Source organism: Gordonia polyisoprenivorans NBRC 16320 = JCM 10675, from assembly GCF_000241325.1.
Lineage (GTDB): Bacteria > Actinomycetota > Actinomycetes > Mycobacteriales > Mycobacteriaceae > Gordonia > Gordonia polyisoprenivorans.
Genome location: NZ_BAEI01000009.1, coordinates 1 through 93191 on the forward strand (window position 1 = coordinate 1; position 93191 = coordinate 93191).

86 protein-coding genes and 1 riboswitch are annotated in these 93191 nt (G+C 67.5%); of the genes, 39 read left to right on the forward strand and 47 right to left on the reverse strand.

The window, feature by feature from the left end; genetic code table 11:
- Window positions 1-1352, forward strand: a 1352-nt coding sequence (locus GOPIP_RS02815; protein ID WP_006368021.1) for a peroxidase family protein, incomplete at its 5' end; no start/stop codon positions are given.
- 79 nt (window positions 1353-1431) lie between these two features.
- On the opposite strand, the gene GOPIP_RS02820 is transcribed toward GOPIP_RS02815, so the two are convergent.
- Window positions 1432-1965 (reverse strand): FBP domain-containing protein, encoded by a 534-nt coding sequence (locus GOPIP_RS02820; RefSeq protein WP_006368022.1) that lies wholly within the window; start codon window positions 1963-1965, stop codon window positions 1432-1434.
- A gap of 335 nt (window positions 1966-2300) precedes the next feature.
- Between GOPIP_RS02820 and GOPIP_RS02825 the strand changes: the two genes are divergently transcribed.
- From GOPIP_RS02825 to GOPIP_RS02845, 5 genes are all read left to right on the forward strand, one after another.
- Window positions 2301-2894, forward strand: coding sequence for a class I SAM-dependent methyltransferase (locus GOPIP_RS02825; RefSeq protein ID WP_006368023.1), 594 nt, complete (start codon window positions 2301-2303; stop codon window positions 2892-2894).
- Window positions 2895-3024: 130 nt separating this feature from the next.
- Entirely contained in the window at window positions 3025-4317 is a 1293-nt protein-coding gene (locus GOPIP_RS02830) for a GTP cyclohydrolase II (protein WP_006368024.1), read from the forward strand.
- Window positions 4314-5558, forward strand: a complete 1245-nt coding sequence (locus tag GOPIP_RS02835; RefSeq protein WP_050955230.1) for a URC4/urg3 family protein — start codon at window positions 4314-4316, stop codon at window positions 5556-5558. Before GOPIP_RS02830 ends, GOPIP_RS02835 begins: the two co-directional genes overlap by 4 nt.
- A 45-nt stretch (window positions 5559-5603) precedes the next feature.
- Window positions 5604-6233: a uracil phosphoribosyltransferase gene (gene upp / locus GOPIP_RS02840; protein WP_006368026.1), complete on the forward strand. Its 630-nt coding sequence runs from the start codon at window positions 5604-5606 to the stop codon at window positions 6231-6233.
- A 27-nt stretch (window positions 6234-6260) separates the two neighbouring features.
- The gene (locus GOPIP_RS02845; RefSeq protein WP_006368027.1) at window positions 6261-6959 is read left to right on the forward strand and encodes a YoaK family protein; all 699 of its coding nucleotides are present in this window, start codon (window positions 6261-6263) and stop codon (window positions 6957-6959) included.
- A gap of 3 nt (window positions 6960-6962) precedes the next feature.
- Here the strand turns inward: GOPIP_RS02845 and GOPIP_RS02850 are convergent, their stop codons facing one another.
- The 5 genes from GOPIP_RS02850 to GOPIP_RS02870 all read right to left on the reverse strand — a co-directional run bounded on the left by GOPIP_RS02850 (window position 6963) and on the right by GOPIP_RS02870 (window position 11155).
- Window positions 6963-7556 (reverse strand): TetR/AcrR family transcriptional regulator, encoded by a 594-nt coding sequence (locus tag GOPIP_RS02850; protein WP_006368028.1) that lies wholly within the window; start codon window positions 7554-7556, stop codon window positions 6963-6965.
- The gene (locus GOPIP_RS02855) at window positions 7553-8452 is read right to left on the reverse strand and encodes an ABC transporter ATP-binding protein (RefSeq protein ID WP_006368029.1); all 900 of its coding nucleotides are present in this window, start codon (window positions 8450-8452) and stop codon (window positions 7553-7555) included. The genes GOPIP_RS02850 and GOPIP_RS02855 overlap by 4 nt, the downstream gene beginning before the upstream one ends.
- Entirely contained in the window at window positions 8449-9276 is an 828-nt protein-coding gene (locus GOPIP_RS02860; RefSeq protein WP_006368030.1) for an ABC transporter ATP-binding protein, read from the reverse strand. Before GOPIP_RS02860 ends, GOPIP_RS02855 begins: the two co-directional genes overlap by 4 nt.
- Window positions 9273-10325: an ABC transporter permease gene (locus GOPIP_RS02865; RefSeq protein WP_035726998.1), complete on the reverse strand. Its 1053-nt coding sequence runs from the start codon at window positions 10323-10325 to the stop codon at window positions 9273-9275. The genes GOPIP_RS02860 and GOPIP_RS02865 overlap by 4 nt, the downstream gene beginning before the upstream one ends.
- Window positions 10326-10420: 95 nt before the next feature.
- Complete coding sequence (locus tag GOPIP_RS02870; protein WP_006368032.1) at window positions 10421-11155, reverse strand: glucose 1-dehydrogenase; 735 nt, start codon at window positions 11153-11155, stop codon at window positions 10421-10423.
- 172 nt (window positions 11156-11327) lie between these two features.
- On the opposite strand from GOPIP_RS02870, the gene GOPIP_RS02875 reads away from it, so the two are divergent.
- Window positions 11328-12428, forward strand: a complete 1101-nt coding sequence (locus GOPIP_RS02875; protein ID WP_035727000.1) for an NAD(P)H-dependent amine dehydrogenase family protein — start codon at window positions 11328-11330, stop codon at window positions 12426-12428.
- On the opposite strand, the gene GOPIP_RS02880 is transcribed toward GOPIP_RS02875, so the two are convergent.
- Window positions 12421-12972 (reverse strand): dihydrofolate reductase family protein, encoded by a 552-nt coding sequence (locus tag GOPIP_RS02880; RefSeq protein ID WP_006368034.1) that lies wholly within the window; start codon window positions 12970-12972, stop codon window positions 12421-12423. The genes GOPIP_RS02875 and GOPIP_RS02880 overlap by 8 nt on opposite strands.
- Window positions 12969-13928, reverse strand: a complete 960-nt coding sequence (locus tag GOPIP_RS02885; protein ID WP_006368035.1) for a helix-turn-helix domain-containing protein — start codon at window positions 13926-13928, stop codon at window positions 12969-12971. The genes GOPIP_RS02880 and GOPIP_RS02885 overlap by 4 nt, the downstream gene beginning before the upstream one ends.
- A gap of 195 nt (window positions 13929-14123) precedes the next feature.
- Between GOPIP_RS02885 and GOPIP_RS02890 the strand changes: the two genes are divergently transcribed.
- The gene (locus tag GOPIP_RS02890) at window positions 14124-14951 is read left to right on the forward strand and encodes a crotonase/enoyl-CoA hydratase family protein (protein ID WP_006368036.1); all 828 of its coding nucleotides are present in this window, start codon (window positions 14124-14126) and stop codon (window positions 14949-14951) included.
- 29 nt (window positions 14952-14980) lie between these two features.
- On the opposite strand, the gene GOPIP_RS02895 is transcribed toward GOPIP_RS02890, so the two are convergent.
- Window positions 14981-15454 (reverse strand): nitroreductase family deazaflavin-dependent oxidoreductase, encoded by a 474-nt coding sequence (locus GOPIP_RS02895; protein ID WP_006368037.1) that lies wholly within the window; start codon window positions 15452-15454, stop codon window positions 14981-14983.
- A 133-nt stretch (window positions 15455-15587) separates the two neighbouring features.
- Between GOPIP_RS02895 and GOPIP_RS02900 the strand changes: the two genes are divergently transcribed.
- Complete coding sequence (locus GOPIP_RS02900; RefSeq protein WP_006368038.1) at window positions 15588-16160, forward strand: hypothetical protein; 573 nt, start codon at window positions 15588-15590, stop codon at window positions 16158-16160.
- Between the two features lie 20 nt (window positions 16161-16180).
- Here the strand turns inward: GOPIP_RS02900 and GOPIP_RS02905 are convergent, their stop codons facing one another.
- Window positions 16181-17215 carry a hypothetical protein gene (locus GOPIP_RS02905; RefSeq protein WP_006368040.1) on the reverse strand — a complete coding sequence of 345 codons (1035 nt, stop codon included), beginning with the start codon at window positions 17213-17215 and terminating at the stop codon, window positions 16181-16183.
- Window positions 17208-19304, reverse strand: coding sequence for a molecular chaperone HtpG (htpG, locus tag GOPIP_RS02910; RefSeq protein ID WP_006368042.1), 2097 nt, complete (start codon window positions 19302-19304; stop codon window positions 17208-17210). The genes GOPIP_RS02905 and htpG overlap by 8 nt, the downstream gene beginning before the upstream one ends.
- Window positions 19305-19487: 183 nt before the next feature.
- Between htpG and GOPIP_RS02915 the strand changes: the two genes are divergently transcribed.
- A complete protein-coding gene (locus tag GOPIP_RS02915) occupies window positions 19488-20240 on the forward strand; it encodes a PIG-L family deacetylase (protein WP_006368044.1) in 753 nt (250 codons plus the stop codon).
- Window positions 20241-20317: 77 nt separating this feature from the next.
- Here GOPIP_RS02915 and recD read toward each other — a convergent pair whose 3' ends face one another.
- From recD to GOPIP_RS02935, 4 genes are read right to left on the reverse strand one after another with little or no spacing between them, the layout of a single operon-like run.
- Window positions 20318-22390 (reverse strand): exodeoxyribonuclease V subunit alpha, encoded by a 2073-nt coding sequence (gene recD / locus GOPIP_RS02920; protein WP_006368046.1) that lies wholly within the window; start codon window positions 22388-22390, stop codon window positions 20318-20320.
- Window positions 22387-25872 carry a UvrD-helicase domain-containing protein gene (locus GOPIP_RS02925; protein ID WP_006368048.1) on the reverse strand — a complete coding sequence of 1162 codons (3486 nt, stop codon included), beginning with the start codon at window positions 25870-25872 and terminating at the stop codon, window positions 22387-22389. Before GOPIP_RS02925 ends, recD begins: the two co-directional genes overlap by 4 nt.
- Window positions 25869-29318, reverse strand: coding sequence for an exodeoxyribonuclease V subunit gamma (gene recC / locus GOPIP_RS02930; protein ID WP_006368050.1), 3450 nt, complete (start codon window positions 29316-29318; stop codon window positions 25869-25871). Before recC ends, GOPIP_RS02925 begins: the two co-directional genes overlap by 4 nt.
- A gap of 15 nt (window positions 29319-29333) precedes the next feature.
- On the reverse strand, window positions 29334-29816 hold the full coding sequence (locus GOPIP_RS02935) for an acyl-CoA thioesterase (protein WP_014362199.1): 483 nt from the start codon (window positions 29814-29816) through the stop codon (window positions 29334-29336).
- A 175-nt stretch (window positions 29817-29991) separates the two neighbouring features.
- Between GOPIP_RS02935 and GOPIP_RS02940 the strand changes: the two genes are divergently transcribed.
- Together GOPIP_RS02940 and GOPIP_RS02945 are read left to right on the forward strand one after the other, a co-directional pair.
- Window positions 29992-30567: a GNAT family N-acetyltransferase gene (locus GOPIP_RS02940; protein WP_014362198.1), complete on the forward strand. Its 576-nt coding sequence runs from the start codon at window positions 29992-29994 to the stop codon at window positions 30565-30567.
- 200 nt (window positions 30568-30767) lie between these two features.
- A complete protein-coding gene (locus tag GOPIP_RS02945; protein WP_006368054.1) occupies window positions 30768-32264 on the forward strand; it encodes an NAD(P)/FAD-dependent oxidoreductase in 1497 nt (498 codons plus the stop codon).
- Between the two features lie 15 nt (window positions 32265-32279).
- Here the strand turns inward: GOPIP_RS02945 and GOPIP_RS02950 are convergent, their stop codons facing one another.
- The 8 genes from GOPIP_RS02950 to GOPIP_RS02985 all read right to left on the reverse strand — a co-directional run bounded on the left by GOPIP_RS02950 (window position 32280) and on the right by GOPIP_RS02985 (window position 38631).
- Window positions 32280-32990 (reverse strand): urease accessory protein UreD, encoded by a 711-nt coding sequence (locus tag GOPIP_RS02950; protein WP_006368055.1) that lies wholly within the window; start codon window positions 32988-32990, stop codon window positions 32280-32282.
- Complete coding sequence (gene ureG / locus GOPIP_RS02955; protein WP_006368056.1) at window positions 32991-33695, reverse strand: urease accessory protein UreG; 705 nt, start codon at window positions 33693-33695, stop codon at window positions 32991-32993. It lies immediately after the preceding gene.
- Between the two features lie 70 nt (window positions 33696-33765).
- Window positions 33766-34386: an urease accessory protein UreF gene (locus GOPIP_RS02960; RefSeq protein ID WP_170320168.1), complete on the reverse strand. Its 621-nt coding sequence runs from the start codon at window positions 34384-34386 to the stop codon at window positions 33766-33768.
- A 45-nt stretch (window positions 34387-34431) separates the two neighbouring features.
- Window positions 34432-36150: an urease subunit alpha gene (locus GOPIP_RS02965; RefSeq protein WP_006368058.1), complete on the reverse strand. Its 1719-nt coding sequence runs from the start codon at window positions 36148-36150 to the stop codon at window positions 34432-34434.
- A 1-nt stretch (window position 36151) separates the two neighbouring features.
- Entirely contained in the window at window positions 36152-36481 is a 330-nt protein-coding gene (locus GOPIP_RS02970) for an urease subunit beta (RefSeq protein ID WP_006368059.1), read from the reverse strand.
- Window positions 36482-36498: 17 nt separating this feature from the next.
- Complete coding sequence (locus GOPIP_RS02975; protein WP_006368060.1) at window positions 36499-36801, reverse strand: urease subunit gamma; 303 nt, start codon at window positions 36799-36801, stop codon at window positions 36499-36501.
- Window positions 36802-36943: 142 nt separating this feature from the next.
- Window positions 36944-38200 (reverse strand): DUF6986 family protein, encoded by a 1257-nt coding sequence (locus GOPIP_RS02980; protein WP_006368061.1) that lies wholly within the window; start codon window positions 38198-38200, stop codon window positions 36944-36946.
- Window positions 38197-38631, reverse strand: a complete 435-nt coding sequence (locus GOPIP_RS02985; protein WP_006368062.1) for a PaaI family thioesterase — start codon at window positions 38629-38631, stop codon at window positions 38197-38199. Before GOPIP_RS02985 ends, GOPIP_RS02980 begins: the two co-directional genes overlap by 4 nt.
- Window positions 38632-38934: 303 nt before the next feature.
- Here GOPIP_RS02985 and GOPIP_RS02990 point away from each other — a divergent pair, with 303 nt between their 5' ends.
- The 9 genes from GOPIP_RS02990 (at window position 38935) to GOPIP_RS03030 (ending at window position 50384) form a co-directional block, all read left to right on the forward strand.
- Window positions 38935-39333, forward strand: coding sequence for a BlaI/MecI/CopY family transcriptional regulator (locus GOPIP_RS02990; protein ID WP_006368063.1), 399 nt, complete (start codon window positions 38935-38937; stop codon window positions 39331-39333).
- A gap of 47 nt (window positions 39334-39380) precedes the next feature.
- Entirely contained in the window at window positions 39381-40334 is a 954-nt protein-coding gene (locus GOPIP_RS02995) for a M56 family metallopeptidase (protein WP_006368064.1), read from the forward strand.
- A gap of 75 nt (window positions 40335-40409) precedes the next feature.
- Window positions 40410-41867: an NADP-dependent phosphogluconate dehydrogenase gene (gene gnd / locus GOPIP_RS03000; RefSeq protein ID WP_006368065.1), complete on the forward strand. Its 1458-nt coding sequence runs from the start codon at window positions 40410-40412 to the stop codon at window positions 41865-41867.
- Between the two features lie 51 nt (window positions 41868-41918).
- Window positions 41919-43352, forward strand: a complete 1434-nt coding sequence (gene guaB1, locus GOPIP_RS03005; RefSeq protein ID WP_006368066.1) for a GMP reductase — start codon at window positions 41919-41921, stop codon at window positions 43350-43352.
- A 7-nt stretch (window positions 43353-43359) separates the two neighbouring features.
- Window positions 43360-44808 carry a hemolysin family protein gene (locus GOPIP_RS03010; RefSeq protein WP_006368067.1) on the forward strand — a complete coding sequence of 483 codons (1449 nt, stop codon included), beginning with the start codon at window positions 43360-43362 and terminating at the stop codon, window positions 44806-44808.
- Window positions 44805-45881, forward strand: a complete 1077-nt coding sequence (locus GOPIP_RS03015; RefSeq protein WP_006368068.1) for a hemolysin family protein — start codon at window positions 44805-44807, stop codon at window positions 45879-45881. Before GOPIP_RS03010 ends, GOPIP_RS03015 begins: the two co-directional genes overlap by 4 nt.
- Before the next feature lies 1 nt (window position 45882).
- Entirely contained in the window at window positions 45883-46824 is a 942-nt protein-coding gene (locus tag GOPIP_RS03020; protein ID WP_006368069.1) for a hypothetical protein, read from the forward strand.
- 98 nt (window positions 46825-46922) lie between these two features.
- The gene (locus GOPIP_RS03025; RefSeq protein ID WP_006368070.1) at window positions 46923-49112 is read left to right on the forward strand and encodes a malate synthase G; all 2190 of its coding nucleotides are present in this window, start codon (window positions 46923-46925) and stop codon (window positions 49110-49112) included.
- Between the two features lie 81 nt (window positions 49113-49193).
- Complete coding sequence (locus GOPIP_RS03030) at window positions 49194-50384, forward strand: hypothetical protein (RefSeq protein WP_006368071.1); 1191 nt, start codon at window positions 49194-49196, stop codon at window positions 50382-50384.
- 31 nt (window positions 50385-50415) lie between these two features.
- Here the strand turns inward: GOPIP_RS03030 and gcvP are convergent, their stop codons facing one another.
- The 8 genes from gcvP to secA2 form a co-directional block, all read right to left on the reverse strand.
- Window positions 50416-53358, reverse strand: coding sequence for an aminomethyl-transferring glycine dehydrogenase (gene gcvP / locus GOPIP_RS03035; RefSeq protein WP_006368072.1), 2943 nt, complete (start codon window positions 53356-53358; stop codon window positions 50416-50418).
- Between the two features lie 173 nt (window positions 53359-53531).
- A riboswitch (glycine riboswitch) is annotated at window positions 53532-53647 on the reverse strand.
- A 57-nt stretch (window positions 53648-53704) separates the two neighbouring features.
- On the reverse strand, window positions 53705-54322 hold the full coding sequence (locus tag GOPIP_RS03040) for a MerR family transcriptional regulator (RefSeq protein WP_006368073.1): 618 nt from the start codon (window positions 54320-54322) through the stop codon (window positions 53705-53707).
- Window positions 54323-54606: 284 nt separating this feature from the next.
- The gene (locus tag GOPIP_RS03045; protein WP_006368074.1) at window positions 54607-55107 is read right to left on the reverse strand and encodes a bifunctional nuclease family protein; all 501 of its coding nucleotides are present in this window, start codon (window positions 55105-55107) and stop codon (window positions 54607-54609) included.
- A 141-nt stretch (window positions 55108-55248) separates the two neighbouring features.
- Window positions 55249-55935, reverse strand: a complete 687-nt coding sequence (ftsR, locus tag GOPIP_RS03050) for a transcriptional regulator FtsR (protein WP_006368075.1) — start codon at window positions 55933-55935, stop codon at window positions 55249-55251.
- A gap of 43 nt (window positions 55936-55978) precedes the next feature.
- On the reverse strand, window positions 55979-56428 hold the full coding sequence (garA, locus tag GOPIP_RS03055) for a glycogen accumulation regulator GarA (RefSeq protein WP_035727025.1): 450 nt from the start codon (window positions 56426-56428) through the stop codon (window positions 55979-55981).
- A 322-nt stretch (window positions 56429-56750) separates the two neighbouring features.
- Complete coding sequence (gene gcvH, locus GOPIP_RS03060; RefSeq protein ID WP_006368077.1) at window positions 56751-57155, reverse strand: glycine cleavage system protein GcvH; 405 nt, start codon at window positions 57153-57155, stop codon at window positions 56751-56753.
- A 28-nt stretch (window positions 57156-57183) separates the two neighbouring features.
- Window positions 57184-57828, reverse strand: coding sequence for a CDP-alcohol phosphatidyltransferase family protein (locus tag GOPIP_RS03065; protein WP_006368078.1), 645 nt, complete (start codon window positions 57826-57828; stop codon window positions 57184-57186).
- On the reverse strand, window positions 57825-60341 hold the full coding sequence (gene secA2, locus GOPIP_RS03070) for an accessory Sec system translocase SecA2 (protein ID WP_006368079.1): 2517 nt from the start codon (window positions 60339-60341) through the stop codon (window positions 57825-57827). Before secA2 ends, GOPIP_RS03065 begins: the two co-directional genes overlap by 4 nt.
- A gap of 166 nt (window positions 60342-60507) precedes the next feature.
- On the opposite strand from secA2, the gene GOPIP_RS03075 reads away from it, so the two are divergent.
- The 4 genes from GOPIP_RS03075 (at window position 60508) to GOPIP_RS03090 (ending at window position 63352) form a co-directional block, all read left to right on the forward strand.
- Window positions 60508-61026, forward strand: coding sequence for an META domain-containing protein (locus GOPIP_RS03075; RefSeq protein ID WP_006368080.1), 519 nt, complete (start codon window positions 60508-60510; stop codon window positions 61024-61026).
- 50 nt (window positions 61027-61076) lie between these two features.
- The gene (locus GOPIP_RS03080; RefSeq protein WP_006368081.1) at window positions 61077-62069 is read left to right on the forward strand and encodes a malate dehydrogenase; all 993 of its coding nucleotides are present in this window, start codon (window positions 61077-61079) and stop codon (window positions 62067-62069) included.
- Between the two features lie 57 nt (window positions 62070-62126).
- A complete protein-coding gene (ppk2, locus tag GOPIP_RS03085) occupies window positions 62127-62957 on the forward strand; it encodes a polyphosphate kinase 2 (protein ID WP_006368082.1) in 831 nt (276 codons plus the stop codon).
- A 95-nt stretch (window positions 62958-63052) separates the two neighbouring features.
- Window positions 63053-63352 (forward strand): DUF503 domain-containing protein, encoded by a 300-nt coding sequence (locus GOPIP_RS03090; protein ID WP_006368083.1) that lies wholly within the window; start codon window positions 63053-63055, stop codon window positions 63350-63352.
- A 36-nt stretch (window positions 63353-63388) separates the two neighbouring features.
- On the opposite strand, the gene mug is transcribed toward GOPIP_RS03090, so the two are convergent.
- Window positions 63389-63964, reverse strand: coding sequence for a G/U mismatch-specific DNA glycosylase (gene mug / locus GOPIP_RS03095; protein WP_006368084.1), 576 nt, complete (start codon window positions 63962-63964; stop codon window positions 63389-63391).
- Window positions 63965-63983: 19 nt separating this feature from the next.
- Window positions 63984-64334, reverse strand: a complete 351-nt coding sequence (locus tag GOPIP_RS03100; RefSeq protein ID WP_006368085.1) for a VOC family protein — start codon at window positions 64332-64334, stop codon at window positions 63984-63986.
- Between the two features lie 95 nt (window positions 64335-64429).
- Here GOPIP_RS03100 and GOPIP_RS03105 point away from each other — a divergent pair, with 95 nt between their 5' ends.
- From GOPIP_RS03105 to poxB, 3 genes are read left to right on the forward strand one after another with little or no spacing between them, the layout of a single operon-like run.
- The gene (locus tag GOPIP_RS03105) at window positions 64430-64852 is read left to right on the forward strand and encodes a PIN domain-containing protein (protein ID WP_006368086.1); all 423 of its coding nucleotides are present in this window, start codon (window positions 64430-64432) and stop codon (window positions 64850-64852) included.
- A gap of 58 nt (window positions 64853-64910) precedes the next feature.
- Window positions 64911-66035, forward strand: a complete 1125-nt coding sequence (locus GOPIP_RS03110; protein WP_006368087.1) for a baeRF11 domain-containing protein — start codon at window positions 64911-64913, stop codon at window positions 66033-66035.
- Window positions 66036-66080: 45 nt separating this feature from the next.
- Entirely contained in the window at window positions 66081-67832 is a 1752-nt protein-coding gene (gene poxB, locus GOPIP_RS03115; RefSeq protein ID WP_006368088.1) for a ubiquinone-dependent pyruvate dehydrogenase, read from the forward strand.
- A 31-nt stretch (window positions 67833-67863) separates the two neighbouring features.
- Here poxB and GOPIP_RS03120 read toward each other — a convergent pair whose 3' ends face one another.
- From GOPIP_RS03120 to GOPIP_RS03140, 5 genes are all read right to left on the reverse strand, one after another.
- Window positions 67864-69228, reverse strand: a complete 1365-nt coding sequence (locus GOPIP_RS03120; protein WP_035727006.1) for a glycoside hydrolase family 183 protein — start codon at window positions 69226-69228, stop codon at window positions 67864-67866.
- Window positions 69229-69423: 195 nt separating this feature from the next.
- Window positions 69424-70233, reverse strand: coding sequence for a shikimate 5-dehydrogenase (locus GOPIP_RS03125; RefSeq protein ID WP_006368090.1), 810 nt, complete (start codon window positions 70231-70233; stop codon window positions 69424-69426).
- Window positions 70233-70688 carry an NUDIX hydrolase gene (locus tag GOPIP_RS03130; RefSeq protein ID WP_006368091.1) on the reverse strand — a complete coding sequence of 152 codons (456 nt, stop codon included), beginning with the start codon at window positions 70686-70688 and terminating at the stop codon, window positions 70233-70235. The genes GOPIP_RS03125 and GOPIP_RS03130 overlap by 1 nt, the downstream gene beginning before the upstream one ends.
- 14 nt (window positions 70689-70702) lie before the next feature.
- Window positions 70703-73132, reverse strand: coding sequence for a Tex family protein (locus GOPIP_RS03135; protein WP_006368092.1), 2430 nt, complete (start codon window positions 73130-73132; stop codon window positions 70703-70705).
- An 83-nt stretch (window positions 73133-73215) separates the two neighbouring features.
- A complete protein-coding gene (locus GOPIP_RS03140; RefSeq protein ID WP_006368093.1) occupies window positions 73216-74211 on the reverse strand; it encodes a hypothetical protein in 996 nt (331 codons plus the stop codon).
- 112 nt (window positions 74212-74323) lie between these two features.
- On the opposite strand from GOPIP_RS03140, the gene GOPIP_RS03145 reads away from it, so the two are divergent.
- The gene (locus GOPIP_RS03145; protein WP_035727009.1) at window positions 74324-76195 is read left to right on the forward strand and encodes an acyl-CoA thioester hydrolase/BAAT C-terminal domain-containing protein; all 1872 of its coding nucleotides are present in this window, start codon (window positions 74324-74326) and stop codon (window positions 76193-76195) included.
- A gap of 20 nt (window positions 76196-76215) precedes the next feature.
- On the opposite strand, the gene GOPIP_RS03150 is transcribed toward GOPIP_RS03145, so the two are convergent.
- The gene (locus GOPIP_RS03150) at window positions 76216-77235 is read right to left on the reverse strand and encodes an LLM class flavin-dependent oxidoreductase (RefSeq protein WP_035727011.1); all 1020 of its coding nucleotides are present in this window, start codon (window positions 77233-77235) and stop codon (window positions 76216-76218) included.
- Between the two features lie 74 nt (window positions 77236-77309).
- Between GOPIP_RS03150 and GOPIP_RS03155 the strand changes: the two genes are divergently transcribed.
- Entirely contained in the window at window positions 77310-78410 is a 1101-nt protein-coding gene (locus GOPIP_RS03155; RefSeq protein WP_006368096.1) for a threonine aldolase family protein, read from the forward strand.
- A 50-nt stretch (window positions 78411-78460) separates the two neighbouring features.
- Here GOPIP_RS03155 and GOPIP_RS03160 read toward each other — a convergent pair whose 3' ends face one another.
- The gene (locus GOPIP_RS03160) at window positions 78461-79336 is read right to left on the reverse strand and encodes a hypothetical protein (protein ID WP_006368097.1); all 876 of its coding nucleotides are present in this window, start codon (window positions 79334-79336) and stop codon (window positions 78461-78463) included.
- Window positions 79337-79413: 77 nt separating this feature from the next.
- On the opposite strand from GOPIP_RS03160, the gene GOPIP_RS03165 reads away from it, so the two are divergent.
- From GOPIP_RS03165 to GOPIP_RS03175, 3 genes are all read left to right on the forward strand, one after another.
- Window positions 79414-80496, forward strand: a complete 1083-nt coding sequence (locus GOPIP_RS03165) for an alpha/beta hydrolase (protein ID WP_006368098.1) — start codon at window positions 79414-79416, stop codon at window positions 80494-80496.
- 139 nt (window positions 80497-80635) lie between these two features.
- Complete coding sequence (locus GOPIP_RS03170; protein ID WP_006368099.1) at window positions 80636-81409, forward strand: acetoin reductase; 774 nt, start codon at window positions 80636-80638, stop codon at window positions 81407-81409.
- Window positions 81410-81562: 153 nt separating this feature from the next.
- Entirely contained in the window at window positions 81563-82936 is a 1374-nt protein-coding gene (locus GOPIP_RS03175; protein ID WP_035727035.1) for an NADP-dependent succinic semialdehyde dehydrogenase, read from the forward strand.
- A 43-nt stretch (window positions 82937-82979) separates the two neighbouring features.
- Here GOPIP_RS03175 and GOPIP_RS03180 read toward each other — a convergent pair whose 3' ends face one another.
- From GOPIP_RS03180 to GOPIP_RS03190, 3 genes are all read right to left on the reverse strand, one after another.
- Window positions 82980-84137 carry a GTP-binding protein gene (locus GOPIP_RS03180; protein WP_006368101.1) on the reverse strand — a complete coding sequence of 386 codons (1158 nt, stop codon included), beginning with the start codon at window positions 84135-84137 and terminating at the stop codon, window positions 82980-82982.
- 44 nt (window positions 84138-84181) lie between these two features.
- The gene (locus tag GOPIP_RS03185) at window positions 84182-84604 is read right to left on the reverse strand and encodes a nitroreductase family deazaflavin-dependent oxidoreductase (RefSeq protein ID WP_026920084.1); all 423 of its coding nucleotides are present in this window, start codon (window positions 84602-84604) and stop codon (window positions 84182-84184) included.
- A 130-nt stretch (window positions 84605-84734) separates the two neighbouring features.
- Window positions 84735-85211, reverse strand: a complete 477-nt coding sequence (locus GOPIP_RS03190; RefSeq protein ID WP_035727038.1) for an OsmC family protein — start codon at window positions 85209-85211, stop codon at window positions 84735-84737.
- 207 nt (window positions 85212-85418) lie between these two features.
- Between GOPIP_RS03190 and GOPIP_RS03195 the strand changes: the two genes are divergently transcribed.
- The gene (locus tag GOPIP_RS03195) at window positions 85419-86294 is read left to right on the forward strand and encodes an SDR family oxidoreductase (protein WP_006368104.1); all 876 of its coding nucleotides are present in this window, start codon (window positions 85419-85421) and stop codon (window positions 86292-86294) included.
- 9 nt (window positions 86295-86303) lie between these two features.
- Here GOPIP_RS03195 and GOPIP_RS03200 read toward each other — a convergent pair whose 3' ends face one another.
- The gene (locus GOPIP_RS03200; protein WP_006368107.1) at window positions 86304-86843 is read right to left on the reverse strand and encodes a hypothetical protein; all 540 of its coding nucleotides are present in this window, start codon (window positions 86841-86843) and stop codon (window positions 86304-86306) included.
- 85 nt (window positions 86844-86928) lie between these two features.
- Window positions 86929-87843: an exodeoxyribonuclease III gene (locus GOPIP_RS03205; RefSeq protein ID WP_035727015.1), complete on the reverse strand. Its 915-nt coding sequence runs from the start codon at window positions 87841-87843 to the stop codon at window positions 86929-86931.
- A 173-nt stretch (window positions 87844-88016) separates the two neighbouring features.
- On the opposite strand from GOPIP_RS03205, the gene GOPIP_RS03210 reads away from it, so the two are divergent.
- Window positions 88017-88814 carry a DUF1684 domain-containing protein gene (locus tag GOPIP_RS03210; protein WP_006368109.1) on the forward strand — a complete coding sequence of 266 codons (798 nt, stop codon included), beginning with the start codon at window positions 88017-88019 and terminating at the stop codon, window positions 88812-88814.
- A 33-nt stretch (window positions 88815-88847) separates the two neighbouring features.
- On the opposite strand, the gene GOPIP_RS03215 is transcribed toward GOPIP_RS03210, so the two are convergent.
- Together GOPIP_RS03215 and GOPIP_RS03220 are read right to left on the reverse strand one after the other, a co-directional pair.
- A complete protein-coding gene (locus GOPIP_RS03215; RefSeq protein WP_006368110.1) occupies window positions 88848-89240 on the reverse strand; it encodes a PPOX class F420-dependent oxidoreductase in 393 nt (130 codons plus the stop codon).
- 71 nt (window positions 89241-89311) lie between these two features.
- Entirely contained in the window at window positions 89312-89719 is a 408-nt protein-coding gene (locus GOPIP_RS03220) for a VOC family protein (protein WP_006368111.1), read from the reverse strand.
- Window positions 89720-89794: 75 nt separating this feature from the next.
- On the opposite strand from GOPIP_RS03220, the gene GOPIP_RS03225 reads away from it, so the two are divergent.
- The 4 genes from GOPIP_RS03225 to GOPIP_RS03240 all read left to right on the forward strand — a co-directional run bounded on the left by GOPIP_RS03225 (window position 89795) and on the right by GOPIP_RS03240 (window position 92989).
- Window positions 89795-90373, forward strand: coding sequence for a TetR family C-terminal domain-containing protein (locus GOPIP_RS03225; protein WP_006368112.1), 579 nt, complete (start codon window positions 89795-89797; stop codon window positions 90371-90373).
- A 193-nt stretch (window positions 90374-90566) separates the two neighbouring features.
- Window positions 90567-91001 carry a MarR family winged helix-turn-helix transcriptional regulator gene (locus GOPIP_RS03230; RefSeq protein WP_006368113.1) on the forward strand — a complete coding sequence of 145 codons (435 nt, stop codon included), beginning with the start codon at window positions 90567-90569 and terminating at the stop codon, window positions 90999-91001.
- A gap of 65 nt (window positions 91002-91066) precedes the next feature.
- A complete protein-coding gene (locus GOPIP_RS03235; RefSeq protein ID WP_210739668.1) occupies window positions 91067-92563 on the forward strand; it encodes a DHA2 family efflux MFS transporter permease subunit in 1497 nt (498 codons plus the stop codon).
- Between the two features lie 18 nt (window positions 92564-92581).
- Window positions 92582-92989 (forward strand): MerR family transcriptional regulator, encoded by a 408-nt coding sequence (locus tag GOPIP_RS03240; RefSeq protein ID WP_035727019.1) that lies wholly within the window; start codon window positions 92582-92584, stop codon window positions 92987-92989.
- Window positions 92990-93191: the final 202 nt, after the last annotated feature.

The window sequence follows — 93191 nt, forward strand, 5'->3', positions numbered from 1 at the left end:
AGGCCGCACCGCTGGAACAGATGGGGCTGGGCTGGAAGAACCCGCAGGGCACCGGCGTCGGCAACGACACCATCACCAGTGGCCTGGAGGTCACCTGGACCCACACCCCCACCAAGTGGGACAACTCGTTCCTGGAGATCCTCTACGGCAACGAGTGGGAACTGACCAAGAGCCCGGCCGGAGCCAACCAGTGGAAGCCCAAGGACAACGGCTGGGCCAACTCGGTGCCGATGGCCCAGGGCGACGGCAAGACCCACCCGTCGATGCTGACCACCGACCTCACGATGCGGTTCGATCCGATCTACGGCGAGATCACCCGCCGCTGGCTCGATCATCCCGAAGAGCTGGCCGACGAGTTCGCCAAGGCCTGGTTCAAGCTGCTGCACCGTGACATGGGCCCGGCCATCCGCTACCGCGGTCCGTTGGCCCCCGCCGAGACCTACCTGTGGCAGGACAACGTTCCCGCACAGCAGGGACCGACGATCTCCGACGCCGACGTCGACTCGCTGAAGTCGTCAATCCTCGAGTCCGGTCTGTCGGTGGCACAACTGGTCTCGACCGCGTGGAAGGCAGCGGCGACGTTCCGCGGCAGTGACTTCCGCGGGGGCGCGAACGGCGGCCGGATCCGGTTGCAGCCCCAATTGGGTTGGGAATCCAGCGAACCGGACGAGCTGGCACAGGTCATCAGCACCCTCGAAGGAATCGCCGACGCCTTCAACAAGGAGTCCGGTCCGAAGGTCTCCTTCGCCGATCTCGTGGTGCTCGGCGGTGTCGTCGGCATCGAGAAGGCGGCCAAGGCCGCCGGATTGTCGGTGTCGGTGCCGTTCACACCCGGTCGTACCGACGCCTCGCAGGACGAGACCGACGTCGAGTCGTTCGCATACCTCGAGCCGCGCTACGACGGTTTCCGCAACTACGAGGGCAAGGGCAACGAACTGCCCGCCGAGTACAACCTGGTCGACAAGGCCAACCTGTTGACCCTCTCGGCACCGGAGATGACGGTGCTCGTCGGTGGTCTGCGCGTGCTCGGCGCCAACTATCAGGGTTCGTCACTCGGTGTGCTCACCGAAACGCCCGGCACGCTGACCAACGACTTCTTCGTCAACATCTGTGACATGGACGTCGAGTGGGCACCGTCGCCGGCCGATGACGGCACTTATGTCGCGACCGATCGGGCGACCGGCGCGCAGAAGTGGACCGGCACGCGGGTGGATCTGGCCTTCGGGTCGAACTCGGATCTGCGGGCATTGGCCGAGGTGTACGCCGAGGACACCTCCACGGAGAAGTTCGTGGCCGACTTCGTCGCCGCGTGGACCAAGGTGATGGAACTCGACCGGTACGACCTGCACTGACCTGGCCGGTCATCGCACCCGATCGGGGGCATCGTCGCGCATGTCGCGTCGGTGCCCCCGATCGTCGTACGTCACCGGGTCACCGGGTCACCGGCTCCCCGACTCGGGCGACGAACCGTGCGACCCGCTCGCGCAGCGCACCGATGCGCAGCCGACGTACCCGCTCGGGATCGTCACCGGCCATCGCCGACGACGGCTTGCGTCGCACGTTCTCCGAGCATTCGAAGTTCGCACAGATGAGGGTTCCGACGGTGTCACCCTTGCGACCCGCGGCGCCCGCGCGCCGCGCGGCGAAGAGGATCACCTCATTGGGTAGCGAAATGTCTTCGCACAGTGCGCATTGCGGTCGCGTGCGGGCCGGGACGGCGCCGGCACGCAGCATGATCCCGGTCGGCTCGGCACCGCCGCCCTCCCCGGAGTCGTCACCTGCGTCGGGCGCGGGAGCGAGAACGAGATACCCGGTGCCCGGTGATTTGGGATCGCGCCAACCGAGATAGTCGAGCCGGTCCCACCGGATGGCGTCGAATCCGTCGGGCATGGTGATCGCTTTGCGTTCACGCACCGAGGTGTTGACGAACGATGCGCGGATCTCTGATTCGGTCATGGGTCGCATGGAAGACTCCTGGGAGATGTGCACCGCGCGAGGGTGAGCTGCCGTGCAGGCGCGGCGTCGACGGCCGATCGCACGGTGGTGACGTCGCACGGTGGTGAAGGGACGCGGAGCGTGTGTCCGCAGAAATGACTCATCGCGCGAACGCCTCTGTCGGACGTTCGCGGCGTATGCCTGCGGCTATCTGCGGCCGGCGCGTACGCCGGCGACCTCCCGTCGATTCACGTGCGCCAGTGTCATCGTCCGGGGTGCCCGGAGTCAACACGTTTCCCGCCGACAGGCGTGTTGGTTCATGTGCCGTCCCGGGACGTGGGCTCTTCACGTGACACACTCGGCTCATGACCCGATGGGACGGCACGGCGGCGCCACGTGGTGACGACTACGACGACCGCTGGTCTTGCCTGGCCGCCGCGGGCGAGAACATCCACGGTGAAGCCGACCTGGTCGCCGATCTCGCACGCGGGATCGGCGGTCGGCGCATACTCGACGCCGGGTGCGGCACGGGGCGGGTTGCCATCGAGCTGGCCCGCCGCGGTTTCGAGGTCGTCGGCGTCGACGCCGACCCCTCGATGCTGGCGACCGCCCACCGCAAGTCCGGCGACATCCGTTGGCTCCGAGCCGATCTGAGTTCACTCGACGCCCACCTCGACGAGGTCTTCGATCTCATTGTGCTCGCCGGGAACGTGATGATCTTCCTCACGCCCGGCACCGAGGCCGGGGTGCTGCGCCAGTGCGCGTCGAGGCTACGGCCGGGCGGGCTGCTGGTCGCCGGATTCCAGCTCCGCCCGGACCGTCTTGCACTGTCCGACTACGACATCCACGCCCGCTCCGCCGGCCTCGAACCGGTCGGGAGATTCGCCACCTGGGACCGCCGGCCGTTCGCCGGCGGGGATTACGCGGTGTCGGTGCACTCGCGCCCGGCAGACCGCTGAGATCGGTGCCGATGCCCCGCCCGCTCGCCCGGCGGCAGCCGTCGGCAGTGGCTATGCTGGCGGTTTCCCCGAGGGAGGCATCCGGGATACCGGTACCACCGAATGCCGGGGTAGGTGAAAGGAGTCGCCGATGCCTGCCGCATCCGACAGTTCTGTGCCCGCGGATTCTCGGCCGTCGGCGGTGCGCACACCCGGGCACATCCGCCTCACCTCGCACAGCGGCGGTGCCAGTGCCCCGGCCATCACCTGGGGTGCGCCGACTGCCCGAGAGCGGGGGCCGGTGATCGCAACCACCACCGACCGCGCCCACCGCAACGTGATCGGGACGCACTCCGGCTCCTACAGCGTCTATCGCGCGCTCGCCGTCGCCTCCGGCGCGCTGTCGCGGGAGCATCGGGCCGACCTCACCAACACCTCCCCCACCGACGTCGTCGGGCCGCACCCACAGTGGGCCGACCGCAACGCCATCGTCAGCATCGATCCCTGGGGCGCACTCGTCGCCGAGTCGTTCCCGGAACCCCTCGCCGCGGGATACGACATCCGTCCCACGATCGCGATCACCAAGGCCCATGTGATCCTGCCCGAGATCATCGATGCCATCGCACAGGGTCGCCTGCAGCCCGATGGCGAGGTCCTGCTGCCCGCCGGCGCGGCGCTGGTCACCAAGGCGGCCGTCGAACCCGTGTGGTGGTTACCCGGCATTGCCGATCGATTCGGCTGCAGCGACACCGAATTGCGCCGTGTCCTCTTCGAGGAGACCGGTGGCATGTACCCGGAGCTGGTGACGCGACCGGATCTGGAGGTCTTCCTGCCGCCGATCGGTGGCCAGACCGTCTACATCTTCGGCGATCCGCAAGGCCTGTCCGATCCCGCTGTCGAACTGACCGCGCGGGTGCACGACGAGTGCAACGGCTCGGACGTGTTCGGCTCGGACATCTGCACCTGCCGCCCCTATCTCACCCACGCGATCGAGGAATGCATCCAGGGAGTCCAGCGCGGCGGGGTGGGTCTGGTCGCCTACTCCCGCAAGGAGGGGCGCGCCCTCGGCGAGGTCACCAAGTTCCTGGTCTACAACGCCCGCAAACGACAGATCGGCGGCGACACCGCCGATCAGTACTTCGCTCGCACCGAATGCGTTGCCGGCGTTCAGGACATGCGTTTTCAAGAACTCATGCCCGACGTCCTGCACTGGCTTGGTATCACCCGTATCGACCGGCTGGTGTCGATGAGCAACATGAAATACGACGCCATCACCGGCTCGGGCATCGAGGTCGGCGAACGCGTCGACATACCACCCGAACTCATCCCGGAGGATGCGCGCGTGGAGATCGACGCCAAAACAGCCGCAGGCTATTTCACCAGCGGCGCGGTGCCGACCACCGACGACCTGCGTCAGGTGAAGGGCCGGGGGCTGAGCCGATGAGCTCACCCGCTGGCCGGTCCTCGACGCCGTCGGTGGGCACCCTCGACGGGCCCGCCGCTCTTCGGTCGACCGCCGAGATCCGGCGTCGCGCAGGTGATCTCCTCGCCTCCGCCCGTGCCGGCCGATCCGCCCATTTCACGGTCGACGACTCACGCATCGGCACGGTGGTCGAGTTCGTGTCGGCGCTGACGCGCGAGCGCTACCCCGACCTCGACATCCCCTTCCACAGCCGGTGGCGCCACGTCGAGGCCGGCGGCATCGATCGCCGCGCGGAACTCGACGCGCGACTCGGCGACGTCGATGCCGCCGAGCGCGCCCGCACCCACATCGATCTCGCCGTGGTGAGTGTTCTTCTCGACGCCGGCGCCGGAGCCGACTGGTACTTCGACGAGCCGGGCACCGGACTGCGGTTCACCCGCTCCGAGGGACTCGCGGTGGCAAGCGTCCACGCGTTCTTCGGCGGCGTCTTCTCCGGCAGCCCCGAAAAGCCCCTACGGGTAGATGCCGACGGTCTGCGCCTTCTGGATTCGGCGCGCCTGTCAACAGCTTTCGGCATCACCGAGACCACGCCGCTCGTCGGTCTCGACGGTCGGCTGCAGGTACTGACCCGGCTCGCCGACGCCATGGCGGCACGACCAGACGTGTTCGGCACCGGACGTCCGGGCGATCTGTTCGACCACCTCGGAGGCGGCACACGAGAGATCCGGGCACACGAGATCCTCACCGCACTGCTCGATCTCTTCGCCCCGATCTGGCCCTCGGACAACCGGATCGACGGCATCGCGCTGGGCGACTGCTGGCGCCATGGTGACGTCCACGGCCCCGGTGCGACCGACGGATGGATGCCGTTCCACAAGCTGTCGCAGTGGCTGACGTATTCGCTGCTCGAACCCTTCGCGGCGGCCGGGGTCGAGGTCGGCGGCCTCGATGATCTGACCGCGTTGCCCGAATATCGCAACGGCGGCCTGCTGCTCGACTCCGGCGTCCTGGCCACGGTGAATCCGGATGCCGCACAGTCGGTGTGGTCGGTCGGCGACGAGTTCGTCGTCGAGTGGCGCGCACTGACCGTGGCCCTGCTCGACGAACTCGCACCACTGGTGGCCGCCGAACTCGGTGTCCCGGGATTGCCCCTGGCATGCGTCCTCGAAGGCGGGACCTGGGCCGCCGGGCGCCGATATGCGGCCCAGCTGCGGGGCGGCCTGCCACCATTGACCATCGACAGCGATGGAACGGTGTTCTGACCCGGGCACCCGGACGTCCACCGACCATCGAAGAAGGGCCACCTGATGAATGCCGTGCACGTCATCGATCATCCACTCGTGCAACACAAGCTGACGCTGATGCGACAGGCCGACACCTCCACCAACGATTTCCGCCGCCTGCTCAACGAGATCGCCACCCTGATGGCCTACGACGTACTCGCCGACATCCCGATGCAGGAGATCACCGTCAAGACGCCGATGGAGGTCACCACCGGCCGGGTGATCGACGGCAAGAAGCTGGTCTTCGCGTCGATCCTGCGTGGGGGAACCTCGATCGCCGACGGCATGCTCACGGTGGTGCCCGGTGCGCGGATCGGTCACATCGGGCTCTACCGCGATCCGAAAACCCATGTTGCCGTGGAGTATTACTTCAAGATGCCTCGTGAGCTCGAGGAACGCGACGTCGTGATCGTCGACCCACTGCTGGCCACCGGACATTCGGCGGTGGCCGCGGTGGACCGGATCAAGGAGTATCGGCCGCGCTCGATCCGGTTCGTCGCTCTGTTGACCTGCCCCGAGGGTCTGGCGATGCTTCACGGCGCCCACCCGGACGTGCCGGTGTTCACCGCGTCGGTGGACCGTGAACTCGATGCCAACGGTTACATCCTGCCCGGTCTCGGTGACGCCGGCGACCGGATCTACGGCACCGCCTGAGCCGAACGAGAGTCAGAGAGCCGATCAATGCCGACGGTACAGACCAGTTCCTCGTTACGATTCGCCTTCCTCGTCACCTGCGCGGGCGGATTCCTCGACAGCTATACCTACCTCGCGCGAGGTGGCGCCTTCGCCACCGCTCAAACCGGGAACGTGGTGTTCTTCGCCGTCGAGATCGCCCAGCGACACCCGATGCAGGCGCTGGCGCATGTGTGGCCGATTCTGGCATTCCTCGTCGGAATCGGGGCGGCGGTGCACATCCGCAAGGGCAGGCTCGATCGCCTACTGCCCCACCCGATCCGGGTGACCGTCGCCCTGCAAGCGGCGATCCTCGCCATCGTCGGATTCATCCCGTCGAGTGCCCCGCACTATACGGTGACGATCCCGATAGCCTTCGTCGCCGCGATGCAGATCGAGATGTTCCGGAACGTCGCCGGGCACAACTACGTCGCCATCGCCACCACCGGGAACCTGATGCGTCTGGTCGAGGCGGCACACGGGGTGGCGGTGGATCGCGACCCGGAATCGCGGCGGCCACTGGCGATCTATCTCGGAGTGGTCGGGATCTTCGCGGGCGGCGCTCTGATCGGCGCGCTGGCCACACACCTCATCGGGGTCCACGCGGCCTGGATACCTGCGGCATTCCTGGGCGTCACCCTCGCCCTGTTCATCTGGGACGAGCGCGACACCCCCGGCGTCGCCGAGACGGACGAATCCGCGCCGTAGCGCTCAGGTCAGGTCGCCGGTGAGATAGTGGGTGATGACCGGGCCGACCTGCGCCACGAGCTGGTCGCGATCGGCTGCCACGATCTCCGGTTGCTGGATCACGAAGCGCATCATGAGAAGTCCGAACATCTGGGAGGCGATCAGCGCCAGTCGCCGCTCTCGGCGGTCGGCGCGGACCGCACCGCCGAGCGCAACCTCCACGATTGCTCCCGGAACGTCCTGCGCCGGGCCGGCGGCATGGTTGGTCGAAGCGATGAGCCGCAGGACGCCGGGAATGTGTGATTGCAACTCCGGTGTTTCCCACGCTCGGATGGCCCGTCGCACGAACTCCGGGCCGGCACGCTCGTCGGTCGGCATGTCGACGAACACCACCGACAAGTCGACGGGCGGTCGTAGTGCCTCGGCCACCAGGTTCTTCTTCGGCCCGAAGTAGTGATGGACCAACGCCGGGTCGACACCGGCACGGCCGGCCACGGCACGTACCGTGGTTCGATCGAACCCGTTGTCCGCCAGTAATTCCCGGGTCGCCGTCAGGATCCTCTCGCGAGTGTCGCGCGACTGTCCCGCCGGTGGTCTGCCCCGCGTCCGCCCGGTCATCGCGTTTCCGGGGTGCGGGCGAGAACCAGCATCCGTTCCTCGATGGTCGCCGGGACCGTGGTGACCTCGGCGGAGATGTCGGCATGCTCGAGGATGCCGCGCACCTGCGCCGGATCGGTGTCGGCCACCCGGATGGTCCGGCCGGCCAGGATGACCGGAACACCTGCGCCCTGCAGCGCCGCGAAGGCTCCGCGCCAGTCCGGCGTGTCCACGAGCGCGGCGCGCGTGTCACCGACGACGTCCTCCTCACTGCCCTGCGCGACCAGCCGACCCGCCGACATCAGCAGCAGCCGGTCGCACTCCTGCGCCTCCTCCATGTAATGCGTGGTGACCAGAACCCCCACCCCGGAATCCGCCTGCGCGCGAATGGTGTCCCAGAGCTGCGCCCGGGACAACGCATCCACCCCCGAGGTCGGCTCGTCGAGGACGAGGATGTCGGGATGATGGGCGAGCGCGACCGCGAAGGCGACCTTGCGCTGGGTGCCGAGCGGCAGATTCCCGACGAGGGTGTCGGCGTAGCCCGCGAGATCGGCGGGGACCATCGCATCACCGTGATAGGCATCCGCGCTGAACGTCATGTTCTCGCGCACGGTCAGATCGCGGTACAGGCCCAGATTCTGGGGCACGTAGCCGAGCCGCGCCCGCCGGCGCTGGTCGGGTGGGCCGTCGAACAGGGAGGTCTGCCCGTCGGTCGGCGCGAGTAATCCCAACAACATCCGGATAAGGGTCGTCTTGCCGGCACCGTTGGCGCCGAGAAGTCCGACGACCTCACCCGACTCCACCGACATCGTGACCTCGGACACGGCGACGAAATCACCGAATCGTCGGGTCACCGAACGGCTGCCGAGTAGCGATCCGGTGGCCTCGGGCGTGGTCCCCCGTTGCTCCGCGCTCATGCCGGTGCCCCCTGACTGTTCCGCCGCGCCAAGGAGAGTGCGATCACGATGTCCTCGAGGTCGGGGGCGACCCTGGAATCCGGGGTCGTGTCTTCTTCTGTCGTCCAGTATTCGTGGCGTTGGTGGCCGCGCCGCCACGACCAGTCTCGTCGCACCGGGGTGGCGCCCTCGGTGATGATGCCGGAGAAGCCTTCTCGCACCGAATCGTAGGATCCGTCGACGAGTACGTGACCGTCGTCGAGCACGACGAGATCACCCGCGCGCTCGGCCTCGTCGAGGTAGGTCGTCGACATCAGGACGGCGGTCCCCGCCGCTGCCGTCTCGGCGATCATGCCCCACAGATCGATCCGACTCACCGGGTCGACGCCGGTACTCGGTTCGTCGAGGATCAACAGCGGTGGGCGGTGGATCATGGCCATCGCGGTGCCCAGCTTGCGTCGCATACCGCCGGACAGGTCCCGCGCCATCCGGTCGGCCGCCACGGACAGACCGGAACGCTCGATCAATTCGTCACGGCGCGAACGGAGTTGCTCTCCTCCGAGTCCGTAGATGCCGCCGACGAAGTCGAGATTCTGCCGGACGGTCAGAGCTCCCCAACTGCCCGGACCGGCCGCGAGGAATCCCACGTGCTTCTTGGGTGGACGGTGCACCTGCCCGGAATTCGGCTGCACCTCGCCGGCGAAGAGCCGCAGCAGTGTCGACTTTCCGGCTCCGTCACCACCCACGATGGCCACGATCTCACCCTCGTGAGCGCGCACGCTCACCGAATCCAGAGCCGTGGTCTTCCCGAACGTCACGGTGACGTCCTCGGCCCCGATCATCATGCGGCCTTCTCCTGGGCCGCGCGTCGATGACCGGTGCCCGGCGCAAGGTCACGACGGAACCGCATGGTTGCCGCGGTGAACACGATGACCGCCATCACGGCGAGTATCAGCAGCGGCAGCCACAGCGTCGAGATGGGCGCCCCACGCAGCATCACCCCCTGCGAGATCATCGTGAAATAGGTCAGTGGCAGCAGATACCCGATCCAGCGCACTCCCGCGGCCATCGCGTCGAGCGGAAAGATCATGCCGGACAACAGGATCTGTGGAAGCAGAAAGAAGAAGGCGGTTTGGATGGCCTGCCCGGTGGTCTGGGAGATCGTGGATATGAACACCCCCAGACCCAGCACCACGAACAAGAACAACGCGGCGCCGATCGCGAAGGTGAGCACGTTGCCGTTGAACGGCACGTCGAACAGGAGCATGCCGAGCACCGTCACGATGATCATGTCCACGGCCGCGACCAGGAAGTAGGGCACGATCTTGCCGAGGATGACCTGGGCAGGCGAGATCGGCATCACCGCAAGCTGTTCGAGCGTCCCGGTCTCGCGTTCACGCACCAGTCCGATACTGGTGATGATCGTGCCGATGAAGGTGAGGATGAGACCGATGATCGCGGGCACCATCACCCACGACGTCTTGAGCGAGGGATTGAAGAGCACCTCGATGTGCACCTTGGCACCGAACTTGTTGAGGGCACCGACCGCCGATTGCGCGGCAAACAGATTGGACCCGTCGACAAGTGCCTCGATGGGCGCCGTCGGCGAGTCGCCGGTCACCATCGCGACGTCGACCTTGTTGTCACGCAACATGTCCCGGGCATCGGCGGCAGTGGTGTCGGTCGACTTGTCGGTCACCTCGAAGTAGGACGGCAGACCGGCGGCGACGGTGTTCGCCTGCGGTCCGACCACCGCCGTCTGTACGGAGGAGACGTAGAAGTTGGCGGCGTATCCGAAGATCACCAGCAACAGCAACGGCATCGCAACCAGCAGACCGAGCGTGCGCTTGTCGCGCACCAATTCGCGGAATTCCTTGATGATCATCGCTCGCATACCAGCGACGGTAGGTCCGCCCAGGTCACAAAGTCAACAGTTGTTGAATTAATTGTCCGAATCGTGGCGCGGCCGACGGTTGCGCGGACGCGAGATCATTTGTGGGGTACGTCGGCCGACAGACCACCGTCCATCACGAACTCGGCGCCGGTGGCGTACGACGATTCGTCGCTCGCCAGGAACACCACGAATGTCGAGACCTCGGCGGATTCGGCAGCGCGTCCCATCGGGACCTTGACCATGTCCTCGGGAATCCCCTCGGTCATCGGCGTGCGGATGAGGCCCGGGTGGATCGAGTTGACGCGGACGTTGTGCGGCGCGAGCTCGAGCGCGGCCGACTTGGCCAGCCCGCGCACACCCCACTTGGACGCCACATACCCATGCGCCCAAGGACTTCCGCGCAGCCCCTCGACCGAGGACACGTTGATGATCGACCCACCGCCCGCCGCGATCATCGGGTCGGCGACGGTCTGTATGCCGAGGAACGTGCCGGTCAGGTTGACGTCGATGATCTGCCGCCACTTGTCCAGACGAAACTTCTGAATCGTCGAGCCGTTGACGATACCGGCGTTGTTCACCAGCACATCGACCTTGCCGAATTCCTCGACGGCCGTGGTAACCGCGGCCTGCCACTGCTCCGGATCGGTGACGTCGAGATGCACGAAGCGTGCGGCCTCACCGAGTTCGGCGGCCAAGACACCGCCCTCGTCGTCGAGGATGTCGCCGATGACGACCTTCGCCCCCTCCGCCACCAGAGCGCGGGCATGCGAGGCGCCCATCCCACGCGCACCGCCTGTGATCAGTGCAACCTTGCCGTCGACTCGTCCCATGGCGAGCAACCCTACCGCGCAGCATCTCGAATGAGAACACGTTCTAGCCAGTTCGGCGAGAACGTGTTCTACTGATATGGACACCAGACCAGACAGTTGTTCACCACGGGTGCCGGAAGCGAAGCGAGCGGGCCTGGTTTTCGCGGTCCGGCGCCGCGGCAGAGAGGCAGACATGGGAGATGTTGGCGACCCGGCGATCCGGGTGGCGGTGGTGGGAACCGGCAACGCCGGACGCCTCGCGCTCGCCCAGGTCATCGCCGATCCCCGCTTCGATCTCGTCGCCGTCGGTGTGCACTCCCCGGAGAAGGTTGGCCTCGACGCCGCAACGATCGCCGGTGCCGCGGACACCACCGGGGTGGTGGCGACCGAGGGTCTCGATGCGGTGATCGCGGCGTCACCGCAGTGCGTCGTGTACTGCGCGATGGGCGACACCCGTCCGATCGAGGCGACGGCCGACGTCGTGCGGCTGCTCTCGGCGGGCATTCACGTGGTCGGCTCCGCGCCCGGACCGCTGCAGTATCCGTGGGGTGCCATGCCGCCCAAGGCCATCGACAAGGTGGCCACCGCCGCGCTCGACCACGATGCCGCGGTGTTCATCACCGGTGTCGATCCCGGTTTCGTCAGCGACCTGATCCCGCTCGCGTTCAGCGGAACCTGTCAACACGTCGAGCAGATCCGCTGCATGGAGATCGCCGACTACGCGACCTACGACGGCACCGAGGTGATGGTGGATGTGATGGGTTTCGGCGCTCCGCTCGATCAGACCCCGATGCTCTTCCTGCCCGGCATCCTGGGACTCGCGTGGGGAACCTCACTGCATCAGATCGCCGCCGCGATGGACGTGACCATCGATGAGATCGTCGAACGTCACGAAAGCGAGCCTGCCCCCGAAGATTTCGAGGTTGCCACCGGAACCATCGCGAAGGGGACGAGGGCCGCGGTGCGCTTCGAGATCATCGGCATGGTCGACGGCAAGCCCGGGATCGTCATCGAACACGTCACCCGCTTGCGTGGCGATCTCCGGCCGGACTGGGCGCAGCCCGCGCAACCGGGCGGCTGCTACCGCGTGGAGATCACCGGCGAACCGTCCTATCGCATCGACATCTGTCCGACGAGCCGCAAGGGCGACCACAACCACGCCGCGATCGTGGCCGCCGCGGGCCGTATCGTCAACGCCATCCCGGCGGTCGTGGCCGGCCCGGCGGGCATTCGCACGACCCTGGACCTACCGCTGATCAGCGGGCCGCGGTTGACCCCGACGGCGCTCACCTAGCTCCGTCGGGCCCGACCACTTCGTAACGGGCACAGACGAATGCCTCGTTGCGACCGTGGTCGATCAACCGGAGATCGGCGGGGCGGGTGAACAGCGGACGCCCACTGCCGAGCATGACCGGGGCGATGTTGACGATGATCTCGTCGAGCATGCCGGCCTCCGCGAATTGGGCCGCCAGATCCCCTCCCCCGACAACCCAGATGTCTTTGCCGGCAGCGGCGTCGAGGAGGGTCTGTCGTCGATCGGCGAGCGGGCCGGAGACGAAGCGAATCGACGGCGCGACCGGCTCGAGGTCACGGTGGGTGAACACGAATGTCGGTGTCGTATACGGCCATGGTTTACCGCCACCGACCTCGTGGTCGACCACCCACCGGTAGGTCGTGGCCCCCATCACCACCACCCCGATATCGCCGATGAAGTCGGTGTAATTCATCGGGCCGGTCTCGTCGATGGGCTGACGCAGCAGCCATCCGAGGTCGTCGTGGTCGTCGGCGAGAAACCCGTCGAGCGTCGTCGCGGTGTAGTAACGGAATCGAGTGCTCACGAGAGTCCTCCGGTTCGGTTGCGGTGCCACATGATCGGGTCGGGGTCACGGTGATCGGGTGAGAGATCGACGCCCGCGTCGCGCATCATCATCCGGACGAGAACACGCCGGTGGGCGGCGAAGGTCAACACATGCGCGACGATCTCGGACAGCAGGAACGATTCCGGCGGTTCACAGATGGCGTCGATCACGCGGTCGGCCCAGGCGTGGTGACGATCGATCTCCCGGATCAGCGCGAGCCAACGACCCGAGACCTCCTGGTGCAGTGCGATCAAGGCGTCGAGGCCGGTCGGGATGTCGGCCGGCGCATCGTGGCCCTCGATTGCGGCGAGCCACGGCACCTTGTCGGCGACCAGGTGCGCCAGCACGTGCGCGATCGAGTCGTCCGGACCCTGCCAGTCGCTGATCCGGTGCTCCGGCAACCTGATTCGCTCGTACTCGGCGGCCTCGAGTCCCGTGGCGGCATCGAGCAGCGCAGTCACGTCGTCGAGGTCGTGTCGTACCATCAGCGCCACCGGATTGCCCGCGGTCTCACCGTATCCCGCGGAGGTGCCCGCGCCGTCGCAATCCTCGACATACAGACCGGTGGGCGAATGGAAGTGGATACCGTTGGGCGCGGGTAGCCAGTGCCCGCGGGACGAGTCGGCGCCGGCGGAACTCGGTGGGTGGCCGAAGGCGCGGGAGTAGGCCCGGCTGAATCCCTCGACCGTGTCGTAGCCGGAATCGAAGGCCACCTCGGTGACCGAACTCCCCTGGCGCAGATACCAGCACGCCCGCTCGAGCATCACCCGCCGACGCATCGCCACCGGTGACTCTCCGGCGAATCGGCTCACCTGCCTGCTGAAATGGAATTCGGAGCTGTGCGCACCCGCCGCCATTCCGGACAGCGAGACGTTGTCGTCGGCGAGTACTGCGTCGAGCAATTCACGCACGCGGTCACGACCGGGGTCGGTCATGACCGGAGAACAGGGGTCGTCGTCATGGTTTCCAGTATCGGACGCCTGCGCCCTGCGCCGCTTGACCGTTCTTGCGGTCCTCTCCCGCGGAGCGCTCGCTCGACTGCCGTACCGACCGCACGCGACTGCCGCGACGGTGCCCGGTGGACACGTGCGGGTGAGTCGCGAGATCGGCTCCTCGGTAGCCTCCTAGACATGAGTGACACACAGTGGAAGGCCTTCGACGTCGTGGTCGGCGACGACATCGCCGAGGTGAGCCTGATCGGCCCCGGCAAGGGCAATGCGATGGGCCCGGATTTCTGGGCGGAGCTACCGGTGCTCGTCGCCGAACTCGACGCCGACGATGCGGTCCGCGCGATCGTGCTCCGCGGTTCGGGTGCGCACTTCTCCTACGGACTCGATCTCGCGGCGATGGCCGGTGACCTCGGGGCGGTTCTCGCCGACGGCTCGAAAGCCAAGGAACGCACCGAGTTCCACGACACGATCCGTCGCATGCAGGCATCGATCACTGCCGTCGCGGACTGCCGCACACCGGTGATCGCGGCGATCTCGGGCTGGTGCATCGGCGGCGGCGTGGACCTCATCACCGCCGCCGACGTCCGCTATGCCAGCTCCGACGCGAAGTTCAGTGTGCGCGAGGTGCGTGTGGCGATGGTCGCCGACGTCGGCACCCTGGCCCGCCTGCCCGGGATCATCGGCGAGGGGCACCTGCGGGAGCTCGCGTTGACCGGCAAGGACATCGACGCCGCCCGCGCGGAGAAGATCGGGCTCGTCAACGACGTGTTCGCCACCCCGGAGGAGGCACTCGAGGCCGCTCGAGCGACCGCCCGCGAGATCGCCGACAATCCGCCGCTGGTGGTCCAGGGCGTCAAGGCCGTGCTCGATCACAGCCGTTCCGCGGCTCAGGCCGACAGCCTGCGCTATGTGGCGGCCTGGAACGCGGCGTTCCTGCCGAGCAACGACCTCACCGAGGCGGTGACGGCCGTCTTCGAGAAGCGCAAGCCCAGGTTCTCCGGATCCTGAAGAACCGTAGCGTCACCGGGAGGCCGGCCTCAGTCGGTCGGCGTGAGTTCGAAGACCGGGATCAGCCGGTCGGTGCGCTTCTCGTAGAGATCGAAGTTGGGCCACACCGACCGCAACTCCTGCCATGCGGCGGCTCGGTGATCGTCATGGAGTTCGGCGACGCGCACCGCACGGCGCCGGCCACGGTCGATGATCTCGGCGGAGTCGGTGGCGCGCAGGTTGTACACCCATTGCGGAGTCTTCTCGCCGCCGAAATACGATCCGGCGATCAGCCAGCGGCCGCCGGATCGCGGGACCGCGAGCAATCGCGTCTGCCGCTCCACACCGCTACGCCTGCCCGCCACCACCACGGTCGTGTTCGGCAGTCCGGCAATGTCGAGCAGTCCGTACCGCTCGCCGGTCAACGTACGTATCACGTTGTCACACTTGACAATCTGCGGAAGATAGCGCGGCATCCAAGGAATCGAGCCGATGCGGACGGCCAGCGGGGTGAGTAAGCCCATCCGCCCAGTCTGGCACGGGCCCGGTGCACGAGACCGACATGGTTGCGCAGCGGGCCCCGATACGTCAAGGGCGGGACTCACAGGTGTGGATGCAAGTGCGCACCACAGGTCCACGTCGGCGCAGGATCTGCCCATGACATCCGATCACCGCAATCCCACATCCCCTCAGCCTGTCTCCGGGGCGGCCGACCCCGTACCCGACAGCACCGTTCCCGACAGCACCGTTCCCGACGGGGCCGTTCCCGACAGGGCCGTTCCCGACACCGATCCGATCCCGCCGACCGAGGTCGCGCAGCTGCCCTTCTGCGATGCCGCCGAACTCCGCGAACGGTGGCGTGCCCTGATGGGGCCACTCGGATTCGACGAGCCGACCCTGTGGCTGGTCTTCGTCGAACGCGGCACGCAGATGATTCCCGTGATCAACCAGTTACCGCTGCCGCACACCCCGAATCGCCATCTCCTCGACACGATGATGGAGCACCTCGGTCAGGTGATCGCCGCGACCAGCGGATTGTCCCTCGCCGCTCTGCTGGCGCGTCCGGGGGCTGATGGGGTGACGGCGCGAGACCGCGGGTGGGCATCGATGATCACCGAATGTGCTGCACGCCACCGAGTCCCACTGCAGCCGCTGTTCCGCGCCAACGACATCGCCGTCGTCGCGTTGCCCGGAGACGCCGAGTCGGGTGCGCTCGACGCGGCGTCGTGACCTCGCCCGCGGACGGCGCCTCAGCCGGCAGATGAGTACGTCGGGACGGGTTGTGCGTCGAGGTCGACCGCACCGTTCATCGGCTGGTCCACCTCCGCGGTCGTCTCGCCACCGTAGGTAGCGGTGTAGTGCGCCCGCCAGGTGACCCCACCGAACACCGATACCGAGGTGGGGGTTGCCGGATCGAGTTCCCGGACCAGGTCGTGCAGACCGCTCGGCGCGCGCCAGCGGACCGAGGAGACCTCTGCCGAGCGGTACAGGCGTTGCACGCATCCCGGCCGATCCGTCGAGGCGTCGGCCTGCGTGGAATTCGCGCATCGATCCAGGTAGGTGTGCAGCGCCGAGTCCACCGCAGCATTGCCGGCGTCACCGAGGGTGACGCCGGGATCGGCCCTCGTCGGCGCCGCCGCACCCCCGGTGACGTCGGTCGAGTCGGTGACGGCGAGGTAGCGATTGCTGCTTCCCCAGACAAGACGGCCCGGAAAGACATAGGCGGTGCCGATCCCGGCGACCGGCCGACCCTGCAGCGACAGACCGGGAATCGTCGACGACGCCAGTTCCACCGCGGCGAGACCGTCGTCGACCAGCCATCGCCGGCCGTCGCGCACCGTGCGATACGTCGTGCGGACCGGATGGCCACCGATCCGGAACTCGGCACCGACATCGGCGGACTCGCCGGCGGTCCGGGAACCGGGTGGTGGGGTCGGCGCGACCGGAGTCGTCGAGCCGCCGCTGCTTTCACCCGAACCGAGCTCGCGTGCGAAGACGTCGGTGATCGCGGCGGCGGCGTGCGCCCGCGCCAACGCGTCGGACGTCAGGAACTCGCGCGACGAGGGCTCGGTCATCAGCGCGAGCGCGGCGGCACCGTCGTCGTCGGCGACCGCGCGCAGAAAGGCGGAGACCGTCTCGGCCGGGGTGGACGGCGAGGAATCCTCACGTCCAAGGGTGAACACCAGCGTCGTCGCCACGGCAACGACGATCACCACCAACGTGGCGGCGCCGGCGAGCCATCCTCGTCCCGGCCGGCGACGCCACGTGGTGGTGGGCTCACTCACCCGACTGCGTCGCCCCTTCTGCGTCCGCCCCTTCTGCGTCCGCCCCTTCTGCGTCACCCTTCGGCGACTCCCCCGCGGTGTCCCCTGCCGCAGCGGCACCGTCCTGCTCCTGCGCGCCGAGCGAATCGGTGAGCGTCGCCGCCAGCAGCCGGGCGAACGCGGCCGGGTCGTCGAGTTCGCCGCCTTCGGCGATCAGCGCCATGCCATAGACGAGTCGGGCGGTGTCGATGAGCGACTGGTGATCGGTCGTGGCACCGAACGCCTTGTTCAGGCCGGCGACCAGCGGGTGCGCGGCGTTGAGTTCGAGTGCCCGCTTGGTCTTGGGCACCTCCTGACCCGACGCCCGATACAGCTTCTCCAGCTGCGGCGACATCGAGAAGTCGTCACCGACGAGGCAGGCCGCCGATTCGGTGAGTCGTTTGGACAGCCGAGCCTCGGTGATGTCGTCGGAGAGCGCCTCGCCCAGCCACGTCAGCAGACCCTCGAAGTCCTTGGCCTTCTCGTCGTCGGCATCGTCGGCGTCGGAGTCCCCGTCGATGCCGTCGAGGTCGACGGCTCCCTTCGCCACCGACCGGAACTGCTTGCCCTCGAATTCCAGGCCGGCACCGACCCACATCTCGTCCACCGGATCGGCGAGGATCAGCACCTCGATCCCCTTGGCGCGGAACGCCTCCAGATGCGGGGAGCTCTCGATCTGCTGACGCGACTCACCGGTCATGTAGTAGATCGAGTCCTGCTTCTCCGGCATCCGGCCCACGTAATCGGCAAGCGACGTCAGTTCCTCGTCGCTGTGGGTGGAGGCGAACACCGACGCCTTGAGGACGGCATCGCGGTTGTCGAAGTCGTTGACCAGACCTTCCTTGAACACGCGACCGAAGCTCGACCAGAAGGTCTGGTAGTCCTCCGGCCGGGAGCTGCGCATCTCGCTGACCGTCGAGATGACCTTCTTGGTGAGGCGGCGCCGGATGGCACGGATCTGCCGGTCCTGCTGCAGGATTTCCCGAGACACGTTGAGCGACAGGTCCGCCGCGTCGACGACACCCTTGACGAACCTCAGATACTCGGGCATCAGCTCTTCGCAGTCGTCCATGATGAACACACGCTTGACGTAGAGCGAGATACCGACGTTGCGCTCGCGCATGAACAGATCGAACGGCGCCTGGGTGGGGATGAACAGCAACGCCTGGTACTCGAAGGTGCCCTCGGCCTTGAGCGTGATGATCTCCAGAGGCTTGTCCCACGCATGCGAGACGTGCCGGTAGAACTCCTCGTATTCCTCGTCGGACACCTCATCGCGCGAGCGCGCCCACAGCGCCTTCATCGAGTTGATGGTCTCGGGCTCGACGGTGGTGACGGTGGTCGGCTCACCGCCCTCTTCCTCGGCGGGCGTCGTGGTCGTCTTCTCGACATCCATCCGGATCGGCCAGCCGATGAAGTCGGAGTACTTCTTGACCAACGAGCGCAAGGTGGCCGGGTCGGTGTAGTCGTGCAGGTGGTTCTCGGTGTCGACGGGCTTGAGCGTCAAGGTGACGGCGGTACCCTGCGGCGCGTCGGCGACCTCGTCGAGGGTGTAGGTCCCGTCCCCGGTCGACTCCCATCGGGTACCGGTTGCCTCGCCCGCCTTCTTGGTGACCAGGGTGACGGTGTCGGCGACCATGAACGTGGAGTAGAAGCCGATTCCGAACTGGCCGATCAGCTCGTCGGTCGCAGCGGAGTCCGACCCGGACTTCTGGGCCTCGGCGAGCTGTTTGCGCAACTCCGCGGTACCCGACTTGGCGAGGGTGCCGATCAGATCGACCACCTCCTCGCGCGACATGCCGATGCCGTTGTCGCGCACGGTCAGCGACCGCGGACCCGACTCGCCCTCGGCCGGCTTCACGGTTTCGAGCGTGATGTGCAGATCCGACGTGTCGACGTCGAGATCCTTGTTCAGCAACGACTCCAGACGCAGCTTGTCGAGCGCGTCCGAGGCATTCGAGATCAACTCCCGCAGAAAGCTGTCCTTGTTGGAGTAGATCGAGTGGACCATCAGGTCCAGCAGCTGCCGGGTCTCGGCCTGGAATTCTCTGACTTCTGATGCGGTACTCATCGACGACCTCCACATGCTCATGGATCACCTATCCCCGACCGGGCGTGCGCCGCGGCGGACGCGGTCTGCCCGGGTCGGGGGACAACGTCGGATTTTAGCGAGCCGTGAACGCAGTACGCTGAACAGGGTCTCGCACGATCGACGGCGCCCGGTCGCCCGACACCGAGGAGGTGACGACGGTAGATGACGGTTCCGCGGATGATGCTCGTGCACGCCCACCCCGACGACGAATCATTGTGGACCGGCGGCACGATCGCCCGTCACGTCGAACTCGGCGGCGACGTGTCGGTGGTGACCGCGACCTGGGCGACGGGTACGTCCCGGCACGGTGAACTGCGCAACGCACTCACCGAGCTCGGGGTGACACGCGAGCCGATCATGCTGGGATTCGCCGACGACGGGGTCCCCGTGTCGGCGCCCGGCGCGAAGAGATTCTGCGACGTCAGCTTCGACAAGCAGGTGCGGATTCTGGTCGGCCACATCCGCCGGCTGCGCCCGGAGATCCTGCTCACCTACGATCCGGTCGGCATCTACGGGCACCGCGATCACGTTCACGCGCACCGGCTGGCCCTCGCGGCCGCCGATGCCGCAGGCGCCTCCATGCTCCATCGGAGCACCGGACCGGCCTGGCGCATCCGCTCGGTGTACATGGCCACCATCGCCGACTGGATGATCGAGGACGTCGTCGACGACTTCTTTCCGACGATCTCCCGGTACGCCCTGCCGGGCACGCCACCTTCGGGCATCGACCTCGAACTCGACGTGTCGGCGTGGGTCAAGCAGAAGGCCGCGGCGGTCGCCTCACATCGCTCGGAAGTGGAACGCAGCCAGATGATCTCGAGTCTGATGAATCTGCCGCGCGAACGGCGTGACCGCCTCTTCGGCACCGAATGCTACATCCGCCGCGACCTCGTGCGCGGCGGCGTCGACCTGTGAGAAGTGTACTGCCACCCCGTCGTCCGCGCCGTCACTGACCTGCCGGCTCCGCAATCATCGACCCGCCGGGTCCGCAATCATCGACCTGCCGGCTCCGCCGGGGAGGAGCGCAGTCCGCTCGCGCGGTGCACGCGACGACCAACCGCCGCCCGTAACGTCTCCGGGGTTCCGACGATCCGAACCCGCGACTTGGCGCGGGTGATGGCGGTATAGAGGAGTTCGCGGGTGAGCAGCGGCGAATCCGGCGGTGGCAGAACGACGGTGACCGCATCGAACTGGCTGCCCTGGCTGCGGTGGATGGTCATCGCGTAGGCCCACATCGTCTCGGCCAGCCGCGCCGGCGGGACGAACATCGGATCGCTGAACTCGCTGCGCCGGAAGGCAACGGTCAGCGACGGATCGCCGGCCTCGGCGATCACCACACCGCAGTCCCCGTTGAACACCCGGTTCTGCCGATCGTTGGCGGTCACCAGGATCGGCATCCCGGGCTGTGGCGCCGCGAGGTCGGGCGTCACAGGCGGGTGGCCGGGGATCTCACCGCACCACTCGACGATCTGACGCGTCCACCCCTGCACACCCCACCGGCCCGCACGGTGGGCACACAACACGCGGTGTGAATCGAGCACCTGCAACGCGGTCGGCGCATCGCCGGCGCGGGCTGCCGACCACAGATCGGTGACCCAGGCGACGACGTCGCGGTGGATCGCGGGATCGTCGGGCTCGACGAGCACGATGTCGGCCAGCTCGCCGGAGCCGATGAGCTCGAGCACGCGATCGCCGTCACCGTCATTGACCGCTGCGGCGACCGTGGCGATGCCGTCGCGGTTGCGGAAGTTGCGGGTCAGTTCGACGATGCCATTGGCCAAACGCGGACGTTCGGATGCGGTGATCCGCGAGTCGTCCGCCAGGGCCATGATCTCGGCATCGAGTGCGGTCCCACTGTCGTGATCTGCGCCGCTGGAGTGTGTTGCGCCGCTGGAGTCTGTTGCGCCGCTGGAGTCTGTTGCGCCGCTGGGTGGCCGCTCGACGAGGTCGGCGAGCACCGCACCGGCCTCCACCGACGCGAGCTGATGGGGATCACCCACCAGGATCAGGCGCGCATCCGGACGCACCGCCTCGAGGAGGTGACTCATCGCGGTCACCGACAGCATGGAGGTCTCGTCGACGACCACCACGTCGTGCGGCAAGCGGTTACCCGGTCCATTGCGCGGCCGCGAACCGGGTCGCCAGCCCAACAGTCCGTGAACGGTCACCGCGTGTACCGGTGGGCCGCTTGCCGAGTCGCCCGTGACCGACGAGTCCGGGCCGAGCCCGCGGCTCATCCCGTCGAGTGAGGCCTGCAGCTGGGCGACCGCGCGGCCCGTGGGTGCGCACACCGCGATGTGCAGGCGTGCCGGGACGAGCCGATCGAGCACGGCGAGGATGCGCGCAACGGTGTAGGTCTTGCCGGTACCCGGACCTCCGGTGAGCACCGAGGTCCACCGCGAGGCGGCGACGGCGGCGGCCAGCCGCTGTCGAGGTGCAAGGCCGGCGCCCTCGCCGAAGACCTCGTCGAGGGCACCGGTGACCCGCTCGGCCGAGACCTCGGGCACCGACGCGGCCCGTTCGGCGAGGACGGTGCGGATCACCTGCTCCTGCTGAAAGTACTTGCGCAGGTATATCAATGGCCCGTCGACGGTGTCGGCGACGACCAGCGGCCGCAGGGGGCCGCCCTTGGCACCGACGACCAGCGGACTCGAGCGCAACCCGCCGACGAGTTCGTCGGCGGACGGCAGTGCCGGCATCACCGCTCGGCCGTCCGCCCCGACGGCACCGCCCACTCCGACGGCCCTGCGCTCCGGCGCGGAGTCGTGTTCTGCGCCCGCGGCGATGTCGGCCAGGTCGCGGACCGCCAGGCAGGTCGAGCCCAGGCGCACCGCGCGCACGGCCAGCGCTGCGGCGAACTCGGCGATCTCGGACACCGGTTCCCCGCACATGCGGACCAGTCGGGTCGCGACGTGCACGTCGGCGGCGTCGAGGATGCCGACGGCGTTGGCCTCACCGAGCAGCCCGCGGGCCCCGTGCACCCGCCTGCCGTCATCGGTGTGGGCACCGGGGCCGGCGGGATCGTCGACCGGGGCGACGGTGTCCGGTGGTGTGGGCGGCGTCATCGTGGCGCTCCCGCCAACAGATCCGAGAGCGTCGTGATCAGCTCTGCGGGTACCGACCACTCGAACACACCGCACCCCGCTGGGGTCGACGGCCCGGCCATCCCGCGGACGAAGTGGTACTGCACCGGCCCGAGATGCGCCGCGGCTGCGTACCCGGGCAGCCGCCAGCGCAGATAGCGATGCAGCGCAACCGAATACAGCAGCGCCTGCAACGGATAATGGGATCGGATCATCTCCGCGGCCATCGCCTCGGCCGAGAAGTCCTCGACCATCAGCGCCCCCGGGCGCAGTCGATTGGTCTTGTAGTCCACCACGACGAAGCGTCCGTCGGGAATCCGCAGCACCGAATCGATGCTGCCGGTGAGGAATCCACGCAGACGCTGGGCGGGCAGCGACGCCAGGATCGGCACATACGGTCGCAGCAGATCGTCCGATGGCAGCAGGTCGCTCATCAGTTCGGCGATGGCGGCCAGTGGTGCGCCCGCGCCGGCGGGGTCACTGCCGGTCACCTCGGGCGGACCCAACGGCATCTCGAAGTCCAGCTCGGCCAACCGATCTCGCGGTCCGACGCTCCAGAGGTCACCGAATCCGAGTGGCGTGGTGAGTACCTTGTCGAGGGCGGAGGTCAACGCGTCGACATCCACCGGCATCCCATAGCGAGATGCCGATCGCTCGCACAGTTCGCGCACATGAGCTCGCCGATCGGGCGCGGAGGTGTCGACATACTCGAGGGTTTCGTGCACAAGGGTGCCGAAGGTCGCACCGAACGGCATGCCGTTCATCGGTGACGGCGTTCCGGCCCGCTCGCCGGCGTCGGCGATCGGCAGTGCCTCCTCGACAGCCTCGACGGGCTCGTCGTCCACGGACTGCGCCTCGGGTTCGGGTTCGCTGCCGCTGTCGCCAGAACCGAATGACGCGTGTCCGGCAGCGGCGATGATCGCCGAATACGACGTACGCCGCCACCCGCTGTCGATCCGACCGCCGAACACCGCCGCGGAGAGCTCGTTCGGTGACCGCTCGGCGGTGTCGGACACCCACCGCCCGGGGTCGAGGCCGCCGGCGGATTCGACACTGATGGTGTCGGTACCCGCACCGAGTTGGACGAGCCGGGCCTCGCATTCGTCGGGATCGGGCACCCGCACCGACTCGGCGACGGTCGTTCCCGGCTCCATGTAGCCGGGCGGATGTCCGAAGATCAGTCGATGCAGCGCCGAGTCGCTGGTGCCGCGCGACGGTGCCCACCAGGCAACCACCTGCGACCCGGCGCGGGTCAGCGCCACGTACAGCTTGCGCAGGTCCTCCCCCGCATCCTCGGAGATGCTGCGGCGCAGGCGTTCCGGACGCCCTGTGGTGTCCAGACCGCCGACGTCGAGGTGCCGGTCACCGTTGTCGTCGTGGTAACGGAAGGTCTTCGGCGACGAGTTGCGGGCACCGTCCCAGCCGAACGGCACGTAGACGATCGGAAATTGCAGCCCCTTGCTGGCGTGCACCGTCATGATCTGCACGACCTGGGTATCGCGGTCGAGTCGCCGGGTCTGCTCCTCCGAACGCCGCCACAGCGATTCGTCGGCGATGCGGTCGGCCAACCACTCCACCAGACTCGAGAGCCCGCAATCCTCCTCCACCACATGGCGATTGCACACCGTCGACACCTGCAGCAGATCGGTGAGCATCCGTTCGCCATCGGCGCCGGCGAGCACACGACCGGCCACGCCATGGTCGGCGAGTATCCGCTGCGCCATCGCGGCGAAGCCGCCGTCGTCGAAAGTCCGTGCCAGATCCGCCAACCCGGCCGCCAGCTCGGTCAGCTCGGCGTCGCCGGCACCGGCCAGCCGCTCGGGGTCCCAGCCGATGAGCGGTGTCAGCGCAGCCAGCGCCACCCGGTCGTTTCGTGCGGGCGACTCGATCGCCCGCAGCACCCACAACCAGTGCCGGGCACTCATGGTGGCGAACACGCTCGTACCGGTCCCCACCACCGACCCGATACCGTGGCCGCCCAACGCGTTCTGCAACGGCTCGATGGTGCGGTTGGCCGACACCAGTATCGCGATGTCACCCGGGTGCACCTCACGGACTCCGGAGTCGGTGGTGAGCTGGGTGCCCGACGCGAGCAGCGACGCGACATCGGCGGCGACGTCGGCGATGACCGCCGCGCGGACATCGTTGACCGAGGCGAATGCGCTGTTGCGCATGAGGACCGGGAAATCGTCGTGGCGAAACCAGCGCACGCGCAGCGACGGCACCGGTTTCTGAGCGTCTGGCGTTCGGGCAGCTGGGCCCGTCTCCGACGAGGTGAGCCGGGTGCCCGGGCGGCGGGCATTCACCTGGTGCACCGTGATCTGGTCGTTGCCGAGATTGGCGCCGCCGTAGATCCGGAACAGCGCCTCGACGAGGTTCTCGTCGGAACGCCAATTGGTGTCGAGGGCCAGGCGCTGCCCCGCCACCCGCACCGCGTCGAGGTAACTGAGGATCTCCGCTCCGCGGAAGGCATAGATGGACTGTTTGGGGTCGCCGACGAGCACCAGACGCCGCTGACCGTGAAAGCACCGGCGCAGGATCTCCCATTGGAGCGGGTCGGTGTCCTGGAACTCGTCGACGAGGATCAGCTCGAACGTGTCGCGGATACGCGCGCACGCGTCGGCGCCGATGTTCTCGTCGATCACGATGCGGTACAAGATCATCTGCAGATCGTCGTAGGTCCGCAACCGGGACTCGCGCTTGCGGCGCTCGACGATCTCGCGTACGCGATGGCAGAAGTTGACGCGACGGGTCGCGGCACGGTCGGCCCGCGGTGCGCCCTCGGCGTCGGCGACACCGGCCGGGACGAGGTCGACGGCCGGATTGCGCACGGCCTCCTTGGCGATGGTCACCGCATCGTCGAAGGTGAACACCGGATCGTCGGGGTCGCGGCCGAAACCGCGCAGATACAGATCCAGGGCAGTCTCCTCGACGAGATCGTCGACGTCCTCCACGATCTCGTAGACCAATTCGCGTTCACCGAGGAACCCGAGCGCCTCGAGCATGCGGTTGCAGAAGGTGTGGGTGGTGGCGATGGTCGACGCGTCGAAGTCCGACAGGGCGCGCGCGAGTCGATCCCGGCGCAACGCGATCGTCTCTGCGTCACCGGTGAGCATCAGCGAAAGCAGTTCGTCCGGTTCGGCGTCGGGCGTCTGCGCGGAAGCGGCACCGGGGTCGGGCTCGTCGGCTCGGGCGTCGATCGCGGTGAGCAGACCGGTGAGGCGTTCGCGCATCCGTTCGCGGAGTTCGGCGGTCGCCGATCGGCTGAAGGTGACCAGCAGCAGCTTGTCGATCGGCAGGCCCTCGGCGATGTGCCGGGCCGCGATGCCGACGATCGCGTAGGTCTTCCCGGTTCCCGCGCTGGCCTCGAGCACGGTGGTGTGCTCGGCGAGGGGCTCGTCGAGCCGGAAGGGGCGCGGGGCGTCGAGCCGGCCGTGGGCGACACCTGCTGCGGGGAAGGTCATCTGATCACCTCGTGTTCGACGACGGGGCCCCACAGCCGGCGGGCGAGCGTGGTGAAGACCGGCTCACCCGACACCAGGCCGATCTGTGCCCAGGGTGCGGTGTCGGCGGCGCAGACCGAGGTCAACGTGTCGAAGTCGACGGACGCGGTGACATCGGCGCCGTACACCAACCGCAGATAGGGGTCGGTATGCGCGCCGAACTTGCCGGCGAACGAGGTGGCCGCGGCGTTCAGCGCGATCATCTCCGAGCTCCCGCTCGCGCGTTTGATGCCATAGGCGGCACCGGGATCCAGCGGTAGTGGCAACACGGTCTGCAGACCGAGCCGACGGATCGCGACGAGCTCGGCGAGCAAAGCGAGCGGATCGTCGGGGCCGGCCAGGCGGACCACGGAGATCCCCGGCGCCTTTCGATCGGCGCGGCCGATCATCGTCGTCGAGTCGATCACCGGACCGCCGACCGCGCCGCAGCGTTGCGCCGCGGCGAGCGCGACAAGCCGAATCCAGGCCGAAAGTCGGTGTTTGGCGCGCACTTTCGAGTAGGTCGCGGCGACAATACCGGTGCCGAAGACGTCGCCGACGCTCCCGTGCACCCGGGTACCGTCCGGGAGATCGAGCACGAAATCACGGGTCGCGGCATCTCCGTGCCGCAGACCGACCGCCGCGTCGTATACCGCACCGACCTGCCGTGAGATGCGGACCAGTTCGCGTCGCCCGAATTCGGCCGGCGGCAGGGTGCCACGGCGCACCTCGGCCATCTGGCAGTCCCGGAGATCGGCGCCGGCGAGCATACGGGCCAACAGCCGATCACCGATCGCCCACTCCTCGAGACCGGCGACCCTGACCTCGAGGCGGTCGGAATCGTCGTGCTCCTCATCAGGCATCCGGGCACCGAGACGCTGTCGCACGAAACCCTCGATGGGATTGGCGAAAAATGAGACGAGCGAGGTCAATTCGACGTCGGAATCGGCGTCGGGGGCAGGGATCCCGAGGTGGGCACCGGCGATCGGCCGCACCGGCTGTTTCGTGCCCCGCAGGGCACGGGCACCGGCGAGCAGTCCCCGATCGAAACTGAACGGACCCTGCACACCACCGACGCCACCGGGCTCGAAGTTGCGGGCATCGAAGCCGTGCAGGGTGTGCCGGCGGATGAACCCGGCAGCCCGGATACCGCAGAGGGTGGCAACCGTGTCGGCGAGTTCGCTGACGACCACCGCAGGCGGCACCCGACTGCCCGAGACCGGGTCGGCGCCGGTGTAGAAGACCAGGAAGTGTTCCTGCGCGGCGGTCAGCGCGTCGAGGAACAACTGGCGATCCTCGGCGCGGGGGTTGCGTTCTCCGACCAGCGGAACCCGACCCAGGATGTCGTCGCCGTCGACGCGCAACGCCCTCGGGAAGGCCTCGGCGTCGACGCCGAGCAGCACGATGACCCGGTGCGGTACCGAGCGCATCGGCACCAGCGTGCACACCGTCAATTCACCCGTGCGGAAGTTGGCCCGTGTCGGGCGCCCGGCGATCATCATCGCGACGAGATCGCGCACATCGGAGAGCCGCAGCAGACGCTCACCCTTCGGCGGGTCCTCGGTATCACATGCGAGTGCCTCGGTATCACATGCGAGTGCCTCGGTGATGGATCGGTGCGCCTGCGCCGTCTGCCATTCGTCACCGGGCGCGGTCTCGGTCAACTCGTCGACGATCGCGATCAGACTCTCGGCCCAGTCCGCCGCCGACGCGGACCCCGACAGGCGCACCACGAGCGCGCCCAGGCGGTCGACGAATTCCATCAGCCGTCCCGCCAGGTCGATCTGGGTGCTCTCCACACCCTCCAGCGGCAGTGCGGCACCCAGCCATTCACCGTCGTCCTCCTCGGCGACGACGCCGAGCGCCACCCGGTCGAGCCCGGCGGAGAAGGTCCCCTGACCGAAACCCGAGAGGCCGAACCGCTTTCGTTGCGTCTCATCGATTCCCCACCGGATTCCGCTGCGCGAGAGCCATTCCCGCACCCAATCCAGATCGTCGTCGGACATCGCGAAGCGACGGCTCACCGGTTCGCGCGTCAACAGGTCGGTGACCTGGCCCGCGGTGATCCGGCCGACGGCCAGTTCGACGACGGTGGCCACCACGTCGAGGACCGGATTGAGGTGGCGCAGACCGCGATCGGCGAGGCGGACGCGCAACGCGGCGGCCGGGTGGTCGAGTCCACTCTGGCCGAAGGCGCCGCGGACCAACGGCGCGAACGTCTCGACGTCCGGGCACATCACGATCACGTCGCGCGGTTGCAGGGTCGGGTCGGCGTCGAACAGATGCAGCAGCCGGTCCCGCAGGGCCTCGACCTGCCGTTCGGGACCATGGCAGGCGTGGATCTCGATCGAGTCGTCCGCGGCACATGTGCCACGGTCCGCGCGGGGATCGGAGTCGTCGCGGATGCCGGCCTGCACGGTCTGCAGCACCGTCGCCGGGGGGTGGTCGCCCGCCCGATGATGCACCTCGGTGTCGAGGTGCCCGGCGATGGACAGCTGCAATTCCTGCACATCGTGGGACAGCCCGGCCAGCAACGGATTTCGCAAGGACGGCGGACGCCACGACGCGCGCCGGGCATCAGCGGGTGCCGCCGTCGTGGCCACCGCACGCCACAGCGCGGGACCGGGGTGCGGCACGAACAGGTGCACATCGCGGTGGGCACCGAGCGCCGAGGCCACCTGCCGGAACGTCTCGGTGATGCGGGTCGGCCCGAACACCGACACCCGCGGCGGGAGGTCCACGGCGCCGGGGTCGGCGCGCACGGCCTCGCACAGTGCATCGAGCCGCTCCACCGGATGTGCGGCCCCGACGCGTTCGCGGACGGCGCGCCAGAACCTGGGTTGCCACGCCATGTCGTCGGGCAGAGCCGCGCCGGCACCGTTACTCTGCCCACCGGCCGCCCAGTCGGCGAGCATGCCGGGCCGCTGGCGGGCGTAGCGCTCGAAGAGGTCGGCGATGTGGCGCGCAGTGGCGTACCGGCGACCGAGTCGGGCCCCGTCCGGGCCGTCCCCTTCGGTGGTGTTCGTGCCGGCGCCGGCGGCCGTTGCAGTGGATGCGGACCCGATGTGCCGGGCCAGCATCGCCATCTGCGGGTCGTCGACGAGGTCGTCGAGAACGGCGAGTACCGGCCAGACCAGCGCATCGGCGCGCCAGGCCGTCGCGGTCTGCGCGTCGGTGTCGAGGGCGTCGATCACGGCGTCGGTCAGCTCGCCCGGTGAGCAGAAGCCGATGTTGGCGGCGATTCCGTCACCGAGCTCGGGCGACGATCCCAACCGGACCGCCAGCCGCTGCGACAACCACCGTTCGATTCCTCGCGCGGGCACGGCCACGATCTCGCTCGCCATCGGGTCGGGCAGACCGGTGGCCAGGACGTCGGCGAGCGCGTCGGCCAGGACGTCGGTGCGCTCGGCGCGGTGTAGTCGCAGCATGTCGCCTCGCTCCGGTCAGTCCCTCGGCCGCAGCTCCGGGAGTTGCGCCCGGTGGGACTCGAGGATCTGCCGGGCCGACGGCGGGATCGGAGTCGGCCGACCGGTCGCCGGGTCGATGACGACCATGGTGGTACGGGCGAGGGCACACAGGGTGCCGTCGGCGGCCGACAGCGTGGCGCCGATCGTGTAGGAACTCGTGCCCAGGCGCGTGATCGCCAACCGCATGACGACGGGATCGAGGGTGTAGTCCAGCGTTGCCCGGAACTCCACGTCCTGACGCACCACCAGGATCGGAAGTCGTTCGGCCCCACCCGGGAACCATCGGGAAAACGCGCGCACCCGGCCTTCCTCGAACAGCCGCGCAAATTGTACGTTGTTGATGTGGGCGTTGATATCCATGTCGCCCCAACGCAATTGGAGCTCGACCTCCGCGGGCGCGTGCGGCGGCGGCACCTCGGCGTCGGGTGTCGGTGTCGTCGGCTGGGTGTCGGGGTCCACGAGGGGGAGCCTAGCGCCACGCACCGACGGTCACGCGCGGCGACCCGCGCCGGGACACGCCCACAAATGGCGGCATGTGTCCGGCGTAGTCCGTACACTCATCTCCCGAGTGGGCCGAGCCGGACGTTGCAGGAGTATCCCGGCGCATGCGGACATGAGGGGCATTGGGGGCCGGGTGATCGTGCAGACGTCGCGGATGTTGTTGCGGCCGGTCGAACGCTGCGACGTCGACGATCTCGTGCGCCTCGACAGCGATCCGCACGTGATGCACTTTGTCAGCGGCGGCATCGCCACACCCCGCAGTCTCGTCGAGGAGTGGGTCGTGCCCCGCGCGCAGACCGAATTACGCACCGGCCGCGGCGGCCTGTGGACGGTGATCGATCGGCGTTACGGGGTGTTCCTCGGCTGGGTGTCGTTACGGGCGCCGCGGCACTCCAGCCGCCCGGAGCTGGAACTGACCTATCGGTTGCGGCGCGAGTACTGGGGCCGGGGCTTGGCCACCGAGGCCGCGCGGATCGTCACCGACCTCGCGTTCACCGACCTCGACGCGCAGCGGGTGTTCGCCAGCGCCACCTCCACGCACGCGGCGTCGCGTCGTGTCATGGAGAAGCTGGGCATGCGGATCTGCGGCATTCACGTCGGCGACGAGAACGCGCCGGGCGGATTCGGCGAGGTCGAATACGACCTGCTCCGTGAGGACTGGCAACGACGTCACGAGGGTTGGGGCGCCTCGACCGATCTGACCGCCTGATTCGGCGTTCACCGCGACGAGGACCATAATGTCCTGACATGGATGCCTCACCGCGACCGATCGGGCGGCGAGGACTACCGTGAAGAGGCGTGCGGCGTGACCGCGTCCGCACCCAGACCGTATCCACGGCCCGACACAATCGAGCATGCATGCCCACCAGCGGGTATGTCGACCACGATCGATGAGGAGACGTTCTTCCGATGAGCAGCCCCACCCCGACTTCGGCACGCCCTCACGTCGTCATCATCGGCTCCGGCTTCGGTGGTCTCTTCGCCGCCCAACGGCTCGCGAAGGCCGATGTGGACGTCACGCTCATCGGCAAGACCACCCACCACCTGTTCCAGCCGATGCTCTACCAGGTGGCCACCGGCATCGTCGCCGAGGGCGAGATCGCCCCGGCCACCCGCGTGGTACTGCGCAAGCAACGCAACGTCACCGTGCTGATGGGCGATGTGTTCCAGATCGACCTGACCGCCAAGACGGTGACCTCCCGGTTGCTCGAGCGCATCACGGTGACGCCCTACGACAAGCTCATCATCGCCGCGGGCGCCGACCAGTCGTACTTCGGCAATGACCATTTCGCCGAGTACGCGCCGGGTATGAAGACCATCGACCACGCCCTCGAGTTGCGCGGGCGCATCCTCGGCGCGTTCGAGCAGGCCGAGCTGTCCGACGACCCTGCCGAGCGCGCCAAGCTGTTGACCTTCGTGGTCGTCGGCGCCGGCCCCACCGGGGTCGAGCTGGCCGGTCAGATCGCGGAGATGAGCGACAAGACCCTCAAGGGAGCCTTCCGCAACATCGACCCCACCGAAGCCCGGGTGATCCTGCTCGACGCGGCTCCCGCGGTGTTGCCACCGTTCGGCGAGAAGCTCGGTCGCAAGGCCGCCGCGCGCCTGGAGAAGATGGGTGTGGAGATCCAACTCGGTGCGATGGTCGTCGACCTCGACTACGACGGCCTCGTGGTCAAGGAGAAGGACGGCAGCACCCGACGGATCGAATCGCAGTGCAAGGTGTGGTCGGCGGGCGTGCAGGCCAGCCCGCTCGGCAAGCAACTCGCCGAGCAGTCGGGTGTCGAACTCGACCGGGCGGGGCGCGTGAAGGTGCTGCCCGATCTGACCATCCCCGATCACCCAGAGGTCTTCGTCGTCGGCGACATGATGGCCGTCGACGGCGTGCCGGGCGTGGCGCAGGGCGCGATCCAGGGCGGCCGCTACGCCGCCGATGCGATCAAGGCCGAGCAGAAGGGTCAGACGCCGGATCAGCGCAAGCCGTTCAGCTACTACGACAAGGGGTCGATGGCCACCATCTCGCGTTTCAGCGCGGTGATGCAGGTGCCGATCCCGGGTACCAAGAAGAAGTTCGAGACCGAGGGATACTTCGCCTGGCTCGGCTGGCTCGCGCTGCACCTGGTGTACCTCGTCGGTTTCCGCAACCGGCTGAACACGCTGATCAACTGGTTCTTCGCGTTCAGCACGCGCGGCCGCTCGCAGCTCGCGGTGACCGAACAGCAGGTGTACGCGCGCACGGCCATCGGCGCGCTATCGGCACTGGAGAACAAGTCGGTGCCCGAGGTGGAGGCCGAGGCGGCCGGTGCCGACGACACCGCGGCGGCGACCGAATCCGCGAACAAGCCCACCAGCGACGCCGACGCCACCACGACCGAGGCCGACAAGGCCTCCGCGGCCGAGGCCAGCTAGGGGCTGGGCTGAGCCCTAGATCTGCGCGAGAGCTGCCACATCGAGGGCGTCGCAGTGGGCTCGTGCCTGAGCGACCCCCCGACCCAGTGCGGTGGTGAGCGATGCATCGGCGACGAGGGCGAGCCGCGCCGCGAAATGGTCTGCGTCGACGTGGGCGGGGCTCGCGTCAGGGTACCGGAACACGCTGGTCAGTGCGTTGAAACCCGCTGTAGCACAAGCCGATCCGGCCCCCAACTCGAGTCCGTGACGCAGGATGGGACGCCGGTCGACGTCGACGTGGAGTCGTCCGCGCCATCGTCCGGCGTCGTCGCCGGGGTGATCGACGGCCGACCGGCCGATCTGGATGTGCTCGTGCAGATCGATCGTCGCGTCGGCGTCGGCGTGCACCTCGATCACCGAATCGTGGTGGGCTCCGCCGGCCACCACGGTGGGCTGCGGGTCGAGCCGCAGACGGGCGCCCGCGCCGACCTCGATACGCCATCGCGAGGTCGACTCCGCCCGATCCGCGGCGGGCAGGGCGATCATCGCGGCCACCGAACCGAGGTCGAGCGACGTCGCCTCCGCGAGATGCACGAGAACCTCGATGTGGTCGCCGCCCAGCGGGGTCGCCGCAGTCCCGATCAGGTGTGCACGCGACGTCCCGGTCCGGCGAACGGCCAGCCCGCCGGTGGCACGCACACGCGGCGAGCGACCGGCCTCGACGACGATCTCGACCTCGGTGCGCATCTACCGTCCGGCCGCCCCGCCACCCACCGGCGCGTCGGCTGCGAGATGACCACGCACCCAGGCCAGCACATCGGTGGCGGCGGGGTCGTCGGTGAGTGAGATCATCGCGGTCGGGCGGCCCTCCCGGACCTTGGCGGCGTCGCGACGCATCACCTCCAGATCGGCACCGACCTGCGGCGCGAGGTCGGTCTTGTTGATGACGAGCAGGTCCGACCAGGTCACCCCGGGGCCGCCCTTGCGGGGAACCTTGTCGCCGCCGGCGACGTCGATGACGAAGATCTGCACGTCGATCAGTCCGGTGGAGAAGGTGGCGGTGAGGTTGTCACCGCCGGACTCGACGAGGATCAGATCCAGCGGCGGATTGGCCGCGATCAGGTCGTCGATCGCGTCGAGGTTGGCGGTGATGTCGTCGCGGATCGCGGTGTGCGGGCAGCCACCGGTCTGCACGGCGGTGATCCGTTCGTCGGGCAGGACGGCGTTGCGGCGCAGGAAGTCGGCGTCCTCGGTGGTGTAGATGTCGTTGGTCAGCACGGCGACCGACAGTTCGTCGCGCAGTTGGCGGCACAGGGCCGCGACGAGTGCGGTCTTGCCGGAGCCGACGGGCCCGCCGATGCCGACGCGCAGCGCTTCTCCGGGCTCGCGATGGCGGCGTGGCCGGTCGTGGCCGTGATCGTGGGGTTCGCCGTCGATCAGGTGCGGGGGCATGGATTCCTCTCGGGGGTCGGATCGTGATCGGGCTTGGTCTGCGGTCGGCTCGGCTCGTGGGCCGAGCGGGTCAACTCATGAACAGGGGCATGGGCCGGGTCTCGTGACGCTCGGCGAGGACGTCGAGAATCGGATCGGACAGATCCGCGAGTCCGGTCGCGGCCTGCGCGGCCACCGCTTCGCACTCGGCACCGAGGTCGGCGATCATCACCGCGACATCGGCCGGGTCGAGGGCCAGGAGCCGCTGCCCGGCCGTCGCCGTGCCGCTCACCGTCGTGTAGACGCACACGAGCGCGGTCTGCATGCCCGACAGGCCCGACGCCGCGCCGACCGAGCCGCTGATGACCGGCAGATGAGTGCTCGGCAGGTGCGCCGAGAAATCAGTCGCCGGGAACATGCGGCGGGCCAGTCGGACCATGCCGCGGCCCTGAGCGAGAGACGCTTTGCGCGCGGCGGCCGACGGGGTGCGGGCATCGGTTTCGATCTGGGCGGCCCGAACGTCGAGGGTGCCCTCGGCCACCGCGGCGGCGATCGACGCCGCGACCAGGCCGCTGGTGGTGAGTCGTCGGTGCAGGAAGGCGGCGAGGTCGGCGACGCCGCGCACGAAGCCGTCGGTGATCGCCTGCTCGACACCACCGGAGTGGACGTGGCCGCCCACCGGCAGGCGCGAATCGGCCAGGGTCAGCATCATCGCCAACGACGACGTGGCGGGCGCAGCGGGATCGGTCACGGCGGCTCAGAACAGGAAATACCGTTGTGCCATCGGCAGTTCGGGCACCGGCTCGGCATCCCACACCGCCCCGTCGATGCGCACGGTGAAGGTGTCGGGGTCGACCTCGATGGTCGGCGTCGCGGCATTGCGCGGCATGTCGGCCTTGCCGAGGGCGCGGGTGTTCTTCACCGGTACCAGCCGGCGACGGATGCCGATGCGATCGGCCAGATCCTCGTCGCAGCCCGGCGCGACGAAGCTCAGCGAGGTGTCGGCGGCGGTCGGTGCTTCGGCACCGAACATGGGTCGGGGCAGGACCGGCTGCGGGGTCGGGATGGAGGCGTTGGCATCTCCCATCTGCGCCCAGGCGATCGCGCCACCCTTGATCACCAGGTCCGGCTTCACACCGAAGAACGCCGGATCCCACAGCACGAGGTCGGCGAGCTTGCCGATCTCGACCGAACCGATTTCGTCGTCGAAACCGTGGGCGACCGCCGGACAGATCGTGTACTTGGCGATGTAGCGCTGTGCGCGGTTGTTGTCGGCGCGGCTGTCACCCTCGAGCGCCCCACGTTTGCGCTTCATCACGTGCGCGGTCTGCCACGTCCGCAACACCACCTCGCCGATACGACCCATCGCCTGCGCGTCCGACCCGATCATCGAGATCGCACCCAGGTCGTGCAGCAGATCCTCGGCAGCGATGGTCGACGGCCGGATGCGGCTCTCGGCGAACGCGAGATCCTCGGGCACGGTGGGATTGAGGTGATGGCAGACCATCAGCATGTCGAGGTGTTCGTCGAGGGTGTTGACGGTGTGCGGGCGGGTCGGATTCGTCGAACTCGGCAGCACGTTGGCCGCCGCGGCAACGGTGATGATGTCGGGTGCGTGCCCGCCGCCTGCACCCTCGGTGTGATAGGCGTGGATGCTGCGTCCGGCGATGGCACCCAGGGTCGATTCGACGAAGCCGGCCTCGTTGAGCGTGTCGGAGTGCAGCGCCACCTGCACCCCGGTCTCGTCGGCCACGCGCAGGCAGGCGTCGATCGCGGCCGGTGTACTCCCCCAGTCCTCGTGGAGCTTGAATCCCGATGCGCCGGCCCGGATCTGCTCGCGCATGGCCTCGGCGCTGACGGTGTTGCCCTTGCCCAGCAGGGCGATGTTCATGGGCCAGTGATCGGTGGCGGCGAGCATCGACGCCAGATGCCACGCGCCGGGCGTGACGGTGGTGGCCTTGGAGCCCTCCGCGGGTCCGGTGCCGCCGCCGATCAGCGTGGTGATGCCGTTGCCGAGCGCCTCGTCCATGATCTGCGGGCAGATGAAGTGGACATGGCAGTCGATACCGCCGGCCGTCAGGATCTTGCCGTTGCCCGCGATGATCTCCGTCGACGCCCCGATCACCAGGTCGGGATGCACCCCGTCCATCGTGTCGGGATTTCCGGCCTTACCCAGGGCTACGATGCGGCCGTCGCGGATTCCGATGTCGGCCTTGATGATTCCCCAGTGGTCGAGCACGACCACGCCGGTGATGACGGTGTCGGGCGCGCCATCGGCGCGGGTGGCGCGACTCTGCCCCATCGATTCCCGGATGACCTTGCCGCCACCGAACACCGCTTCGTCGCCGGCCAGACCCGGTCCGCCGCAACGGTCCTCGGTGACCTCGATGAGCAGATCGGTGTCGGCGAGACGAATCCGATCACCGGTGGTGGGGCCGAACAGTTGCGCGTAGCGGTCACGTCCGAGGATCGCCATCTCAGTCCACCTTCCCGGGCGCATCCAGCGAGATCCCGTGCACCTCACGGGTTCCGCCGAGCGGGACCAGTGTCACCGTCATCTCGATCCCCGGTTCGAAGCGCACCGCGGTACCGGCGGGGATGTCGAGGCGTCGCCCCCGCGCCTGATCGCGATCGACGTCGAGCGCCGGATTGGCCTGCGGGAAGTGGACATGACTGCCGACCTGGACCGGGCGATCACCGGTGTTGGTGACGGTCAGGGTGATCGCCGAGGCTCCCGCGTTGAGTTCGATGTCGCCGTCGGCGGTGATCACCTCACCGGGCACGATCGTCGATTTCTGCTGCGCCACTGGATAACTCCCCTACCTCAGCCGATCGGGTGATGCACGGTGACCAACTTGGTGCCGTCCGGGAAAGTCGCCTCGACCTGCACGTCGTGCAGCATCTCCGGTATCCCGTCCATCACGTCGCCGCGGGTGAGAACCTCGCGGCCACTGGCCATGAGTTCGGCGACGGTACGGCCATCTCGCGCGCCTTCGAGGACGTGATCGGTGATGACGGCGACCGCCTCCGGATGGTTGAGCTTGAGTCCGCGACCCTGCCTGCGGCGGGCCAGCTCGGCGGCGTAGGAGATGAGCAGACGTTCCTGCTCATGCGGCGACAGTCGCACCGATTCCGTCCTTCCCCGTGTCGGTACCTGCTGAATTCGACACCCTCGGGTCCGAATTCACCTCCGGGGCACCTGCGGTGCACTCCGGCTCCGTCATCCTGCCACTTCTCGGTGCGCTCGGCGCGGCGAGCGCACCGCGGCGTCAGCCGGACGTCAGGGCACCGCCGCCGGCCGACAATTCGTCGAGCCGCGCGGGTGTGCACAACGGCGCCGTCCGGGTCACCTCGTCGACGGTGAAGGCCGCAGCGGCCAGGCCGCGGCGGATCACCAGTGCCAGCGACATCGCGGTCGCCGGCTCGTCGACCACATCGCCGGAGCGCCGCTCGAAATAGGCCTGCAATCGGCTCGCGGCGGCCGGCATCGCCGACCGATAGAAGCCGACAACCCCCAGCCAGCGGGTCACGAGATGCCCCGGGTGCATGTCCCAGCCCTGATAGAAACCGCGTTCCAACGACCGCGTGACCAGCCGGTGATGGCGACGCACTGCCGCGTCGATCTGTTCGGGCTCCCCGGTGGGCATCACCTGGGTGGACCCATCGCTGATCCACACCCCGGTCTGCGCGGCGGCCACCTGCATGACGGCCTTGGCATGGTCGGCGACGGGATGCTCGAGTGACTGCTGCGCCGAGACGATCCCGCACGCCGCGCTGTAGTCGTAGGTGCCGTAGTGAAGTCCCCAGATGCGCCGGCCACCGCGATGGATGGCCCGCGCCAGGGTGGCGCGCCCGTCGGGGCCGAGCACGGCCTGCGGGATCTCGATCTGCAGCTCCACCCGCACGGCGGCCTCGGTGAGTCCGTGCGCGCGCTCGAACTCCTCGCAGAGGACCGTGATCGCGTCGACCTGCCGGACGTCGCGCAGTTTGGGCACGGTGACGACGAAACCCGGGGGCACTCCCCCCGCCCCATCGAGAACGAGTTCGAGAGTGCGGATGCCGCGGGCCCGTTCGTGCGCACCGAGGCCCTTGGCCCGCACACCCGCCGACCGCGGGGCGTGCGGACGATCGGCGACCCAGCGGGCCAGGGTCTGCCCGGCGCGACGGGCGTCGGCGTCCTCGCGCTCGTCACCGCGCCAGCCGTAGCCGTCCTCGAGGTCGATGCGCAGATCCTCTATCGGATTGGTCGCCAATCGGGTCCGCACGATCTCGCGCACCTCATCACCGGCGAGCTCGGCCACCGCCGACGCGCTCGACTCCAGCTCGAGCGCGGCCGCTCCCCACCGGCGCGGGGTGTCGACGTCGACGTCGGCGGCGCTGACGTACACGGTGTGCACCGGTTGGGGTTCCGCACGATCCCCGGGAAACCACCGACCGAGATCGGCGTCCACCGGTGCCAGCAACTCCTCGATCCGCGCACGGGCCTCGTCGGTGATGCCGCGCTCTCCGGCCGTGCCGTCGGTCATCGTGGCAACGTGCCTTCGGGAACCTCGATGTTCTGCAGCCGCACCTGGCTGCGACTGACCATCCGGTCCTGGTCGTCGAAGATCTCCACCGCCCACAGCTGCTGTCGCCGCCCGCGGTGAATGGGACTGGTACGTGCGGTGATCGTGCCCGTACTGATCGAGCGGAGGAAGTCGGTGTTGTTGTTCACGCCGACCGCGGTGCCACCGATACCGGTCTCCTGCAACCAGTAGAAGCCGCTCATGCTGGCCGCACTCTCGGCCACGGCGCAGTAGACGCCGCCGTGCACGATCCCGAACGGCTGATGGTGCTTGGGGCCGAGTTCGAGAGTGGCGATCAGCCCGTCGATCGTCACCGACTCGATGACCGTGCCCAACTCGCTGTCGAGCCCGCGCCACCCGGTCGACTTCACGTACTCCTCGTTGCTCGTCATGACGACAAGAGTGTCATGTCGGATGGAATCGGGGTGAGTCGAAAACGCCCCCGAGGAACCGGTAGGCCCCACATCTCGTTGGAGATGTGGGGCCTACCGTGGCGTGGACCGGGGGTCTCTGCAGCCCTCAGGACTCTCGCGCGGTCCAACGGTTACTTAATGTAGGCTAGCCTTACCAAGCTGTCAAGCATGGTGGGCGACACCGGGTGAAGATCCAGGTCACACGCCATAACCACACACAGCGCCACCGACACGGTCGCGCTCTACGAGTCGGATGCGGCATCGAGGAGAATCGGCAGTAAAATGCGAAAGATGAACGGATTGGGAGACCTCGAGCGGGCAGTCATGGACACGCTGTGGGCCACTCCCACCCCACAGACGGTCCGACAGGTCCACGAATCACTCTCGGAGAACAGGTCACTGGCCTACACGACGGTGATGACGGTCCTACAGCGCCTGGCCAAGAAGAATCTGGTCACCCAGATCCGTGAGGACCGCGCCCACAAGTACGTGCCGACACATCCGCGCGAAGACCTGGTTGCCTCGCTGATGGTCGACGCCCTGAGCGAAGCCGACGCCCCTGGTTCCCGCCACGCGGCGCTGGTCTCGTTCGTCGGTCGGGTCGGAGCCGACGAGGCCGCCGCCCTGCGCCACGCGCTCGATGAGCTCGAAGCCGCCCGTGCGCCGCACGAAACCGGCTAGATTCACCTGACACAGCCCGCACAGCCCAACCGCGAGGACAGCCAACGATGACCGCCCTTCTCTTCGGCATCCTGACGTTGCTGTTGGTCGGTCCCGTTCCGGAGGCCCTGTCCCGCGCCGCGTGGCCGATTCGCGCGCCACGCGCGGCGATGACGCTGTGGCAGGCGATAGCCCTGGCCGCGGTGCTCTCGGCGTTCAGTTGCGGACTCGCGATCGCGGCGAATCTCCTCGCCCCCGGTGCCGACGGCACCCCGACCACCCACCCGCTGCACGAGATCGAACGTCTCGGCATCCCGCTGTGGTCGATCTACATCTCGGTCTTCGCCCTCACCCTGCTGATCGGCGCGCGGTTGTTGTTCACCGTGATCCGCGTCGGGGTGCGCACCCGCGCCCGCCGGGCCAACCACCGCCAACTGATCGACATCCTCGACGCCTGCGATCGCTCGGATCACACCCATCCGCTGTTCGCACGTGACATCCGCATGCTCGACGTGAGCGAACCGCTCGCGTATTGCCTGCCCGGCCTGCGTCAACGTGTCGTGCTCTCCGAAGGTGTGGTGTCCCGACTGACCCGCGACGAACTGATCGCGGTCATCGCGCACGAACGCGCCCACCTGCGCGCACGGCACGATCTGGTGCTCGAGGCGTTCATCGCACTCCACGAGGCATTCCCACGGTTCGTCCGCAGCAGTTCGGCCCTCGACGCGGTGAAGCTGCTCGTCGAGGCCCTCGCCGACGACCAGGCCGTCCGCGCCACCGCGCCGACCACCCTTGGTCGTGCGCTCGTCGCCTGCGCCGACGCGGTCGCCCCGCGCGGAGCGATGGCCGTCGGCGGCCCCACCACCCTCGCCCGGGTCAACCGTCTCTGTCACGACCGGCCCACCCCCCTGCTCGCGCTGGCCGCCTATGCCACCGCCGTGGCGATCCTCGTGGTACCCACCCTCGCGGTGGCCATCCCCTGGCTGACCGAGATCAGTCGGCTCCTCACGGCCCATCACTGACCGACGACATCGGCATCGGCCGGCACGGGTCACCCGACAACGCGCACCGGACCCGATAACCCATAGGCTGGGGACATGACCAACTCCGCCTCGTCTTCTCCTGCCACCAAGGCCCAGATCGGCGTCACCGGCCTGGCCGTGATGGGCTCGAACATCGCCCGCAACTTCGCCCGCCACGGGTACACCGTCGCCCTGCACAACCGCAGCATCGCCAAGACCGACGCGCTGATCCGCGACCACGGCAGCGAGGGTGCATTCATCCGCACCGAGAGCATCGCCGAGTTCATCGATGCACTCGAGAAGCCTCGACGCGTGCTGATCATGGTCAAGGCCGGCGACGCCACCGACGCGGTCATCAACGAACTCGCCGACGCCATGGAGACCGGCGACATCATCATCGACGGCGGCAACTCGCTCTATACCGACACCATCCGCCGCGAGAAGGCGATGGCCGAACGCGGACTGCACTTCGTCGGCGCCGGGATCTCCGGCGGCGAGGAGGGCGCGCTCAACGGACCGTCGATCATGCCCGGAGGCCCGGCCGAGTCCTACAAGTCACTGGGCCCGCTGCTGGAGTCGATCTCCGCCCACGTCGACGGCGAACCGTGCTGTACCCACATCGGCCCCGACGGCAGCGGACACTTCGTCAAGATGGTGCACAACGGCATCGAGTACGCCGACATGCAACTCATCGGCGAGGCCTACGACCTGATGCGCCGCGTCCTGGGCATGCCCGTCGCCGACATCGCCGAGGTCTTCGACGGCTGGAACTCCGGCGACCTCGAGAGCTATCTGGTCGAGATCACCGCGCAGGTACTCGCCCAGGTCGACGCCGCCACCGGCACGCCACTCGTCGACGTCATCGTCGACGCCGCCGGGCAGAAGGGCACCGGTCGCTGGACGGTCAAATCGGCACTCGATCTCGGAATCCCGACCACCGGCATCGCCGAAGCCGTGTTCGCCCGCGCCCTCTCCAGCGCCACCGATCAGCGTGCCGCCGCACAAGGACTCGCCGGCGGCACCCCCGGCGCCGCCCCCACCGACACCGCGGCGTTCATCGACGACATCCGCGCCGCGCTCTACGCCTCCAAGGTGGTCGCCTACGCCCAGGGCTTCGACCAGATCGCGGCGGGCAGCAAGGAATACGGCTGGAACGTCGATCCGGGCGCACTGGCCACCATCTGGCGCGGCGGATGCATCATCCGCGCCCAGTTCCTCAACCGCATCCGCGAGGCCTACGCCGAGAACCCGGACCTGCCGAGCCTGCTGCTCGCCCCGTACTTCCGCGAGGCCGTCGAATCCGGTGTCGACGCCTGGCGCCGCGTGGTGGCCACCGCGGCGACCGTCGGGGTCCCGGTCCCGGCCTTCGCCTCGTCACTGTCCTACTACGACGCGCTGCGCAGCGAACGCCTACCCGCCGCGCTGACCCAGGGCCTGCGCGACTACTTCGGCGCGCACACCTACCAGCGCACCGACAAGCCCGGCACCTTCCACACACTGTGGGGCGGCGACCGCAGCGAAGTCGAGCAGTAGCCCGACCGACCCACCACACCCCGAGCACAGAAAGGGACGTCGAGCGCAGCGATGCAATTCCTGTCCGGACACCACCTCACCCATGACCTGACCTACGACGACGTGTTCGTCGTACCGAACCGCTCGGATGTGACCTCGCGGTTCGACGTGGACCTGGGCACCCACGACGGGTCGGGAACGACCATCCCGGTGGTGGCGGCCAACATGACCGCTGTCTCGGGCAAGCGGATGGCCGAGACATTGGCGCGTCGCGGTGGGCTCGCGGTGTTGCCCCAGGATCTACCGCTGGCGGCGGCCGCACGGTCGATTGCCTTCGTGAAATCACGCGACCTGGTGGCCGACACCCCGGTGACGCTGACCCGCGGGGATTCGGTGTCCGACGCGCTGGCCCTGCTGCACAAGCGAGCGCACGGGGCCGCGGTGGTCGTCGAGAACGACGTGCCGGTGGGACTGGTGACCGAGTCCGCGTGCACCGACGTCGATCGCTTCACCCGGGTCTCCGACGTCGCGGCGCCGGTGATCGTCACCCTGCCGGTACACACGCCGCCCCGAGAGGTGTTCGACGCGCTCACCGATCTCCGGCAGGAACTCGCGGTGCTGACTCATTCCGACGGCACGCTCGCCGGTGTGCTCACCCGCGTCGGGGCGCTGCGTCACGGTGTGTATCACCCCAACGTCGATTCCGACGGCCGGTTGCGGATCGCGGCCGCGGTCGGGATCAACGGCGATGTCGCAGCGAAGGCGTCCGATCTGGTCGAGGCAGGCGCCGACCTCTTGGTCATCGACACCGCCCACGGCCATCAGGAACGCATGATCACCGCGGTGTCGGCGGTCGCGGCGGTCGGCCTCGGGGTACCGATCGTGGCCGGCAACGTGGTGTCCGCGCAGGGCACCATCGATCTGATCACCGCGGGCGCCGACATCGTCAAGGTGGGTGTGGGGCCGGGTGCGATGTGCACGACGCGGATGATGACCGGCGTGGGGCGTCCGCAGTTCTCCGCGGTCGCCGACTGCGCGGCCGCCGCCCGAGAGCACGGCGGGCACGTCTGGGCCGACGGCGGGGTGCGGCATCCGCGCGACGTCGCACTCGCGGTGGCCGCCGGGGCGTCCAATGTGATGATCGGCTCGTGGTTCGCCGGAACCTACGAATCGCCGGGCGATCTGCATCAGGATGCACGCGGCGCGTACAAGGTCAGTTTCGGCATGGCCTCCAAGCGTGCGGTGGCGGCCCGCTCCGCCGACGACAACGCCTACGACCGGGCCCGCAAGAGCCTCTTCGAGGAGGGCATCTCCTCGTCGCGCATTCCCGTCGACCCCGACCGGCCCAGCGTCGAGGACCTCCTCGACCACATCTGTTCCGGGGTGCGCAGTACCGCCACCTACACCGGCGCAAGGACCCTCACCGAGCTGCACGACCGGGTGATCCTCGGCGTCCAGTCGGCGGCCGGATTCGCCGAGGGACGCCCGTTGCCGGGCGGGTGGTGAGCGCCTGGTGCAGATCGTCCTCTACGTCGCCGGCCTGGTCGGCTTCGTCGCGCTCACCCTGGGCACGGCCCTGTTCGTCGCCGCGGAATTCTCGCTCACCGCACTCGAGCGCTCGGTCATCGACTCCGACGTCACCAACCGTGGTGATCGCCGCGCACGGATGGTGCAGCGCGCCCACCGCACACTGTCGTTCCAGCTCTCCGGAGCCCAACTCGGCATCACCATCACCACACTGGTCACCGGTTACATCGCCGAACCCGTTCTGGCGCAACTGATCACACCCGGACTCAAGGCGCTGGGACTCGGCTCCGGCGCGGCCGGGGGCATCTCCCTGGCACTGTCGTTGCTCATCGCGACGTCGTTGTCGATGGTGCTCGGCGAGCTGGTGCCGAAGAATCTCGCCATCGCCCACCCGTTGTCGGTGGCCCGCGCAACGGCCGGACCGATGACCATCTTCTCGGCGATGTTCCGCTACGTCATCAACGGCCTCAACGGCTCGGCCAACTGGGTGGTCCGCCGCCTCGGTATCGAGCCGGCCGAAGAGCTCCGCTCCGGGCGTTCGCCGCAGGAGTTGGCGTCGCTGGTGCGCAACTCGGCGCGGCAGGGCTCCATCGACGAGGACACCGCGACCCTGGTGAACCGTTCACTGCGATTCGGCGAACTCACCGCCGAGGATCTGATGACCCCGCGCGTCACGGTGGAATGCCTCGACCGTGATGCCAGCGTGCGTGACCTCGTCATCGCCTGCTCGGCCACCGGACATTCCCGGTTTCCCGTCGTCGACGACGGCGACCTCGACGATCTCATCGGCGTCGTGCACATCAAACAGGCCTTCACCGTCGCCCCCGACGAGCAGTCGACGACCACGGTCGCCGCCCTGGCCCGTCCCGTCGGCCGGGTACCGGTGACGCTGGACGGCGACGCGCTCATGGAGCGCATCCGCGCCGACGGCATGGAGATGTGCGTGGTCATCGACGAGTACGGCGGGACCGCGGGCATCGTGACGACCGAGGACCTCATCGAGGAGATCCTCGGCGACGTCACCGACGAGCACGACGACGAACACCCCGACGTCCAGGCTGACGGGGAGGGTTATCTCTGCGCGGGTCTGCTGCGGGTCGACGAGCTGTACGAGGCCACCGGATATCGGGCGCCGGACGGCTCCTACGACACCCTCGGCGGTCTGGTCATGTTCGTCCTCGGACGCATCCCGCAGGCCGGCGACTCGGTCGAGCTGCCACTGCGGACTCCGGTGATCGATCCCGACCCAGATGACGACGACGAGTCCGACGACGCCGACGGTGAGCTCAGCGACCAACGATGGCGTGCGACGGTGACCGAGATGGACGGCAGGCGGGTCGACGTCGTGTCGCTGCAGCCGATCTCCGACGATCCGGCCCCGGACTCGTTGGCGGCTCGTTTCCATTGGAACTCCGACGCGGCGGGTGAGCGATGAACGACATCAGCGCCGTGGTGCTGGCGGTGGTGTTGCTGGCCGGCAACGCCTTCTTCGTCGGCGCGGAATTCTCGCTCATCTCCGCGCGACGCGACCGACTCGAGGCGCTCGCCGAGGACGGCAAGGCCCGGGCCCGCACCGTGATCCGGGCGGGCGAGCACCTGTCCTTGATGCTGGCCGGAGCGCAGCTGGGCATCACGGTCTGCTCGATCCTGCTCGGACGTGTCGCCGAACCTGCGGTGGCGCATCTCATCGAGGGACCCCTGGACCTGGTGCACATTCCCGAGCAGGTGGTGCATCCGATCGCCTTTGCGATCGCCCTCGCACTGGTGGTGGTGTTGCACATCCTGCTCGGCGAGATGGTGCCCAAGAACATCGCGCTGGCCGGACCGGAGACCTCGGCGATGCTGCTGGTACCCGTGCATCTGGCGTTCATCAAGATCGCGCGGCCGTTCATCAGCGTCTACAACTGGCTGGCGAACATCACGTTGCGTGCGATGCGGGTGGAACCCAAGGACGAGCTGGATTCGTCGGTGTCACCGGTCGAGCTCGCCCAGATGCTCGGCGAGTCCCGCGAGGAGGGACTCATCGACGCCGAGGAGCACGACCGACTCGATCGCGCGCTGCGGTCGGTGAGCCGGACCGTGGCCGAGGTGATGATCCCGCTGGACCGGATGCGCAGCGTAGACGTCGAGCGCGACCCGCAGACCGGCGGCAGCGGCCCCACCCTCGGCGCGGTGGAGCGTGCGGTCAGCGCCACCGGGTTCTCCCGATTCCCGGTCCGTGGCCCGGACGGCACCTACACCGGCTATCTGCACCTGAAGGACATCCTCGACGACATTCTCGACGAACGAATCGGCCCCGACACCGTCATCGGTGTCGACAAGGTCCGTCCGCTGCCGGTGATCGCCGCCGACACCCCGCTCGACGAGGCCACCGGCGTCCTGCGGCGGACCAGCTCGCATCTGGGTGCGGTCGTCGACGACACCGGCCGGACGGTCGGGATCGTCGCCCTGGCCGACCTCGTCGAGGAGTTCGTCGGGACGGTCCGCGACGAGACCCATCGGATCTGACGTGATCGGCGAGACCCTCGCTCCCGCACAGTGGCACGCGCAGCGCGATGCCCACGCGCGACGTGTCGAGGAGCTGATCGGTCCGTACCTGCGTGAGCGTCGGCGCGGTGGCCGTCATCCGGTGCTCGACTTCCTGTTCACCTATTATTCGTCGCGTCCCTCCCATGTGCGGCGGTGGCATCCCGGGTACGGGGTCGTCCTGCGCATCGACGACACCGCCCACGATCAGGCCTGGGCTCGGGAGGTCGGCACGCTGCGCGGCTATCACCACACGACCGCGGGCATCACCGTCGATCCGGCCTACCTGCGCCGTCGCCTCGATGCCGTGCGGTCCGCACGGGACCTGCTCACCCGGACCGCTGCCAGGCCTGCGCGCCTCGGGTGCTTCGGGCTGCACGAGTGGGCAATGGTGTACCGCACCACCGACACCCGGCACGCTGCGCCCCTGCGGCTCGGCGCCGCGGGCACCGATGCGGTGGTCGAGGCCATGCCGTTGCGCTGCACCCACTTCGACGCGTTCCGGTTCTTCACCGACCCCGCCCGCCCCCGCAACGAACGGCCCCTGGGCCCCGATGACCGGCTCGCCACCGACCAACCCGGCTGTCTGCACGTGTCGATGGACCTCTATCGCACCTGCTTCACCCTGGCCCCGCTGCTCGATTCGGCGCTGACGCTGGACGCCTTCGAGCTCGCCCGCGACGCCCGGGAGATCGACATGCGCGCGAGTCCCTACGATCTGCGGTCGCTCGGGTACGAGCCGATCGCGGTGGAGACCGCGGCCGGACGCGCGCTCTACGTCCGCGAGCAGACCGCACTCACCCGCCGCGCCGCCGCGGTCCGGACGCGGATCGTCGCGGCGATCGACGCGCTGCCCGGCGTCGACGAACCGCCCTGCGCAGAGCCGACCGGGCCCGCCGGCGATGTTTCCCGGCGAGTAACATAGGTGGCCGCACACCGCAGAACCACGACTTTCACACCCCGTCTGAGCACCTCGGTGCCGTGGGGGTGAGTGCTGTGGGGACCACACGAAGGAAGGCGCACATGTCTGACCGGATCACCGTCAACGGCTTGCAGGTCTCTCGAGTCCTCTACGACTTCGTCAACGATGAGGCGTTGCCGGGCACCGGTGTGGACGCCGACACCTTCTGGTCCGGAGCCGCCGAGATCGTCGCCGACCTCGCACCGAAGAACAAGGCGCTGCTCGCCGTCCGCGACGATCTGCAGGCCAAGATCGACACCTGGCACCGCGACCATCAGGGCGCCGACTTCTCCGACGCCACCACCTTCGGTGAGTACAAGGATTTCCTCACCGAGATCGGCTACCTCGTGCCGGTGCCCGACGACTTCCAGATCAGCACCACCGGCGTCGATCGCGAGATCAGCGAGACCGCAGGCCCACAGCTGGTGGTGCCGGTCCTCAACGCCCGCTTCGCGCTCAATGCCTCCAACGCCCGCTGGGGTTCGCTGTACGACGCCCTCTACGGCACCGACGTCATCCCGGAGACCGACGGCGCGGAGAAGGGCAAGTCCTACAACAAGGTTCGCGGCGACAAGGTCATCGCGTACGCAAAGGACTTCCTGGACAAGGCAGTTCCGCTCGAACAATGTAGCTACACCGACGTGACCGCGTTCACCGTCGACAACGGCGCGCTGTCGGTGACACTGGCCGACGGATCGACGGCCACCCTCGCCGACCCGTCGGCGTTCGCCGGTTATCGCGGACAGGCCTCCTCGCCGTCGTCGATCCTGTTGCGCCACAACGGCCTCTACCTCGACATCGAGATCGACCCGAACTCCCCCATCGGCTCCACCGACCCGGCGGGCATCAAGGACGTGGTCATGGAGTCGGCGATCACCACGATCATGGACTTCGAGGACTCCGTCGCCGCGGTCGACGCCGACGACAAGGTGCTCGGCTACCGCAACTGGCTCGGCCTGAACAAGGGCGACCTGGCCGAAGAGGTGACCAAGGGCGGCAAGAGCTTCACCCGCCGCCTCAATCCCAACCGCGAGTACACCGGACCCGACGGGACCGGCTTCGACCTGCACGGCCGCTCGCTGCTGTTCGTCCGCAACGTCGGTCACCTGATGACCAACCCCGCGATCCTCGACGCCGACGGCAACGAGGTCCCCGAGGGCATCCTCGACGCCCTGGTCACCTCGCTGGCCGCCATCCACGGACTGTCCACCCAATCGGGTGTGCAGAACTCCCGGACCGGGTCCATCTACATCGTCAAGCCGAAGATGCACGGGCCCGACGAGGTCGCCTTCACCGTCGAGTTGTTCGGTCGCGTCGAGCAGGTCCTCGGCCTGCCGGAGAACACCCTCAAGGTCGGCATCATGGACGAGGAGCGCCGCACCACGGTGAACCTCAAGGCCGCGATCAAGGCCGCCGAGAAGCGGGTGGTGTTCATCAACACCGGCTTCCTCGACCGCACCGGCGACGAGATCCACACCTCGATGGAGGCCGGCGCCATGATCCGCAAGGGCGAGATGAAGAAGCAGAAGTGGATTCTCGCCTACGAGGACTTCAACGTCGACACCGGTTTGGCCGCCGGCCTGCAGCACAAGGCGCAGATCGGCAAGGGCATGTGGGCGATGACCGATCTGATGGCCGACATGGTCGAGCAGAAGATCGGCCAGCCCAAGGCCGGCGCGACGACCGCGTGGGTGCCCTCACCGACGGCGGCGACGCTGCACGCCATGCACTACCACCTCGTCGACGTCTTCGAGCGCCAGGATGAGATCGCCAAGCGGGATCCGGCCTCGGTCGATGACATCCTCACCATCCCGCTCGCCCCGAGGACCGATTGGTCCGACGAGGAGAAGCGCGAGGAGCTCGACAACAACTGCCAGTCCATCCTCGGCTACGTGGTGCGTTGGATCGACCACGGTGTCGGCTGCTCCAAGGTCCCCGACATCCACGACATCGCACTGATGGAAGACCGTGCGACGCTGCGCATCTCGAGTCAGCTCCTCGCCAACTGGATTCGGCACGGCATCGTGACCGCCGACGACGTGGTCGACGCGCTCAAGCGGATGGCCCCGGTGGTCGACCGACAGAACGAGGGCGACCCGGATTACCGGCCGATGGCCCCGGACTTCGACAGCAACATCGCCTGGCAGGCCGCCAAGGAGCTGATCCTGGAGGGCACCACCCAGCCCAGTGGCTACACCGAGCCGATCCTGCATCGCCGCCGCCGCGAGTACAAAGCGGCTGCTCAGGGCTGATTCGGCGCTGCGTGAGGTTCCGACCGGCCCTGATATGCCATAGGGTGTGCCCGGGCCGGTCGGACAACGGAGGACCAACGGGTGGCACACCATCGCGTCGACGATGACAAGAACAGGTTGCGGCATCGCGGGGTGAGCCGCGGCCTGGTCATGGTTCTGCTGTCGGCGATCCTGATCGCCGCGTGTGTGGTGGTGTGGTTCCGCATCGGTGATCACGTCGACCGCGAGGCCGACGCCGCGGCCGCACAATGCGTCGACGGCCCGGCCACGGTAACCGTCCTCGCCGACCCCGACATCGCGCCGGGACTCGAGGCCATCGCGCAGGCCTATTCGGCGACCAACCCGGTGGTACGCGACCACTGTGTCCGCATCGCGGTCGCCGCACGCGACGCCAAGATCACTCTCGACGGTCTGACCGGCAGCTGGGACACCGCATCGATGGGTCCGTATCCAGCCGCGTGGGTACCACAGTCGTCGGTGTGGGCCGCCCAGCTCACGACCGCCAAACCCGATCTCGTGGACGGCGATCCCGATTCGCTGGTCACCTCGCCGGTGGTGCTCGCGACCGCTCCGGAACTCGGGGCCAAGCTCACCGGCCAACTCGACTGGGGACAGCTCCCGACGCTGCAGAGTCGCGACGACAGTCTCGACGACCTCGGGCTGCGCGGCTGGGGGTCGTTGCGCATGTCGATGCCGCGTGAGGGCCAATCGGATCCGAGTGTCCTCGCCGCGCAGGCGGTGGCGATGCGGGTGACCCACAGTGTCGGCACCCTGACCGCTGCCGACGCCGCCTCGACGCGGGTGTCCTCGAGCATCGACGCACTCACCCGGACCGCTCCGCGGTCCCCCGATGGCTCGCCGGCGGGAGCGGCGACTGCGATTGCCACGGCCACGGACCCGGCGAGTGCACCCATTCATGCCGTGCCGATCACCGAACAGCGGCTGTATCAGCTGACCAAGGACGACGCCAAGGCCCGGCTCGCCGAGGTGATCCCCGACGGGCCGACCCCGATCGCCGACTTCCCCGTCCTCCACCTCAAGGGTGATCAGGTACCGCAGTTCGCCGCAGCCGCGATCTCCGAATTCCTCGGCTACGCCGAGAAACCCGAACACCTGCGGGCGCTGACCGGCCTCGGCTTCCGCGGCGACGCCCCGCTACCGCCGAAGACCGCGACGGTCGCCTTCCCGATGACCGACGATCCGATGCCCAATCCGGAGGATCAGGCCATCGTCACGATCAACAAGCTCGTGTACGGCACCAACGCGGGCTGACGGCCGCCCGGGTTGTCCTCAGCCACCGGTATCACTCGGCGAACGCCGCCACCGGCGGGCAACTGCACACGAGGTTGCGGTCGCCGAAGGCCCCGTCGATGCGCCGCACCGCCGGCCACACCTTGGCTCGCCCGCCCGCGGACGGCAGGCCCTGCGGGTACACGGCCACCTCCCGGGAGTACGGATGATCCCACTCGCCGACGAGGCACTCGGCGGTATGCGGCGCTCCGCGTAGCGGATTGTCCTCTGCGGGCCACGTGCCCGCGGCCACGGCGTCGATCTCGGCGCGGATTGCGATCATCGCGTCGCAGAACGCATCGAGTTCGTCGAGGTTCTCGCTCTCGGTCGGCTCGACCATCAGCGTCCCGGCCACCGGGAAACTCATCGTCGGCGCGTGGAAGCCGTAGTCGGCCAATCGTTTTGCCACATCGTCGACGGTGACACCGGTCTCCTTGGTCAGCGGACGCAGATCCAGGATCGCCTCGTGGGCCACCCAGCCGCCGACCTCACCGGTGTCCCCGGCACCGGCCTCGTGGCCGGTGTAGAGCACCGGGTAGTGATCGGCGAGCCGACGCGCGATGTAGTTCGCCGAGGCGATGGCGGTCAGCGTCGCCCGACGTAGACCGGCCGCCCCCATCATCGCGATGTAGGCGTAGGTGATCGGCAGGATCGACGCCGATCCGTAGGGCGCGGCGGCGATCGTCGGACCGTCCGGCAGCTCCGGCGCGAGCGGGTGGCCAGGCAGGAATGCCGCGAGATGACTGCGCACCGCGACCGGGCCAACCCCGGGTCCGCCGCCGCCGTGCGGGATGCAGAACGTCTTGTGCAGGTTCAGATGACTCACGTCGCCGCCGAAGCGTCCCGGACGGGCAACGCCGACGAGCGCGTTCAGGTTCGCGCCGTCGACATACACCTGACCGCCGGCGTCGTGGACGGCCGCGCAGATGTCGGCGATGTCGTGTTCGAACACCCCGTGGGTGGAGGGATAGGTGATCATGATCGCGGCCAGGCGCGTGCCGTGTTCGGCGATCTTGGCACGCAGATCCTCGACGTCGACGTCACCGTTGGTACGGCAGGCCACCACGACCACCCGCATCCCGGCCATGACCGCCGAGGCCGCATTGGTGCCATGCGCACTCGACGGGATCAGACACACGTCGCGGTCGGTGTCGCCGCGGCTGTGGTGGTAGCCGCGGATCGCCAGCAGGCCCGCGTACTCTCCCTGTGAACCCGCGTTGGGCTGCAGGCTCACCCGGTCGTAGCCGGTGATGGCCACCAGCCACGATTCCAGGGTCGCGATCAGCTCGCGGATGCCCGCACTGTCCTCGGCCGGGGCGAACGGGTGCAGTCCGGCGAAGCCCGGCCAGGTGATGGGTTCCATCTCCGCGGTGGCGTTGAGCTTCATCGTGCACGAGCCGAGCGGAATCATGCTGCGATCGAGCGCGATGTCCTTGTCGGACAGGGCTCGTAGGTATCGCAGCATCGACGTCTCGGTGCGGTGGCGGTGGAATGCCGGGTGCGTGAGGTAGTCACTCGTGCGTGTCGCGATCGGTTGTGCGAACTGCCTCGGGCGTACACCGGCGGAATCGAAGACACCGAGCACGGCGCGTACGTCGTCGTCGGTGGTGGTCTCGTCGCAGGCGATGCGCACGGTGTCGGCGTCTGCGCGCCACAGCGCGATTCCGGCCTGTCGGGCCGTGGCGACGATCCGGTCGGCACCGCCGGGGATCCGGACCGCGACGGTGTCGAAGAAGGTTGCGTGCTCGACGGCGAAGCCGGCGGCGGTGAGCGCGTCGGCGATCCGCGCGGCCCGTTCGTGCACCCGAATCGCGATGGCGCGCAACCCTTCCGGACCGTGATAGCCGGCATACATCGCCGCGATGATGGCGAGCAGGACCTGTGCGGTGCAGATGTTGCTGGTTGCCTTCTCGCGGCGGATGTGTTGTTCGCGCGTCTGCAGCGACAGCCGGTAGGCGAGGTTGTCATCGGCGTCCTTGGACACCCCGACGAGTCGTCCGGGCATCTGCCGGGTGTGGGCGGTACGCACCGCGAGGTATCCCGCGTGTGGGCCGCCGAAGCCCATCGGCACACCGAACCGCTGGGTGGTGCCGAAGGCGACGTCGGCGCCCAGCTCACCGGGCGGGGTGATGAGGGTCAGGGCCAACAGGTCGGCGCCCACCGCGACGAGTGCGCCGGCCCCATGAGCGGCCTCGATGATCGGCGCGGCGTCGATGATGCGGCCGGAGGCACCCGGCACCTGCAGCACGACGCCGAAGTAGTCGTCGGCGGGCAGACCGTACCCGGGGAGTTCGGGATGCAGTGCCGCCTCGACGACCTCGATCCCCAACGGCTCGGCACGGGTCTCGATGACGGCGCGGGTCTGCGGGTAGAGATCGGCGTCGACGACCAGCCGCGCCGACTTCGACTTGCCCGCCCGGCGCATGAGCGTCATCGCCTCCGCCGCCGCGGTCGCCTCGTCGAGCATTGACGCATTCGCGACCTCGAGGCCGGTGAGGTCGGAGACCATGGTCTGGAAGTTGAGCAGTGCCTCGAGGCGCCCCTGGCTGATCTCGGGCTGATAGGGCGTGTAGGCGGTGTACCAGGCCGGGTTCTCCAACACGTTGCGGCGGATCACCGGCGGGGTGAGCGTGTCGTAATAGCCCAGCCCGATCATCGAGCGGCAGACCGTGTTGCGGGCGGCGAGTTCGGCGAGTGTGGCAAGCACCTGGTGTTCGGTGGCCGGCGGAGGAAGGGCGTCGAGGCCATTGTCGTCGGGCGAATCGGCGATCACCGCGGGCACCACGCGCGCGGCGAGTTCGTCGAGACCCGACACGCCGATGGTGGCCAGGATGTGCGCGGTCTCCGCGTTGTCGGGGCCCACGTGACGGTCGACGAAGGCCGGCGGGACGGGTAATTGGGATTCGACGGACGACTGGGATTCCACGGGCGACTGGGATTCGGACAGACGGGTCATGACGGGACCTCTCACGGGATCCGGACACCGGATCGTTCGGTCCTCCCCCTCTGTCATGCCGCGGATCGCAGATCCGGCCGGCGCCTGAGAGATTCGGCCGTACGCGGCGTCACCGACGCGTCTGGCCTTTCACCGTGGGCGGACGAGTGGCTCGTCACTTTCCAGAGACGCCGTCGTCCATCACGGTCCGGGTGCCTGAGAGTTTGACGGAGAGGTATTGCTCCTTCGGCGGTCACCGCGTGACCTCGTATCCGAGGCGTGGACGGCGACGCTCTCCCGTGATGCAGCGGCGCCCGCCCAGTCTACCGTCGGGTAACCCCGCCGGGTGCAGCGCGCCACGAGGTGGCTATCCGGTGCGGCGCGTGCGGCTCTTGCGACGTGCGGCGAGCTCGTCCTCCGGAGCGGTCTCGGTGACGCCGCCGTCGGCCCGTTCACCGGGGAAGTCGGAGATGGTGCCGGTGAGTTCGCGCATGGCTCCGCTCACCGCGATCCCGAAGACGCCCTGACCACCCTGGAGCAGGTCGACGACTTCTTCGGCAGAGGTGCACTCGTAGACCGTCGTCCCGTCCGAGAACAGGGTGATCCGCGCGAGGTCCTCGACCCCCCGCTGACGCAGGTGGTCGACCGCGACACGGATGTTCTGCAGCGAGATCCCGGTGTCGAGCAGACGTTTGACGATCTTGAGGACCAGGACGTCCTTGAACGAGTAGAGCCGTTGACTGCCGGACCCGGCGGCACCGCGAATCGACGGGACGACCAGCGAGGTCCGTGCCCAGTAGTCGAGCTGACGGTAGGTGATGCCGGCGATCTGGCAGGCGCTCGGGCCGCGGTAGCCGATCAGCTCGTCGGGCACCGTGTCGTTGGGGAACAGGCCGGGAGCGATGTCCTCCAGGCTTCCCTGCGTCGCCGTTCGCGGCGCGCCACGATCCCCGCTCGCACCGTTGTCCATCGGCTGATCGCCCACTGCAGACTCCTCGCCACACCTTGAGAACCGGTCGGACGGGCATGCACTTAGTCGGCCACCCTCGGTGGTCTACTGTACGCGCCCGCGCGCCGATCGATGTCCTGCTCGCCACGGATGTCCTGCGGCGATCCGGCACTGACGCTATGCCTGCCGACGACTCCGAATCAACGCGACGCGCCAGGAGGCTCAACCTCTACTTGAGATGGAGGCAGACGGAGACCAGACGGTTGCCGATCCGTGATGTGTCGCTCCCGCCGATGGCGAAACCGATCGCCTCACGCGGATCAGGCGCCGCCGCTCGCCTTGAAGTCGTCGGGTGAGACGTTGTCGAGGAACTCCTTGAACTTCTCGACCTCGTCGTCCTTCTCGTTCGGCGCCTCGTCGGTGTCCTCGTCCGGGATGAGCAGACCCGCCTCGGCGAGGACCTCCTCGTCGGCGATGATCGGGACCTCGGCACGCATGGCGACCGCGATCGAATCCGATGGGCGCGCCGATACCCGGAGGTCGTTGGCGAAGACCATCTCGGCGTAGAAGGTGCCCTCTTGCATGTCGACGATGCGTACCTCGACGAGGGTCTGCCCGAACTCCTCGATGAGGTTCACGATCAGATCATGGGTCAACGGCCTCGGCGGCTCGATCCCCTTCTGCCGCAGCGCGATCGACGCGGCTTCACTCTGCCCGATCCAGATCGGCAGATATCGTGCGCCGTCGACCTCACGCAGCAACAACACGGGCTGACTCTGTGGCGGCTCGACGCGGATACCGACCACGCGCATTTCGCTCATGTCATGCACCTCCACCCGATGACGACGGAACCGATTCTCTCGTGACCCGATGGGTCCTTCTCGACGCTACACCGCACCGCCGCCACACGAAGGTCGAGTCGGTCCGACCGGACGATCGGGCCGGGCGTCAGAACGCCGACGTCAGTCCAAGACGTCCCGCACGGCAGCCTTGACCAGCTGGGTGTGCAGGGTGACCGAGAGGGCCGCGATCTCGCGCACCAACTCCTCGGCGCGATCGCGGGCACCGGTGCCCTTGCCCTTGGCGATCGGGCTGGCGATCTGGGCGACCAGCCCGGCCTCACGGTCGGCGGAGACCTTGAACGCGCGCAGGTGTCGTGTCTCGACGCCGTAGCTCGCCAGTGCCGCAGCGGCTTCCACCAATCGCACCGCGTCCTCGTCGAAGAACCCGGCGGGGCCGGGCGTCAGCAGGCCACTGCGTTGGAGTTCGGTCACGAACGCCGAGTCCACACCCGTGCGTTCGATCAACGACTCCCGTGACACCCGGTCCGCGCGGGAACCGAAGTCGGTGGCCGGCGCCACCGCCGAGCGAGCCGACGACAGCAACCGCGTGCCGTTGCCGGTGGACCCGTCGTTGCCGTGATCGATCGAGTCGAGTTGCTCCTTGATGACCTTCAGCGGCAGATAGCGATCACGCTGCGCGGTCAGCACGAAGCGCAGTCGATCGCAGTCCGCCTGGCTGAATCTGCGATAGCCCGACGGTGCACGCTCCGGACTGATCAATCCCTCGGACTCGAGGAATCGGATCTTGGAGATGGTGACGTCGGGAAAGTCCTCACGCAGCAGTGCGAGGACCGACCCGATGGACATCGGTCCGTCGCCGCGCTGCCCTGCTGGGGAGGCCGGCACGTGCCTAGGAAGCGGAACCGTCGCGCGGGCCGCTCAGGAATACGAGCCGGAACTTGCCGATCTGGACCTCGTCGCCGTTGCTCAGCGTCGCGGTGTCGACCGGTTCGCGGTTGACGTAGGTGCCGTTGAGGCTGCCCACGTCGACGACCTGGAACTCGGCGTCGGACAGCCGGAACTCGGCGTGCCGGCGGCTCACGGTGACGTCGTCGAGGAAGATGTCGCTGTCGGGGTGGCGGCCCGCGGACGTGGTCGCCTGGTCGAGCAGGAACCGGGATCCGGCGTTCGGACCACGCTTGACGACAAGCAGCGCCGTGCCGGGTGAGAGTCGCTCGACCCCGGTGTCGGCGGGCTCACTCGAGGTGCCGGCCGAGTCGAGTTCGTTGATGAACTCCTCGCGGAAGACCGACGTGGTCTCCACGGGCGCCTCGAAGTCCTTGTCGTTATCGCTCACTATCTCTCCTTCGTCGTCCGAAGTGCGCTGTTGTCGATCGCGGCGCCGTCGAGGCGCTCGGCCGCGTCCGAAGCGGGTCGGGGAACCGGGTACCCGACGCACGGGGCGTCGGTTCGGTCGCACCTGTCGGCGCCCGAATCCAACCTACCGTTTCGCGCCGACCCCGACCCATCAGACCCGGCAGACACCGATTGATCATAGCCGCCCGGATCCGCCGACCACGACCGTTGGGGAGCGTTTCGGCGTTACGCCACCGCGTATCCGGTGGATCGGGCCGGCTGCCGTCCCTCGGGGCGAGGCCGACGCGATGCCGCCGTGTCGCCGCTCAGCCGTCGATGACCTGCCGGTATCCGTCGGCGTCGAGCAGGTCGCCCAGTTGTGCGTCGAGTTCGCCGGATTCCTCGACCGCGATCTCCACGAGCCAACCGGCTTCGTAGGGTTCGGAATTGACCAGATCCGGCGTCGACTCGAGTTCGTCGTTGACGGCCGCGATCGTCCCGTTGAGGGGCCCGAAGATGTCGGAGACACTCTTGGTCGACTCGACCTCGGCAAACGACTCGCCGGCCTCCACGTCCGACCCGACGTCGGGCAACTGCACGAAGACGACGTCACCGAGCTGCTCCTGGGCGAAGTCGGTGATCCCGATCCGGACTGTCGTGGGCGAGACCCGACGGACCCATTCATGCTCGGGCGTATAGGTCAACTCGGCCGGCACGTTGGTTTCGGTCACTGTGCCCCCTTTCTGTTCGTTCGAGACTTTAACCCGCTGCGGCCGAGGAGACGCGGTCGAGTCGCGGCATCATGCGCATCACCATGATCGTCTGGGCCCAATAGAGCACGAACGACCACAGATACATTCCGACGCCCCAGATCAGGAAGGCCCATCCGATCGGATAGCAGATGGTGCCGATCACCGAATCAAGTTGTCCGGCAAGCAGCCACGGGAAGGCGCTCATCAGGGCGAAGGTCGCGGCCTTGCCGACGTAGAGCACCGGCAGCGCCACCAGCCCGCGCGAACGCAGCAGCGGTGCGCTCGCGAACAACAGCACGTCCCGGGCGATGATGACGCCGATCAACCACCACGGCACGAAGTCGCGCAGCCCGAAACAGATCGGGATGACCACGATGTAGAGGCGATCGGCGGCGGGGTCGAGCAGCTCGCCGAGTCGTGACGACTGGTCGAGCAGCCGGGCGAGTTTCCCGTCGAGCCAGTCGGTGACCCCGGAGACGAACAGCACGACGAACGCCCACCCGTCGGCCTTCTCGACGATCACCAGCCAGATGAAGACCGGGATGAGGACCAGCCGCAAGACGCTGAGCGCGTTGGGCACGGTGAGGACGCGGTCGACGCCGGGCGCCGCTGCCGTCACCGGGCCGTCGTCGTCTCCCCCCGATCCGGTCACCGGAAGATACCGATGATTCCCTGCAGGGTCTTGGCGCCGCCGGACGCGAACAGGTTGTCGTGAACCATGTAGGTCCACGTCATCGTCGACCGGTGCAGGTCCGCGGCTCCCAGGTCCACCCCGTCCGGGGTGATCACCGCCTCGCGGAAGGTCTTGCGCGACTTGTCGATCGCCCGTGTCGGCAGCTCGGAGAACTCGGCCAGGATGAGCCGGTGGAACTCGTCGAGCGGACTCTCCCGCCCGATCGCACGCAGGTGGATGCTCGCCCGGACGTCGGAGACGAAGGCGAGGTGATCGGCCCATTCGCGATCGAGGTGGTAGAGCATGATCTCGCGGGCCGCCTGCTCGAGCACGTCGTCGGCGAGCGGCTCGACGGGGATCCACCGCGACTTCTCCTCGGTCACGTCGGACGCGTCGGTCACGTGGGCCTGGTCGGTCGTGTTCGCCTCGGTGACACTGTCCGCGGCGGCACTGTCCTCGGTCGCGCTGTCCTCGGTGGCGGCCCCTGCAGTCTCCCCGACCTCCGCCGCCTTCTCATCCGCCCCGGCCTTGTCATCCCCCCCGGCCGCACCCTCTGCCTTGGCGGTTCCGGTGAGTTCGGCGTACCGCTCCGGTTCGAGATCACGGAGTTCCTTGAGCGCGGTGTCGGTGGTCAACACCTCCATCCGGCGTTTGACCACGATCTCGCGTTGCTGATTCACCAGCTGGTTGTAACGCCAGGTGTTGGCGTGCAATTCGAGCATCACGCCCTCGGCCACCCGTTGGGCCTGCTCGATGAGGTCGATTCCCTTCGATCCCATCGACCCGTCCTCGGACTGCGCGACGGGATCACGCTTGAACGAGAGATTCTTGGTGACGACGGGATCCTCGAGGCTGCTGAAGAAGACCGACATCCCCGGGTCACCCTGACGGCCGGCGCGGCCACGCAGCTGGTTGTCGAGACGTTCGGTGTCGTGCCGCCCGGTGCCGACCACGCACAGTCCGCCGAGTTCGATGATCTCCTCGCGAGCCGTCTCGTCGTCGGACGATCCGCCCAATCGGATGTCGGTGCCGCGTCCGGCCATCTGCGTCGACACCGTGACGGCGTCCTTCGTGCCCGCCTCGGCGATGATCTTGGCCTCTTCGGCATCGTTCTTCGCGTTGAGGACCACGCATCCCACGCCGGCCTTCTCCAGGAAGTACGCGAGTTCTTCGGACTCGGCGACGTCGTGGGTGCCGATGAGGACCGGCTGACCGGTCTCGTGCACCTCTTTGACGTAGGCGACGACCGCCTCCACCTTGTTGGCCTTGGTGTCGTAGACGCGGTCGGGCAGATCCTTGCGGATGTTGGGGGTGTTCGGTGGGATCTGCGAGACCCGCAGGTCGTAGAACTGTCGGAACTGCTCACCGGCGGCCAACGCGGTACCGGTCATGCCGCACACCTTCGGGTAGCGGCCGATCAACGCCTGCACGGTGATGGTGTCGATGACCTCGCCGGAGTCGGTCTGGGCGAGGCCCTCCTTGATCTCCACGGCCGCCTGCATGCCGTCGGGCCACCGCTGCAGCTGGGCCACCCGACCGCGGGAGGCGTTGATCAGGTGCACTCCGCCGTCGCGCACGATGTAGTGCACATCGCGCTCGAGTAGGTGGTGGGCGTGCATGGCGACGTTGACGTGGACCAGGGTCGTGCCGACGTGCTCTTCGTCGTAGAGGTCGATGCCGCCGAGTTCCTCCTCGACGAAGGCCGCACCCTCGTCGGTGAGCGAGACGTTGCGTCCCTCGACGTCGATCTCGTAGTGCTTGTTCTTCATCCGCGCGACCACGTCGTGGATGGCCTGATCGGGTACCTCGACATCAGCGGTTCCAGCGAGGACGAGCGGGATGAGCGCCTCGTCGACGAGGACCGAGTCCGCCTCGTCGATGATCGCGACGTCGGGGGTCGGCGAGACGAGTTCGTCGGCATGGATCGCGAGCTGATCGCGCAGCACGTCGAAGCCGATCTCGTTCACCGAGCCATAGGTGACGTCGCCGTCGTAGGCCTGCTTGCGCTCGGCACGACTCGAGTTCTCCGACACCGCATGCACGGTGATGCCGAAGGCCGCGAACAGCGGAGCCATCCACTCCGCGTCACGGGTCGCGAGGTAGTCGTTCACCGAGATGACATGGACGCGATGGCCTTCCAGGACATATCCGACCGCAGCGATAGCGCCTGCGAGCGTCTTGCCCTCACCGGTACCCATCTCGATGACGTCGCCGTCGAGCAGGCGCAGCGCACCCTGCAGCTGGACATCGAACGGCCGCAGACCCAGCGACCGGTCGGCGGCCTCGCGGGCGAGGGCGAGGAACTTCGCGCGATCTCCCCCATCGGCGCCGATGTCGAGCTTTTCCGCCTCGGCGCGGAAGTCCGCGTCGTCGAGGTCGGCGGCCCAGTCGGTGTGTGCCTCGGCATCCTTGAGCAGGCTCAGCGACTTGGACTGGTTCCGCGAACTCTGTGCCCCCAGCAAACGCCACATGCTGTTCGTCAGCTTTCCCACCGAGCGTTCTCCTACCAGTTGTTCCCGGATCGAATCGCCGTCCACGGTACGCGGCCGCTGCCACCGCTGTGACGCCCACCGTGGCACGGTGGATCCATCATGCCGATCGCCGTCGGCCAGATGCCGAGAACGGCAGGCGGAGAACACGTCGACTACGGTTGCCCTCGTGGTCTTCCCATGGTCACGACACAGCACCGTCTCCGGCACCGTCGCCATGTCGGCGATCCTCGCCGTCGTGGCTGCCGCGGTGGCGATCACCGTTCTGCGCGATCCGGATACGGCCTCGGGCGACCCATCCGTGCCGCAGGCCCTGCCCGCGAGCTCGTCGTTCACCTCGGTCTCGGTGTCGGGCGCGGCGATCCCCGGCGGCGGACCACTGGTGATCGCCTTCGGCGACGCCGGGCGGATCTCGATGACCGCCGGCTGCAATCGGCACATGGGCGGCGCGGCGCTGCACACCGGTTCCGCACACGGCACCGAACCGATCACCAGGCTTCAGGTCGGCGCACTGGCATCGACGATGATGGCGTGTCCGCCGCCGCGCGCGGGCGCCGACGCCTGGCTGGCGCATTTCACCGGCCAACCGCTGGTCTGGCACCTCGACGCCGCTGCCCTGACGTTGACCGCACCCGCCACCGCCGACACCCCGGAGACCGTGGTCGTCCTGGCCCGAGATCACCCCTGAGTACCGCGCAGCACCGAACCACCGACAACCCCTCGCAGACAGGACCCACCATGCCCGATGTCAGTCCCGCCGTCGTGACCGTGACCGGAGCCGCCGGCAGTATCGGTTACGCCTCACTGTTCCGCATCGCCGCCGGCGCGATGCTCGGGCACGATCGCCCGGTCCGTCTACGGCTGCTGGAGTTGCCTGCCGCGGTCACCGCCGCCGAGGGCACGGCCATGGAACTCGAGGACGGCGCATTTCCGCTGCTGGAGTCGATCGACATCTTCGACGACGCCCGCAAAGCGTTCGACGGTGCCCGGTTCGGGCTTCTCATCGGCGCCCGGCCCCGGACCAAGGGGATGGAGCGCGCCGAACTACTCGCCGCCAATTCGGCTATCTTCGCCGAGCAGGGTCGGATCATCAATGATGTGGCGGCACAGGACATCCGGGTGATCGTGGTCGGCAATCCGGCCAACACGAACGCGGCGATCGCCGCTGCCAACGCCCCCGACGTCCCCGCCGAGAGATTCACCGCGCTGACCCGACTGGACCACAACCGTGCGATCGCCCAGCTCGCCCGGCGTACCGGGACCCCGGTCGGCCGGATCAGTCGCGTCACCATCTGGGGCAACCACTCGGCAAGCCAATACCCCGACATCTTCCACGCGCGGGTCGGCGACACCCCCGGCGCCGAGATCGCCGCCGACGAGCGCTGGCTCGTCGAGGATTTCATCCCGACCGTCGCCACCCGGGGCACCGCCATCATCGAGGCGCGCGGGGCGTCGTCGGCCGCCTCGGCGGCCAACGCGACCATCGATCACGTCCACGACTGGGTGCTGGGTACCGCCGGGGACGACTGGACGTCGGTCGCGATGCCGTCGACCGGCGCGTACGGCATTCGCGAAGGACTCGTCAGCTCGGTTCCCGCGCGGGCGGTCGGCGGTCGCTGGGAAGTCGTCGAGGGCCTCGACATCAACGACTTCTCCCGAGCCCGGATCGATGCCTCCGTCGCCGAACTCGAGGGTGAACTCGACGCCGTGGCCAAACTCTCGCCTGCGTGAGGACCACCTCCGCCGTGTCGGGCGCATGGGAGCCGTGCGCGGCCTAAGCTCATCCGCATGGCAAAGAAGGGCAAGCCGGACAAGGTCAAGATCTCCACCTCGGTGTACGAGGCGGAGCTGTTCCGGTTGCAGACCGAACTGGTGAAACTGCAGGAGTGGGTGCGCGAATCCGGCGCTCGGGTCGTCGTCATCTTCGAGGGGCGCGACGCCGCGGGCAAGGGCGGCACCATCAAGCGGGTGACCGAATATCTGAGTCCGCGGGTCGCGCGGGTCGCCGCACTGCCCGCCCCCACCGATCGTGAACGGGGACAGTGGTATTACCAGCGCTACGTCGCCCACCTGCCGGCGCCGGGTGAGATCGTGTTGTTCGACCGGTCCTGGTACAACCGTGCCGGAGTCGAGAAGGTGATGGGGTTCTGCACCCCCGAGGAGCACACACGTTTCCTGCGTCAGACACCGATTTTCGAGCAGATGCTCATCGATGACGGAATCCTGTTGCGCAAGTACTGGTTCTCGGTCTCCGACGACGAGCAACTTCGCAGATTCCGAGCACGGATGAACGACCCTGTGCGGCAATGGAAGTTGAGCCCGATGGACCTCGAATCGGTCTACCGGTGGGAGGACTACTCCCGCGCCAAGGACGAGATGATGGTCCACACGGACACCTCGATCTGCCCGTGGTACGTCGTCGAATCCGACATCAAGAAGCACGCGCGCCTCAACATGATCTCGCATCTGCTCTCGACCATCGAGTATCACGAGGTCCCGAGTCCGAAGGTCAACCTGCCCAAGCATCCCATCGAGACCGGCAACTACCACCGTCCCCCGCGATCGTTGTCGAAATACGTCCCCGACCACGTGGCCACCCTGCTCGGCTCGCCGGAATGATTCCTGTGCGCGCCCTGGTGATCTCCCGCACGTGCGCACCCCGACGTTCCCCCACGCGGTGCGTCCGTGCAGACGGGGCGTAGTATCACCCCACGATGTGGATCGGTTTCGCAGAGTTCGATTACCTGCTCGGTGATGTTCATTCCCTCAAGCAGAAGCGGTCGGTGATCCGACCGATCATCGCCGAGATGAAATCGCGGTTCGCCGTGGCCGCCTCCGAGGTCGATCACCGGGAGGTGCACCGGCGCACGGGAATCGGGGTTGCCGTCGTGTCTCCGGACCGGGCGCACGCGGTGGAGATTCTCGATGCGGTGGAACGCTATGCCGCCGCACGCCCTGAGGTGCAGTTGCTCTCCGCCAGGATTCGCGTGATGCAGTCGGGCGACATCGAGTGACGCCGCGACGATCGCAGGGCGGACGATCGCAGGACGTCAGTCGGTGACCACCCCGGCGGCCATCGCGACCTCTCGATAGGCCCGAGCCAGCGAGTCCACGGTCTCGTGGGCATTGAGCCCGCTGGGGTTGGGTACCACCCACAGCTGCGCCCCGGCCCAGTCCGGGGTGTCGGGCTGTCGTCCGGGCGTTGCGGTGCGCTGCCCGAATGCGGTGCGGTAGGCCGTGATTCCGAGGATCGCCACCACCCGCGGAGCGACCCGGGCAACGGTCGAGCGCAATCGTTGCCCGCCCGAGCGCAATTCGTCGGCGGAGAGGTCGGCAGCCGCTGCGGTGGCCCGCTCGACCACGTTCGTGATGCCGATCCCCGCGTTCAGGAGAGCCGCGCGATCGGCCTCGCTCATGCCCGACGACGCATCGATCACGTTGTCGGTGATCCCGGCGCGGTGCAGCGCCGGGTAGAAGCGATTACCCGGCCGGGCGAAGTGTGCGCCGGTGGCCGCGCTCCAGAGCCCGGGGTTGATCCCCACGAACAGCAGTCGGCATCCGGGACCGAGGAGGTCGTCGATCCGCTCGTCGCGGTGCGAGAGCAGTTGCGCCTTGGTGAAGCCCATCGGTGGAGATGCGTGGCGATCAGTGGCCCGAGGCCACGCAGAACTGGTTGCCGTCGGGGTCGGCCAGGGTGATCCACGCGAATCCGTCGATCTCGTGTTCCCCGATGCGTGTGGCGCCGGCGTCGACGAGTCGTTGTGCTTGAGCAGTGCGGTCGTCGGCGGTGAGGTCGAGGTGCACTCGGTTCTTGCCCGGTGTCGGATCCTCCACCTTCTGGAAACCCAAGGTCGGTGCGCCCTCGCCGAGGGAGACCATCACGAAGTAGCCCTCGTTCTCGGCGACGACGGTGCCGCCCATCGCGTCGGCCCACCACCGGCCGAGTCGTACCGGGTCCAGCGAATCGATGGTGATCATGCCGATGGCGAGGCTCATGTCTCGACCGTAGCCGAATCATGCGTGATGGTGCATTCACCTGGTCGTTCGGCGTCACGGGTTGACCGGCGCGAGTCGTCGTGAGTGCATGGGACATGCCACGCAGCGAGCCCGACATCGATCACCCCGCCGACGGACAACCGGTCCTCGTCGTGGATGCGGCCAACGTCGTCGGTTCGGTGCCCGACGGATGGTGGCGCGACCGGCGCGGGGCCACCGAACGCCTGCGGGACCGGCTCGCCGCCGTCGCCGACTCCGGTGTCGCAGGGTTCGAGGGGCCCGTGAACATCGTCCTGGTCGTCGAGGGCCGGGCGCGGGGCATCGCCTCGACCGCGTCGGTCACCGTCGTCGACGCCGACGGCTCGGGTGATGACGCGATCGTCGACGTGGTCGCGCGAACCGACACATCACAGCTCGCCGTGGTCACCGCCGACCGCGAATTACGAAGGCGCGTAACCGCTCTCGGTGCCGTGACACTCGGCCCATCGGTGATCACCCGACAGAATCCCCACGTGTGAGTCGACGTCGTGGTTACAGTGAGGAGGCAGCCGTACGGACGACCCGAAAGGACGGACCATGGCCCGCTTCACCCTCCCGACCCTCGATGATCTCAAGGAGCTCGGGGCACCGCGCGAGAACGCGATCACGATCTACGCCGAGACCTCACCGGCACCGGACGCGCGCGAAACCAGCTATCTGAACGCCAAGAGCGCCTTTGACCAGGGCATCCGAACCCTGCGGGAAACCGGGATTCGCCATGCCGTCGAGGAGTCGCTGCGCGCGCAGTGGGAGAAGGTTCGTTCCGACGAGGTGTGGGGGCGTTTGTCGCGATCGGTCGCGATCTTCCTGACCCCCGACCAGGTCGAGATGTTCGCCCTGCCCAACCGGTTGGAGAATCAGTCCCAGGTCGGTTCGTATTTCGATCTCGGACAGATCGTGCGTGCGGTCACCGCGAGCCAATCGGCCTTCGGGTTGACGCTTTCTGCCAACGGATGGAATCTGTGGGAGGCCACCGCGACCACCGTGGCCACCGAACTCGAACTCAGCGGTGAGCACGCCGTCGATGCTGCCGACGCCACCAATCGCGCCACGATCCGTGACCGGGGCCATGTTCGCCGTCTCGTCGGCGACGAAGGCAAGAAGGTTCTGCTCGAACAGTACGCCAAGCGCGTGGCCGAGGCAGTGAAAGCCGAACTGGCGCCGCGAGATCCGCACGGCGAGCGACCGTTGTTCCTGTTCGCCGCCGACCCGCTGCTCGATCTGTATCGCAACGTCGAGTCAACGCGTCGTGTCGTCGCCGTCCCGGGTGCACCCGACGAATTGCATGCCGACCGCATCGACGCAGCCATCCGCGCCGAGATGCCCACGCTCAATGCAGAGCGAAACAATGCCGTTCTCGATCGCATCGCCGACGGCGTCTCGTCCGGACTGGTGGCCACCGACCTGGCCGACATCAGCCGTGCCGCCACCTCCGGCGCGGTGTCGACATTGCTCTACGACTTCACCGTCGATGTGCTGGGTAGCATCGACACCCGAACCGGTGAGGTCACGGTCGATGACACCGGTCACGATGTACTGTCCGACATCGTGGTGACGGTCCTCGACCATGGCGGCGAGGTGATCCCGGTGCGCGACAACGAGATCTCCAATTCCCTCTGGAACGGCACCGCCGTCGCCGGACTCCGATTCCGACCGACCTGAGGCCGACCCACCCGACGTCCCGATACCCAGACCTGAGGAGATCCCTTGGCCCACACCGTCGCTGCAGAAATCGTCGAGACTCTCCGGGCCTCGGGTACCGAGCGCGTGTACGGCATCCCCGGCGACTCGTTGAACGGCTTCACAGATGCGCTGCGGAAAGACGGCACGATCGGCTGGGTGCACGTGCGCCACGAGGAGACCGCAGCGTTCGCGGCCTCGGCCGACGCCGCACTCACCGGTGAACTCGCCGTCTGTGCGGGTAGTTGTGGACCGGGCAATCTGCACCTGATCAACGGCCTCTACGACGCCCACCGCTCACGGGTGCCGGTGTTGGCCATCGCCGCGCACATCCCGGCCGCCGAGATCGGCAGCGGCTACTTCCAGGAAACCCACCCCGAGCGACTGTTCACCGAGTGCAGTTCGTTCTGCGAGATGGTCTCGACGCCCGAGCAACTCCCCCGGCTTCTCGACATCGCGATGCGCACCGCTGTGGAGCAGCGTGGCGTCGCCGTCCTGATCGTCCCTGGCGAGATCTTCGTGGCCAAGACCGCGCGCCGCAAGAATCGTTCACCGATCCGCGCGATTCCCACCGTGATTCGGCCCACCGACGACCAATTGCGCCGGGTGGCAGAGCATCTCAATGGTGCGCAGCGGGTGACCATCCTGGCCGGTGCGGGCACGGCCGGCGCCCACGACGAGGTGGTGGCGTTCGCCGACGCGCTTCAGGCGCCGATCGTGCATGCCTTGCGCGGCAAGGAGTTTCTCGAGTACGACAATCCGTTCGACGTCGGGATGACCGGGCTGCTCGGCTTCTCCTCGGGCTATCGCGCGATCGAGAAGTGCGACACGCTGGTCATGCTCGGCACCGACTTTCCGTATCAGCAGTTCTTCCCCACCGAGGCGACCATCATCCAGCTCGACATCCGCGGCGAGCAGATCGGGCGCCGTACCCGCGTCGATATCGGGCTGGTCGGCAGCGTCGCCGACACCCTCTCGGCGTTGACTCCGCTGCTGACGCGCGAGCGGCCGTCGGACCACCTGAGTGCTGCGCTCGATCACTATGCGAAGGCGCGGACGTCCCTCGACGAACTCGCCGTCGACGACGGCAAGACACCGATCCACCCCCAGTATCTGACGATGCTGCTCAGCAAGTACGCCGATCCCGACGCGGTGTTCATCCCCGATGTGGGGTCGCCGGTGGTGTGGGCCGCACGCTACCTCGCGATGAACGGATCCCGAAGGCTGATCGGGTCGTTCACGCACGGATCGATGGCCAACGCCCTGTCGCAGTCCGTCGGCGCGCAGGCGTCGCTGCCCGGCCGGCAGGTCATCGCACTCGCCGGTGACGGCGGACTGACGATGCTGTTCGGTGAGTTGATCACGCTGACGCAGAATCGGCTTCCGGTAAAGGTCGTCGTCTTCGACAATTCGTCACTGAATTTCGTCGAGGTGGAGATGAAGGCGGCCGGGTTCGTCAACTACGGCACCGACCTCGAGAATCCCGACTTCGCCGCCGTCGCACAGTCGTTGGGTATCTACGGGCGACGGATCGAACACCCCCGCGAGTTGGATGAGGCCGTGCGCGAGTTCCTCGCCCACGACGGTCCGGCCGTCCTCGACGTCGCGACTGCGCGCCAGGAGTTGTCGATCCCGCCGACCATCACCGCTGCGCAGGCCAAGGGCTTCACGTTGTACGCTATCCGCACGGTGCTGTCCGGTCGTGGTGACGAGCTCGTCGACCTCGCCGAGACCAATCTGTTCCGTCGATTGTTCGACGCCGCCACACCCGACGACTGACCCCGGCACCGGCGACACGTGTCCGCGTGCGTCAGTGCGGGATTTTCGACAGGTCCGAGTGCAGCAGCATGACGTTGTAGTCACTCCACCGGGAGGCGTTGAAGTACAGATCTTTTCCGGTACCGAGGATCGCCGGTGAGTGCGGCTGGATCATCGGCCCATACAGGACGACGGCGACCGGCGGCACCAGGTAGGTCGGAGCACTCCACGGGCCCTCGGGATGGTCGGCGGTCCGGAGACGAATCCCGTTGTCCCCGTCGAGCATCATGTACTTGTTCAGGTAGGGACTCCAGGAGACCGACGCCTCGGTGACCGGTGGCGGCAGGATCTGCGCCGAACCGTCGTCGGGGATGGCGGTGATGTCGCGTTTCCATCCACGTCCGGCCCCACTGCCGGTCCAGTACTCGTAGTTCTCGAGATTGCGGATGTCCCCGGGCGCGAATCGGGCGAGGAACGCGGCGCCGAATCGTCCGTTGGGCGTACCGAGTTGGTAGATGTAGCCGGCATCGGCTCCGTGGCCGCGGAAGTAGGCGCTCTGCTGGAACTTGCCGTTGTTGTAGGTGACCTCACGCAGTGCACCCGGGAGCGCGAGGGTCACCGGGGCGTTGATCAGGATGGTGTTGGGGTCGGTGGCCCACGTCTGCCCGTTGTCGGTGGAGTAGGCGATCGCCGAGAAGTTGGTGACCCAGTGGCCCGCGTCACCCCACGACCGCACCGACATGTAGTTCATGTACTGCGTGTAGCCGCCGTCGCCGTCGGGCAGCGAGATGGCTGTGGTCGGGATGGTGGTGACCTCGACCTGACTGACCCCGATGGCCGGGATCAGCTGCGTCGCGAAGTTGGGGGCGTCGGCGCCGACCACACTGCCCGATCGGGGATCGCCGGGTACCGCGTCGGGAACGCTGACCCCGTCGGTGAAGTCGTCATCGGTGGAGCGGAGCAACACGTTGTGCCGCCACTGTTGCCCCGCCACGGCGCAGTCGCCGAAGGTATCGCCGAAGGCCATCAGCGTCTGCCCGGAACCGTTGTCCCAGCTGATCCCGAGGTCGGTGCCGGAGATACCGAACCGCGAGAACGTCTGATCGGGACTCTTCGGCCCGGTGATCCAGGCGACCGTGTTGGTACTCGGTCCCCGATAGATAGGCAGATTCCCCTGCGGGCCTGTGCTGGGATTGCTCGAACTGCCTGATCCCGTCCCCAGTGATCCCGAGCCCGCCGACCCCGAACCCAGTGAACCGGTGGAGCCCAAGGATCCGGTTGACCCGGTGCCGCCGTTGCCACAGGGTGCTGCGTTCGCGGCGCCGGTTCCGGCGAGAATGCCACCGCCCACCATCATGGTCGACACGACGATCGCGACCGCCGCCACTCGCGCACGTCGAACAAGACGAGTGTTCATGAATCGTGGTTCTCCCGGCGTTCGTTCTGACACGAGCTGCGCCGTTTCCGATGACAACGATGGGTGTGACAGAAGTGATGTGTGGTGCTGGTGAGACAATCACATCAGGTACGACGTGCCGGCGACACCGGTGGCGATCACGAATGAGTTTCAGCTTGGCGACGTCGGTGAGACCCGTCGCACCGATGAGGATCGTCAGCGACGAGAGAAATCCGACGCCCGAGCGACCTGTTCTGCGGTCAGCGCGACTCCGGTGTACTTCTCGAACTGCCCGGCCGCCTGGAGCGCGATCACCTCGGCTCCGGTGATGACCTGCTTCCCCGCCGTCCGGGCGGCAACGATCAGCGGCGTCTCCGACGGGAAGGCAACCACGTCGAACACCGTTGCGGCAGCGGCAATCGTGGCATCGTCGAACGCCTGCGCGTCCGCATCGGCGCCGGACATCCCCAACGGGGTCACGTTCACGATGATGTCGGCACCGGGTGCGGGAGCACTGATGTGGCGATACCCGTATTTGTCGGCGAGCGCCGAGCCGGCGGACTCGTTGCGCGCCGCGACGGTGAGGTCGCCGAACCCGGCACTGCGGAACGCCCCGACGACGGCCCGCGCCATCCCGCCCGAGCCCTGCACCATCACCGCGGCATCCCGATCGAGCTCGTGGCTCTCGAGGAGCGCCGACACCGCCTCGACATCGGTGTTCGACGCGATCAGCCGACCGCTGTCATTGACGATCGTGTTGATCGATTCGATCACCGACGCCGACTCCTCGATCTCGTCGACGAGCGGGATGACCGCCTCCTTGAACGGCATCGACACCGAACATCCGCGAATCCCCAGGGCTCGCACGCCACCGATCGCCCCGGCGATGTCGTCGGTCGTGAACGCCTTGTAGATGAAGTTCAGGCCGAGTTCGTCATACAGATAGTTGTGAAAGCGCGTACCGATGTTCGACGGTCGGCCGGCCAGCGAGATGCACAGGGTCATGTCCTTGTTGAGGATCGGCATCAGTTCAGACTAACGTCGCCGGCCGACGGTTGATCCCGGCTGCGCAGCGCGGGAATCACCTGCTCCACGAGCAGGGGCGCCAACGACACCGACGTGTTCTCGGTGCGTGTACTCCCCGCGTCGTCGAGAGACAGCCATCGCAGTTCGGCGATCTCGGCTGCCGCAGTGGCGTCCTGAACCACGCGACGGCACTCGAAGACGTTGGCGCGCACCGCGAATCCGGCTTCGTTGGCCGCGGCGGCGGTGAAGGTCCCGAGCTCGGTCAGGTCCCGGGCAGGCAACCGCACACCGGTTTCCTCGGCGCACTCACGAATCGCGGTCTCGCGCGGAGCCTCCCCGGGCTCGGGTTTGCCGCCGGGCAACATGAACCGGGAGCTACCGACCTTGCGCACGATCAGCAGGGCACCCGATTCGTTTCGCAGCACAACGGCACTGACGGTGATCACCCGATCCATCGGTCACCGGCTTCTCAACGCCCGAAGCCCGCGTCCCGCAGGGCCTGTGCCATCGAGCCATTGGGGGCCGCCTCGCGTCGACGCGAGTTGCCACCCCGTCGGCCGTCGTCTTTCGGCTTGCCACCCCGACGGTCGTTCTTGGTGCCGGACTGAGCATTTCGAGGCTGCGATTTCGCGCCCCCGTCCTTGGCCCCGCCACGTCGCGCACCACCGCCGGAGACCTCGTCCTGCAGGCGAAGAGTGAGGCCGATCCGCTGTCGTTCGACGTCGACCTCGAGGACCTTGACCCGGACGACCTGCCCCGAACGCACGACCTCATGGGGATCGGACACGAAGCGATCAGACATCGCCGACACGTGCACGAGCCCGTCCTGATGGACGCCGACATCAACGAACGCGCCGAACGCGGCGACGTTGGTGACGACACCTTCGAGCACCATGCCGGGCGTGAGGTCGGCGACCTTCTCCACACCGTCGGCGAAGGTCGCGGTGGTGAAGGCCGGACGCGGGTCACGTCCGGGTTTCTCCAACTCGGCGAGGATGTCGGTCACCGTCGGCACACCGAAACGCTCGTCGGCGAAATCGGCCGGGCGCAGGGATCGCAGGGTGCGTTCGTTACCGATCAATTCGGCGAGGCCGATGCCCGAACGATCGAGAATTCGACGCACCACCGGATAGGACTCCGGGTGCACGCCCGAACCGTCGAGCGGGTCGTCGCCGTCGCGGATGCGCAGGAAGCCCGCGCACTGTTCGAATGCCTTGGGCCCGAGTCGCGGAACATCGAGCAGCGCCGTGCGATTGCGGAACGCACCGACCGAATCACGATGGGTGACGATCGCCTCGGCCAGCGTCGGCGTCACTCCGGACACCTTGGCGAGCAGCGGGACCGAGGCGGTGTTGAGGTCCACGCCGACCGCGTTGACGGCATCTTCGACCACCGCGTCCAGACTTCGCGCCAGCGTGCCCGGGGTGACGTCGTGCTGATACTGGCCGACACCGATCGATTTCGGTTCGATCTTGACCAGTTCGGCCAGCGGATCCTGCAGGCGCCGCGCGATCGAGACCGCGCCGCGCAACGACACGTCGAGGGCCGGGAGTTCGCGCGAGGCGTACTCCGAGGCCGAGTACACCGACGCGCCGGCCTCGCTCACCATCGCCTTGGTCGGCACCGCAGCACCGGCCGATTTGATGTCGGCGATGAGTTCGGTTGCCAGTGCATCGGTTTCACGGGACGCGGTGCCGTTGCCTATCGCGATCAACTCCACCTGATGACGTGCGATGAGCGCACCGAGCGTCGCCTTGGCCTGATCCCACTGCTTCTGCGGCTGATGCGGATAGATCGCGCACGTGTCGAGCACCTTGCCGGTGGCGTCGACCACCGCGACCTTCACCCCGGTCCGGAATCCCGGGTCGAGTCCGAGGGTGGTGCGCGCGCCGGCCGGTGCGGCCAGCAGCAGATCCTTCAGGTTGGTCGCGAACACCGCGACGGCGTCCTGCTCGGCGCGCTGACGCAGACGGACGCGGGCGTCCACGGCCGCCGACACCATCAGTTTGGTCCGCCACGCCCAGCGCACGGTCTGCGACAACCACGGGGTTGCCGGGCCCGGATGCGACCGGTCGACACCGAGCGTGGCCGCGACCATCGCCTCGTACTCGTCGTCCTCGCCGGCATCGAAATCCAGCGAGAGCACGTCCTCCTTCTCACCCCGCAGCACGGCGAGCACCCGATGCGAGGGCATCTTCTCCAGCGGTTCGGAGAACTCGAAATAGTCGCGGAACTTCTGTCCGGCAGGCGTTTTCGCAACCACCTCGGAGCGCGGCGCGGTCCGCAGGGCGCCCTGCGACCACAGTTTCTCGCGGACGGCGCCCACGAGTTCGGCGTCCTCCGCGGCCCGTTCGATGAGAATGTGACGTGCGCCCTCGAGGGCTGCCGCGGCGTCGGCGACACCCGCGGAATCCCCGTCCGCCGGGGCGACGAATCCGGCCGCCACGTCCTCGGGGACGAGGGTGGGATCGTCGAGCAGTCGCTGCGCCAACGGCTCGAGACCGGCCTCTCGGGCGATCTGGGCCTTGGTGCGGCGTTTGGGCTTGTAGGGCAGGTAGATGTCCTCGACACGCGACTTGGTGTCGGCGGCGACGAGCGCGGCCTTCAGTTCGTCGGTGAGTTTGCCCTGCTCGGAGATGGAGGCCAGCACGGCGGCCCGGCGCTCGTCGAGTTCCCGCAGGTACCGCAGTCGTTCGTCGAGTAGGCGCAGTTGCGCGTCGTCGAGGCTGCCGGTCACCTCCTTGCGGTACCGCGCGATGAACGGGACCGTCGAGCCCTCGTCGAGCAGCGCGACGGCTGCGGCGACCTGGTGCTCCCCGACGGCCAGTTCTTCGGCCAGACGTGCGTTGACGGACTTGACTCCGGGTATTGCCGGTGCGCTCGAACTCACCCGGTGCACCCTACCGAAGGGGTGCGACAGCCCGGCGGGTCAGGCACATGCGTGTCGGTTCACCGGGTCATGGGTCGGTCGTCACCGACCGCTCAGGTCGCCTCGATCGCCGCGCGGAACTCCTCGGAGCGGTAGAACGGTTCGAATTGTCGGCGGACCACCGGCTCGAGCATGTCCCGCTCGTCGAGCCGCGACATCACCGCCGGACCGAAGCGCAGCCCCTCCTCGATCAGATCCGCTCGACCGATACCGAGGTCGGCGAGGAGGTCGACCAGCGTCACCGCACCGTACTTGTCGAAGACGTGGTCGATGCCCTCGTCGAGGAGTGCGCGAAAATAGTCGGTGTCGCGGAAGGACTTCCAGAACTCGAACAGTACGACGACGAGGTCGTCGATGTCGTCGTCGGTCACCAGTTCGCGCCACCAGCCGACCGAGTCGTCCGAGCGCAACCGCCACAGATCGCGCGCCGCGTCGAGCAGGACGGCGTCGCCGTCCTCCTTGGCCGCGGCCAGCACGTAGCTCGCGCCCCGACGGGTGAGGATCGTCAGCGCCGAGGACACCACCGGCACGAGCGGACTTGCGAGCCGGGTGACCCCGCGGACCACCGAGGCGGCCACGCCAGGGCCGCCGGCCATCGCGCGCCCGTCGGCGACTGCGGCGTCGAAGGCGTGCGCCACCACATCCACGCAGGCATCGACCGCGGCCGGGCTGGTCGCGATCTCCGCAGCGATCCGACGGGCGATCCCGGTCTCGGCGATCGCCGTGAACAATTCGTCGGCGTGCCGCGCGTCGAGTACCTCCGTCATCGCGATCTCGTCGTTGACGCGATGGCGGTACAGGCGAGCAGCGATCTCACCGACCAACTCCGGGATCGAGCCCTCCACCGGCAACTGCACGGTGTACTTGTGGGCGGTCAGCTTGATCAGGTCACGGGTGATGACGTCGTCGAGGGTCAACCGGGACACGTCGCCGAGGAAGGCATCGACCTGCTCGACCACGAGTTGGCCGTAAGAGTGGGGGTCGCGCAGTTCGCGCAAGGTGAAAGAGATCTGGGCCTCGAGCAGGCGCGCGGCGAGATCGTCGGTCATCTCACCAGGGTGTCACACCCGGTGGAGGAGTTCGTCGCATTCTCGTGGTCGGGGACGGGTCGGACTCGTAAACTCCCACCGTGCGGGTTTCTTCGGAAGAATGTGGGCTTTCATGGGCTTCCTGATCGGATTCTCCCCCTGGATCGTGTACTGGATTCTGGTGGGCAACATGCCGTTTCGCGGTGCCGTGCTCATCGCGCTGGGATTGTCGGTGATCGCGGTGGCCGTACAGCGCATCCGCAAACAGCCCTGGCATTCCCTCGAGGTCGGCGCGGTCGTGGTGTTCGTGACCCTGTCGGTGTTGTCGTTCACCGTCAGCGACAGATTCCTCGAGCAATGGCTGCAGCCGCTGGGTAATGCCGGCATCTTCCTCGTCGCGTTGACGGGCCTGCTGATCGGTCGCCCGTTCGTCCGCGAATACGCTGCCGCCTCGGTCGACGCCGCGACGGCCCGCAGCGACGGTTTCCGGGTGATCACCACCGCGATGACGTGGATGTGGACCACGGTCTTCGCATTGATGACGCTCATCTCGTGCATTCCCCCGATCATCCAGGGACAGGCCACGATTCGGGATGGTGGCTCGGTGGCCTCGGTGCTCTGCTATTGGGTCATACCGTTCACGATGATGGGGTTGGCCGGCACCGCGTCGGGAGTGTTCCCATCCTGGTTCGACAAGAAGACCGCGGCGATGTCCGAGCGCGAGGGCGCCGCCGATCCCGGCGCTCCGGTACCCCAGCCGCCGGCTGCCCCGCCGGTCACCGATCCCCATCTACAGCTGCAAGTGCCGCACACCTCCCGCCACGACGAGCCGTTCGCGATCACCGTCTCCACCCGCGCGACCTCGCCGGTGGCGCTGAGCGTTTCCGGGGCAGATCTGTACGGCCGCATGTGGACCTGGCGCGGGTCGGTCGAGAATGGCCAGACGATCGCCGACGAACCGATCTGGGCGATGCAATTCGACGGCCCGGCCGACCGCGCCGACCTGTTCATCCCGCCGGAGCAACCATGGCAGGTCCGGGTCGAGGCCTCCGTGGACGGTCGGAGCGCGGCACTGACCTGCCTGCGTCGGGCCACCGACCCGGCAGTGGAGGTGATCGAGATCGACGTCGACGGACGACGGGCACTGCTGGCCGTACCGGCGTCGGCGACCGGCCCCGCCGTCGTCTGTTTCGGCGGATCGGAAGGCGGGGTGGATTCGCAGCGGGCGGCCGTCTGCGCTCTCGCGTCCCGCGGGGTCACGGCACTGGCCTATGCGTGGCTCGACGACGGTCCCGACGCCGCTCCGATCGCCGACATCCCACTCGAACGATTCGCCGCAGCCGTGCACTGGCTGTCGGAGCACGTCGGCGGCCCGGTCGCCGCAATGGGCATCTCGCGCGGCGCCGAGGGTCTCGCGGCCACACTGGCCCGCGAGGCCGATCTCGCCGTGTCTGCGGTGATCCTGCTCAGCCCGAGCAGCGTCACCTGGCAGGCGATCGGGCCCGACGGGGAGATCCCGGGAACATCGTCGTGGACTCATCGCGGACAACCGTGCGCCTACGCCCCACTGCCGAGCGGGGCGTTGATGCCACAACTCGTCGGCAACGCCTGGCGGTTGTCGCGCGACGTCGCGGCGCACCGTCCGACCGTGCTCCGACTGCATCCCGCCTACGAGGAAGGCCTCGCTCGTGACGTCCCACCCGACGCGGTGATCGCCGCGGAGGCCATCGGGTGCCCCGTCCTCACGGTCAGCGGCTCCGACGACGAGCTCTGGCCTTCGGAGTCGATGGCCGATGCCCTGCTCGGGCGCCGGAACAACCCGGCGGACAGACACATTCGGTACGAGGGAGCCGGGCATTTCCTGCGGCCCGGGCTCTATCCGTCGACCGTGTCGAGGACCGGCGGAATCGCCCTCGGCGGCCGCCCTGCCGACCAGGCGGCGGCGTGCCTGTCGTTGACCGAGGAACTGGTCGGCTTCCTCGTCGGCGCACGGCACACGGTGTGAGTCGCACAGCGTGAGTCACCTCACGCCGGTGTCCACCCCAGCGCCGGCCCGAGGCGCTGTGCCATGTCGGTGATGATCTGCCGGTAGTCTTCGTCGTCGAAGCTGAACGGCAGAGCGAACGCCACCTCGTCAGCACGCTGGAACCCCTTGTGCTGGTACAGAATCTCCGCGAGTACTTCCGACGGGCCGACGAGGTCCGGGGAGAAGAGCATGCCGCGCGGGCCCTGCGGGGTGAGGGTGCGCGGCAGACGTGCGTCGGCGTAGGCCCGGTACCGGGCGATCTGCTCGGAGCTCGCCGTGTCGGTGGGAATGACCACGAGCCCCTGTGACACGCGCGCCGACGCCGGGTCACGATGGTGGGCCAGGTAGGCATCGATGTGTTCGGCCTGAATGGTCGCGAAGTCGCGCGCGGTGGTGCCCTCGGTGGTGACCACCGACGAGGTCAGAAAGTTCAGTCCCTGCTCCCCCGCCCAGATCGCCGACTCGCGCCCGCCGCCGTACCACACCCGGTCGGCCAGCCCCGGTGAGTGTGGTTGCACACGCCGCGAGAACGATTCGATGCCGACGACGCCCTCGAAGTCACTGACGGGGTCGCCACGCAGACAGGACAGCAGGCGGACGACCCGATCCTTGGAGAAGTTCTCGATGTCGTGGGTCTCCGGGTACAGGGCGGCCTTGACGTCGTCGTAACGCATCGGGGTACCCACGGAGACACCGGGATTGACCCGACCACCGGACAACACATCGACGGTCGCGAGGTCTTCGGCCAGTCGTAGCGGATTCTCCCAGCCGAGCGGGATCACCGCGGTGCCGAGCTGGATTCGACTGGTACGCATGGCGGCCGCGGCCATCACCGCGACCGGCGAGGAGATCCCGAACTGCAGATGCCGGTTGCGCAACCACACACTGTCGAAGCCGAGGTCCTCGGCTCGCTCGATGACGTCGAGGGTCGTGCGGTGCCCGGCCGCCGGATCGGCCTCATCGAACGACCCGATCGTGAGAAAACCCAGCGACCGCAGGGGTCGATCAGTCGTCGGCATGGCTCTCAGTGTGCCGCACCCCGGCGCGGTGAGCACGGCCCCGAGCGCCTTCGACCCTGTGAGAGCCTGAACTCGTGACGCTTCCCTCGATACACGACTCCTCGTGGCACGCCTTCGCCAGCGACAACTACGCCGGTGCCCACCCGGACGTGATGGCTGCGGTCGTCGCCGCCAACGGCGGACACCAGCGGTCCTACGGGACCGATGTCTACACCGAACGACTTCGAGACGTGGTCGCCGCGCAGTTCGGTGAGCAAGCCGAGGTCTTCCCGGTCTTCAACGGAACCGGGGCCAACATCGTCGCCCTGACCGCGGTGACCCCGCGCTGGGGTGCCGTCGTGACCACCTCCGAGGCACATATCAATGGTTCCGAAGGCACTGCACCCGAGCAGGTTTCGGGACTCAAGATCCTCCATGTGCCCACCCCGGACGGCAAGCTGCGGCCGGCACAGATCACCGCCGCTGCCCGCGCACTCGGCGACGCACAGCGAGCACAGCCGTCGGCGGTGAGTTTGACGCAGTGCACCGAGGTCGGCACCGTGTACACCGCGGAGGAGATCACCGAGATCTGCGCGGTGGCGCACGAGCACGGGATGGCGGTGCACATCGACGGAGCCCGCCTGTGGAATGCCGCGGCGGCACTCGACCTCCCGCTACGAGACTTCACCACCGGCGCCGGCGTCGACGTGGTCAGCCTGGGCGGCACCAAGAACGGCGCGCTCGGCGCCGAGGCGGTCATCGTCATCGACCCGGACCGGACCGCGGGCACCGCCTACGTGCGAAAGATGACGACCCAACTGCCGAGCAAGGTGCGGTTCATCTCGGCGCAACTCCTGGCTTTGTTCGACGCCGATCTCGGCCTCCGCAATGCCACGCACGCCAATGCGATGGCCGCGCGACTGCGGTCAGCACTGGAACACCTCGTCGCGAATGGCTCGCTCTCCGGTCTCGGATTCGCCCAGGACAGTCCCACCAATGCGGTGTTCGCGCGACTCCCGGTCCACATCGCCGACCGGATTCGCGAACAGGTGCACTTCTACGACTGGGACCGCCCCTCCGCAGTGGTCCGCTGGATGACGTCGTGGGACACGACCACCACCGACGTCGACCGATTCGTCACCGCCATCACCGACGCCTTCGCGAGCAGCGCCGGCACCGAAGCGGATCAGTCCTGACGATCGGGCGGTCTGGGTTCACGGCTGTCGGGGTTCACGGGCGGTCCGATTCACGATGGTCGCTGCTCGAGACGGTAATGCAGACGCAACGCCCGCATCGGACCGAGATCCAATGCGTGGTCGGTGCGCAGTTCTCCCTCGTCGTCGACGAACACATGGATTCGCTCACGCAACGGGGCGCGGGCGGCGTAGGTCCGTCGGCCGAGGACGACGGTGACATACGCCCCGTCCTCGCCGAAGGTCCGCGATCGCGAGGTCAACACCAGTGAGCCATCCGGCTCGGCGCGCGGCCGCAGATATACGCCGACGTTGCCCGCCTCCAGCGGAAAGACCACCGCCACATGGGGTTGTGCCGATCCGGGCAGCATCGCGCTGCGATAGAAGCCGCTGTAGACGGCCGAGCCGTCCAGACGCAGCGTCCGAAGCCAGGCCGCTCCGGCACGATGTCCGTCGACGTCATCGATCACCCGCACACGACTGGTCATGCCGCGGCTCACCGACAATGGTGCGGTTGGTAGCGCCAGCTGCCGAACGCGGCGACCGAAGAGACCGGCGATCGCTGCCGCACCGGGCGCAAGCAGTGGATTCCATTGCGCCCAGACCTCCATGCGCCAGCGCGCGGTGTGTTCATAGAAGCCCCGGACCAGCGGATGCAGTTGTGTCGCAGTGAAGTCGGGCCCGTCGAGCACACTCATGTCGTCGAACAGTCCGTCGTCGGCGGAGATCGGGCGGACCCGCCCCGAGCGGTCGAGGTCGTCGAACCATGCGTCGCCGACGGTGTGCCGACGATTCATCGGGCCGCGCAGGAAGACGTGCTCGGACGAGTCGAGGTCGACTGTTCGTCCGACGAGTCGCCACCATGTCCGTGAGGGCAGGTCCAATGCGTGCAGCAACCGGTCCGCCGTCGGCGTCGTGCGCGTGGTCATGGACGCAGATCGTAGGTGACGGTGCTCGATCGCGACGAAGCGACACACACGGCCACCGCGCCGGCGATAATCGGCGCATGGTCGATCCCGAATTGCGCACCATTCCCGCTGGACTCGTCGATGTCACCGTAGGGGTGAGCGATCCCGAGGTGACGAGTGCCGACGCCCTGAGCCACTTCGCCCCGGACGATCCGGCGATGCCGATGTATCAGGTGATCGCCAACAACCGGGCGCCGGTTGCCCTGCGCGACTTGATGATCGCGCCGGTGCGCAGCGGCTACGTCGGCGACGGTCACCAACCCGATCCGACACTCGTCCCGCCGTCGGGCGCACAGGCCGTACCGGATGTCGATGTGAGCGAGATCTATGTGCCGGTCGACGGCGGGGTCGCCCGCTGCCAGCTGTATCGACCGACGGGCACCGATCCCGAGGAACTGCTGCCGGTACTCGTGTACTTCCACGGCGGAGGCTTCACCGTCGGCAGCTCCGACGACTGCGATTTCCTCACCCGCAAACTCGCCGCCACCAACCGTGCGTTGGTGGTGTCGGCCAATTACCGTCTCGCGCCGGAGTTTCCGTTTCCGGTACCGCTCGACGACGCCTACGGCGTGTATCGCTGGGTGACGGGCAATGCCTCACGTATCGGTGGCGACACTCGTTTCCTCGGAGTCGCCGGTGACTCGTCGGGCTCGAACTTTGCCGCCGCGATACCGCTGCGGTGTGCCGACGACGGGGTTCGCACCCCCGACGCCGTGGTGCTGTTGGGCGCGATGGTGGACTTCCGGTTCGAGCGCTGGTCGTCGTTTCGTGAGCAGGCTCCGCGCGGCATCGTCTACGACACCGCTTTCACCGGATTCATCCGCGGCGCCTATCTGCCGACCACCCCGTGGGATCACCCGTATGCCAGTCCGATCGAGGGCGATCTGCATGCGTTTCCACCGACGGTGATCGCGACCGGCACCCACGACCCGATCATCGATTCGGCGCGTGCCTTCGCCGATCGCCTCGGCGAAGCGGGCACCACGGTGACCACGTACTTCCCCGCCGGGATGCCGCACGGGTTCTATTTCTTTCCCGGCGTGCACCCCGAGGAGGACGTCGCGTATCGCATCGTGGCCGATGCGTTGGCACCGCTGATCAGCATGGCCACCGCCGGCTGATCGGCGGTTGGGCGGGCGCGGCGACCCGATGCGGGGGTTGCATCGCCATGCAACCCTATGACCCACGTCACTCCTCGTCGTAGCGTCATGCGCGCACCGGACCGATCAGCGCCCGGGAAGTCGAGAACGAGGAGAAGCAATGAGCGTCGCGCATGTCACCGGGGCCGCACGGGGAATCGGCAAAGCGATAGCGTTGCGGCTGGCCCGCGACGGGCACGACGTGGCCGTCTCGGATCTACCGTCCATGGCCGGTGAGCTGAAGGACACCCGCGCCGAGATCGAGGCGACCGGAGTCGCCTCGGTCGACCTCACCGGTGACGTGTCGGTGCGCCACGACGTCCGGTCGTTGATCAGTGGGACCGCCGAGGCGTTGGGTTCACTCGATGTGATGGTCGCCAATGCCGGTGTCGCACAGACGAAGGCGCTGCTCGATGTCACCCCGGAGGAGTTCGACGCAATCCACGCCGTGAACTCACGTGGGGCGTTCCTGTGCTACACCGAGGCCGCTCGCCAGATGATCGCGCAGGGGTCCGGCGGCAAGATCATCGGGGCCGCATCCATCGCCGCACACAAGGGCTTTGCCTTGTTGGGTGTCTACTGCTCGACCAAGTTCGCACTGCGTGCCCTGACCCAGTCCGCGGCGCAGGAATGGGCGCCGCACGGTATCACGGTCAACGCCTATTGTCCGGGCATCGTCGACACCGCGATGTGGGAGGAGATCGACCACGACCTCGGCGAGATCAATCACGTCGGCAAGGGCGAGTCGATGAAGGCCATGGCCGCCGGGATCACGCTCGGACGCGTGTCGACCGGAGATGACGTCGCCAAACTCGTGTCCTTCCTGGCGGGTCCGGACTCCGACTACATGACCGGCCAGGCGGTGCTCGTCGACGGCGGGATGATCTTCGTCTGAGCGTGGTGGCCCTGCCGGGCGGCGCCGTGGCTGATCTCGACGGGGTTTGCGATCGGCTCGACGGTGGTAATCGTGGAGGGACAGTCATGGGAGGTGGATCTCCTCCACCTCCCACGATATCCACCGCCCTCGATGCAGAAGGGACTGACGATCATGGCCATCGCCACCGTCGACCCGACCACCGGCAGCACGATCCGCGAGTTCGAGCCCATGACCGACGATGAGGTCGACGCCGCGCTCGACCGCGCGGCGCAGGCATTCCCCGGTTACCGCAGAACGACTTTCGAACAGCGCGCAGGGTGGCTACATGCGACGGCCGATCTGCTCGAGGCCGAGGCGGACGAGACCGCGGCGATGATGACCCAGGAGATGGGCAAGACCCTCTCGGCCGCGAAGGCCGAGGTCCTCAAGTGCGCGAAAGCCTTTCGCCACTATGCCGACCACGGCGCCGCCATGTTGGCCGACGAGATCGTCGACGCCGATGCCGTCGGGGCGAGCCGCGCGTACATGCGTTACCAGCCGCTCGGTGTGATTCTCGCGGTGATGCCGTGGAACTTCCCATTGTGGCAGGCCGTCCGCTTCATCGCCCCCGCCCTGATGGCCGGCAACGTCGGTGTCCTCAAACACGCGTCGAACGTCCCGCAGTCGGCGCTCTACATCTCCGACGTGCTACGGCGTGCCGGTCTACCCGAGGGCTGCTTCCAGACCCTGCTGATCCCCTCGTCGATGGTCGAACCGATCCTGCGCGACCCGCGTGTGGCAGCGGCCACGCTCACCGGCAGTGAGCCGGCGGGACGCGCGGTGGCCGCTGTGGCCGGCGACGAGGTCAAACACACGGTGCTCGAACTCGGCGGCAGCGACCCCTACATCGTCATGCCGAGCGCCGACATCTCCGCGGCCGCCGCGACCGCGGTCACCGCACGGGTGCAGAACAACGGCCAGTCCTGCATCGCCGCAAAGCGTTTCATCGTCCACACCGATGTCTACGACGAGTTCACCGAAGCCTTCGTCGCCGGCTTCGCCGAACTCGTCGTCGGCGATCCCACCGACGAGGCCACCGATGTCGGACCGCTCGCCACCGAGCAGGGACGCGAGGATCTCGAGAAGCTCGTCGACGACGCCGTGGCGGCCGGTGCCACCGTGCTGATCGGCGGGCACCGTCTGGACCGCTCGGGCTGGTTCTACGAGCCGACCGTCATCACCGATGTCACCGACACAATGGATCTCTATGCCGCCGAAGCGTTCGGGCCCGTCGCCGCACTCTATCGGGTCGCCGACATCGACGAGGCGATCGCGATCGCCAACGACACGACCTTCGGCCTCGGCGGCAATGCCTGGACCACCGATCCTGCCGAGCAGCAACGCTTCATCGACGAGATCGACTCCGGTCAGGTGTTCATCAACGGGATGACCACCTCGTATCCCGAGCTCGGTTTCGGTGGCATCAAGCGTTCCGGGTACGGGCGCGAGCTCACCGCCCACGGCATTCGCGAGTTCTGCAACATCAAGACGGTGTGGATCGGCTGACGCTTGTGTCCATGGCACATTGCGCACCATGACCCGTCGGCCGTCAGTGGTGGTGTTGCGCGGGAATGTTCCAGCGTGGCAGCGGATCCGGGTAACCGACCCACGCCTCGGGTCCGGCGAGCATCTCGTCGTCGGTCAGTAGTGCCGATTCGAGGAGGCGCACGGGTTCGCGCTTGTCGAGATGAATCCCGATGAAGACCAGCTCCTGACCCGGCCCGGCGAGCGGGTCGTGCTCGGGCGGCGTCCAGTACTGTGCGGGTTCGATCATGAGGTTCGGGCCCGCCTGCGACCAGACCGCAACGATGTCGGGTCGGCTCGCGATCCAGCAGAAACCCTTGCTGCGCAACACTCCTCGGAGTCCGTCGAGAGCGTCGGCGAGGCGTGCCGGATGAAACGGCCGCTCGGCGCGGAACGCCACCGACCCGATTCCGTACTCCTCGGTCTCGGGCACGTGGCCGCCGAGGAGTTCGTCGTCCCAGCCGGCCACCGCCGCGGCGGCCTCGTGGTCGAACAGACCCGTGCCGATCACCCGGTCCAGTGGCACCTCGCCGTGGGTGGTGACGATGACCTGGGCGCGCGGATTGAGTCGGCGCACCGTCGCCTCGACGCGGCCGAGCTGATCCGCACCGACCAGGTCGGTCTTGTTGAGGATCACCACGTCGGCGAATTCGACCTGGTCGACGAGGAGGTCGGCGATGGTGCGTTCGTCCCCGTCGCCGGCTTGCAGGGCGCGGTCGTCGAGGCGTTCACCACGCGCCAGCTCGGTGAGAAAGGTCGAGCAGTCGACGACGGTCACCATCGTGTCGAGGACGGCCAGGTCGGCCAGCGAGGAGCCGTCCTCGAAGACCCAGTCGAAGGTTGCGGCAACGGGCATGGGCTCGGAGATGCCGGTCGATTCGATGACGAGATGGTCGAATCGACCCGCCCGGGCGAGATCACCGACCGCGTCGATGAGGTCTTCGCGCAGGGTGCAGCAGATACACCCGTTGGTGAGTTCGACCATGCGCTCCTCGGTGCGGTCGAAGCCACCGAGGTCGATGAGCGAGGCATCGATGTTGATCTCGCTCATGTCGTTGACGATGACGGCGATGCGCCTGCCCTCGCGGTTGGCGAGCAAGGTGTTGAGCAGGGTGGTCTTACCGGATCCGAGGAAACCGGAGAGGACCGTGACGGGAAGCTGGGCTGCAGCGGAGGAGGACACCCGCTAATGATAATTGTTTTCATTAGTGGGTGTCCACGCGGGTGTCACTCCAGAACGAACACCGGGATCAGCCGGTCGGTGTTGACCTGATATTCGGCGTACGGCGGATAGGCGGCCACGGCCAGATTCCACCAGTGCTCTCGCTCGTCTCCGCTGACCTCGCGGGCGGTGAGCTCGGCGACCTTCTGGCCGTCCTGCACGGTGACCTGCGGGTGGGCCTTGACGTTGTGGTACCAGGCCGGATGCTCGGGAGCCCCGCCCTTGGAGGCGACCATCGCGTATCGGCCGTTCTCCTCGACGCGCATCAGCGGAACATAGCGCTTCTTGCCGGATTTCGCCCCGGTCGTGGTGAACAGCACGACCGGCCGGTCGGCCACCTGGACCCCGTCGGTGGTCCCCTGCTCCAGGATCTTCGCGGTCTGCTCGCGCACCCAATCGGTCGGACTCAGTTCTGGTTCATCGCTCATGCCCGGGGCCAACGCACCCGGCCCGCCGGGTATTTCCACCCCCGCGGCACATCACCGACGATCGGTCGGTGACGGGCCGGGTCATTGTCCATCGACAGTGTCACTCGGTCAGGGGTCACTCGGTCAGGGGTCACTCGGTCAGGGGAGCATTCGTCCACTCGTTGCGGAATTCGAGTCCGCTCCGGATGAACAGTTGGCTGACCGGGCAACGTCGCTCCACCTCCGACACGAACTCGGCGAACGTGTCTGCGTCGGCGTCGGTCTGCACCGTTGCCTGCACGCTGACCGAGGTGAAGTTGGCGTTGCCGTCCGCCCCGGCGACCAGCACCGCGGTGTCCAGGTCGCCTTGCACCCGAAAGTCGAACGCGCCGAGCGAGATTCCCAAGTCCTTGGCAACCAGGGATGCGGTCACCTGGTTGCACGAGGTCAGGGCGCCGAGTGCGTAGAACAGCGGGCTCGGCGCGGCATCACGCCCACCGAATGCGGGATAGGCGTCGGTGTCGAATTCGTGTGCCACCGGCCCTTCGCTGACGAGGTGCTGTGCCACACCGGTTCCCGCCGCGGTGAGGACGAACGGGACAACGGTGGTGCGGATGGTGGCGGTCATGGGTCCTCCCGGGTCGATGGCGATCACCACCCACCTTTGTTGCCGGGACGGGAGCCGACGAGCGTTGTGGCCGCGGTGATCGCAACCCCGGTCCACCCGAGGAATGCCTGCGTCGCGGTGTCGTTGATGTCAAGGGTGTGTGCGCTCCCGACGCGGGAGCCGAGCCCATCCAACGCATTCCCATCCAACGATGTGAGGAGAATCCCGATGAGTCCTGTGGACAGCGGTGCCGAGACGAGCGATCAGGCCACGAACACCGATGGCGACAAGGTCTGGTTCATCACCGGGACCTCACGCGGCTTCGGCCGAGAATGGGCGATCGCGGCACTCGATCGCGGCGATCGCGTTGCCGCCACCGCGCGCAACCTCGACAGTCTTGCCGACCTCGTCGACTCCTACGGTGCCGCGATCCTGCCCATCGAACTCGACGTCACCGATCGCGCGGCAGATATCGCTGCCGTTGCTCGTGCTCACGAGCATTTCGGCCGCCTCGATGTGGTGGTCAACAACGCCGGCTACGGTCAGTTCGGTTTCATCGAGGAACTCTCCGAGTCGCAGGCGCGCGACCAGATCGAGACCAACGTGTTCGGCGCCCTGTGGATCACGCAGGCGGCGCTGCCGTTCCTGCGTGCACAGCGCTCCGGTCACATCATTCAGGTGTCCTCGATCGGCGGTATCAGCGCATTCGCCAACATCGGCATCTACAACGCGTCCAAGTGGGCACTCGAGGGCTTCTCCCAGGCGTTGGCCGCCGAGGTCGAGGCGTTCGGCATCCACGTGACGTTGGTCGAGCCGGGCGGATTCGACACCGATTGGGGCGGGGCGTCGGCCAAGCACGCCACGGCGCTCCCCGCCTACGACGAGGTCCGCGAGACCGCGGCCCGGGCGCGCCGGTCACGCACCTCCGCACCCGGCGACCCACACGCCTCGGCCGCAGCGATCCTGCGGATCGTCGACGCCGACGAGCCGCCGCTGCGGGTGTTCTTCGGCACCGCCCCGCTCGACATCGCGAAGGCCGACTACGCGAGCCGGCTCACCGAGTGGGAAAAATGGCAGCACGTGGCCGAACTCGCCCAGGGCTGACCCGGCCGCCTACCTGATCGTGTAGACGACACCATCGCCCGCCGCGGCCCGGTCGGACATGAACTGCGCAGCGGTGCGCAGAAAGTTGTTGATGTCCTCGGCCTTCCAGGTGATTCCGCGGGCGAGGGCCGGGTGGTCGTCCGCCACGAGGGGCACCAGCATGAGATCACGCGCGATCGCCGCGGTGTCCGTTGTATCGAGGACCCGGACCCAGGGGGTGAACGAATAGTCCTGTCCATAGGACACACTGGGCATCCCCTCGACCAACGTATACGACTCCCGCGGGCCGGAATCGTCGTCGCGGCCGGAGAAGATGTCCTGGAATACACGAAAAGCCTTGTCCAGGTACAGCATCGTGGGGCGCGGCTTGGCGTCGAGCGCGAAGACGCAGTCACTGGCCACCGTCTCGCCGTTCTCGGTCTCGACCGAGACCGGCACCAGGCCCCATGCGTCGCCGAGGGGATCGGCACCGAGGAACAGTCCTGGATCACGGTGTGCGTCGTCGATGCGGTCGCCGGGTACCGGATATGCGTAATAGCGAATTCCCATGTGCCACAGTGTTCATCGCCGGTACCGAGGCGGGGTCCGGACCATCCACAGCGATGTAGGCGCGGCGCACGGCTGTGGACAAGACCTATGCGGGATCGGGGCAGATGTGCATGCGATAGTTCACCACGAGTGGGGCGTGGTCGGAGAGCCGTTGCGCGGCCGACGGTTCCTTGTCGACCGTCACCTGGGTCGCGCACGCGGCCAGTCGGGGTGTCGCGAGTTGGTGATCGACTCGCCAGCCCACATCCTTGGCGAACGACTCTCCCGCCCAGCTCCACCAGGTCAGTGGGCCCGGCCGCGCTCCGTGTACCCGTCGCACCACGTCGACGAGGCGCCGGGTCCCGAGGATCGACTCGAACCATTCACGGTCCTCGGGGAGGAATCCGTCCATCGAGCGGGCAGCGCGCCAGTTCGTCACGTCGTGCTGGGTGTGGGCGATGTTGAGATCCCCGACGAGCAGGAAGTCACGGCCCGCGCGGTGCGCAGCACGACGACTGCGGTCCAACTCCCGGCCGAATGCCGCGAGAAATCGTTGTTTGCGTTCGTACTTCTGGCCGCCATCGGGTTTCTCGCGCATCGAGCCGGGCCGCTGCCGGTGTGCGGGAAGTCCACCTTTCGGGAGGTAAAGGCAGGCCACGGTCACCGGCTGTTCGGCGAGGTCGACCTCGAGGTACCGGCCATGCGTGGTGAATTCACCGAGACCGCGCGCTGTGGGCGGGTGGGTCACCCAGGTGCGCACCGCGGTGCCCGGACGCCTGGTCAGTACGGCCACCCCGTTACGGCCGGCGATCGATCCGACGTCGGCCGTGACCGCGTATCCGGGAAACTCGCCGATCTCCGATGCCGGACAACGCAACTCCTGAAGCGCCACGACGTCCGGTGACCGGGATGCAAGCCACTCGTCGAATCCACGGCGGCGCGCGGCGCGGATGCCGTTGACATTGAAGGTGGCAACCGTGAACACGGAGTCGGCCCCGTGACCACCGGGTGGATCGGACACAGCAGGCAACACTACGCGGGCCGTATCCCGCGTCCGAGGCCAGGAGTTGCGCGCAGGATGAACGAAATGCCATCGAGCAGGCCACGACTGCGCGTTGCACCAGGTACGCGCAGCACCGCGTCGACCACCCCAGGTCCCCCCGAATCCCCCACCATCGTCAGGAGCCTTGTGCGATGACCGAAACCTTATCGACCGACGCCGATTTCGCCGAGCAGTGGCATGAGTGGCACACCGCTCGCGAACGCGATCTCGCGAACCCGCTCGGATGGTTGTCGATCAACCGACTCGAGTGGCTCGAGACCGAGCCGGCCCGATTCGACGGGCTTCCCGGCACCTGGTGGTACGACGGCGCAACCGGCCACCTTCGACCCAACGGCGGCGAGACATTCGCAGCCCGCGACTTCGACCTCGATGCGACCGGCGCCGGCGAGATCGTCGAACTCGACGGTGTGCACCTCGAAGTCGCGCGCCGCGGCGACGGCTATCTGATCCGGGTGCATGACGAGAATGCGCCCACCGTCCGCGATTTCCGAGGAGTGCCCACCTATGAGCCCGACCCGTCCTGGGCGCTGTCGGCCACCTTCGAGCCCTACTCGACACCCCGCCCGGTGACCGTGGGTGCCGTGGCCGAGGGGCTTGCGCACGTCTACGTCTCGCCTGGCGAGCTCGTCCTGACCCGCGACGGCGCCGACCATCGCCTCATCGCATTCAACGGCAAGGCCGGTGGCCTGTCCGTGCTGTTCACCGACGGCACCTCCGGGGTGACCACGTACGCGGCCAACCGCAGCGTGGCCATCGAGGCCGACGACGAGGTGGTGCGAAGTGGAGGCGAGGTCATCATCGACTTCAACCGGGCGACGAACCTGCCGTGCGCGTTCATCGACTTCGCGACCTGCCCCCTACCGCCGGCCGGCAACACTCTGCCGTTCGACGTGACCGCCGGCGAGAAGATCCCCCACGAGCGAGCGTGACACCTGCGCAGACAGCTCTGCGACACAGCCTTCTCAGCCGACTCCGTGGATCTTGTCGGCGTCGATGGTGAGGATGATGCGTGTCTGGTCGCGTCCTCCGAACCAGGGATACGGCGCCCCGAGATATTTTTGCGACAACGCCTCGATGTGCTCGGCTCCCCCGTCGGTCGTCGACCCGATCACGCGGCCCCGGATCTCGAAGTACCGTGCGGGGTTGTCGGGATCGGAGACGTTGATCGAGACCCGCGGATCGCGCTGGATGTTCTTGTCCTTCTGGAACCCCTGCACCGTGTTGATGAGAACGTGCTCGCCGTCGGTGTCGACCCACGTCAGGGTGAGCTGCGGCGACCCGTCGGGCATGATCGTCGCGACATGGCACGGCGCGGGTCGGCGCAACAGGGCAACAAGGTCATCGGGCAGCGTCATCGAGTCCTCGATTCGTCGCGGGGGCTGTCGTGTCAGCCACCCTGTCGTCTCACCGATCCATCGTGTCACCGCTACGCCGACGCGTAGGCGTCGGCGTACTCGGCACTCGGCGGCAGCGGCTGGATGACGTCGAGAAGGACACCGTCGGGTGCGGCGAGGATGAAATGCCGTTGGCCGAAGTCCTCGTCTCTGAGGCCCATGACGATTTCGGTATCCGGATCGGCCGCCAGGCTGCGGTGGACCGCGTCGACGTCGTCGACCTCGAGGTTCACGATCACCCCTTTCGGGAGCGCTCGGTACCCCTCGGGAATCGTGGCGTGATCGTGGGCCAGTACGGCCACCTCGAAGGCTCCCAGCCGCAGGCTGACGTACCAGTCGGACTCGAAGGTCGTCTCGAACCCGAGGAGCTCGCGGTAGAACGTTGCCGCGGCGCTGACGTCGCGCGACATGAGGACGGGGTAGAAGCTCGTGGCTGACAACAGAACTCTCCTTTACGTACAGTGAGTATGTAACGACTTCAGAATACATACACACTGCACGTAAAGGAAGAGTCCATGCCACGCGCCTCCGCGGCCGACGCCGCTCAGACCGCCCAGCGCGTTCTCGACTCGGCAACCGAACTGTTCTCGTCACGCGGTTTCGCCGACGTCTCACTCGACGATGTCGCCGGCGCCGCAGGCGTCACGCGCGGGGCGGTCTACCACCACTACCGAAATAAGGCCGGACTGTTCGGTGCTGTTGCCGCACGGCTACAGGCGGGCGTCGCCGATGCGGTCGTGCAAGCGGCAGAGGCAGCCGGCGCGGACCCCGGCGACCAGCTCCGCGCCGGATCACACGCGTTCCTCGACGCGATCACGTCCGGCACCGCGGTACGAATCCTGCTCATCGACGCCCCGTCGGTGGTCGGCTGGCAGGAGTGGCGTCGGCTCGACGCCGAGAATTCCGCAGCACACCTGCGCGATGCCCTGCTTGCGGCCGGCGTCGGCGAGGAACTGCTCGACGCGACCACCGCACAACTGTCGGGCGCCATGAACGAAACCGCCCTCTGGATCGCCCAGCACGCCAATGCCGATTCGGCTCGCACCCAAGCACATTCGGCGCTCGACCGACTGCTTGCCGCTTATCTCTCGTGACAGCGTCGCAGGTTCCCGACGGCTGGCGAGGCAGCACTCGGTGCGATCCCGTCGAGTTCGTACGCGCAGTCGAGTTCGTCCACGCAGTCGGCGGTATTGCCCTCGAGACGTGATCCGACGCCATCTCATAGTTGATGTATCAATTATCTAGGCGTACGATCATGCCTGTCGATCGAGTGAGGAGGTACGTCAGGTGTATCCAGATATCGACGATTCCCTCAATTCGTTGGTGTACAGGACGAACACGATACTCAGAGGACGGTGGCAGGCCTACCTGAAGGACTTCGACATCACCTCGGAGCAATGGGCAATACTCAATCGCTTGATCCGGAAAGACGGGTACAACCAGAAAGAACTTTCCGCCGACAGCTTCAAAGAACCGGCGGCAATCACCAGGACGCTCGATCTCCTGGCGAGAAAGGGGCTGGTCGAGCGACGGAGATCGGCGACCGACGGAAGAGAATACCTCGTCTTCATCACAGAGGACGGGAAGCAACTCCTGAGAGAGACGAGGCCGCGCGCGAAGCAGTACAACGATGTGCTCAAAGCGGCGCTGCGCGACGACGAGATGGCGACACTGAAGTCGCTGTTGCGCAAGCTCGGCAATGGGCTGCAATCCGGCCGATGAAGGGCGAGATATTTTTTTTGCCGAGATAATTGATATATCAATCATCTGGCGATTGGTTGACAGAGATGGGAAGCGCGACCGTGCAGACAACCAGAGAAATCAAGTTCTGGCCGATGATGATGACGATGTTCTTGGGCTCGTTCGTCGTCATGCTCAGCAGCAGCACGATCAACATCGCATTGCCATATCTCATGACGAATCTGCACACCGATCTCGACACGGCGAAATGGTTGATCACCGGCTTCATGCTGACCATGGGCACGTCAGCGCCCCTGACGGCGTTCTTGGGCGAGAGGATCAGCTACAAGCGTCTCTACCTGATCGCCATAGCCGGTTTCTCTGCTGCATCAGCGTTGGTCTTCGTCTCGAACACCATCGACATGTTGATCGCGATCCGGTTCCTGCAAGGGTTCTTCGGCGGCGTCACGATTCCCGCCACCATGGCGATCGTCTATCAGGCCCTCCCGAAGAAAAGACTGATCACCGCAGTCAGCATCTGGAGCATCGCCCCCACGCTGGCACCAGCGGTCGGACCGACGGTCAGCGGCTTCCTTATTCAGTACTTCAACTGGAAGGCCATCTTCTTCATCAACATCCCCCTGGGCTTGATCGCCCTCATCCTGGGAGTCATCTTCTTGCCGGGCTACCGGCTCTCCGCGGACAGCGCCCTCGACATACCCGGCATCGTGTTGAGCGTGCTCTCGAGCACTGTTCTGCTCTTCGCATTCAGCGAGGGTTCGGCCCTGGGGTGGAGTTCTGCGATCATCGTCTGCACGCTGATCGCCGGTGCTGTGTTCCTGGCTCTGTTCATCTTCTGGGAACTGCGGGCGAAGAGCCCGGTTCTGAATCTACGGACATTCAGATATCCGACTTTCACTGCCGGCGTGGTCGTTGGCTGCATCATCAACATCGCCCTGTATTCCGGCATATTTCTCACGCCGATCTTCTTGCAGAACATCCAGGGACTGGCCCCACTGGATGCGGCGCTGGTCCTACTACCCGCCACGATCTGCATGGCTGTCCTGATGCCGATCGTCGGAAGGGTCTATGAACGCATCGGAGCTCTGCCGCTGCTGCTCGTCGGGGTCTTCCTGATCGCATTGGGAACCTGGCGCATGACCCAGCTTTCGGTGACCACATCGCATGATTACGTGAGAATCTGGATGGCACTGCGGTACATCGGACTGGCCCTCGCGACGATGCCCGCCTCCAACGCCGGAATGATCACTCTGCCAAAGGAATTGTCGGGCAACGGCTCGTCCATCCTGAACTGGACGAAGCAGATGTTCGCCTGTCTGTCCATCGGCGTGTTCTCCTCGCTGCTCACCTCCAGGGCGTCGAATCACATCTCCGCGCTCTCGCATGGGGCCACTTCGCCGGCCGGGCTCGCCGCAGCCCATGCGAACGGATACGTCATGGGGATCAACGATGTCTACCTGGTCTCATGCCTCGTCATCTTGATCGCGCTGCCCTTCAGCTTCCTCCTCAGAAGGAGAAGGAAGCTCCACGATTCGCCGGTACCCCCGCACGCCGCGGCCGAGGTTGCACCTGACCCAACGTGAGGTCTCAGGGTCGTGGCCATGAGCCGACGAACCGACGATGACGCGTTGATCGGCGTCGGTGAGCTCGCCCGGGAAACCGGCCCGACCGTGCGCACGCTGCACCACGACGAAGCCGTCGGGCTGTTGGAACCGTCGGCACGCACCGACTCGGGCCACCGTCTCTACGGCCCGACCGAGATCGAACGCCTCTACCGCGTCGCCACCTTGCGACGTCTGCGGCTGTCGCTGGCACAGATCCGCACGGCTCTGGACGACCCCGACTGGTTGCTGACGGACTCGCTCGGTTACACGAGCGCCAGCAAGGTATCGCTGATCACCGTAAACGGGGCCCGAAGCGGATATCAGAACCGACGCGATGCAGTCCAACTAGTTGCGACCCGCCGCCTGAGTATGGGTCCGAGGTGGGACGAGCTGCGCGGCGCTTGAGCAATGCGACCAGCTGACGGACATGACGCAAACCGCAGGCTCACCACACGGCTAATCAGTGACATTCCCCGTATCCCACGCAGGTTATCAGGATAGGCGCTGTGCGCACGTGGTTTGTCGCATCTCACGGCCGCCGGCTAACCGCAGCCTCCTGAGCGGTCAGAACGATCAGGCTCCCCGAGCGCCTGGGCCCGGCCTTTAA

Bases quoted from the DNA above. Each gene is read 5' to 3' on its own strand.
- GOPIP_RS02825 (WP_006368023.1), top strand. From the start codon at position 2,301: ATGACCCGATGGGACGGCACGGCGGCGCCACGTGGTGACGACTACGAC.
- GOPIP_RS03120 (WP_035727006.1), bottom strand. From the start codon at position 69,228: ATGAACACTCGTCTTGTTCGACGTGCGCGAGTGGCGGCGGTCGCGATC.
- GOPIP_RS03175 (WP_035727035.1), top strand. From the start codon at position 81,563: ATGGCCATCGCCACCGTCGACCCGACCACCGGCAGCACGATCCGCGAG.
- GOPIP_RS02855 (WP_006368029.1), bottom strand. From the start codon at position 8,452: ATGAGCGCGGAGCAACGGGGGACCACGCCCGAGGCCACCGGATCGCTA.
- GOPIP_RS03145 (WP_035727009.1), top strand. From the start codon at position 74,324: ATGGGCTTCCTGATCGGATTCTCCCCCTGGATCGTGTACTGGATTCTG.
- htpG (WP_006368042.1), bottom strand. From the start codon at position 19,304: ATGAGTACCGCATCAGAAGTCAGAGAATTCCAGGCCGAGACCCGGCAG.
- GOPIP_RS03150 (WP_035727011.1), bottom strand. From the start codon at position 77,235: ATGCCGACGACTGATCGACCCCTGCGGTCGCTGGGTTTTCTCACGATC.
- GOPIP_RS02945 (WP_006368054.1), top strand. From the start codon at position 30,768: ATGAGCAGCCCCACCCCGACTTCGGCACGCCCTCACGTCGTCATCATC.
- GOPIP_RS02890 (WP_006368036.1), top strand. From the start codon at position 14,124: ATGAGTGACACACAGTGGAAGGCCTTCGACGTCGTGGTCGGCGACGAC.
- GOPIP_RS02925 (WP_006368048.1), bottom strand. From the start codon at position 25,872: ATGACCTTCCCCGCAGCAGGTGTCGCCCACGGCCGGCTCGACGCCCCG.
- GOPIP_RS02885 (WP_006368035.1), bottom strand. From the start codon at position 13,928: ATGACCGACCCCGGTCGTGACCGCGTGCGTGAATTGCTCGACGCAGTA.
- GOPIP_RS02980 (WP_006368061.1), bottom strand. From the start codon at position 38,200: ATGACCGACGGCACGGCCGGAGAGCGCGGCATCACCGACGAGGCCCGT.
- GOPIP_RS02845 (WP_006368027.1), top strand. From the start codon at position 6,261: ATGCCGACGGTACAGACCAGTTCCTCGTTACGATTCGCCTTCCTCGTC.
- ppk2 (WP_006368082.1), top strand. From the start codon at position 62,127: ATGGCAAAGAAGGGCAAGCCGGACAAGGTCAAGATCTCCACCTCGGTG.
- GOPIP_RS02900 (WP_006368038.1), top strand. From the start codon at position 15,588: ATGACATCCGATCACCGCAATCCCACATCCCCTCAGCCTGTCTCCGGG.
- GOPIP_RS03025 (WP_006368070.1), top strand. From the start codon at position 46,923: ATGTCTGACCGGATCACCGTCAACGGCTTGCAGGTCTCTCGAGTCCTC.
- GOPIP_RS02915 (WP_006368044.1), top strand. From the start codon at position 19,488: ATGACGGTTCCGCGGATGATGCTCGTGCACGCCCACCCCGACGACGAA.
- recC (WP_006368050.1), bottom strand. From the start codon at position 29,318: ATGCTGCGACTACACCGCGCCGAGCGCACCGACGTCCTGGCCGACGCG.
- GOPIP_RS02950 (WP_006368055.1), bottom strand. From the start codon at position 32,990: ATGCGCACCGAGGTCGAGATCGTCGTCGAGGCCGGTCGCTCGCCGCGT.
- GOPIP_RS03125 (WP_006368090.1), bottom strand. From the start codon at position 70,233: ATGCCGATCCTCAACAAGGACATGACCCTGTGCATCTCGCTGGCCGGC.
- GOPIP_RS03130 (WP_006368091.1), bottom strand. From the start codon at position 70,688: ATGGATCGGGTGATCACCGTCAGTGCCGTTGTGCTGCGAAACGAATCG.
- gnd (WP_006368065.1), top strand. From the start codon at position 40,410: ATGACCAACTCCGCCTCGTCTTCTCCTGCCACCAAGGCCCAGATCGGC.
- GOPIP_RS03105 (WP_006368086.1), top strand. From the start codon at position 64,430: ATGCCACGCAGCGAGCCCGACATCGATCACCCCGCCGACGGACAACCG.
- GOPIP_RS03195 (WP_006368104.1), top strand. From the start codon at position 85,419: ATGAGTCCTGTGGACAGCGGTGCCGAGACGAGCGATCAGGCCACGAAC.
- GOPIP_RS02875 (WP_035727000.1), top strand. From the start codon at position 11,328: ATGGGAGATGTTGGCGACCCGGCGATCCGGGTGGCGGTGGTGGGAACC.
- ftsR (WP_006368075.1), bottom strand. From the start codon at position 55,935: ATGTCCATCGGGTCGGTCCTCGCACTGCTGCGTGAGGACTTTCCCGAC.
- GOPIP_RS03215 (WP_006368110.1), bottom strand. From the start codon at position 89,240: ATGACGCTGCCCGATGACCTTGTTGCCCTGTTGCGCCGACCCGCGCCG.
- GOPIP_RS02835 (WP_050955230.1), top strand. From the start codon at position 4,314: ATGAGCTCACCCGCTGGCCGGTCCTCGACGCCGTCGGTGGGCACCCTC.
- GOPIP_RS02865 (WP_035726998.1), bottom strand. From the start codon at position 10,325: ATGCGAGCGATGATCATCAAGGAATTCCGCGAATTGGTGCGCGACAAG.
- GOPIP_RS03160 (WP_006368097.1), bottom strand. From the start codon at position 79,336: ATGACCACGCGCACGACGCCGACGGCGGACCGGTTGCTGCACGCATTG.
- GOPIP_RS02990 (WP_006368063.1), top strand. From the start codon at position 38,935: ATGCGAAAGATGAACGGATTGGGAGACCTCGAGCGGGCAGTCATGGAC.
- GOPIP_RS02995 (WP_006368064.1), top strand. From the start codon at position 39,381: ATGACCGCCCTTCTCTTCGGCATCCTGACGTTGCTGTTGGTCGGTCCC.
- GOPIP_RS03165 (WP_006368098.1), top strand. From the start codon at position 79,414: ATGGTCGATCCCGAATTGCGCACCATTCCCGCTGGACTCGTCGATGTC.
- guaB1 (WP_006368066.1), top strand. From the start codon at position 41,919: ATGCAATTCCTGTCCGGACACCACCTCACCCATGACCTGACCTACGAC.
- GOPIP_RS02830 (WP_006368024.1), top strand. From the start codon at position 3,025: ATGCCTGCCGCATCCGACAGTTCTGTGCCCGCGGATTCTCGGCCGTCG.
- GOPIP_RS02960 (WP_170320168.1), bottom strand. From the start codon at position 34,386: ATGATGCTGACCCTGGCCGATTCGCGCCTGCCGGTGGGCGGCCACGTC.
- upp (WP_006368026.1), top strand. From the start codon at position 5,604: ATGAATGCCGTGCACGTCATCGATCATCCACTCGTGCAACACAAGCTG.
- GOPIP_RS02850 (WP_006368028.1), bottom strand. From the start codon at position 7,556: ATGACCGGGCGGACGCGGGGCAGACCACCGGCGGGACAGTCGCGCGAC.
- GOPIP_RS02985 (WP_006368062.1), bottom strand. From the start codon at position 38,631: ATGACGAGCAACGAGGAGTACGTGAAGTCGACCGGGTGGCGCGGGCTC.
- GOPIP_RS02895 (WP_006368037.1), bottom strand. From the start codon at position 15,454: ATGGGCTTACTCACCCCGCTGGCCGTCCGCATCGGCTCGATTCCTTGG.
- GOPIP_RS03015 (WP_006368068.1), top strand. From the start codon at position 44,805: ATGAACGACATCAGCGCCGTGGTGCTGGCGGTGGTGTTGCTGGCCGGC.
- GOPIP_RS03225 (WP_006368112.1), top strand. From the start codon at position 89,795: ATGCCACGCGCCTCCGCGGCCGACGCCGCTCAGACCGCCCAGCGCGTT.
- GOPIP_RS03210 (WP_006368109.1), top strand. From the start codon at position 88,017: ATGACCGAAACCTTATCGACCGACGCCGATTTCGCCGAGCAGTGGCAT.
- GOPIP_RS03200 (WP_006368107.1), bottom strand. From the start codon at position 86,843: ATGGGAATTCGCTATTACGCATATCCGGTACCCGGCGACCGCATCGAC.
- GOPIP_RS03090 (WP_006368083.1), top strand. From the start codon at position 63,053: ATGTGGATCGGTTTCGCAGAGTTCGATTACCTGCTCGGTGATGTTCAT.
- gcvP (WP_006368072.1), bottom strand. From the start codon at position 53,358: ATGACCCGTCTGTCCGAATCCCAGTCGCCCGTGGAATCCCAGTCGTCC.
- GOPIP_RS03080 (WP_006368081.1), top strand. From the start codon at position 61,077: ATGCCCGATGTCAGTCCCGCCGTCGTGACCGTGACCGGAGCCGCCGGC.
- GOPIP_RS03045 (WP_006368074.1), bottom strand. From the start codon at position 55,107: ATGAGCGAAATGCGCGTGGTCGGTATCCGCGTCGAGCCGCCACAGAGT.
- GOPIP_RS03235 (WP_210739668.1), top strand. From the start codon at position 91,067: ATGGGAAGCGCGACCGTGCAGACAACCAGAGAAATCAAGTTCTGGCCG.
- GOPIP_RS03190 (WP_035727038.1), bottom strand. From the start codon at position 85,211: ATGACCGCCACCATCCGCACCACCGTTGTCCCGTTCGTCCTCACCGCG.
- GOPIP_RS03185 (WP_026920084.1), bottom strand. From the start codon at position 84,604: ATGAGCGATGAACCAGAACTGAGTCCGACCGATTGGGTGCGCGAGCAG.
- GOPIP_RS02820 (WP_006368022.1), bottom strand. From the start codon at position 1,965: ATGCGACCCATGACCGAATCAGAGATCCGCGCATCGTTCGTCAACACC.
- GOPIP_RS03100 (WP_006368085.1), bottom strand. From the start codon at position 64,334: ATGAGCCTCGCCATCGGCATGATCACCATCGATTCGCTGGACCCGGTA.
- GOPIP_RS02870 (WP_006368032.1), bottom strand. From the start codon at position 11,155: ATGGGACGAGTCGACGGCAAGGTTGCACTGATCACAGGCGGTGCGCGT.
- GOPIP_RS03110 (WP_006368087.1), top strand. From the start codon at position 64,911: ATGGCCCGCTTCACCCTCCCGACCCTCGATGATCTCAAGGAGCTCGGG.
- GOPIP_RS03140 (WP_006368093.1), bottom strand. From the start codon at position 74,211: ATGACCGACGATCTCGCCGCGCGCCTGCTCGAGGCCCAGATCTCTTTC.
- mug (WP_006368084.1), bottom strand. From the start codon at position 63,964: ATGGGCTTCACCAAGGCGCAACTGCTCTCGCACCGCGACGAGCGGATC.
- ureG (WP_006368056.1), bottom strand. From the start codon at position 33,695: ATGCCCCCGCACCTGATCGACGGCGAACCCCACGATCACGGCCACGAC.
- recD (WP_006368046.1), bottom strand. From the start codon at position 22,390: ATGACGCCGCCCACACCACCGGACACCGTCGCCCCGGTCGACGATCCC.
- GOPIP_RS03170 (WP_006368099.1), top strand. From the start codon at position 80,636: ATGAGCGTCGCGCATGTCACCGGGGCCGCACGGGGAATCGGCAAAGCG.
- GOPIP_RS02965 (WP_006368058.1), bottom strand. From the start codon at position 36,150: ATGGCGATCCTCGGACGTGACCGCTACGCGCAACTGTTCGGCCCCACC.
- GOPIP_RS03240 (WP_035727019.1), top strand. From the start codon at position 92,582: ATGAGCCGACGAACCGACGATGACGCGTTGATCGGCGTCGGTGAGCTC.
- GOPIP_RS02860 (WP_006368030.1), bottom strand. From the start codon at position 9,276: ATGATGATCGGGGCCGAGGACGTCACCGTGACGTTCGGGAAGACCACG.